The sequence below is a fragment of the Tsukamurella sp. II2bb genome, assembly GCF_057815145.1.
In genome coordinates, this window is record NZ_JBYPZI010000007.1 from 113914 (window position 1) to 224601 (window position 110688).

Annotated in this window: 110 protein-coding genes, 1 tRNA gene, 2 pseudogenes and 1 riboswitch (1 of these 114 only partly in view); of the genes and pseudogenes, 59 read left to right on the forward strand and 54 right to left on the reverse strand. The window is 70.9% G+C overall.

All coding sequences use genetic code 11. The features are described from left to right. The 3 genes in view from AC21LY_RS16495 to AC21LY_RS16505 are tightly spaced (at most 1 nt apart) and all read right to left on the reverse strand, a layout consistent with a single transcriptional unit that may run on beyond the window. Positions 1-76, reverse strand: the start of a protein-coding gene (locus AC21LY_RS16495; RefSeq protein ID WP_489047637.1) for an ABC transporter ATP-binding protein. The gene continues 752 nt to the left of window position 1, outside the view; only the first 76 of its 828 coding nucleotides appear in the window; its start codon is at positions 74-76; the stop codon falls past the left edge of the window. Further along, positions 73-939, reverse strand: a complete 867-nt coding sequence (locus AC21LY_RS16500; RefSeq protein ID WP_489047638.1) for an ABC transporter permease — start codon at positions 937-939, stop codon at positions 73-75. Before AC21LY_RS16500 ends, AC21LY_RS16495 begins: the two co-directional genes overlap by 4 nt. Position 940: 1 nt before the next feature. Further along, on the reverse strand, positions 941-1975 hold the full coding sequence (locus tag AC21LY_RS16505) for an NrtA/SsuA/CpmA family ABC transporter substrate-binding protein (RefSeq protein ID WP_489047639.1): 1035 nt from the start codon (positions 1973-1975) through the stop codon (positions 941-943). Positions 1976-2147: 172 nt separating this feature from the next. Between AC21LY_RS16505 and AC21LY_RS16510 the strand changes: the two genes are divergently transcribed. The 3 genes from AC21LY_RS16510 to AC21LY_RS16520 all read left to right on the forward strand — a co-directional run bounded on the left by AC21LY_RS16510 (position 2148) and on the right by AC21LY_RS16520 (position 4976). Continuing rightward, positions 2148-2885, forward strand: coding sequence for an IclR family transcriptional regulator (locus AC21LY_RS16510; RefSeq protein ID WP_489047640.1), 738 nt, complete (start codon positions 2148-2150; stop codon positions 2883-2885). 189 nt (positions 2886-3074) lie between these two features. Then, positions 3075-4460 (forward strand): aspartate aminotransferase family protein, encoded by a 1386-nt coding sequence (locus tag AC21LY_RS16515; RefSeq protein WP_489047641.1) that lies wholly within the window; start codon positions 3075-3077, stop codon positions 4458-4460. A gap of 24 nt (positions 4461-4484) precedes the next feature. After that, on the forward strand, positions 4485-4976 hold the full coding sequence (locus AC21LY_RS16520) for an SRPBCC family protein (protein WP_489047642.1): 492 nt from the start codon (positions 4485-4487) through the stop codon (positions 4974-4976). Positions 4977-4979: 3 nt separating this feature from the next. Here the strand turns inward: AC21LY_RS16520 and AC21LY_RS16525 are convergent, their stop codons facing one another. Together AC21LY_RS16525 and AC21LY_RS16530 are read right to left on the reverse strand one after the other, a co-directional pair. Next, positions 4980-5759 carry an S-methyl-5'-thioadenosine phosphorylase gene (locus tag AC21LY_RS16525; RefSeq protein WP_489047643.1) on the reverse strand — a complete coding sequence of 260 codons (780 nt, stop codon included), beginning with the start codon at positions 5757-5759 and terminating at the stop codon, positions 4980-4982. Continuing rightward, positions 5756-6079 (reverse strand): hypothetical protein, encoded by a 324-nt coding sequence (locus AC21LY_RS16530; protein WP_489047644.1) that lies wholly within the window; start codon positions 6077-6079, stop codon positions 5756-5758. The genes AC21LY_RS16525 and AC21LY_RS16530 overlap by 4 nt, the downstream gene beginning before the upstream one ends. 78 nt (positions 6080-6157) lie before the next feature. On the opposite strand from AC21LY_RS16530, the gene AC21LY_RS16535 reads away from it, so the two are divergent. Continuing rightward, complete coding sequence (locus tag AC21LY_RS16535; protein WP_489047645.1) at positions 6158-6523, forward strand: PLD nuclease N-terminal domain-containing protein; 366 nt, start codon at positions 6158-6160, stop codon at positions 6521-6523. A gap of 12 nt (positions 6524-6535) precedes the next feature. Here the strand turns inward: AC21LY_RS16535 and AC21LY_RS16540 are convergent, their stop codons facing one another. The 3 genes and pseudogenes from AC21LY_RS16540 to AC21LY_RS16550 form a co-directional block, all read right to left on the reverse strand. Then, positions 6536-7183: a dihydrofolate reductase family protein gene (locus AC21LY_RS16540; RefSeq protein ID WP_489047646.1), complete on the reverse strand. Its 648-nt coding sequence runs from the start codon at positions 7181-7183 to the stop codon at positions 6536-6538. Between the two features lie 104 nt (positions 7184-7287). After that, positions 7288-7361, reverse strand: a tRNA-Gly gene (locus AC21LY_RS16545). Between the two features lie 76 nt (positions 7362-7437). Beyond that, positions 7438-8798, reverse strand: a pseudogene (locus tag AC21LY_RS16550) (amino acid permease). A gap of 67 nt (positions 8799-8865) precedes the next feature. Between AC21LY_RS16550 and dcd the strand changes: the two are divergent. Further along, positions 8866-9432 carry a dCTP deaminase gene (gene dcd / locus AC21LY_RS16555; RefSeq protein WP_489047647.1) on the forward strand — a complete coding sequence of 189 codons (567 nt, stop codon included), beginning with the start codon at positions 8866-8868 and terminating at the stop codon, positions 9430-9432. Between the two features lie 48 nt (positions 9433-9480). On the opposite strand, the gene AC21LY_RS16560 is transcribed toward dcd, so the two are convergent. The 3 genes from AC21LY_RS16560 to AC21LY_RS16570 are packed head-to-tail and all read right to left on the reverse strand — an operon-like array spanning position 9481 to position 13599. Further along, positions 9481-11322, reverse strand: a complete 1842-nt coding sequence (locus AC21LY_RS16560; RefSeq protein ID WP_489047648.1) for a YibE/F family protein — start codon at positions 11320-11322, stop codon at positions 9481-9483. Positions 11323-11331: 9 nt separating this feature from the next. Continuing rightward, positions 11332-12588 (reverse strand): pyridoxal phosphate-dependent aminotransferase, encoded by a 1257-nt coding sequence (locus tag AC21LY_RS16565; RefSeq protein ID WP_489047649.1) that lies wholly within the window; start codon positions 12586-12588, stop codon positions 11332-11334. Between the two features lie 3 nt (positions 12589-12591). After that, positions 12592-13599, reverse strand: coding sequence for an ABC transporter permease (locus tag AC21LY_RS16570; RefSeq protein WP_489047650.1), 1008 nt, complete (start codon positions 13597-13599; stop codon positions 12592-12594). 100 nt (positions 13600-13699) lie between these two features. On the opposite strand from AC21LY_RS16570, the gene AC21LY_RS16575 reads away from it, so the two are divergent. Then, a complete protein-coding gene (locus AC21LY_RS16575) occupies positions 13700-14290 on the forward strand; it encodes a TetR/AcrR family transcriptional regulator (protein WP_489047651.1) in 591 nt (196 codons plus the stop codon). 12 nt (positions 14291-14302) lie between these two features. Here AC21LY_RS16575 and AC21LY_RS16580 read toward each other — a convergent pair whose 3' ends face one another. Both AC21LY_RS16580 and AC21LY_RS16585 read right to left on the reverse strand, forming a co-directional pair. Further along, complete coding sequence (locus AC21LY_RS16580; RefSeq protein ID WP_489047652.1) at positions 14303-14947, reverse strand: hypothetical protein; 645 nt, start codon at positions 14945-14947, stop codon at positions 14303-14305. A gap of 46 nt (positions 14948-14993) precedes the next feature. Then, entirely contained in the window at positions 14994-18278 is a 3285-nt protein-coding gene (locus tag AC21LY_RS16585; protein ID WP_489047653.1) for a (Fe-S)-binding protein, read from the reverse strand. A gap of 156 nt (positions 18279-18434) precedes the next feature. On the opposite strand from AC21LY_RS16585, the gene AC21LY_RS16590 reads away from it, so the two are divergent. Further along, complete coding sequence (locus AC21LY_RS16590) at positions 18435-19010, forward strand: SanA/YdcF family protein (protein WP_489047654.1); 576 nt, start codon at positions 18435-18437, stop codon at positions 19008-19010. 275 nt (positions 19011-19285) lie between these two features. Beyond that, positions 19286-19780 carry an FBP domain-containing protein gene (locus tag AC21LY_RS16595; RefSeq protein ID WP_489047655.1) on the forward strand — a complete coding sequence of 165 codons (495 nt, stop codon included), beginning with the start codon at positions 19286-19288 and terminating at the stop codon, positions 19778-19780. A gap of 8 nt (positions 19781-19788) precedes the next feature. Here AC21LY_RS16595 and AC21LY_RS16600 read toward each other — a convergent pair whose 3' ends face one another. Then, complete coding sequence (locus AC21LY_RS16600) at positions 19789-20658, reverse strand: exodeoxyribonuclease III (RefSeq protein WP_489047656.1); 870 nt, start codon at positions 20656-20658, stop codon at positions 19789-19791. A 59-nt stretch (positions 20659-20717) separates the two neighbouring features. On the opposite strand from AC21LY_RS16600, the gene AC21LY_RS16605 reads away from it, so the two are divergent. Beyond that, complete coding sequence (locus tag AC21LY_RS16605; protein ID WP_489047657.1) at positions 20718-21536, forward strand: phytoene/squalene synthase family protein; 819 nt, start codon at positions 20718-20720, stop codon at positions 21534-21536. 226 nt (positions 21537-21762) lie between these two features. On the opposite strand, the gene AC21LY_RS16610 is transcribed toward AC21LY_RS16605, so the two are convergent. The 4 genes from AC21LY_RS16610 to AC21LY_RS16625 are packed head-to-tail and all read right to left on the reverse strand — an operon-like array spanning position 21763 to position 25599. Continuing rightward, the gene (locus tag AC21LY_RS16610) at positions 21763-22665 is read right to left on the reverse strand and encodes an alpha/beta fold hydrolase (protein ID WP_489047658.1); all 903 of its coding nucleotides are present in this window, start codon (positions 22663-22665) and stop codon (positions 21763-21765) included. Continuing rightward, complete coding sequence (locus AC21LY_RS16615; RefSeq protein ID WP_489047659.1) at positions 22662-23558, reverse strand: alpha/beta fold hydrolase; 897 nt, start codon at positions 23556-23558, stop codon at positions 22662-22664. Before AC21LY_RS16615 ends, AC21LY_RS16610 begins: the two co-directional genes overlap by 4 nt. Positions 23559-23569: 11 nt before the next feature. Then, complete coding sequence (locus tag AC21LY_RS16620) at positions 23570-24706, reverse strand: PDR/VanB family oxidoreductase (protein ID WP_489047660.1); 1137 nt, start codon at positions 24704-24706, stop codon at positions 23570-23572. After that, complete coding sequence (locus AC21LY_RS16625; protein WP_489047661.1) at positions 24703-25599, reverse strand: metal-dependent hydrolase; 897 nt, start codon at positions 25597-25599, stop codon at positions 24703-24705. Before AC21LY_RS16625 ends, AC21LY_RS16620 begins: the two co-directional genes overlap by 4 nt. A gap of 156 nt (positions 25600-25755) precedes the next feature. Here AC21LY_RS16625 and AC21LY_RS16630 point away from each other — a divergent pair, with 156 nt between their 5' ends. The 3 genes from AC21LY_RS16630 to AC21LY_RS16640 all read left to right on the forward strand — a co-directional run bounded on the left by AC21LY_RS16630 (position 25756) and on the right by AC21LY_RS16640 (position 27314). After that, positions 25756-26094, forward strand: a complete 339-nt coding sequence (locus AC21LY_RS16630; RefSeq protein WP_489047662.1) for an ArsR/SmtB family transcription factor — start codon at positions 25756-25758, stop codon at positions 26092-26094. Positions 26095-26105: 11 nt separating this feature from the next. Continuing rightward, entirely contained in the window at positions 26106-26585 is a 480-nt protein-coding gene (locus AC21LY_RS16635; RefSeq protein ID WP_489047663.1) for an SRPBCC family protein, read from the forward strand. Positions 26586-26705: 120 nt separating this feature from the next. Further along, positions 26706-27314 (forward strand): Uma2 family endonuclease, encoded by a 609-nt coding sequence (locus tag AC21LY_RS16640; protein ID WP_489047664.1) that lies wholly within the window; start codon positions 26706-26708, stop codon positions 27312-27314. 6 nt (positions 27315-27320) lie between these two features. Here the strand turns inward: AC21LY_RS16640 and crtI are convergent, their stop codons facing one another. From crtI to AC21LY_RS16660, 4 genes are all read right to left on the reverse strand, one after another. After that, positions 27321-28772, reverse strand: a complete 1452-nt coding sequence (crtI, locus tag AC21LY_RS16645) for a phytoene desaturase family protein (protein ID WP_489047665.1) — start codon at positions 28770-28772, stop codon at positions 27321-27323. An 81-nt stretch (positions 28773-28853) separates the two neighbouring features. Continuing rightward, the gene (locus tag AC21LY_RS16650; protein WP_489047666.1) at positions 28854-29300 is read right to left on the reverse strand and encodes a universal stress protein; all 447 of its coding nucleotides are present in this window, start codon (positions 29298-29300) and stop codon (positions 28854-28856) included. Between the two features lie 45 nt (positions 29301-29345). Further along, entirely contained in the window at positions 29346-29684 is a 339-nt protein-coding gene (locus AC21LY_RS16655) for a hypothetical protein (protein WP_489047667.1), read from the reverse strand. 3 nt (positions 29685-29687) lie between these two features. After that, entirely contained in the window at positions 29688-31367 is a 1680-nt protein-coding gene (locus AC21LY_RS16660; protein WP_489047668.1) for a sodium:solute symporter family protein, read from the reverse strand. Between the two features lie 331 nt (positions 31368-31698). On the opposite strand from AC21LY_RS16660, the gene AC21LY_RS16665 reads away from it, so the two are divergent. The 4 genes from AC21LY_RS16665 (at position 31699) to galE (ending at position 35948) form a co-directional block, all read left to right on the forward strand. Further along, entirely contained in the window at positions 31699-32592 is an 894-nt protein-coding gene (locus AC21LY_RS16665; RefSeq protein ID WP_489047669.1) for a DeoR/GlpR family DNA-binding transcription regulator, read from the forward strand. A gap of 37 nt (positions 32593-32629) precedes the next feature. Next, the gene (galT, locus tag AC21LY_RS16670; protein WP_489047670.1) at positions 32630-33766 is read left to right on the forward strand and encodes a galactose-1-phosphate uridylyltransferase; all 1137 of its coding nucleotides are present in this window, start codon (positions 32630-32632) and stop codon (positions 33764-33766) included. Further along, the gene (galK, locus tag AC21LY_RS16675) at positions 33763-34863 is read left to right on the forward strand and encodes a galactokinase (protein ID WP_489047671.1); all 1101 of its coding nucleotides are present in this window, start codon (positions 33763-33765) and stop codon (positions 34861-34863) included. Before galT ends, galK begins: the two co-directional genes overlap by 4 nt. Before the next feature lie 89 nt (positions 34864-34952). Next, a complete protein-coding gene (galE, locus tag AC21LY_RS16680; RefSeq protein ID WP_489047672.1) occupies positions 34953-35948 on the forward strand; it encodes a UDP-glucose 4-epimerase GalE in 996 nt (331 codons plus the stop codon). 22 nt (positions 35949-35970) lie between these two features. On the opposite strand, the gene AC21LY_RS16685 is transcribed toward galE, so the two are convergent. After that, a complete protein-coding gene (locus tag AC21LY_RS16685; protein WP_489047673.1) occupies positions 35971-36282 on the reverse strand; it encodes an EthD family reductase in 312 nt (103 codons plus the stop codon). Between the two features lie 306 nt (positions 36283-36588). On the opposite strand from AC21LY_RS16685, the gene dnaK reads away from it, so the two are divergent. The 4 genes from dnaK to AC21LY_RS16705 are packed head-to-tail and all read left to right on the forward strand — an operon-like array spanning position 36589 to position 40632. Then, positions 36589-38427, forward strand: a complete 1839-nt coding sequence (gene dnaK, locus AC21LY_RS16690; RefSeq protein WP_489047674.1) for a molecular chaperone DnaK — start codon at positions 36589-36591, stop codon at positions 38425-38427. Then, positions 38427-39002, forward strand: coding sequence for a nucleotide exchange factor GrpE (gene grpE, locus AC21LY_RS16695; protein ID WP_489047675.1), 576 nt, complete (start codon positions 38427-38429; stop codon positions 39000-39002). Before dnaK ends, grpE begins: the two co-directional genes overlap by 1 nt. A 17-nt stretch (positions 39003-39019) precedes the next feature. Further along, on the forward strand, positions 39020-40237 hold the full coding sequence (dnaJ, locus tag AC21LY_RS16700; RefSeq protein ID WP_489047676.1) for a molecular chaperone DnaJ: 1218 nt from the start codon (positions 39020-39022) through the stop codon (positions 40235-40237). Further along, positions 40234-40632, forward strand: a complete 399-nt coding sequence (locus tag AC21LY_RS16705; protein WP_489047677.1) for a heat shock protein transcriptional repressor HspR — start codon at positions 40234-40236, stop codon at positions 40630-40632. The genes dnaJ and AC21LY_RS16705 overlap by 4 nt, the downstream gene beginning before the upstream one ends. Before the next feature lie 33 nt (positions 40633-40665). Here the strand turns inward: AC21LY_RS16705 and AC21LY_RS16710 are convergent, their stop codons facing one another. After that, positions 40666-41814, reverse strand: coding sequence for an FAD-binding oxidoreductase (locus AC21LY_RS16710; RefSeq protein WP_489047678.1), 1149 nt, complete (start codon positions 41812-41814; stop codon positions 40666-40668). Between the two features lie 181 nt (positions 41815-41995). Between AC21LY_RS16710 and AC21LY_RS16715 the strand changes: the two genes are divergently transcribed. From AC21LY_RS16715 to clpB, 3 genes are all read left to right on the forward strand, one after another. Next, positions 41996-42799: an SGNH/GDSL hydrolase family protein gene (locus AC21LY_RS16715; protein WP_489047679.1), complete on the forward strand. Its 804-nt coding sequence runs from the start codon at positions 41996-41998 to the stop codon at positions 42797-42799. Between the two features lie 290 nt (positions 42800-43089). Next, positions 43090-43683 (forward strand): SGNH/GDSL hydrolase family protein, encoded by a 594-nt coding sequence (locus AC21LY_RS16720; protein ID WP_489047680.1) that lies wholly within the window; start codon positions 43090-43092, stop codon positions 43681-43683. A gap of 179 nt (positions 43684-43862) precedes the next feature. Beyond that, positions 43863-46415 (forward strand): ATP-dependent chaperone ClpB, encoded by a 2553-nt coding sequence (clpB, locus tag AC21LY_RS16725; protein WP_489047681.1) that lies wholly within the window; start codon positions 43863-43865, stop codon positions 46413-46415. Between the two features lie 51 nt (positions 46416-46466). Here the strand turns inward: clpB and AC21LY_RS16730 are convergent, their stop codons facing one another. Then, positions 46467-47933: an FAD-dependent oxidoreductase gene (locus tag AC21LY_RS16730; protein ID WP_489047682.1), complete on the reverse strand. Its 1467-nt coding sequence runs from the start codon at positions 47931-47933 to the stop codon at positions 46467-46469. A 65-nt stretch (positions 47934-47998) separates the two neighbouring features. On the opposite strand from AC21LY_RS16730, the gene AC21LY_RS16735 reads away from it, so the two are divergent. Together AC21LY_RS16735 and AC21LY_RS16740 are read left to right on the forward strand one after the other, a co-directional pair. Then, positions 47999-49027 (forward strand): alpha/beta hydrolase, encoded by a 1029-nt coding sequence (locus tag AC21LY_RS16735; protein WP_489047683.1) that lies wholly within the window; start codon positions 47999-48001, stop codon positions 49025-49027. Then, positions 49024-49401: a PPOX class F420-dependent oxidoreductase gene (locus AC21LY_RS16740; RefSeq protein ID WP_489047684.1), complete on the forward strand. Its 378-nt coding sequence runs from the start codon at positions 49024-49026 to the stop codon at positions 49399-49401. Before AC21LY_RS16735 ends, AC21LY_RS16740 begins: the two co-directional genes overlap by 4 nt. A gap of 76 nt (positions 49402-49477) precedes the next feature. Here the strand turns inward: AC21LY_RS16740 and AC21LY_RS16745 are convergent, their stop codons facing one another. Both AC21LY_RS16745 and AC21LY_RS16750 read right to left on the reverse strand, forming a co-directional pair. Then, a complete protein-coding gene (locus tag AC21LY_RS16745) occupies positions 49478-49738 on the reverse strand; it encodes a hypothetical protein (RefSeq protein WP_489047685.1) in 261 nt (86 codons plus the stop codon). Beyond that, entirely contained in the window at positions 49735-50097 is a 363-nt protein-coding gene (locus AC21LY_RS16750; protein ID WP_489047686.1) for a YidH family protein, read from the reverse strand. Before AC21LY_RS16750 ends, AC21LY_RS16745 begins: the two co-directional genes overlap by 4 nt. Before the next feature lie 104 nt (positions 50098-50201). On the opposite strand from AC21LY_RS16750, the gene AC21LY_RS16755 reads away from it, so the two are divergent. Genes AC21LY_RS16755 through AC21LY_RS16770 form a run of 4 tightly spaced genes read left to right on the forward strand, consistent with a single transcriptional unit; the run spans position 50202 to position 52675 of the window. Beyond that, positions 50202-50681, forward strand: a complete 480-nt coding sequence (locus AC21LY_RS16755; RefSeq protein ID WP_489047687.1) for a hypothetical protein — start codon at positions 50202-50204, stop codon at positions 50679-50681. Positions 50682-50713: 32 nt separating this feature from the next. Continuing rightward, on the forward strand, positions 50714-51409 hold the full coding sequence (locus AC21LY_RS16760) for a hypothetical protein (protein WP_489047688.1): 696 nt from the start codon (positions 50714-50716) through the stop codon (positions 51407-51409). Then, entirely contained in the window at positions 51406-51969 is a 564-nt protein-coding gene (pyrE, locus tag AC21LY_RS16765; protein ID WP_489047689.1) for an orotate phosphoribosyltransferase, read from the forward strand. Before AC21LY_RS16760 ends, pyrE begins: the two co-directional genes overlap by 4 nt. A 7-nt stretch (positions 51970-51976) precedes the next feature. Continuing rightward, positions 51977-52675, forward strand: a complete 699-nt coding sequence (locus AC21LY_RS16770; RefSeq protein WP_489047690.1) for a TrmH family RNA methyltransferase — start codon at positions 51977-51979, stop codon at positions 52673-52675. A gap of 10 nt (positions 52676-52685) precedes the next feature. Here the strand turns inward: AC21LY_RS16770 and AC21LY_RS16775 are convergent, their stop codons facing one another. After that, positions 52686-53057, reverse strand: a complete 372-nt coding sequence (locus AC21LY_RS16775; RefSeq protein ID WP_489047691.1) for a type II toxin-antitoxin system VapC family toxin — start codon at positions 53055-53057, stop codon at positions 52686-52688. Further along, complete coding sequence (locus AC21LY_RS16780; RefSeq protein WP_489047692.1) at positions 53054-53296, reverse strand: type II toxin-antitoxin system Phd/YefM family antitoxin; 243 nt, start codon at positions 53294-53296, stop codon at positions 53054-53056. The genes AC21LY_RS16775 and AC21LY_RS16780 overlap by 4 nt, the downstream gene beginning before the upstream one ends. Before the next feature lie 133 nt (positions 53297-53429). Between AC21LY_RS16780 and AC21LY_RS16785 the strand changes: the two genes are divergently transcribed. After that, on the forward strand, positions 53430-54545 hold the full coding sequence (locus AC21LY_RS16785; protein ID WP_489047693.1) for a glycoside hydrolase family 76 protein: 1116 nt from the start codon (positions 53430-53432) through the stop codon (positions 54543-54545). Positions 54546-54560: 15 nt separating this feature from the next. After that, on the forward strand, positions 54561-55409 hold the full coding sequence (locus tag AC21LY_RS16790; protein ID WP_489047694.1) for an alpha/beta fold hydrolase: 849 nt from the start codon (positions 54561-54563) through the stop codon (positions 55407-55409). 7 nt (positions 55410-55416) lie between these two features. On the opposite strand, the gene AC21LY_RS16795 is transcribed toward AC21LY_RS16790, so the two are convergent. The 5 genes from AC21LY_RS16795 to AC21LY_RS16815 all read right to left on the reverse strand — a co-directional run bounded on the left by AC21LY_RS16795 (position 55417) and on the right by AC21LY_RS16815 (position 61459). Next, complete coding sequence (locus AC21LY_RS16795; RefSeq protein WP_489047695.1) at positions 55417-56370, reverse strand: oxygenase MpaB family protein; 954 nt, start codon at positions 56368-56370, stop codon at positions 55417-55419. A 117-nt stretch (positions 56371-56487) separates the two neighbouring features. Next, complete coding sequence (locus tag AC21LY_RS16800) at positions 56488-58164, reverse strand: ABC-F family ATP-binding cassette domain-containing protein (protein ID WP_489047696.1); 1677 nt, start codon at positions 58162-58164, stop codon at positions 56488-56490. A 24-nt stretch (positions 58165-58188) separates the two neighbouring features. After that, the gene (locus AC21LY_RS16805) at positions 58189-58824 is read right to left on the reverse strand and encodes a DedA family protein (protein WP_489047697.1); all 636 of its coding nucleotides are present in this window, start codon (positions 58822-58824) and stop codon (positions 58189-58191) included. 9 nt (positions 58825-58833) lie between these two features. Continuing rightward, on the reverse strand, positions 58834-59517 hold the full coding sequence (locus AC21LY_RS16810; RefSeq protein WP_489047804.1) for a DedA family protein: 684 nt from the start codon (positions 59515-59517) through the stop codon (positions 58834-58836). Positions 59518-59587: 70 nt separating this feature from the next. Then, positions 59588-61459: a Na+/H+ antiporter gene (locus tag AC21LY_RS16815; RefSeq protein WP_489047698.1), complete on the reverse strand. Its 1872-nt coding sequence runs from the start codon at positions 61457-61459 to the stop codon at positions 59588-59590. A gap of 48 nt (positions 61460-61507) precedes the next feature. Between AC21LY_RS16815 and fbaA the strand changes: the two genes are divergently transcribed. After that, positions 61508-62539, forward strand: a complete 1032-nt coding sequence (fbaA, locus tag AC21LY_RS16820) for a class II fructose-bisphosphate aldolase (protein WP_489047699.1) — start codon at positions 61508-61510, stop codon at positions 62537-62539. 80 nt (positions 62540-62619) lie between these two features. Here fbaA and hisD (AC21LY_RS16825) read toward each other — a convergent pair whose 3' ends face one another. From hisD (AC21LY_RS16825) to AC21LY_RS16855, 7 genes are all read right to left on the reverse strand, one after another. After that, on the reverse strand, positions 62620-63981 hold the full coding sequence (gene hisD, locus AC21LY_RS16825) for a histidinol dehydrogenase (protein WP_489047700.1): 1362 nt from the start codon (positions 63979-63981) through the stop codon (positions 62620-62622). A 109-nt stretch (positions 63982-64090) separates the two neighbouring features. Then, entirely contained in the window at positions 64091-65053 is a 963-nt protein-coding gene (locus AC21LY_RS16830; protein WP_489047701.1) for a LysR family transcriptional regulator, read from the reverse strand. A gap of 4 nt (positions 65054-65057) precedes the next feature. After that, positions 65058-66152, reverse strand: a complete 1095-nt coding sequence (locus AC21LY_RS16835; protein ID WP_489047702.1) for an ABC transporter ATP-binding protein — start codon at positions 66150-66152, stop codon at positions 65058-65060. 41 nt (positions 66153-66193) lie between these two features. Further along, positions 66194-67564 (reverse strand): ABC transporter substrate-binding protein, encoded by a 1371-nt coding sequence (locus tag AC21LY_RS16840; protein ID WP_489047703.1) that lies wholly within the window; start codon positions 67562-67564, stop codon positions 66194-66196. Continuing rightward, positions 67561-68427, reverse strand: coding sequence for a carbohydrate ABC transporter permease (locus AC21LY_RS16845; RefSeq protein WP_489047704.1), 867 nt, complete (start codon positions 68425-68427; stop codon positions 67561-67563). Before AC21LY_RS16845 ends, AC21LY_RS16840 begins: the two co-directional genes overlap by 4 nt. Continuing rightward, positions 68424-69347 carry a carbohydrate ABC transporter permease gene (locus AC21LY_RS16850; RefSeq protein WP_489047705.1) on the reverse strand — a complete coding sequence of 308 codons (924 nt, stop codon included), beginning with the start codon at positions 69345-69347 and terminating at the stop codon, positions 68424-68426. Before AC21LY_RS16850 ends, AC21LY_RS16845 begins: the two co-directional genes overlap by 4 nt. Positions 69348-69631: 284 nt before the next feature. Beyond that, positions 69632-70645, reverse strand: a complete 1014-nt coding sequence (locus AC21LY_RS16855; RefSeq protein ID WP_489047706.1) for a LacI family DNA-binding transcriptional regulator — start codon at positions 70643-70645, stop codon at positions 69632-69634. 190 nt (positions 70646-70835) lie between these two features. On the opposite strand from AC21LY_RS16855, the gene AC21LY_RS16860 reads away from it, so the two are divergent. The 6 genes from AC21LY_RS16860 to AC21LY_RS16885 are packed head-to-tail and all read left to right on the forward strand — an operon-like array spanning position 70836 to position 76579. After that, complete coding sequence (locus AC21LY_RS16860) at positions 70836-71981, forward strand: cupin domain-containing protein (RefSeq protein ID WP_489047707.1); 1146 nt, start codon at positions 70836-70838, stop codon at positions 71979-71981. 1 nt (position 71982) lies between these two features. Beyond that, complete coding sequence (locus tag AC21LY_RS16865) at positions 71983-72708, forward strand: alpha/beta fold hydrolase (RefSeq protein WP_489047708.1); 726 nt, start codon at positions 71983-71985, stop codon at positions 72706-72708. A gap of 1 nt (position 72709) precedes the next feature. Further along, a complete protein-coding gene (gene hisD / locus AC21LY_RS16870) occupies positions 72710-74029 on the forward strand; it encodes a histidinol dehydrogenase (protein WP_489047709.1) in 1320 nt (439 codons plus the stop codon). Continuing rightward, complete coding sequence (locus tag AC21LY_RS16875) at positions 74026-74796, forward strand: SDR family NAD(P)-dependent oxidoreductase (RefSeq protein ID WP_489047710.1); 771 nt, start codon at positions 74026-74028, stop codon at positions 74794-74796. The genes hisD (AC21LY_RS16870) and AC21LY_RS16875 overlap by 4 nt, the downstream gene beginning before the upstream one ends. Beyond that, entirely contained in the window at positions 74793-75566 is a 774-nt protein-coding gene (locus AC21LY_RS16880; RefSeq protein WP_489047711.1) for an HpcH/HpaI aldolase family protein, read from the forward strand. Before AC21LY_RS16875 ends, AC21LY_RS16880 begins: the two co-directional genes overlap by 4 nt. Before the next feature lie 29 nt (positions 75567-75595). Then, positions 75596-76579 carry an ester cyclase gene (locus AC21LY_RS16885; protein WP_489047712.1) on the forward strand — a complete coding sequence of 328 codons (984 nt, stop codon included), beginning with the start codon at positions 75596-75598 and terminating at the stop codon, positions 76577-76579. 22 nt (positions 76580-76601) lie between these two features. On the opposite strand, the gene AC21LY_RS16890 is transcribed toward AC21LY_RS16885, so the two are convergent. Further along, on the reverse strand, positions 76602-77147 hold the full coding sequence (locus AC21LY_RS16890; protein ID WP_489047713.1) for a hypothetical protein: 546 nt from the start codon (positions 77145-77147) through the stop codon (positions 76602-76604). Next, positions 77144-79114, reverse strand: a complete 1971-nt coding sequence (locus AC21LY_RS16895; RefSeq protein WP_489047714.1) for an Rv0361 family membrane protein — start codon at positions 79112-79114, stop codon at positions 77144-77146. The genes AC21LY_RS16890 and AC21LY_RS16895 overlap by 4 nt, the downstream gene beginning before the upstream one ends. Before the next feature lie 97 nt (positions 79115-79211). On the opposite strand from AC21LY_RS16895, the gene AC21LY_RS16900 reads away from it, so the two are divergent. After that, a complete protein-coding gene (locus tag AC21LY_RS16900) occupies positions 79212-79631 on the forward strand; it encodes a DUF3151 domain-containing protein (protein WP_489047715.1) in 420 nt (139 codons plus the stop codon). Then, the gene (locus AC21LY_RS16905; protein ID WP_489047716.1) at positions 79591-80823 is read left to right on the forward strand and encodes an FUSC family protein; all 1233 of its coding nucleotides are present in this window, start codon (positions 79591-79593) and stop codon (positions 80821-80823) included. Before AC21LY_RS16900 ends, AC21LY_RS16905 begins: the two co-directional genes overlap by 41 nt. On the opposite strand, the gene AC21LY_RS16910 is transcribed toward AC21LY_RS16905, so the two are convergent. Then, complete coding sequence (locus AC21LY_RS16910; RefSeq protein WP_489047717.1) at positions 80816-81451, reverse strand: hypothetical protein; 636 nt, start codon at positions 81449-81451, stop codon at positions 80816-80818. The genes AC21LY_RS16905 and AC21LY_RS16910 overlap by 8 nt on opposite strands. 79 nt (positions 81452-81530) lie before the next feature. Here AC21LY_RS16910 and AC21LY_RS16915 point away from each other — a divergent pair, with 79 nt between their 5' ends. Further along, positions 81531-82817 (forward strand): adenylosuccinate synthase, encoded by a 1287-nt coding sequence (locus AC21LY_RS16915; protein ID WP_489047718.1) that lies wholly within the window; start codon positions 81531-81533, stop codon positions 82815-82817. Positions 82818-82881: 64 nt separating this feature from the next. Here AC21LY_RS16915 and AC21LY_RS16920 read toward each other — a convergent pair whose 3' ends face one another. The 3 genes from AC21LY_RS16920 to AC21LY_RS16930 all read right to left on the reverse strand — a co-directional run bounded on the left by AC21LY_RS16920 (position 82882) and on the right by AC21LY_RS16930 (position 85776). After that, positions 82882-83250, reverse strand: a complete 369-nt coding sequence (locus AC21LY_RS16920) for a hypothetical protein (protein WP_489047719.1) — start codon at positions 83248-83250, stop codon at positions 82882-82884. 161 nt (positions 83251-83411) lie between these two features. Beyond that, positions 83412-84362: a PfkB family carbohydrate kinase gene (locus AC21LY_RS16925; RefSeq protein ID WP_489047720.1), complete on the reverse strand. Its 951-nt coding sequence runs from the start codon at positions 84360-84362 to the stop codon at positions 83412-83414. 4 nt (positions 84363-84366) lie between these two features. Beyond that, the gene (locus tag AC21LY_RS16930) at positions 84367-85776 is read right to left on the reverse strand and encodes a sugar porter family MFS transporter (protein ID WP_489047721.1); all 1410 of its coding nucleotides are present in this window, start codon (positions 85774-85776) and stop codon (positions 84367-84369) included. 141 nt (positions 85777-85917) lie between these two features. On the opposite strand from AC21LY_RS16930, the gene purT reads away from it, so the two are divergent. Further along, the gene (gene purT / locus AC21LY_RS16935; protein ID WP_489047722.1) at positions 85918-87729 is read left to right on the forward strand and encodes a formate-dependent phosphoribosylglycinamide formyltransferase; all 1812 of its coding nucleotides are present in this window, start codon (positions 85918-85920) and stop codon (positions 87727-87729) included. Here purT and erm read toward each other — a convergent pair. The 3 genes from erm to AC21LY_RS16950 form a co-directional block, all read right to left on the reverse strand. Continuing rightward, positions 87726-88496: a 23S ribosomal RNA methyltransferase Erm gene (gene erm / locus AC21LY_RS16940; protein ID WP_489047723.1), complete on the reverse strand. Its 771-nt coding sequence runs from the start codon at positions 88494-88496 to the stop codon at positions 87726-87728. The two genes, purT and erm, sit on opposite strands and share 4 nt — an antisense overlap. A gap of 207 nt (positions 88497-88703) precedes the next feature. Continuing rightward, positions 88704-89426 (reverse strand): siderophore-interacting protein, encoded by a 723-nt coding sequence (locus AC21LY_RS16945; RefSeq protein WP_489047724.1) that lies wholly within the window; start codon positions 89424-89426, stop codon positions 88704-88706. A gap of 10 nt (positions 89427-89436) precedes the next feature. Continuing rightward, positions 89437-90150 (reverse strand): SDR family oxidoreductase, encoded by a 714-nt coding sequence (locus AC21LY_RS16950; RefSeq protein ID WP_489047725.1) that lies wholly within the window; start codon positions 90148-90150, stop codon positions 89437-89439. Between the two features lie 79 nt (positions 90151-90229). Between AC21LY_RS16950 and AC21LY_RS16955 the strand changes: the two genes are divergently transcribed. Then, positions 90230-90565 carry a winged helix-turn-helix transcriptional regulator gene (locus AC21LY_RS16955; RefSeq protein ID WP_489047726.1) on the forward strand — a complete coding sequence of 112 codons (336 nt, stop codon included), beginning with the start codon at positions 90230-90232 and terminating at the stop codon, positions 90563-90565. Between the two features lie 40 nt (positions 90566-90605). Beyond that, positions 90606-90980 carry a hypothetical protein gene (locus tag AC21LY_RS16960; RefSeq protein ID WP_489047727.1) on the forward strand — a complete coding sequence of 125 codons (375 nt, stop codon included), beginning with the start codon at positions 90606-90608 and terminating at the stop codon, positions 90978-90980. 84 nt (positions 90981-91064) lie between these two features. Here AC21LY_RS16960 and AC21LY_RS16965 read toward each other — a convergent pair whose 3' ends face one another. Further along, entirely contained in the window at positions 91065-92453 is a 1389-nt protein-coding gene (locus tag AC21LY_RS16965; protein ID WP_489047728.1) for an FAD-dependent oxidoreductase, read from the reverse strand. 144 nt (positions 92454-92597) lie between these two features. On the opposite strand from AC21LY_RS16965, the gene AC21LY_RS16970 reads away from it, so the two are divergent. From AC21LY_RS16970 to AC21LY_RS16980, 3 genes are read left to right on the forward strand one after another with little or no spacing between them, the layout of a single operon-like run. Further along, positions 92598-93065: an Rv0361 family membrane protein gene (locus tag AC21LY_RS16970; RefSeq protein ID WP_489047729.1), complete on the forward strand. Its 468-nt coding sequence runs from the start codon at positions 92598-92600 to the stop codon at positions 93063-93065. Continuing rightward, entirely contained in the window at positions 93062-93475 is a 414-nt protein-coding gene (locus tag AC21LY_RS16975; RefSeq protein WP_489047730.1) for a rhodanese-like domain-containing protein, read from the forward strand. The genes AC21LY_RS16970 and AC21LY_RS16975 overlap by 4 nt, the downstream gene beginning before the upstream one ends. Positions 93476-93485: 10 nt before the next feature. Beyond that, positions 93486-94691, forward strand: coding sequence for an O-succinylhomoserine sulfhydrylase (locus AC21LY_RS16980; protein ID WP_489047731.1), 1206 nt, complete (start codon positions 93486-93488; stop codon positions 94689-94691). Positions 94692-94749: 58 nt separating this feature from the next. Here the strand turns inward: AC21LY_RS16980 and AC21LY_RS16985 are convergent, their stop codons facing one another. Beyond that, positions 94750-95421, reverse strand: a complete 672-nt coding sequence (locus tag AC21LY_RS16985; protein ID WP_489047732.1) for a copper homeostasis protein CutC — start codon at positions 95419-95421, stop codon at positions 94750-94752. Positions 95422-95673: 252 nt separating this feature from the next. Between AC21LY_RS16985 and AC21LY_RS16990 the strand changes: the two genes are divergently transcribed. Further along, positions 95674-96840 carry an RtcB family protein gene (locus AC21LY_RS16990; RefSeq protein ID WP_489047733.1) on the forward strand — a complete coding sequence of 389 codons (1167 nt, stop codon included), beginning with the start codon at positions 95674-95676 and terminating at the stop codon, positions 96838-96840. A 22-nt stretch (positions 96841-96862) separates the two neighbouring features. Here AC21LY_RS16990 and AC21LY_RS16995 read toward each other — a convergent pair whose 3' ends face one another. Next, positions 96863-97648: an HAD-IIA family hydrolase gene (locus AC21LY_RS16995; protein WP_489047734.1), complete on the reverse strand. Its 786-nt coding sequence runs from the start codon at positions 97646-97648 to the stop codon at positions 96863-96865. Positions 97649-97732: 84 nt separating this feature from the next. After that, a riboswitch (SAM riboswitch) is annotated at positions 97733-97845 on the forward strand. 53 nt (positions 97846-97898) lie between these two features. Between AC21LY_RS16995 and AC21LY_RS17000 the strand changes: the two genes are divergently transcribed. The 7 genes and pseudogenes from AC21LY_RS17000 (at position 97899) to AC21LY_RS17030 (ending at position 104566) form a co-directional block, all read left to right on the forward strand. Further along, positions 97899-99191 (forward strand): aminotransferase class V-fold PLP-dependent enzyme, encoded by a 1293-nt coding sequence (locus tag AC21LY_RS17000; RefSeq protein WP_489047735.1) that lies wholly within the window; start codon positions 97899-97901, stop codon positions 99189-99191. A 25-nt stretch (positions 99192-99216) separates the two neighbouring features. Next, the gene (locus AC21LY_RS17005) at positions 99217-99600 is read left to right on the forward strand and encodes a hypothetical protein (RefSeq protein WP_489047736.1); all 384 of its coding nucleotides are present in this window, start codon (positions 99217-99219) and stop codon (positions 99598-99600) included. A gap of 40 nt (positions 99601-99640) precedes the next feature. Next, on the forward strand, positions 99641-100159 hold the full coding sequence (locus AC21LY_RS17010) for a YbaK/EbsC family protein (RefSeq protein WP_489047737.1): 519 nt from the start codon (positions 99641-99643) through the stop codon (positions 100157-100159). Between the two features lie 69 nt (positions 100160-100228). Continuing rightward, the gene (locus AC21LY_RS17015; RefSeq protein ID WP_489047738.1) at positions 100229-100705 is read left to right on the forward strand and encodes a MarR family winged helix-turn-helix transcriptional regulator; all 477 of its coding nucleotides are present in this window, start codon (positions 100229-100231) and stop codon (positions 100703-100705) included. After that, a pseudogene (locus AC21LY_RS17020) lies at positions 100702-102363 on the forward strand (MDR family MFS transporter); the annotation flags it as partial. The gene AC21LY_RS17015 and the pseudogene AC21LY_RS17020, both read left to right, overlap by 4 nt. Before the next feature lie 387 nt (positions 102364-102750). After that, positions 102751-103857 carry a tRNA-ribosyltransferase family protein gene (locus AC21LY_RS17025; RefSeq protein WP_489047805.1) on the forward strand — a complete coding sequence of 369 codons (1107 nt, stop codon included), beginning with the start codon at positions 102751-102753 and terminating at the stop codon, positions 103855-103857. A gap of 34 nt (positions 103858-103891) precedes the next feature. Beyond that, a complete protein-coding gene (locus AC21LY_RS17030; protein ID WP_489047739.1) occupies positions 103892-104566 on the forward strand; it encodes a hypothetical protein in 675 nt (224 codons plus the stop codon). Positions 104567-104653: 87 nt separating this feature from the next. Here AC21LY_RS17030 and AC21LY_RS17035 read toward each other — a convergent pair whose 3' ends face one another. Then, positions 104654-105157, reverse strand: coding sequence for an inorganic diphosphatase (locus tag AC21LY_RS17035; protein WP_489047740.1), 504 nt, complete (start codon positions 105155-105157; stop codon positions 104654-104656). Between the two features lie 107 nt (positions 105158-105264). Here AC21LY_RS17035 and dacB point away from each other — a divergent pair, with 107 nt between their 5' ends. From dacB to AC21LY_RS17055, 4 genes are read left to right on the forward strand one after another with little or no spacing between them, the layout of a single operon-like run. After that, on the forward strand, positions 105265-106635 hold the full coding sequence (gene dacB / locus AC21LY_RS17040) for a D-alanyl-D-alanine carboxypeptidase/D-alanyl-D-alanine endopeptidase (RefSeq protein ID WP_489047741.1): 1371 nt from the start codon (positions 105265-105267) through the stop codon (positions 106633-106635). Continuing rightward, entirely contained in the window at positions 106626-107672 is a 1047-nt protein-coding gene (locus AC21LY_RS17045; RefSeq protein ID WP_489047742.1) for a zinc-dependent metalloprotease, read from the forward strand. Before dacB ends, AC21LY_RS17045 begins: the two co-directional genes overlap by 10 nt. Next, positions 107669-109174, forward strand: coding sequence for a hypoxanthine phosphoribosyltransferase (gene hpt / locus AC21LY_RS17050; protein ID WP_489047743.1), 1506 nt, complete (start codon positions 107669-107671; stop codon positions 109172-109174). Before AC21LY_RS17045 ends, hpt begins: the two co-directional genes overlap by 4 nt. Next, positions 109171-110481, forward strand: coding sequence for an amidase (locus AC21LY_RS17055; RefSeq protein ID WP_489047744.1), 1311 nt, complete (start codon positions 109171-109173; stop codon positions 110479-110481). Before hpt ends, AC21LY_RS17055 begins: the two co-directional genes overlap by 4 nt. Positions 110482-110688: the final 207 nt, after the last annotated feature.

The window sequence follows — 110688 nt, forward strand, 5'->3', positions numbered from 1 at the left end:
CGGCGGAGGCGGCCGACGGTGCGCGGTCGGCGAGCGGCGGGAGCGCGGATTCTGGGGAACGGGTGAGGATGCTCATCGGAAGGCCACCTGACGCCGCCAGGGCATGCCGTACCGCTCCGCGACGCGGACGATCGCGTCGAAGACCAGGCCCAGGGCGCCGTAGAGGACGACGCACAGCACCATGTAGTCGGTGCGGTTGTACTCCTGCGCCAGAGTCACCAGGTAGCCGATGCCCTCCTTGGTGCCGACCTGCTCGGCCGCGATCAGGCCGGTGATGCTGATGGCGAGGCAGATGCGCAGCGCCATGAGGATCGCGGGCAGTGCCGCGGGCAGCACCACCTCGGCCACCAATCGCGGTCCGGTGAGCCCGAACTCGCGCGCGGCCTCGACGGTCTTACGGTCGATGTTGCGGACGCCGAGGTAGGTGTAGGCGTACATCGGCGCGACGGTGGCGACCGCGATCAGCAGGACTTTGAAGGCGTCGTCGATGCCGAACCAGGCGATGAACAGCGGGACCAGGGCGAGGAAGGGCACGGCCCGCACGATCTGCATCGTCGAGTCCACGAGTTCCTCACCGAGGGCGGACAATCCGGAGAGCACGCCCAGCGTGAGACCGACTCCGACGCCGAGCAGGACGCCCGCGCCGGCGCGGCGGAACGACGCGATGCTGAAATCGAGCAGCTGTCCGGTGCGCGCCAACTCGAGGAGTGCGGAGCCGACCTGGCCGGGCGAGGCCAGGATCTCGGGCCGGAGCAGCCCGGAGGCCGAGCCGCCCCACCAGGCAAGGACGAGGAGCGCGGGGACGAGTACCCGCAGGGCGATGGAGAAGGTGCGCGAGTGCGGGCGGCTGCTGCGGACCTCGGGCACGATCAGGGCGTCCGCCGCGAACGGTGCGCGCGGCACCGTCAGGGCGCGGCGCCGGAGGTCGAGGACCGCCATGTCAGCGCCCCTTGCCGGCGGCCGCGCTGCGCTCGGCGGCCTTGGCCTGCAACGGGTACAGGACATCGGAGGCGGGAACGCGGCGGCTGATCACGGCGTTGTCGGCGAACAGGTCGATCACCGACTGCAGGTCGGCCTCGTCCTCCGCGGTCGGGTAGCGCGGCACGCCCACGAGCCGGTCGGAGGCGATGGCGCGGGCCAGCCGGTCGCCGGTCACGGCGCGCGGACCGGCCTGGTCGAAGACGTTCTGGAAGGCCGCCGGATCCTGCCGCTGCCGCTCCTTGAGGCCCTGGAGCGCCGTGAGGAAGGCCGCCGCGACATCGGGCCGGGAGTCCAGCACCGCCGTGCGGAAGGCGAGGATGGTGTGATCGCGCGAGTCGATGGACTGCTCGGTGGCGATCTCGACGCCGCCGCGGGCCCTGGCCTCCTCGTAGGGGTCGTTGAAGGACGCCCAGGCGTCGACCTTGCCGGTGGAGAAGGCCGCCGTGGCATCGGAGGGCTGCAGGGCCACCCGCTCGACGCGGTCGACGGGGATTCCGGCCTGCTGCAGGGCCTTCAGCGTGATGTAGTCGCCCTTGGCCGCGGCGTTGACGGCGACGCGCTTGCCGGGGAGATCGGCGACGGTGCGGATGCCGGAGTCGGGGCGGACGATGATGCCGCTGCGGGTGCGGTCCTCGTTATGCGCCACGGCGACGATCCGGACGGGCACGTTCTTCGACAGCGCCCCGACGACGGGGCTGTACGCGCCCTCCGAGACGTCGAGCTGCCCGGCGTTGAACAGCTTGAGGTTGGCGCTGAACGCGGGCGGGGCCTCCACCCACTCGATACGCGCCCCCAGCGGCTTGAGTGCATCGTCGAAGACGTGATCGCGCTTGCCGACGGCGAGCGCTCCGGCGTTCTGCGGCGCGGTCACCTTGAGGACGAAGTCGCCCGCGGCGGGGGCCGGCGACGACCCGCCGCACGCGGACGTCCCGACGGCCACGAGGGCGGTGATGCCGAGGGCGATGGCGCCGGCGCGGAACCGGTTGGCGGTCATGGTCGAACTCCTCACGAAGGGGAACGGATGACAGGTGAATCTAGACGGCGGACCGCGCGGTGCGTAGACATTGCCTTCCGGTGATCGGAATGTTTGACAGCTCCTGCAGGTGACGGGAGGGAAACTTTCCCGCTCTATGGAAAATGTGGCGGGTCGTGGCTAGGGTGGCGGCGTGGAGAACTCAGGGGTGCAGACCGTGGCGCGGGCGTTCGAGATCCTGGCCTGCTTCCGCGACGGCGACGCGTTGGGCGTCTCCGAGGTCGCGCGCCGGTGCGGGCTCGCCGTGAGCACCACTCACCGCCTGATGGGCAGCCTCGTGGCCGCCGGCTTCCTCGACAAGGACGCCAATCGATATCGCGTGGGCGGCGCGCTCACCGAGTTCGGCCAGCTCGCGCACCGGCAGTACGGGGCGTACCGCGCGGAGCCGCACCTGGAGCTGCTCGCCACCACGGTCGGGGCCAACGCGTCGATCGCGATCCGGCAGGCCGGGGACGCGGTGCTCGTGGCCACCAGCCGGTGGCGCGAGGCGGACGGCGATCGGCTGCAGGGCATTCGGCTTCCGGTGCACGCGAGCGCGCTGGGGAAGACGCTGCTCGTCTGGGGTGATGTCGCCACCGAGGACCTCCTCGAACTCCTGCCCTACGAGGGCGGGACGGACCGCTCGGTCACCGGGCCGGACGAGCTGGCCGCCGAACTGCGCCGGACCCGGGAGCGCGGCTACGCCTTCAACGACGAGGAACTGGACGCAGGATTCCGCACCGTCGGACTGCCCGTCCTGCGCCCCGACGGCACCTGCCGGTTCGCCCTCGGGCTGCGCGGGCCGGTGGAGCTGATGACCCCGGAGCGCGTCCCCCTGTACGTCGAACTGGCGCGGTCGACGGCCCGCGACATCGCCGACGCGCTGGCCTGAGCCCGTCGTCCGCGTCGGGCCGAGCCGGCCGCGCGGTGAGCGGCCGGTGCCGGGCGGTACCGGGCGGCGAGAGCGCCGCGGCTGCGCCGGGTATCGTGGCGGGCACCGTGACGTGACCAGGTGAGCAGCGCATACCCGCGGATATCGCCAGCCGGCATTGCCGCAGACATATTTCTTGGAGTGACAGATATGACGAACACGCTGCCCGACGGCCGGGCCGTCGACGAGGCCATCGCCGCCGGAGCCCGCGCCCACGAACTCGATCGCGCCCACGTCTTCCACTCGTGGTCGGCGCAGGCGCAGATCAACCCCATGACGATCCTCGCCTCGCAGGGCTCGTACGTCTGGGACGGGGAGGGGCGCAAGCTCCTCGACTTCAGCTCGCAGATGGTCAACACCAACATCGGTCACCAGCATCCGAAGGTCGTCGCGGCCATCGCGGAGCAGGCCGCGAAGATCTGCACTATCGCGCCGCAGCACGTCAACGAATCCCGCAGCGAGGCCGCGCGGCTGATCGCCGAGCGCACCCCGGGCGACCTGGACAAGATTTTCTTCACCAACGGCGGCGCCGACGCGGTGGAGCACGCCATCCGGATGGCCCGCGTGCACACCGGCCGCCGCAAGGTGCTCAGCCGCTACCGCAGCTACCACGGCGGCACCGAGCTGGCGATCAACGTCACCGGTGACACCCGCCGGTTCGCCAACGACGTCGGCGGCGAATCCGTCGCCCACTTCGACGGGCCGTTCCTCTACCGGTCCTCCTTCTACGCGCAGACCGAGGAGGAGGAATCGCAGCGCGCGCTCGAGCACCTGGAGCGCACGATCGTGCTCGAGGGACCGTCGACCATCGCGGCGATCATCCTCGAGTCGATCCCCGGCACCCCCGGCATCATGGTCCCGCCGCCCGGCTACCTCGCCGGCGTCCGGGAGCTGTGCACGAAGTACGGCATCGTCATGATCGCCGACGAGGTCATGGCCGGCTTCGGCCGCACCGGCAAATGGTTCGCCGTCGAGCACGCCACCACCGCCGCCGGGCCCGTCGTGCCCGACCTGATGACCTTCGCCAAGGGCGTCAACAGCGGCTACGTGCCGCTCGGCGGCGTCGCGATCGGCGCCGAGGTCGCCGCGACCTTCGCCGACAAGCCCTACCCGGGCGGCCTCACCTACTCGGGGCACCCGCTCGCCACCGCCTCGGCGGTCGCGACGATCACCGCCATGGCCGAGGAGGGCATGGTCGAGAACGCCGCGATGATCGGCGACGAGATCATCCGCCCCACCCTCGAGGAGTTCAAGGCCAAGCATCCGTCCGTCGGCGACGTGCGCGGCGAGGGCGTCTTCTTCGCCATCGAGCTGGTCCGCGACAAGGAGACCCGAGAGCCGTTGGCGCGCTACGGCGGCAGCAGCCCCGCGATGAACGAGACCGTCGCGGCCCTCAAGAAGGGCGGCCTGCTGCCCTTCGCGAACTACAACCGCATCCACGTCGTGCCGCCGTGCAACGTCTCCGTCGAGGAGGCCCGCGAGGGCCTGGGCATCATCGACGAGGCGCTCAGCGTCGCGGACGCGCACACCGTCTGACCCCGAAGAAGCCAGGAGCCCGACATGCCCGCACTCAAGCCCGTCCACCCCTCCGAACTGCAGGCCGGGCGTCCCGGCGTGTACGAGTTCTCGGTGCGCTCGGCGCGCCCCGTCGACTGGGTATGGGGTGAGCTGACCTCGGACCGTCCCCTGCACTGGTGCAAGGGGATCCGCAAGGTCGAGTGGACCAGCCCGCGGCCTTTCGCCGCCGGCTCCACCCGCCGGGTGCACCTCGGCCCGGGGATCAGCGCCGACGAGCTCTTCTACTCCTGGGAGGAGTCGGAGACGCTGTGCGAGAAGGCCTTCTACGTACAGTCCGCCACCGCACCCGGCCTGGCGCGGCTCGCGGAGAAGTACCGCGTCGAGGCGCACCCCGACGGCGGCTCCGTCTTCACCTGGACGCTGCTCATCGAACCGATCGGCGGCGATCGCGCGGTGGGGCTCAGCGCCTTCCCCGCGGGCCTGATCGTCAAGTGGCTGCAGCGCGACACCGAGCGCTACCTCGGTTCCGCCTAGCCGCTACACCCGGATCGGTTCCAGCCCGCCCGGCAGCTCGTGGTCGCCCCGGGCGCAGTCGCACGGGCTCGCCGGGTCGACGGTGGCGATCGTCCTCGTGAGCGCGTCGATCAGCCTCGGTAGGTTGCGCGTGAACTCCGCGAGCACGTCCTCGGTGTGCACGCCGTCGCCGGCCTCGATGCCCGCGTCGAGGTCGGTGACCAGCGCGATCGAGGCGTAGCAGAGCTTCAGCTCGCGGGCCAGCGCCGCTTCCGGCAGGCCCGTCATGTTCACCAGGTCCCAACCCTGCGCCGCGTACCAGCGGCTCTCGGCGCGGGTGGAGAAGCGCGGCCCCTCGATCACGACCATCGTCGACGCCGTCCGGTCGGCGTACGGAGCCGCCGCGGCCCGCAGCGCCGGGCAGTACGGATCGGCGAAGCTCACATGCACACCGCCACCGTCGAAATAGGTCGACGGCCGGCCGCTCGTCCGGTCGACGAGCTGCTCCGGGAGCGCGATCGTGCCGGGCCCCGCGGCACCGTCGAGGCTCCCGACCGCGCACGGCGCCAGCACCTTGCGCACCCCGAGGCTGCGCAGCGCCCAGAGGTTGGCCCGGTACGGCACGGTGTGCGGCGAGAACTCGTGGCGCAGGCCGTGCCGGGGGAGGAAGGCGACCTCGCGCCCCGCGACCTCGCCGACGGTGATCGGGGCGCTCGGCCGCCCGTACGGGGTCTCGACGGTGCGCTGCTGCGTCCCGGCCGGCAGGAACCGGTAGAGGCCCGTCCCGCCGATCACGCCGATCATGCGCCGCCCCCGAGCCGGTGGCGGACGGCCCCGGCGACCTCGTCGGGGCGCGGGGTGTCGAAGAACTGCTCGGAGCCGTCGGCGAGGGTGACGCACAGCCGCTGCCGCGTCCGCTTGAACAGGCCCGTCGTCTCCTCGACGATGCCGGCGCCCGCGATGTGCCTGAGCTGTACCGCGAACGGCGTGCCGGTGATCTTCGACGCCAGCCCCGCGGGGCGGAACCGCAGGTGCGTCGCGGTAAGGTCGAGGTGCCCGGGTGCGGCGACGGTGCGCTTGCCGACCCGGAGCAGCCGGGTCGCGGGCCAGCTGAGATCAGTCACGGTGTCACACTATGTCGAGGTGCGGCGAGGGGGCGCGGTAGCATCGGGTATCCGTTGTGTCGAGGATGGGGGTTCAAGATGCCGTACTTCGGTGCGATCGTGATGCTGCTGTGGGTGGCGGCGCTGATCGACGTGATCGTCTCCGACGAGTATCGGGTGCGCCATCTGCCCAAGATGGGCTGGCTGGTGGTCGTGATCATCATCCCGCTGGCCGGATCGCTGATCTGGTTCCTGATGGGCCGCCCCGTGGGAGCCGCCGCCGGCGGGACGCCGTCGCGGACCACGGGGTACCCGGAGTACGAGCGTCCCGGCCGGCGCGTCGCCCAGTACCCGGACGATGACGACGAATTCCTCCGCCAGTGCCGCGAGCGCGCCGAGCAGCAGCGCCGCCGCGCCAAGGAACTGGACGCCCGCAATCACCCGGAGCCGGACGAGAAGGACTGACCGCGCGGGGCCCTACCCCCTGCGGTTCCAGAACTGGTGGACGACGCCGTTCGGCGTGACGACCGACTCGATGTCGAAGCGACGGTGGACACCGGGGAGCCCCTCCCACAGGGGGACGCCGGCACCGAGGACGATCGGCTGGACGGCGATGTGCAGCATGTCGACGAGATCCGCGCGGAGGAACTCCCGCACCGTCGACGGACCGCCGCCGATCCGGACATCGCGACCACCGGCGAGCGCGAAGGCCTCGGCGAGGGCGTCGGACGGCGAGGCGTCCCGGAAATGGAAGACGGTGCCGTTCGCGAACTCGATCGGATCGTGCGAGTGGTGGCTGAGGACGATCACGGGCGTTTCGAACGGCGGCTCGTCGCCCCACCAGCCGCGCCACCCGTCCTCGGGCCACGGACCCTGCTGCGGGCCGAACTTCCCGCGCCCCATGATCTCCGCGCCGACTCCCTGCCCCCACACGCTGGTCAGCAACCGGTCCGCAGTGATCGGAACGTCCGCGCGGTGCACGCCCGCGATGACCCGGCCGTCGAAACTGTCGAACAGCGCGCTCGCCCCGCCGATCGGTTCGTCGACGGTGATGGATTCGCCCGCGGCGTATCCGTCCAGCGAGACGTTCAATAGGTCGACCCGCGCCCGTGCCTGCCGTGCCATGGTGTTCTCCTTCGTCGAAGGCCGCATGTCCCTGCGGTCCGTACAGACGTCGAACGGAGCGGAGTGATTTCGACATCGCTCCAGAAGGGAACGCGCCGATCAGGTGGAGCCGATGACGGGAATCGAACCCGCGCTACCTGCTTGGGAAGCAGGAGTTCTACCATTGAACTACATCGGCAGTGGCGGCACCGTCGTGAAACAGTGCCGCACGTAGGGGCAAGACTAGCACGCGCACCGTCGGGCCCCGGAACCGGTCACGGAGTCGCGGACGCGCGCGGGGCAACCCACAGCCGGTAGGCGACGGCGAGCGCCCCGAGCCAGGCGAAGCCGACCACGAGCGCGACGAGGGTGTCGTGGTCGAAGGCCATCAGCACCGTCACGAACAGCAGGAAGGCGATCGCGACCTGCTGTCCGTAGGGCCAGAGCGGGACGGGGAAGCGCAGCTGCGAGACCTCGTCGGCGGACAGGCGGGTGCGCTGGCGGTACTGGGAGAACAGGATCATCAGCCAGACGAAGACCGTCGCGAAGGTCGCGATCGAGGCGATCACCACGAAGACGTTCTCGGGGATGAGGGCGTTGAGCAGCACGCCCACGAGCAGCGCCACGGTCATGATGAGCACCGTCATCCACGGCACGCCGTTCGCGGTGGTCCGGCGCATGACCGCGGGCGCTTGGCCGCGCTGGGCCATGCCGAACATCATCCGGCCGGCGCCGTAGATGTCGCTGTTGATGGCCGAGATGGCCGCGGTGATCACCACGACGTTGAGGACGTGCGCCGCGGGCTCGACGCCGAGCGCCCGGAAGATCTGCACGAACGGGCTGGAATCGCTGCTGATCTCGTTCCACGGGATGACCGCCATGATCACCGCCAGCGCGAGCACGTAGAACAGGCCGATCCGGACCGGCACGGTGTTGATCGCCTTCGGGATCGTCCGCTCCGGATCCCTGGCCTCCGCGGCGGTCAGGCCGATGATCTCCGAGCCGCCGAAGGCGAAGACCACCAGGACGAAGCAGCTCAGGAAGCCGCCGAAGCCGGTCGCGAAGAAGCCCTCGTGCGACCACAGGTTGCTCACCCCCTGCGCCGTGTCGTGCATGCCGAAACCGAAGATCAGCACCGCGATGCCGCCCGCGATCATCGCCACGATGGCGGTGATCTTGACGATCGTCAGCCAGAACTCGACCTCGCCGAAGACCGCACCCGCATCAGGTTCAGCGCCGCGATGAAGAAGATCACCGCCAGCACCCAGATCCACTTCGGCACGTGCGGGAACCACATGCCCATGTACACGGCGAACGCCGTGACGTCCGCGATGCACACGAAGACCATCTCGAAGACGTACATCCACCCCGTCATGAAGCCGGCCTGCGGTCCCAGCGCCGACGAGGCGTAGTCGCCGAACGAGCCCTGCGGTCGCCGCACCGCCATCTCGCCCAGCGCGCGCAGCACCAGGTAGATCACCACGCCGCCGATCACGTAGGCGAGCAGCACGGACGGGCCGGCGGCCTGGATCGCGGCCGCGGAGCCGTAGAACAGGCCGGTGCCGATCGCCGAGCCGAGCGCGATGAACCGGATGTGGCGGGCGGTGAGGCCGCGGCGGAGCGGAGTGTCGGTCACGGAAGAGCAGTATCCCCGATCCGGGGTGCACGGTCGCACAGCGCCTTCCTGGCCTACGCTGGACCGCGTGCTGCTCTCCGATCGCGACATTCGCGCCCACGTGGAATCCGGCCGCCTCGGCATCGACCCGTTCGATCCGCAGATGGTGCAGCCGTCCAGCGTCGACGTGCGGCTCGACGGCCTGTTCCGCGTCTTCAACAACACCCGGTACACGCACATCGACCCGAAGCAGCGGCAGGACGAGCTGACCTCGCTCGTCGAGCCGGCCGAGGGCGAGCCCTTCGTGCTGCATCCCGGCGAGTTCGTGCTCGGCTCCACGCTCGAGGTGTGCACGCTGCCCGACGACCTGGCCGGCCGCCTGGAGGGCAAGTCCTCGCTCGGCCGCTTGGGGCTGCTCACCCACTCGACGGCGGGCTTCATCGACCCGGGCTTCTCCGGCCACATCACGTTGGAACTGTCGAACGTGGCGAACCTGCCGATCACCCTGTGGCCCGGCATGAAGATCGGGCAGCTGTGCCTGTTCCGGCTCACCAGCCCCGCGGAGAACCCCTACGGCAGCTCGGTCGTGGGGTCGAAGTACCAGGGCCAGCGCGGCCCGACGCCCTCGAAGGCGTACCTGAACTTCCAGCGCTGAGTGCGGTCGGTTTCCGACCGATGGCGTAGGAAACCGACCGCACTCGGCTCAGTCGGCGGAATGCCGGCCACGCCGCGGCGGTTCCTGCGCCGGCCGGCCCTGGGCGGGCCGGTCCTGGGTCGGTCGGTCCTGGGCGGGCGGGTCCGGCAGTACGGGCGGGCGGGGCTGGGGGCGCGGCGGCGCGGGGATCGGCTCCGATGGCAGCCGTCGGCGCCCGGGACGCTGGGACGGGACCGCAGGCGGTGCGGCCGGTCGCGACTCGGGACGGGATGGCGCCGACCGCGGCGCGACGGGGAACTGCCCGGTAGGGGGCTGCGTACCCGCCACGGGCCGGGACGGACGTGACGTAGCGGTCCCCTCGGCACGCGGCTCGGCCGCCGCCCCGCGCGCCGAAGCCGGTGACGCGTCCGCGGCGCTGCCGGCCGAAGCAGCGGCAGCCGACGCGGCGGCCGACCGGGCGGCGGCGCGCCGCTCGCGCACTCGGATCTCCGAGGGATCGGTATCGGGATGGCTCTCGGTGTAGCGTTTGGCGGCCGCGGGGCTCACCGCCACGCGCTTCGGCTTCGCGAGGAGCGTCGCGATGGCCGTGGTCAGCGGCACCGACAGGGCCAGGCCGACACCGCCGACGAAGGCGCGGACCAGTTCGATCGCCACGGAGTCCGACGTGAGGACCTGCCCCAGCGGCCGCCCGGCGATGGAGAACAGCAGCAGCAGCGGCAGTGCCGTGCCGACGTAGGCAAAGACCAGGGTGTACACCGTCGAGGCGATGTGATCCCGGCCCACGCGCATGGCGGAGAGGAAGGTGCGGCGCCGGGAGGACTTGGGTGACAGCTTGGCCAGCTCGAAGGTGGCCGAGGACTGCGTGATGGTCACGTCGTTGAGCACGCCCAGCGCGCCGATCACGAAGCCGGCGAGCAGCACACCCGAGGTCGAAACGGTCGAGGCGTAGGCCTGCAGGTTCGTCGAATCCTCGTTGCTCAGGCCCGTGACCTGGGTGGTGAGTGTCGCGAGCCAGGCCAGCGCCGCGCAGACCGCCAGCGAACAGAGGGTCCCCAGCAGTGCCGCGGAGGTGCGCAGGGAGACCCCGTGCGCCAGGTACAGCACCACGTACAGGATCACCGACGAGGCGACGAGCGCCACCCAGACCGCCGAGTTCCCGTCGAGGATGGACGGCAGCGCGAAGAAGACGATCACCACGCCCGACAGCGCGAGGCCGAGCAGCGCCCGCAGCCCGCGCCACTGTGCCACCGCGATCACCACGGCTGCGAAGACCAGTCCCCACACCCAGAGGGAGATGCCGCGCGCGTAGTCGTAGAAGGCGTAGTTCGACGGCGAGCCGGCCACGCCGCCGCCGTTCCAGCTCATCATGATCTTCGTGCCCGGGGAGAGGTCGGGCTGCCCGGTACCGGGCGTGGCGGGGCGGGAGAGGTCGACGCCCGACTGCGGCTTGTCCGGCGACGGTGCCTGCCCGGGCACCGCGGAGACGTTGGTGCGCTGCGTGCCGATGGAGAACATCGTCCACTTGCCGGCGTCCGGGCCGGTGGTGATGCGCACCGAACTGTTCAGGCAGCCACCGTCGGGATTGAGGACCGGGTGGGGCTCGGTCTCGCTGATCTGGCCGTTACCGGACGGGGAGAAATCGCAGTTTCCGACGAGTTGCTCGGAGACCTCGCCCTTGGCGAGGGTCGGCGTCTGCGGGCCCGAGGGCACGCTGACCCGCAGCTGCGACGGCCACAGCAGGACGACCCCGGCGACGACGAAGACGCCGATCGCGGCGAGCAGGCCGATCACGACACGGGACGCCCACTTGCCGAGCGAGATGTTGCTCAGCGAATGGCTGTGCACATGCGCGGCGGCGTCGTCGTGGTCGTGGTCGTGGTCGGCGCTCACGCCGCCACCCTACTTCTGCTTGTACGAACTCAGGAAGTTGCCGAACCGGTCCAAGGCCTCCGCGAGGTCGCGGGCCCAGGGGAGCGTCACGACGCGCAGATGGTCGGGCGTGGGCCAGTTGAAGCCCGTGCCCTGCACCAGGAGGATCTTCTCCTGGTTGAGCAGGTCCAGCACCATCTGCTCGTCGTCGCGGATCTCGTGGACCTCCCGGTCCAGCTTGGGGAAGGCGTACAGCGCGCCCTTCGGCTTCACACAGCTGACGCCGTGGATGGCGTTGAGCTTCTCGAAGGCCACGTCGCGCTGCTCCAGGAGCCGGCCGCCGGGCAGGATCAGGTCGTTGATCGACTGGTAGCCGCCGAGCGCCACCTGGATCGCGTGCTGCGCAGGGACGTTGGGGCACAGTCGGGTTGACGCGAGGAGGGTCAGCCCCTCGATGAAGCCGGAGGCGTGATCCTTCGGCCCGGTGAGCACCGCCCAGCCCGCCCGGTAGCCGCACACCCGGTACGCCTTGGACAGGCCGTTGAACGTCATCACGAGCAGATCCGGGGCGAGCTCGGCGATGGAGATGTGCTTGGCACCGTCGTAGAGGATGCGGTCGTAGATCTCGTCGGCGAGGACGAGCAGCGAGTGCCTGCGCGCCACCTCGACGATCTGCTGCAGCGTCTCCCGCGAGTAGACGGCCCCGGTCGGGTTGTTCGGGTTGATCACGACGATCGCCTTGGTACGCGGTGTGATCTTCGCCTCGATGTCCTCCACGGACGGGTTCCAGGCGTTGTCCTCGTCGCACAGGTAGTGCACCGGGGTGCCCCCGGCGAGGCTCGTCATGGCGGTCCAGAGCGGGTAGTCGGGCGCGGGGATGAGCACCTCGTCGCCGTTGTTCAGCAGCGCCTGCAGGGTCATCGTGATGAGCTCGGAGACGCCGTTGCCGAGGTAGACGTCGCCGATGTCGAAGTAGGGGAAGTCCTCGACCTCCTCGTAGCGGGTCACCACGGCCCGTCGCGCGGAGGCGATGCCCTGCGACTCGCTGTAGCCCTGCGAGGTGGGCAGCGCGTGGATCATGTCGCGGACGATCGAGTCGGGCGCTTCGAAACCGAAGGTCGCGGGGTTGCCGATGTTCAGCTTGAGGATCCGGTGCCCCTGCGCCTCCAGTCGAGCCGCCTGTGCCACCACGGGGCCACGGATCTCGTACAGCACGTTCTGCAGCTTCGCGGACTGCTCGAGCGGCTTGAGGTCGGTGCGGATGTGGGGCACATGCGGTCGGCTCATGGGTTACATCGTCGCAGGCTGCAGCAAATCCTTTTCCGTCACCTCCGCCTTGTCCGACGGTGCGCGCCGCCCGGCCCGGTGCCGCGCCGCGCCGACGGCCACCAGCGCGTAGCCGACGACGATCCAGGCGCCGAGCACCGCGAAGGCGGCACCCGCGCCGGCGCCGACCACGGCACCGTCGGCGAAGAAGGCGGCACTGCGCAGGGCCGTGCCCGTGGCGCCGATCGGCAGGCTCTGGCCCAGGACCGCCCAGATGCGCGGCAGGAACTCCGGCGGCATCGCGATCCCGGCCAGCGGCATCCCGACCAGCAGGAACAGCAGTGCCGCGGGGCCGATGCCCGCCATGCCCAGGAGGGAGACCAGGCCGGCCACCGTCGCCCCGATCGCGAGCATGCCCGCGCTCATGGCGAGCCACTGGCCCCAGAAGCCGCCGGGCAGCACCCCGAGCCACATGGCGGCCCCGACGGCGCCGGCGCCGACGATCGCGGCGCCGACCGGAAGGGCCACCGCGACGATCTTCGGATGGCCGCCGATCAGGACGGTCGCCAGCGCCAACACCATGCCGGACAGGAAGACCGGCAGGACGATGGAGCCGAACCCCGCGCCCCGCGGATCGTCCGCCGAGAGCGGCGCGACCTCGACGGTCTGCACCGCGCGCCCCTGCGCCAGGGCGGTCGCCATCTGCGTGAGCATCGGCGCGACGGCGGGCGACGCGCCCGTGGCGATCACGGCCTTGGGGGTGGGTCCGGGGACGAGCCCGCCGTAGACCTCGCGGTCCTTGGTGGCCTGCACCAGCGCTGCCTCGGAGTCGTAGGCGTGCACCGCGAAGCCGCCGGGCTGCTGGGCGTTCAGCTTCTCCTCGACCTGCGCGGCGGCGGGGCCGGCGACGCCGATGGGCAGGTCGTGCGGTTTGCCGTGGGATGCGGGACCGGTGAACAACAGGACGATCAGCGGAATGACGATCGCCAGGCCAGCGAAGGCCCCGGCCAGCCGTACGTGGGACTTGCTCATGATGGAGCACCTCCAAGGAATTCAACGTCTGATGAAACTCAGGCTACGACCGGCTCTCGACAGAAGTCAACAGGCGTTGAAATATTGCTAGAATCGCGGCATGGCGACGGGTAGACGGGCGGGCGCGAGCACCGCGAAGGCGGACATCCTCGAGGCGGCGCGGGAGCTCTTCGCCGAGGTGGGCTACGACCGCGCCACGATCCGCGCCATCGCGGCGCGCGCTGGGGTCGACGTGGCGCTGGTCTCGTACTACTACGAGAACAAGAAGGGCCTGTTCCGCGCGGTCATGAGCATGCCGGTGGATCCGGAGAAGATCTTCATGACCGCGCTGAGCGGTCCCCGCGAGGGCATGGGGGACAGGCTGGTCCGCGCCGCGGTGGGAGTGTGGGAGCCCCCGGAGACGGGCGCGGCCTTCCGCACCGTGCTCCGGGCCGCGGTCGAGGCGGACGGTGACGAGACCGCGGAGGCGGGGGCGTTCGGCGAGTTCGTCTCGTCGGTGATGATCCCCTCGGTGATCAGGCACGCGGGGATCACCGTCGAAACGGCGCGGGTCGTCGCGAGCACGATGCTCGGGCTGGCGTTCATGCGCTATCTGATCCGGTCACCGGTCTTCACCGAGCCGACGCCGGACGAGCTGGTGGCGACGTACGGTCCGGCGATTCAGCGCATCGTCGACGGCGACGCCGGCTGACCGCGCCCCGGGCTAGTCGCCCGGTGCGGGCAGGATCTCGGTGGGTTCGAGGACCTCGGGCTCGGCTGGCGCCGCCGGGGCGGCAGGGGCATCGTCGTCGCCGAGGTTGTGGAAGGCGCGGCCCAGTTCCTCGGAGACGTCGATGATCCGGGCCTTCTTGACCTCGGGCTTGTCGATCTCCTCGGCCACGTACTGCGCGATGAAGCGCCGGATCTCGGCGTCGACGCTGGCCACGACGCGCACGATCGAACCGCGGATGGTCCGCGACTCCACATCGACCCAGACGTCCCTGGGCTTGGGCGGATCGACCTCGATCCGCAGCTCCAGCGGCGCCGCCGCACGCACCGTGAGCGGCAGGGTGATGAGCCCCGCCACGTCGTAGCGGATCCGGTCGACCTTGAGATCGATCAGCAGTCCGATGCGCAGCGGGATCTTCACCGTGAAGGTGATGAGCTCGCCCACCTGGCGGGTGAGCTGCGGCTCGTCGATCTCGACCTGCGCCCACACCTTGGCGACTCCGCCGGGGCCCGACGGGATCGGGCCCACGGTGAAGTCGCCGCCGGCGATGTCGGCGAACGCGGAGCCCACTCGCTCCTCGTTCACGGCGATCTCGAAGAACCGCCGGCCGAACTCCTCGTAAGTCACGTACTCAGGCACGCGTTACATCCTGCCGCACAAGTGATAGCTGTTCGGGAAGCTTCGATCACTTCCGGCCGCCGGGACGCTTCGCGCCCGCGGCGATCCCGAAGCCCTTGGCCTTCGACGCGCCCTCCGTCGCCACCGTGCGGTCGCTCTCGCCCGACGGTGCCTTCGGCTGGTCAGCGGCCGTTTCCGGGGCCGACGGTGCCGGCTCCGCCGCCGGCGCGGGGGTCTCCGCGGGGGCCTCGGTCGCCGGTGCCGGTGTGACCGGCGTCTCAGCCGTCGCCGGGGCCGAATCGGTCACAGCTGCTGGTTTCGGCGCTCCCGTCTTCTTGGCGCCGGGGCGCTTGGCGCCCGCGGCGATGCCGAAGCCCTTGGCCTTCGACTCGCCCGCCGTCGCCAGCGTGCGGTCCTCTGCCGGTGCTGCGGGAGTGGCCGGAGCCTCGGCCGCCGGCGCGTCGGCTGTCGGAGCGTCGGCCGTCGGCGCTGCAGGAGCCTCGGTTGCGGGCGCGGGCGCCGCGGGGGGTGCGGCCGCGGCGGGCTTGGGCGCGCCGGGCTTCTTCGCGCCCGGACGCTTGGCGCCGCCGGCGATCCCCAGGCCGACCGCCGGCTTCGCGGGCGCAGCGGGTGCGGCCGGTGCCTCCGCGGCGGGTGCCGCCGGTGCTGCGGGTGCGGAGTCGGCTGCCGGTGCCGCCGAGGCGGGCTTCGGGGCGCCGGGCTTCTTGGCCCCGGGGCGCTTCGCGCCCCCGGCCAGGCCCAGGCCCACCGCGGGCTTCGACGGTGCGGCCGGAGCCGCCGGTGCCTCTGCCGCGGGAGTCTCGGCGGCCGGGGCTGCAGGAGCAGCGGCGGGCTTGGCCCCGCCGGGCTTCTTCGGGCCACCCGGACGCTTGCCGCCGCCGGCCAGGCCGAGGCCGACCGCGGGCTTCGCGTCCTTCTTCTCCGCGGGAGCCGCGGGAGCCGCGGGCGTCGCCGGTGCTGCCGGAGCAGCTGCGGCCGGTGCCGCCGGTGCCGCGGCAGGGGCCTCGGCGAGGGCGGTGGCACCGTCGGACACCTTGCGGTTGGGGTTGCCGACGACGATGCCCTCGGGGAGGCCGCGCCTGACGGACTCGAGGAGCATCTGGGCGACGTCGACGACCTCGGGCGCGGCGGCCTCGTCGTCGGCGGTCCGGGCGGTCACGCCGTCGGAGAGCATGACCCGGCAGAACGGGCAGCCGGTCGCGATCTTCTTGGGCGTGGCCTCGGGCGTGCTGGACAGGGTGGTCAGCGCCTCGTCGACGCGGTCGATGTTGATCCGCTTGCCGAGCTGCTCCTCCATCCACATGCGGGCACCGCCGGCGCCACAGCACATGGACCGCTCGAGGTGCCGCGGCATCTCCTTGAGGGTGGCGCCCGAGGCGCCGATCAGCTCACGCGGGGCCTCGTAGACCTGGTTGTGCCGGCCCAGGTAGCAGGGATCGTGGTAGGTCACGTCCTCCGACGGGGGCGCGACGGGCACGAGGCGCTTCTCGCGGACCAGCTTGTTCAGCAGCTGCGTGTGGTGCACGACCTCGTACTGTCCGCCGACCTGCGGGTACTCGTTGCCGAGCGCGTTGAAGCAGTGGGCGCAGGTCACGACGATCTTGCGCTGCTTCGCGGGCACGCCGTCGAAGACCTCGTCGAGCTGCTCGATGTTCTGCTGCGCGAGCATCTGGAACAGGAACTCGTTGCCGGCGCGGCGGGCGGAGTCGCCGGTGCAGGTCTCGCCCTGGCCCAGGACCAGGAAGTTCACGGCGGCCACGTCGAGGAGCTCGGCGACGGCCTTGGTGGTCTTCTTCGCGCGGTCCTCGAAGGCGCCGGCGCAGCCGACCCAGAACAGGTACTCGAAGCCGTCGAAGGACTCGACGTCCTGGCCGTAGACCGGGATGTCGATGTCCATCTCGTCGATCCACGCGGTGCGCTGGCTGGAGCTCTGGCCCCAGGGGTTGCCCTTGTTCTCGAGATTCTTGAACAGGCCGGCCAGCTCGTGCGGGAACTCGGACTCGATGAGGACCTGGTAGCGGCGCATGTCGACGATGTGGTCGACGTGCTCGATGTCGACGGGGCACTGCTCGACGCAGGCGCCGCAGGTGGTGCAGGACCACAGGACCTCGGGGTCGATGACGCCGCCCAGGGCGCCGTCCTCGCCGGCCGGGCCGACGAGGGCGCGCTCGGCCTCGGCGCGGGCCTCGGCGGGGATCTTCTCCAGCTTGGCCTCGTCGGGGTTGCCCTCGGCGTCGACCAGACCGATCTGCTCGCCCGACGGGTCCGTGCGGCCGCCGGCCAGGAGGTACGGCGCCTTGGCGTAGCCATGGTCGCGCAGGCCCATGATGAGCAGCTTCGGGCTCAGCGGCTTACCGGTGTTCCACGCGGGGCACTGGCTCTGGCAACGACCGCACTCGGTGCAGGTCGTGAAGTCCAGCCAGCCCTTCCAGGAGAAGTCCTCGATCTTGCCGGCGCCGAGATTGTCGGTGTCCGGATCGGTGTTCTCCATGGTCAGCACCTTGCCGTTGGAGATCATCGGCTTGACGGCGCCCAGCGCGCGGCGGCTGCCCAGCTCGCGCTTGAAGTAGATGTTGAAGAACGCGGAGAAGCGGTGCCAGGCCACGCCCCAGGTCAGGTTGCTACCGACCAGGATGAGGAACATGACGCCCGACATCAGCTTGACGAAGGCGAAGATCGTGACCAGCGTCGCGCTCGCGGGGAGCAGCTCGGCGACCTGACGGGTGAAGAAGTCGGTGACGGGGCTGGACTCGCCGTAGGTGGCGATCTTGCCGGCCTTCACCAGGATCATGCCGAGGCCCTCGAACAGAACGATCGCCTCGATGGTGTACGCGGGGAGGAACCTGCTGCCGGCGAACCGCGAGAACAGCGCCGGGTTGCGCGGGTGCTTGACCTGGCGCACCACGATCAGCACGACGATGCCGACGACGGTGCCGATGCCGAGCAGCTCGTCCATCAGGTGGTACACGGGCCAGGACCCGATCACCGGCCAGTGGAAGTGCGGGTCGAAGGTCTGCGGCAGAGCCTCGAACCACAGGATCGCGCCGGCGAGGAAGCCGATCATCACGAACCAGTGGGCGACACCCACGGTGCGGTTCTTGATCATCTTGGTGTGGGCGAGGAACTCGACCACGACCTCCGTCGCGCGTGGTATGAACGGGAGCCAGCGGCCCTTCGCCGACTGTCCCTGCGCGATGATCCGCACCATCCGAAGCGCGCCGCGGAGGAAGATCGCCCAGCCGACCGCGAAGGCGATGGCGCCGATCGTGCCGAGGGTGATGTTCAGCGGGGTGATGTCGGACTCGGCGGCGGCCAAATAGGTCTGGTCCACGTCGTGCACCTTTCTGCCTCGCGGGCTGGGTAGCCACCAATGTTACTCGTCGGTAACTATGGTGCGAAACCACTGCGTCTGGCACAACGGTAGATCGCGGACCGGTGGGCCTCGGCGAGAAGGCTCGCCTAACTAGCGGCTCAGTACGATGTCCTCATGAGTTCCCTCGCACTGTCGCCCGCGCGGCCCGTGGCGCGGCTGCGCGCGGTGGTGACGGGGGTCACCGGCTCGGGGCCGCTGCACTCGCCCGAGTCGGCCCCGTCCGCGCCCGTCGCGATCGCCTTCGGTGCGTCCGTGCGCGGCGGTCGGCCCGGCTCGTTCGTCGAGGGCCGGCTCGAGGCCGCGCTGCAGCTCCTCCGGCTGGGGAAGGTCGAGAAGATCCTGATCTCCGGGAATGCGGGCGGCGAGTCGGGCGACGAGATCGCCGTCATGACGGGGTGGCTCCGCGACCGGGGTGTGCCGGAATCCGCCCTGCTCACCGACGGTGCCGGGCTGGACACCTATCTCTCGTGCTTACGCGCGCGGGACGAGTTCGGGCTGGTGCGCGTTCTGCTCGTCTCGCAGTTCTTCCATGCCCGACGGGCCGCCGCTCTCGCCCGCCACCTCGGCCTCGACGCCCACGCCGTCCGCGCCGAGTGCGGATGCACCCGTCGCGCCTGGATCCGCAACCTCTCCCGCGAATACCTCCTCTCCCGTCCCAAAGCGGCCCTGGACATCGCCCGCAGCCGCTGATTCGCGGCCGCGACCCGGCCATGCACTGCGATACATTCGTCGTATGGGCGAGCGGCATCGGGACGGTGATCGCTCGCCCGGAAATCGCCTGGTATCCGAACGAGCCGGACGAGTAAGGTGGGCCGCGTGAACCGAGGAGGAGTGTCCGGCGCCCTGCGCCACGGCAGATGACCCCGCCCCGCAGCCGATCCCACTGGACCGGCTGCGCAGCTCTGCCCACACACCTCCCGGGCCCGCGCAGACCGTCGGGTCCGTTTCACAGAACGGTTCATTTCATGGATCCCGTCACCCAGCAGCAGATCATCGACGCCTTCCGCGGCGCTACCAAGAGCGAGGTCAAGCGCGTCACCTTCCCAGCGGACTTCGCGGACGTCGATTTCGCGAAGCTCGAGTTCTACGGATGGCGCGATAAGAAGATTCCCCGGCGCGCGTACGTCGCCGTGCCCACCGCCGACGGGCTGGTGACCATCCTGCTCACGCAGGCGGAGGCCAAGCCCAAGGCGAAGGCCATGTGCACGTGGTGCCGTGACGTGAACATCACGAGCCAGGCCGTGCTCTACACCGTGCGGCGCGGTGGTTCCGCCGGCCGCAAGGGCGACACGATCGGCGTGCTGGTGTGCGAGGACTTCAGCTGCGCGGCCAACGCGCGCAAGCTGCCGCCCGCCTTCCACAAGGGCACCGACACCGAGCAGATCCGCGAGCAGAACCTCGCCGACCTGCGGCGACGGGTGAACGGCTTCGTCGCCGAGGTGCTCAGCACCGAGGAGTGACTCCCCGCTCAGTCCTTGGCCTGGGGGAGCTTCGCGCCGCGCGGCGTGACCCTCCCGGCCGACGGCGGCGGGATCATCGGACCGATGTCACCGTCGGGGGCGGTATCGATGTCGAGCATGACGGGGGCGTGGTCCGACGGTCCCTTGCCCTTGCGCGCCTGCCGGTCGATCCAGGCCGCCGCGGTGCGATCGGCGACCTCGCCGCTGGCCAGGATCAGATCGATCCGCATCCCGAGGTTCTTGTTGAACATCCCGGCGCGGTAGTCCCAGTAGGAGAACACCTGCTCGTCCGGCCAGCGCTCGCGCACCACGTCCCGCAGGCCGAGCGCCTCCAGGGCCGCGATCGCGGCCCGCTCCGGCGCGGTCACATGGGTGTGCCCGGCGAAGGCGGCGGGATCGAAGACGTCCGCGTCGGTCGGGGCGATGTTCATGTCACCGCAGACCAGTTGGGGCACGGTATCGGCCTTCACCTGGGCGACGAGGGCGGCCAGCCACTCGAGCTTGTAGGCGTAGTGCTCCGAGTCGATCTCCCGGCCGTTCGGCGTGTACAGCGAGTGCACGCGGATCCCGCCGCAGACGCCCGAGATGGCCCGGCCTTCGGTGATCCCGTCGAAGGCGGGCGCGCCGGGGATGCCGACGACGACGTCCTCCAGCCCGACCTTCGACAGCAGCGCGGAGCCGTTCCACTGCGGCTGGCCCGCGGTGGCGAACTCGTAGCCGCGCTCGACGAGGTCCGGCCCGATCAGCGTGGCGAAGGCATCGTCGGTCAGCTTGAGCTCCTGCAGGCAGACGACGTCCGGCAGGCGCGAGTCCAGCCACTCCAGCAGCCGCCCGTGCCGCTGCTTGACCGAGTTCACATTCCAGGTGGCGACGCGCATGCGTCCACCGTATCGGGGTGCCCTGACAGGTTCGGCGGGGCGGTCGGGACACTGGAGGCATGGATTCGAGCGAGCGATACAGCCGCGCCGCGGCCGCGGCCTCCGCCGTGGTGATCCGCGAGTACTCGACGTCGTTCTCGCTCGCCGCGCGCATGATGCCGCAGCGCGTGCGCGAGCACATCACGTCGATCTACGGGTTGGTCCGGGTCGCGGACGAGATCGTCGACGGTGCCTGCCCCTCCGATCCGCGCGTCCACCTCGACGCGCTCGAGGCGGCCGTGGACCGCGCCCTGGCGGAGGGCTTCAGCGCGGATCTCGTGGTGCACGCCTTCGCCGCGACCGCGCGCGCCACGGGTTTCGGCGCGGAGCTGACGGGGCCCTTCTTCGCCTCGATGCGCGCCGACCTCACCCCGGCTCCGCACACACCGGAATCGCTCGCGGCGTACATCCACGGCTCGGCGGAGGTCGTCGGGCTCATGTGCCTGCGCGCTTTCCTGGCGGGGGTGGCACCGTCGGACTACGAGCGCCTCGCGCCCGACGCCGGGCGCCTCGGCGCCGCCTTCCAGAAGATCAACTTTCTCCGCGACCTCACCGACGACGAGCTGCGCCTCGGCCGTGCCTACCTGCCCGAACTGACCCAGCACGCCTTCGACGAGGCCCTCGACGATGCCGCCGCCGACCTCGCCGCCGGCCGCGCCGGCATCGCGCGACTGCCGCGGGACGTGCAGCGCGGCGTCCGCGCCGCCGCGGACCTCTACGGGGAGCTGCTGCGCCGCCTCCGCGCCGCCGGGCTCGACGGTGCGCGCTCCGGCCGCGTCCGCGTCCCCGCGGTCCGCAAGGCGACGGTGCTCGCTCGCGCACTGTCGACCTCCCGATGATGCGGTAGCCGTCCGGAACAGCCATGCGTCTGCCGCATGACGAAGCGGAAACGTGCTGAGGAACCGCGGTCCGGCTCGGTGCAGTCGACATACGTCATGCGCGGGACGCATGGCACGGACCCGGAAATACACCTCTGATCTGCGAGAACGGAGGGTATGCGTCCGGCGCATACCCTCCGTGAACGACTACCACTCCGCGAGTACCACTCGCGGCGGTGCCGTGCGACTACTGCGACGCGGCCTTCGGGAGCTCCGCGATCGGGTTGCGCTGCAGGAAGTCGGTGATGAGCGCGGCGAACTCGCGCGGGCACTCGAGCTGCGGCATGTGGCCGATGCCGGGGAGCAGGTGCGTCTCGGCGTGAGGGAGCAGGGTCCGCGCTGCGTCGAGGTGCTTCGGCGGCAGGATCAGATCGCGGTCGCCCCAGAGCACCATCGTCGGCCGAGGCGTCTTCGCGATGGTGCGGTGCAGCTCGTCCCGCCAGTCCTGGCGCACGCCGCCGAACACGGTGCCCAGCGAATCCACGGTCTTCCACGCGGTGAGCCCGGCGTCGGTCTCCCGGGCGATCGCCATCGCATGGTCGATCCGGGCACGCGTGGCGAGGGACTTGTCGGCGAAGATCAGCCGCTCCTGGAGGATCGCGGACGGCCGGCTCGGCGTGGTGGCCATGATCTTGCCCAGCACGGGGATACCGAGGAGACGCAGCAGCGGCGTCACCTCCTTGCCGAAGCCGGCGGGGTCGGCAAGGGTCATCGTCGCGACGAGCTCGGGCCGCTGCGCGAGCAGCGTCATCGCGACCGCGCCGCCCAGGGAGTTGCCGGCCACGTGCACCGGCCCGGTGACCCCCAGCGCCTCCAGCGTCTCCGCCACGCCACGGGCGAGAGCGGGGAGCGTGGCACCGTCGGGATGCGGGGCCGACCAGCCGTACCCGGCCAGGTCCGGCGCGATGAGCCGGTACTGCCCGCGGTCCTGATCCGGCCCGCTCCCGGCGCCGAGCGCTTCGAACGTCGGGTCCCAGTCCTCCAGGCTGCGCGTGATGCCGTGCAGGAGAACCAGCGTGGGCAGTGACTCGTCGCCGGTCACGCGTACGCGTACCCAGCGTCCGTTCACCGGAATGCTGCGGGTCGTCATCGATTCGCCTCGATCCACTCGAAGGTCGCCTCGGCGAGGGGGCCGGGGCTCTGCGCCACCACCCAGTGTCCGCCGGGCACGCTGACGTGACGCGACTTCGGCGATTTCTCCAGTCCGGCCAGCTGCAGCGGCGGCGTCACGAACAGGTCGCCCTCGGGCGTGATCACCTGCACGGGCACCGAGGTCGTGGCCTCCGCGGGCTTGAGGAAGGGGCCGGGCATGTTGGCGCGGTACAGGTTCAGGCCGCCGAGGAAATCGCGGTCGGTGCGCTTGTACCCGTCGGCCACCGCGCCGCCGGTGCCGCGCTTCTCGAGCGTCTCGATGAGCTTCTGTCCCCAGCCGCGCCGGTAGGCGGCGTCGGCCAGGCCGGGGACGAGGAAGAACGGGATGTACGTCGAGCCCGCCGCCTGGCGCAGGCGCGCCGGCAGGTCCTTGGCGCTCCGGACGCCCTGCAGGTACTCGCCCGCGTGGTTGAGGTTGGGCCCGGAGATCGACGTGTACGACGCGGTCTTGTCCGCCACCGCGGGGTCGACCACGGCGTGCCAGCCCTGGATCGAACCCCAGTCGTGGCCGAGGAGGTGCACCTTCGACCGGTCGCCGCTCACCTCGCGCACCGCGTCGATCACCCGGGAGATGTCGGAGATCAGGCGGTCGAACCGGTAGCCGGCCTTGTCCTCCGGCCCTTCGGATTCGCCCGCGCCGCGCACGTCGTAGGTGTAGACGTTCGCGCGGCCCTCGAGGGCCGCCGCGACGCCGTCCCAGACGTGGTGGTTGTCCGGGTAGCCGTGGATCGCGAGGACGGTGGGCCGCGCGGCGTCGTGCGCGCCGTAGCGGAAGGCCGCCAGGGTGAGGCCGTCGGAGCTGGTCACGTCGAACCGGTGCTGCTCAGTCATGGTGTGCGCCTTCATAGATCGATGGTCAGGTGATCGCCGGCCGCGCGCGAGACGCAGGTCAGCATCTGCCCCTGCTCCCGCTCGAAGGGCGTCAGGGTCTTGTCCCGGTGGTCGACGGTGCCCTCGGTCACGGTCACCCGGCAGGTGCCGCAGAAGCCCTGCTTGCACGAGTACGGGGCGTCGGGGCGGGCCTTCAGGATCGCGGCCAGGAGGGTCTCGTCGGCGGCGACGTCCAGGGTCTGTCCGGACTCGGACAGGGTGGCGGTGAAGGGCTTTCCGTCGACCACGGGCGGCGCGGAGAAGCGCTCGTAGTGCAACTCGACGTCGGTGCGGCCGATCAGGCCGAGGCGCAGGGATTCGAGCATCGGGATGGGGCCGCAGGCGTACAACGCGGTGGGGCCGGGGGTTTCACCGATCAGGACGTCGGCGGTGGGGATGCCGTGCTCGTCGTCGGTGCGCACCTGCACCTTGTCGCCGAACTTCGCCACCTCCGCGATGAACGGGATGGTCTCGGTGGAGCGGCCGGTGTACAGCATCGACCAGCTCAGGCCGAGACGCTCGGCGGCGATCATCATCGGCAGGATCGGCGTGATGCCGATGCCGCCGGCGACGAACCGGAGGTGCTCGGCCGACGAGCCGTGACCGGGCACCGCCATCGGCATGCCGTTGCGGGGCCCCTTGACGGTCACCGTCGAACCGACGTGCAGGGTCTCATGCACCTCGACGGAACCGCCTCCGCCGCCGGGGATCCGGCGGACCGCGATGCGGTAGGTGTCGGAGTCGGCCGGATCGCCGCACAGCGAGTACTCCCGCATGCGGCCCGAGGGGAGGAGGAGGTCGAGGTGCGCGCCGGGCGTCCAGCGGGGGAGCGGCGTGTCGTCGGCGGAGACGAAGGTCAGGGCGACGACGTCCTTGTCGTGAGCGACGATCTCGCGCGAGACGACCCGCAGCTCACGGGAGGTGTCGGGCTCGGCGAGCTTGCGCGGCTTCATCAGATGCGCGAACGCCGGGATCGTCACGCTGAAGAAGGCGTTGGCGAAGCGCAGCAGAGGGTCGCGCTTCCAGCGGCCGTAGAGGTGCGGGGGGATCTCCGTGACGGGCTCGCCCCACGGCCGGAAGACCGACGGTGCCTTGCGGTCCGCGGTCATCCGTTCGCCGCCCGGGCCGCGGGCGAGGTCGCGAGGTACGCGACGGCCTGCGCGGTCGACCCGATCGAGGCGGGATCGAAGTTGGGCTTGAAGTAGATCAGCGTGAACTTCACGACGTCGCGCAGTTTCGGCAGGATGTTCTTGTGCGAGCCCTTGAGGTACTCCCACCACAGCCGCGGGTAGGAGTAGCTGAAGTTGGGGTCCTTGCGGAGCATGTAGCCCGACGTGCGGTGCAGCGCGAGGACCAGGAAGACGATGCCGACGATCATGGCGCGGCAGCGGTGGAAGTAGCTCGGGTCGAAGTAGTTGGCCACGTCGTGCGCGACGGACCGGTGCTCGACCTCCTCGGCGCCGTGCCAGCGACAGATGTCGGCCATGGTCGGGTCTACGTCGTAGTCGTCCCACGCGTTGTTGAGCGCGAAGACGCCGAGGATCGCGGTGTAGTGCTCGACGGCGGCGATGAGCCACAGGCGCTGCACCATGTCGTTGTACTGGGCGCGATCCGAGTGGTACGTCCTCGGCGCGAGGATCTTGCGGAAGATGTATTCGAACTGGCGGGCCACGGGACCGGTGTCGATGCCGCAGCGCTCCAGGTACTCGGAGAGCGCGCGGTCGTGGGATTCGGCGTGCATGGCCTCCTGGCCGATGAAACCGCGCATCGTGCGGGCGAGGTTCTCGTCCTTCACGTAGGGCAGCGCCTCGGTGTAGACCTCGCAGAACCAGCGCTCACCCTCGGGGAGGACGGAGTGCAGGATGCTGCTGATGATGTCGCTGGCCACGGGCTCGCCGGGGATCCATTCGAGGGGGACGTTCTCCCAGTCGAAAGTCACGTTCCGGGCGTGGATCTCGACCTCGGCCGGCTCGTGCTGGGTAACCTTGGCGCGCGAACTCATCAGTGCGGCTCCTTCCACGGGTGTCTTGACATTCAACACCCTGGTGTCAAGTGAGCGCCACTCCGCAGTGAGAGCGCTCGGCACGAAATCTATCACCTGCGCCTCTTCGGCAGAACCGCTTGCGCCGCCACTGTGACGGCCGTAACGTACAACGTGATGGTTGTAGATGAACTGGCGCCGGACGAGGCGGATCGCCTCTTCCACGCCCTTGCGGATCGCACGCGGCGGGACATCGTCGTCCGGGTGATCGAGCGGGAGCGCTCCGTCACGGAGCTCGCCCGCGGCTACGAGATGAGCTTCGCGGCGGTGCAGAAGCACGTCGCCGTGCTGGAGAAGGCGGGGCTCATCGTCAAGACCCGGCGGGGCCGCGAGGCCCTGGTTCGACCCGACGTCGAGACCATCGCGCGCGGCACCCGCCTGCTGCGCGCTTACGAGGACCTGTGGCGCGCGCGAGTCGCGCGCATGGACGCGCTGCTGGAGCGCCCGACCGACTGAGGAGACCCGTCATGCCCGTGCTCACCACCGGCGCCGATCGCGAGGCGCTCACCTTCACTCTCGAGGCGGAGTTCGCCGCCACACCGGAACGGGTCTGGCAGCTGTGGGAGGACCCGCGGCTGTTGGAGAAGTGGTGGGGCCCGCCGACCTGGCCGGCCACCTTCGTCCGCCACGAGCTGCGACCCGGCGGCGAGTCGCGGTACTACATGACCGGCCCGGACGGTACGAAGGCCGGCGGGTGGTTCTCGACGGTGTCCGCCGACGCACCGTCGACCTTCACCTTCCGTGACGGCTTCGCGGGCGAGGACGGCGAGCCCGTCGACCCGGAGGACTACTCCACGACCACCGTGGTGATCACCCCCGACGGCGACCGGACCCACATGACCCTCGTCGCGAGCCACCGGTCGCTCGAGCAACTCGACCGCGTGCTGGAGATGGGTATGGCGGAGGGGATGACCGAGGCGATGAATCAGATCGACGCGCTGCTCTGAAGGGCTGTGCGGCGACGGCCCACGCCGTGAGGAGCGGCTGTGATCGACGTCACGAGAACCTGTCGGTGGGCCTCGGCATGATGCGGGCATGGGACGTACTCTGAGGGCGAGGTGATGACCATGGCCGCCCCGCTGCACAAGGACTCCGCGTTCGATCCGCTCGTGGATCTCGCGGGCTTGTGGACCACGGCGCTCGCCGAACGCTACCTTCCCCTGCCCGAGTTGCCTCCCGCGTATTACGAGTGCGAGGAGGGGAGGCTCGTCATGAGTCCACGGGAGGGGAACCCGAACAACTGGGCGAACGGGCGCATGCTCATGGTGCTCGTCGCAGCTGCCGAGCCGGCCGGGTACCTCGTGTACAGCTCCATCAACATGAGGTTCAGCGATCAGACGTGGCTGGAACCCGACATGGCGGTCCTCCGGAAGCAGCCCGACGATCTCACGTGGACGGAGGCGGAGGACGTGCTCATCCACATCGAGTTCGTCTCGCCCGGCAGCCGCCGGCGGGACCGGATCGACAAGCCCGCCCTGTGCGCTCGGGCCGGCGTGCCCTATTACCTGCTCGTCGAGGTGGACCGGAAGCGAGTACTGGTCGAGTTGCATCGTCTGGTCGGGGACGCCTACGCGGAGGTGGCGCGCGCCGCCGACGGCGAGCGATTCGTCACGGATGTGCCGTTCCCGCTGGACTTCGACCCCGAGGTCCTGCTCGAACGGCACGCTCGGCGATAGGCACCGTCAGGCCCGGGCGGTGAGGGCCTCCGCAGCGAGGCGACCAGAGATCAAGGCGGGCGGCACGCCCACGCCGGGGTGCGTCATCGAGCCCGCGAGCACGGCGTTCGCGATCCCCGGGACCCGCTGCGGCCGGCGCAGGGGTCCGGTCTGGGTGAGCGTGTGCGCCGCGGCGAACGGGGTGCCGGCCGACATGCCCTGTCGGGCCCAGTCCGCGGGGGTGTCGGTGTGCAGCACCTCGGCGGTGTCCATGCCGCGGTAGCCGCGGCCCGCCAGCACGCGCAGGACGTCGCGCACGTACTGCGGTCCGATCGCGTCCCAGTCCAGCGGGGCGGACTCCAGGTTCGGGCAGGGCGCGAGGACGCTGACGGGACCGGGTTCTCCGGTCGTGACCGACGGTCGCGTGATCAGGAACGACGGGTCGCTCATCACCCGGCCGCGGCCCCGCGTCGCGGTGATCTCGGCGAAGGTCCGCTCCCACTCGACGCCGAAGTCCAGCGTGTGATGCGCCTGCGTGGGCCAGTGCTCCTGCGGGTCCGGGTCCACGTCGAGGTGCGCGACCACGGCCGACGGTGACAGTCGCACCCGTCGCGGGGCCCGTCCGCCGAGCGACGCGATCAGCCGGTCGGTGACGGGGGCGTCGGCGGTGAGCACCGCACCGTCGAAGGCGAGCCGCCGCACGCCCTCGGCCGAACGCGCCCGGAGCCCCGTCACGCGGCCGCGGAGTCCGTCGAGGCCGAGCGCCTCGTGCCCGAGGAGGACGGTGCCGCCGGCCCGCTCCACCTGCCGGGCCATGACCTCGGCGACCCGCCCCATGCCGGCGCGCGGGTACCAGACGCCGAGGCCGACGTCCATGTGCGAGATCACGGCGTACACTGCCCGCGCCGCCGACGGGGAGACGCCGGCGTACAGCGCCTGGAAGGTGAGCATGCGGCGGGCGCGCTCGTCGTCGACCCGACGGTCCACCTGATGCTGCATCGAGCGCAGCGCACCGAGTCGCACCAGCCGGCCGAGTGCGGCGAGGTCGCGCGGGTTGGCGTAGGAGCCCCACGCCGCATCGCCGGCGATGAACCGCTCGTAGGCGGCGTCGAACATCGCCTCCTGCCAGCGCATGTGCCCGTCGGCGGCGAGGTCGTCCGGCACGTGCAGGACGCTCGGGGCGCGGCCGTCCAGCGCAGGGAAGCGGCCCGCGTAGGCGGGCGTCACGGGTAGGAGGTCCAGCTCGTCCTCGGCGTCGAGGCGGTCCAGTCCGCCGGCGGCGAGCGCGTCGAGGACGAGGCCGGGCATCGTCAGCACACTGGCGCCGGGATCGACGAGCTGCCCGCCGATCGACTCCGATCCCGCGCGCCCGCCTACTCGCTCCGATCGTTCGACGACGGTGACCGCGTGGCCCGCGCCGAGCAGGTGCAGCGCCGCCGACAGCCCGGACAACCCGGCCCCGATGATTCCGATGTGCACCCGACGAGTCTAGGAACGCCTCGCGGATGCCGTCACCCGCCGCGATCAGAACCGCGGCGGGCGAGGCCGGTGGGGCGCGGGTTACGTCGTGTGCGCGATGAGCACGTCGCAGTCGGCGCGGAAGGCGATGTCCGACGGGATCGACCCGAGGAGCCGGCCGGACAGCCGGTTCATGCCGCGGTTACCGACGACGGCGAGCGCGGGAGCGTGCTCCCTCGCCGTCGTGAGCAGGGCGTTGACGGCGTCGCCGACCACCAGCAGCGCCTCGACGTCGGTCGCGCCCGCGCCCTCGGCTGCCGACACCCCCGCCGCGAGGGCCTTCTCCGCGGCCTCGGAGCCGGTCACCCGGAACCGGGTGTCGTCGAGCCCCGGCGTCCGCGCCGCCTGGTCCCGCGCGGACAGCGGATGGTGGGCGCAGACGACGAGGAGTGGGGTCGCGGTGGCGGACGCGAGATCGGCCGCGGTGGTCACCGCCGCCAGTGACGTCTCGGAACCGTCGGTTCCGACGACGATCGTGGAGTATTTCATGTCAGGTTCCTGTCTCTCGATGATGCTGCCGGGGCGCTGGGGCGTCTAGTGATGCGGGGGGCCGCCGGTGCCGGCCGCGTCGCCGGGGGCCGGCGGCAGCGGCGGCTTGGCCCATACCCACCCGAAGAAGCAGATGCCGGCCGCGAGCATGACGACGCCGGACCACAGGTTGAGGGCGATACCGCCCGCCATCGCGCGATCGGAGTCCGGGGTGTGGACCAGCCCCAGGATCGTCAGGAGCGTGCCGTACACCGTGAACAGCAGCCCGATCACGGATCGGAGATCGAAGAGCGAGGCCAGCAGGGTCGCCTTCGCCTGGTCCGCGGCGGGAGCCGGGGCCGGGTTCGAGGCCGGGCCGGCAACGGATTCGGGATTGTCGGACATAGGTCACCACCAGAGCAGATAGAGGAGCGCGGTCATTGTGAGAACGGCGCCGCCCATGACGGCCGGCGATCGGAACCAGGCCTGCTTGACGGCGACGGTGCCGGTCGTCGCCTCGAGGCCCCACATCAGGCCGGCCAGTTCGCCCTCCGTCTTCGGCGTGGTGAACTGCGTCACCGCGTAGCCGACGACGATCGATGTGACGAACGCCGCCGATGCGCCGAGGAAGCTGCCCGCCTGGGAGGAGACGGTGATGACGCCCGCCCGGTGGAGGACGTCGACCGCGACGGCCGCGCCCACGCCGGCGAGGAGCCCTGTCCAGCCCGCGGTGCCGCTCATCTTCCGCCAGAAGAGGCCGAAGATGAAGATGCCGAACAGCGGAGCGTTGAAGAAGCTCGCGAGCGCCTGGATGTAGTCCATCAGGTTCGCGAAGCTGCTCGCGAGGAACGCCGAGAAGATCGCGACGATGCACCCGGCGACCGTGACGATCCTGCCGACCCTGAGGTAGTAGTCGTCCGTTCGACCCGGGCGGACCCAGTCCTGCCAGAGGTCGTACGTCACGACGGTGTTGAAGGAGCTGACGTTCGCGGCCATGCCGGCCATGAACGCCGCGAGCAGACCCGCGATCGCCACACCGAGGATGCCGTTCGGCAGGACCTCCTTCATCAGCAGCGAGAGCACGTTGTTGAAGGTCACGCCGTCGCCGGTGCCGCCGTTCTTCAGGTCGACGATGTTCGGCAGCAGCACGCCGGCGACGACACCGGGGACGATGATCACGAACGGCAGGAGTGCCTTCGGGAACGCGGCCAGGATCGGCGTCATGCGGCCGGCGTTGACGTCCTTCGCGGACATCGCGCGCTGCACCTCGGCGAAGTTCGTGGTCCAGTAGCCGAAGGACAGCACGAAACCGAGGCCGAAGACGATGCCGAACACCGAGAGGAGCGGGTTCGCGATCTCCGTCATGCCGGTGCCGGGCCATGCGGAGAGCTGCTCCGAGCCGCCCACGCTGGCGGTGACCTTCTCCACCAGGCCGTCCCACCCGCCGACGCGGGCGAGACCGGCGACGGTGATCGGCACCAGCAGTGCGAGGATCACGAAGAACTGCAGCACCTCGTTGTAGATGGCCGCAGTGAGGCCGCCGAAGAAGGTGTACGACAGGACCACCAGCGCCGCGATCGGGATGGCCACCTCCATCGGCCACCCGAGGAGGGCCTCGAGCACGAGGCCGAGCGAGAAGAGGTTGATGCCGGCGATCAGCAGCGACGCGATCGCGAAGACGAGGCCCTGGACACGCTGGGTGGTCTTGTTGAACCGCAGGGCCAGGTACTCGGGGACGCTGCGCGCCTTGCTGCCGTAGTAGAACGGCATCATCACGATGCCCAGGAAGACCATGGCCGGGATCGCGCCGATCCAGTAGTAGTGCACCGTGGGGATGCCGTACTTCGCGCCGTTCGCGGTCATGCCGATCAGCTCGATGGCGCCGAGGTTGGCCGAGATGAACGCGAGGCTCGTCACCCAGGACGGCAGCGAGCGGCCGGACAGCAGGAAGTCGAGGCTGGATGAGATGGAGCGGCGCGCGACCAGGCCGATCCCCAGCACGAGCACGAAGTAGAACGCGACGAGCACGTAGTCGAACCAGTTGGCGTGCAGCCGAAGCAGTTCCGATGTTGCGAGGAGGTCGGTCACGGCCGTGCCCCCGGCTCCGGATCGGGCGGTTGGCTGGTTGTCGTCATCGCGTGTCTCCAATCTGAGTGGATGGGTCTGCCGCACCACGGTCCCGTCGACCCGCGTGGCGAGCGCGCGAGTCGAACAGAAATCAACACGCGGTGCGGCGCGCCGCGATGGTGCTAGGGAGCTGTCCGCACCCGTTGCCCACCGTTTATGTGGCGCAGGCCACATCCTGACACTCCGATGTTCATGTTGGCAAGTGTTGATTATTGAGTAGATGTGTGCGAAATTGATGGTGATAGTGTGAGTCGCGTCACTGAGAAGGGCGTGTCGACCAGAGGAGTCAATGATGCTTGCGCGACAACGCCAGGACGAGATCCTCGCCCGGGTCTCCGCGGCCGGGGCGGTGAAGGTGACCGAGCTCTGCGAGGTCTTCGGGGTCTCCGACATGACGATCCGCCGGGACGTCAAGGACCTGGAGGAGCGGGGCCTGGTCGAGCGCGTCCACGGGGGCGTCACCCTGCCCAGGGCGACCAGCGTGGACGAGCCGGGATTCATCAACAAGTCGACGCAGCAGCTACAGGCCAAACGGGCCATCGGCGCCGCGGCGGCGCGGCTGGTGCGGCCCGGGACCTGCATCGGCATTTCGGGCGGCACCACGACGCACCACTTCGCGCAGGAGGTCCTGGGGGTCCCGGACCTCACGGTGGTGACGAACTCGCTGCCGGTGGCCGACGTCTTCTACGAGCGGGGCCGCAGGGATCAGACCGTGCTGCTCACCGGCGGCGAGCGGACGCGGTCGATGGCGCTGGTCGGCCCGCTCGCGGTGTCCGCCGTCCAGCGGCTCCACCTCGACGTGCTCTTCCTCGGCACCCACGGGTTCGATGACGATGCCGGACTGACCTGTCCGCAGCTGCCGGAGGCGCAGACCTGCCAGGCCCTCGCCGCCGCGGCGCGCCGGGTGGTCGTCCTCGCGGATCACACGAAATGGGGGGTCACGGCGCTGGCCACCACGCTGCGGCTGTCCGAGATCGACGTTCTGGTCACCGACGCGATGCTCGACCGCGGCGCGCGGCAGTCGTTGACGGACAACGCCGTCGACGTCATCGTCGCGCCTGCCGACGCCGGGCCGGCGACCGGTGGCACCGGCGGCGCGCCGGGCATCGACGGGGCGTCGGGCACCGTCGGAGCCGAGGCGCCGGGCATCGATCCGGGCGTCCGCCCGGATCCGGATCAGTTGTAGGGCCACGACAGGAAAGGCGCCGACGCCAGTGAACCGGATGACACCCGTGCCCGTTCGGGCGAGCCTCGCGGACGGGCGCGAGATCCTCTACTTCTCGACAGGGGAGCCGGCCGCGCCCATGCCGGACCTGCGCGACCTGCCGCGGCGCCCGGAGGAGACCCCCACCGAGGTCCGCTTCGACGCACAGCTGGGGGACTGGGTGATGATCGCCCCGGCGCGGCAGGAGCGCACGTACAAACCGCCGCGGTCGATGTGTCCGCTGTGCCCGGACCCCGAGGGCCTCTCGAGCGAGGTCCCGGCGGCCGACTACGAGGTCGCGGTCTTCGAGAACCGCTTCCCCTCGTTGTCGACCGCGCACACGGGCTCCGGCTTCGTCCTGCGGGAGCCCGGGCAGGTCGGCGCCGCGGCCCCGGGCTACGGCCGGTGCGAGGTGGTGTGCTTCAGCAGCGACCACGAGGGCTCCTTCGCGAGCCTGACCCGCGAGCGGGCCAGGCTCGTCATCGACGTGTGGGCGCACCGCACCGCCGACCTCCTCGCGCGGGACGGCGTCGCCGAGGTGCACTGCTTCGAGAACCGGGGGGAGGAGATCGGCGTCACCCTCGCACACCCGCACGGACAGATCTACGCCTATCCGTTCCGCACCCATCGCACTACGAGCCTGCTCGGGCGCGCGGTGGAGCACCGGCGCGAACACGGGAGCAACCTGTTCGAGGACGTCCTGGCGATGGAGGCGGGGTCCGGTGACCGCGTGATCCTGCGGACCGAGCACGTGACCGCCTTCGTTCCGTTCGCGGCGCGCTGGCCCGCTGAGGTCCACGTCTACCCGAATCGTCATTGCCACAACCTCACCGAACTGACCGACGTCGAGGCCGACGAGCTCGCCGAGGTCTACCTCGCCGTGCTCCGGGGGTACGACGCGCTGTACGGCACCCCGCTGCCGTACATCGCGACCTGGCATCAGTACCGCGCACCGGATTCCGAGCCGGTGCCGGGTGACCCCGAACCGGAGGGCTACCTGCACGCGGAACTCTTCTCGGTCCGCCGCAGCGCGGACAAGCTCAAGTTCCTCGCCGGCTCCGAGTCCGCGCGCGACGCCTTCGTCACCGACAAGACACCGGAGCGCGTGGCCGAGGAGCTGCGCGAGGCCGTCGCCCGAGCGAGGGCCGCCGCGTGACCGCGATCCGCGCGTACGCACCGGGGCGCGTGAACCTGATCGGGGAGCACACCGATTACAACCGGGGCTACGCCCTCCCGGTGGCGCTCCAGGTGGGCACCGTCGTCGAGTATCAGCCGGAGCCCGGGGCGGCCACCCTCACCGCCGTGTCGGAGGGGCAGGGTGATGCGGTGGTCATCGACCTCGACACCACCCCCGGCGACGTGACCGGGTGGGGTGCGTACGTGGCGGGATGCGTCTGGGCCCTGCGCGCGGCCGGCCGGAGCGTGGCCGGCGGACGGATCAGTATCCGCTCCGATCTGCCGCTCGGTGCCGGGCTGTCGTCCTCGCACTCGCTCGAATGCGCCGTGCTGCTCGCCCTCGACGCCACGCAGCACGGCGGCCCCGCTGACCGGCACACGATCGCGCACCTGGCCCAGCGGGTCGAGCACGCGTACCTCGGCGCGCCCACCGGCCTGCTGGACCAGCTCGCGATCCTCTACGGGGAGCCGGACACCGCGATGCTCATCGACTTCGACACCCTCGCCGTGACGACGGTGCCCATGCGCATCCCGGGCGACGGTGGCGGCGGCCCGGTGGAGTTGCTGGTGATCGACTCCTGTTCGCCGCACCGGCACGCGGCCGGCGAGTACGCCGAGCGTCGCGACACCTGCATGGCCGCGGCGGATCTGCTCGAGGTGCCGTCGCTGCGGTATGCGCGCCCCGACGCGTGGCGGGCGCTTCCGCCCGGCGCGGTGCGGCGGCGCGCCCGTCACGTGCTCACCGAGAACGACCGGGTGCTGCTCGCCGCACGCGCGCTGGCCGACGGGGATGCGGCGGCGCTGGGCCGCCTGATGACGGCGTCCCATGCGTCCATGCGGGACGACTTCGAGATCACGACGCCGGCGATCGACCGCATCGTGGAGGCGGCGCTCGGGCTCGGCGCGCTCGGCGCCCGCATGACGGGCGGTGGGTTCGGCGGTTCCGTCGTCGCGATCGTTCCCGCGGGCGCGGTCGACGGCCTGCGCGCGGACCTGCCGGGCACCGTCGGGGCTGCGGGGTATCCGCGGCCCGTGGTCCACGTGATACGCGCGGGCGCCGGTGCGCACCTGCGGTGACCGGCCGTGACGGGCGGTCATGACGGGTGGCCGCGACGGCGCGGCGACCACCGCCGGGCGGCGACGGTCCGGCGAGAAGGAGGACGAGGATGAGGCTACTGGTCACGGGCGGCGCGGGATACGTCGGCAGCGTGTGCGCCCAGGTGCTGATCGAGCGCGGACACGAGGTCACCGTGCTGGATTCGTTGATCACGGGCAACCGGGACGCGATCCCGGGCGGCGCCGAGTTCGTGGAGGGCGATGTCCGGGACGCCGCGGCACCGCTCCTCGCCGCCCACCCGTTCGACGGCGTGATCCACTGCGCGGCGCGGTCGCTCGTGGGGGAGTCGGTCGTGGCGCCCGAGCAGTACTGGTACGGGAACGTGGTCACCTCGCTGGCGCTGCTGGAGGGGATGCGGCTCGCGGGGACCCCGCGCCTGGTGTTCTCCTCGACGGCGGCGGTGTACGGGGAACCCGAACGCGTCCCGATCACCGAGGGCGCGCCGACCGCGCCCACCAATCCGTACGGCGCGACCAAGCTCGCGATCGACGCGGCGATCGGCTCGTACTCCCGCGCACACGGGCTCGCGGCGGTCTCCCTGCGGTACTTCAACGTCGCGGGCGCGTACCGGGGGTTCGGGGAGAACCGCGCCGTCGAGACGCACCTGGTCCCGCTCGTCCTGCAGACCGCGCTCGGGTACCGTCCGTCGATCTCGGTCTTCGGGACCGACTACCCGACGGCCGACGGGACGGCCGTGCGGGACTACATCCACGTCGCCGACCTCGCCGACGCGCACGTCCTCGCGCTCGGCCACGCCGAGCCCGGGCGGCACGACGTCTACAACCTGGGCTCCGGTGCGGGCTACTCGGTGCGCCAGGTGATCGATGTCTGCCGCGAGGTCACCGGCCTGCCCATCCCCACCGTCGAGGGGCCCCGTCGCGCCGGCGACCCCGCGGTCCTCGTCGCCTCGTCGCGGCGGGCGATCGCGGAACTCGGGTGGCGGCCCCGTCGGACCGAGCTGCGCGAGATCGTGGCGGACGCCTGGGAGCACCTCCGTTCGCTCGGCGACGACGCCCGGGCCGCGCGGTCGTCGGACGGGGGCTGATCCGCGGGGGCGGCCGCCCGGCCTACAGCGCGACCTCGGTGACCTCTGTGAAGACCATCGAGGCACCGCCGGTCGCGAAGTTGGCGACGTCCTTGCTCACCTCGCGGCCGGCGTCCGAGGTCAGTGCGGCGAGAAGGTCCGCCTTGCTGTCGAAGTACAGCTCCGCGACCTGATACACGTCCGGGGTGCTGCCGTCCAGCGTGTCGCCCTTCGAGACCGCGGCACTCCGCAGGCCCGGCAGCTTCGCCGCGAGCGGCAGGTGCGTGGTCGTGTAGTACTCGTCGAAGGCCGCGGGGTCGGTGGGCTGGTTGTAGAGCACGGTCAGGCGGTACATGGATCTCCTCGGTCGGCTGGGGATGCGCCCCCGACGCTACTGGTCCGACGGTGCCGCGCGGGCCGCTTCCGTCGCGGTGCGCTCCTGACCTGGGCCGACTCTTCTTGAGTGATATACGCTCAACTTTTTTCGCGAATCGGGAACATTTCCGCGGAGCCGCCCGTTGGACAGTGCGTACTACTTGAGCGTGATCCACTCAATGGGGTAGAACGGAAGCGTTCGTCCCTTGAGCCGGGGGCGCTGAAGTCCAGTCCGTAGGAAGAAACCATCGGCCGCATGCGGCCGCAACCAGGAGGCAATCAAAATATGGGACGTGCAGTAGGCATCGACCTCGGCACCACCAACTCGTGCGTCGCTGTCCTCGAGGGCGGCGAGGCGGTCGTGATCGCGAACGCCGAGGGCTCGCGGACCACCCCGTCGGTGGTCGCCTTCGCGCGCAACGGCGAGGTCCTGGTGGGGCAGCCCGCCAAGAACCAGGCCGTCACGAACGTCGACCGCACCATCCGTTCCGTCAAGCGCCACATCGGCACCGACTGGACGCAGAAGATCGACGACAAGGACTACACGAGCCAGGAGATCAGCGCTCGCACGCTGATGAAGCTCAAGCGCGACGCCGAGGCGTACCTGGGCGAGGACGTGACCGACGCCGTCGTCACCGTGCCCGCGTACTTCAATGACGCACAGCGCCAGGCCACCAAGGAAGCCGGCCAGATCGCGGGCCTGAACGTGCTCCGCATCGTCAACGAGCCCACCGCCGCCGCGCTCGCGTACGGCCTGGACAAGGGCGAGAAGGAGCAGACCATCCTGGTCTTCGACCTCGGTGGCGGCACCTTCGACGTCTCGCTGCTGGAGATCGGCGACGGTGTCGTCGAGGTCCGGGCGACCTCGGGCGACAACAACCTCGGTGGTGACGACTGGGATCAGCGCATCGTCGACTGGCTGGTCGAGAAGTTCAAGGCGCAGCACGGCATCGACCTGACCAAGGACAAGATGGCCATGCAGCGTCTGCGCGAGGCCGCCGAGAAGGCGAAGATCGAGCTGAGCTCGGGCCAGAGCACCTCGATCAACCTGCCGTACATCACGGTGGACGCGGACAAGAACCCGCTGTTCCTCGACGAGAACCTCACCCGCAGCGAGTTCCAGAAGATCACCAGTGATCTGCTCGAGCGCACCCGCACCCCGTTCCAGGCGGTCATCAAGGACGCCGGCATCTCCGTGGGCGACATCGACCATGTCGTGCTCGTCGGTGGCTCGACCCGTATGCCCGCCGTGACCGATCTGGTCAAGGAGCTCACGGGCGGCAAGGAGCCCAACAAGGGCGTCAACCCGGACGAGGTCGTGGCCGTCGGCGCCGCGCTCCAGGCCGGCGTGCTGCGCGGCGAGGTCAAGGACGTACTGCTGCTCGACGTCACCCCGCTGTCCCTCGGCATCGAGACCAAGGGCGGCGTGATGACCAAGCTCATCGAGCGCAACACCACCATCCCCACGAAGCGGTCCGAGACCTTCACCACGGCCGACGACAACCAGCCGTCGGTGCAGATCCAGGTCTTCCAGGGCGAGCGTGAGATCGCTGCGCACAACAAGTTGCTCGGCAGCTTCGAGCTGACCGGTATCGCGCCGGCGCCGCGCGGCGTGCCGCAGATCGAGGTCACCTTCGACATCGACGCCAACGGCATCGTGCACGTGACCGCGAAGGACAAGGGCACGGGCAAGGAGAACACCATCAAGATCTCCGACGGCAGCGGGCTGTCGCAGGAGGAGATCGACCGGATGATCAAGGACGCCGAGGCGCACGCCGCGGAGGACAAGGCTCGTCGCGAGGAGGCGGAGACCCGCAACCAGGCCGAGTCGCTGGTCAACCAGACCGAGAAGTTCCTCAAGGAGAACGAGGACAAGGTCCCGGCCGAGAACAAGACGAAGGTCGAGGCCGCGATCAAGGCCGCGAACGAGGCCCTGCAGGGCACTGACATCGCCGCCGTGAAGGCCGCCGTGGAGAAGCTCTCCGCCGAGTCGCAGGAGCTGGGCCAGGCGCTGTACGCGCAGGCCGGTGCCGAGGCGCAGGCCGACGGTGCCGCCGGCGCTCAGCAGGACGACGGTGTCGTCGATGCCGAGGTCGTGGACGAGGATCCGAAGGACGCCAAGTAATGACGAGCCCCGAGAATCCGGTGGAACCGGACGAGGTGACCGCCGAGGCCGTGGCGGAGGAATCCGCCGCGGCCCCGGCCGGGCCGGACGACACTGCCGCTGAGGCCGAGGTCGTGGAGGGGGCGCCGTCGAGCAAGGAGGCGGAACTCACCGCGGACCTGCAACGCGTCTCGGCGGAGTTCGCCAACTACCGCAAGCGGACCGCGCGCGAGGTGATCGACGCCCGGGCCGCGGGCAAGGCCTTCGTGGTCGGCGAGTTGCTGGTGGTCCTGGACGACCTGGACCGGGCCCGCAGCCACGGCGACCTCGAGGCCGGACCCCTGAAGTCCGTGTCCGACAAGCTCGACGGCGTGCTCAAGGGTCTCGGCCTCGAGCCCTTCGGCGCGGAGGGCGACGATTTCGATCCCGCCATCCACGAGGCCGTGCAGCACGAGGGCGACGGGTCCGACCCCGTGGTGGGGGCGGTCCTGCGCCAGGGATATCAGATCGATGGCAAGGTGATCCGCAATGCGATGGTCGCCGTCACGGACCGTCCGGCGGACGCACAGGTGCAGTCCGAGCAGGACGAGTCATAGAAAGGAGGTGATGCCCAGTGGCACAGAGGGAATGGGTTGAACAGGACTTCTACAAGGAGCTGGGCGTCAGCTCCAGCGCGAGTGCCGACGAGATCAAGAAGGCCTACCGCAAGCTGGCCCGCGAGCTGCACCCGGACGCGAATCCGGGCAACACGCAGGCCGAGGAACGGTTCAAGCGGGTCTCCGAGGCGCATGCCGTGCTGTCCGATCCGGCCAAGCGCAAGGAGTACGACGAGACACGGCGCCTCTTCGGCGGCGGTCGCTTCGGCTCCGGCGGTGCGGGCGGCGGCGGCTTCGGCTCCGGCGGATTCGGCAACGCCGGCGGCGGTGCGGGCGGGTTCTCCTTCTCGGACATCTTCGACGGTGCCGCCACCGGCAACGGCGGGGGCGGCTTCGGGGACATCTTTGAGGGCCTGTTCAACCGCGGCGGTGCGGGCGCGGGCCCCGGTCCGCAGCCCTCGCGGCCGCGCCGCGGCAGCGACCTGGAGTCCGAGCTCACGCTCGGCTTCCGGGACGCCACGCTGGGGGTGACCACGCCGATCACGCTGACCTCGCCCTCGCCGTGCATCACCTGCCACGGGTCCGGTGCCAAGCCGGGCACCAGTCCGCGGGTGTGCCAGACCTGCAACGGCTCCGGACTCGTCAGCCGGAACCAGGGTGCGTTCAGCTTCTCCGAGCCCTGCCCGGACTGCCGCGGTACCGGCTCGGTGATCGACGACCCCTGCCCCGACTGCACGGGCACCGGCGTCACCGTGCGTACCCGCACGGTGAACGTGAAGATCCCGCCCGGCGTCAAGGACGGCCAGCGCATCCGCCTGGCCGGCCAGGGGCAGGCGGGGATGCGCGGGGCACCGTCGGGCGACCTGTTCGTCACGGTCCACGTCGGAGCCGATGAGGTCTTCACCCGCAACGGTGACGATCTGCTCGTCACCCTGCCCGTCAGCTTCGCGGAGCTGGCGCTGGGGGCCACCGTCACCGTCCCCACGCTGGAACAGCCGGTGGGCGTGAAGATCCCGGCCGGCACCACCGACGGGCGCACCCTGCGGGTGCGCGGTCGCGGCGTGCCGAAGCGGGCGGGAGGACACGGCGACCTGCTCGTCAAGGTCCAGGTCGCGGTGCCGGGCTCGCTCGACGAGCGGGCGCAGGAGGCGCTGCGCGCCTACGCCGAGGCCGAGCGTGCCGCGGGCTTCGACCCGCGGGGCGGCTGGGCGGGAAGCGGTGCGGTGCAGCGATGAACGTCGACCAGCGTTTCCCCGATGATCCGGACGCCCACGTGTTCATGATCTCGGTGGCCGCGCAGCTCGCCGGGATGCACGCGCAGACCCTCCGCACGTACGACCGTCTCGGGCTCGTCACGCCCGAGCGGTCGGCGGGCGGGGGACGGCGCTACTCCTCGCGGGACGTCGAACTGCTGCGGGAGGTTCAGCGCCTCTCGCAGGACGAGGGCGTGAACCTCGCCGGCATCAAGCGGATCATCGACCTCACGAATCAGGTCGATGCGCTGCAGCGCCGGGTCGAGGAGCTCTCGGCGCAGGTCGAGGCCACGCGCCGCTCCGGCGGTGAGCTGGTGCACGTGCCGAAGAGCTCAGCCATGGTGCTCTGGCAGCCCCGCAGCCGCCGCAAGAGCTGATCGGCCGGACCCGCTCCCCGGTCCGGGAGTGGGTCAGAGCGGGTCGTGCACCAGGTCCTGCGGATCGGCGCCCCGCGCCACCGCGGCGTCGCTCGCGGCCCGCAGCAGCCCCCGGGGGCCCGCGATGAGCACGCGGTGTCCGGCCAGATCCAGGCCGGACATGGCGTCGACCAGCGAGCCGTGCCGCAGGGGGAGCGCGCGGTGACCCGTGGCAGGACGCTTGAGCCACCACGGGTCCGTGCGCGCGTCGGTCACCTGCGTGACCCGCAGCCACGGATTCGTCGCCGCGAGCGCGGCCAGCGAGTCCGCGTCGTACAACAACCCCGGCGATCGCGCCCCCACCAGGAGGTGCACGTCGGGGTTGTTCGCGTTCATGGACAGCGCCAGCAGGATCGACTTCATCGGCGCGAGGCCGGTCCCGCCGGCGATCATGGTGACGGGGCGGTCACCGTCGGGCCGCAGCAGCCCGTGGACCTGCCCGAACTGCCAGACGTCGCCGGGCCGGGTCTCGGCGAAGACGGTGCTGGAGAGGTACCCGCCCGGCACGGCACGGATGTGGAACTCCATCTGTCCCTGCGTGTTCGGCGGCATCGCGAGCGACAGTGGCCGCCACACCCGCGGCATCTGCGGGATCTGGGTCTCCACGTACTGGCCGGGCCGGAACAGGAGCGGCTCGTCGGCGACGAGCCGGACCACGGAGAGACCGGGGTGCGGGCGCAGCACCTCCACCACGCGGGCCGTGCGCCGGGCGGGCGTGGGGTCGGAGTGAGCGCCGCCGCGCATGACGCCGGTCAGCAGCTGCACGCCCTGCTCGAGAACCGCGGCGTCCTCCTCGTCCAGGCCGCCGTGCGGCTCGTAGACGGCGTGCACCTCTGCGATGAGCGCCGCCGACATCGTGGCGTAGTGCGCCTCGGTCAGCCCGTACTTGCGGTGATCGCGGCCGAGTTGCGCCAGGAATTCGATCAGATCGTCGTGCTGCTCGGTCTCGGCGACGGAGGTGAAGACGTGCTCGAGCACGCGCAGGAAGGTCGCGCGGTGTCCCGACATGTTGGCGGGGAAGAGCTCGCGCAGCGACGGGTCCATCGCGAACAGCCGCGCGAACAGGGCCTTGGTGAAGTCGTCGGCCACGGGCCGGAGGTCGGCCACGATCTGGGCCAGACCGTGCCGTGCATGCGCACCCACTGCCGCTCGCTCCTGCCTTCCGAAGGCCACCTGACGGCCCCATCCTACCTGCGGCTTTAGGCCCGCCACATCCTCGTGCGCACACCGCGCCCCGTGTGACGCCGGTGGCGGGCCGTCGAGTATCTTCTACCCGGGCGCGCACACCTCGTGCCGAGGGGATCGACGAGAGGGTTCCACCGCCATGGTCGCTTTGCGAGTCGGTCGCCGCGTGCGCCGCATCGGGTACGGCATCGCCTTCGGCGCCGGTATCGCCCTCGCGCCGTTCGCCGTGGGGGCCGCGTCCGCCGACGCGGGTCCGACGGTGCCCGCGGCCGGTCCCGCCGCGTCGGCTGTGGTGCAGCGGGCGAAGCCGGTCGTCGTGCCCAAGCCTGCCGCCGCGCGGCCCGTCGTGAAGTCCGTCGCCGCGCAGCCCGTCGCCAAGCCGATCACCGGGGCGGCCCTGGCGCCTGCGCAGGCGGCCTCGCCCGGCCGTTCGGTGGTCGTCATCGGCGCCTCCGTCTCCTCGGGCAAGGCGGTCTCGGCCGCGCAGGCCTACCCGAGCCGGCTCGCAGCACTGTCGGGTCACCCGGTGCAGGTGAGCTCCCGGGTGGGTGCCGGCTACGCCGACGGTTCCATCGGACGCCTGACCCGCGCCGCGAACCTGCCCGCGAAGAACCCGGAGCTGGTCGTGCTGCAGGCGGGCACCAACGACGTCGGCGCGCCGCCTGCGCTCGTGGCGGGCCAGGTGCGCGAGGTCGTCTCGACGGTGCGCCAGCAGGCGCCCGGCGCGAAGATCGCCGTGGTCACGGTCTTCCCCTCGATTCATCGCGGTGCCGCGGCGCGCAATACGGATGCCGCGATCATCGGTGCCGCGCGGTCCGTCGACCCGGGCGTCATCGTGATCTCCCCGCTCAGCGAGGGCTGGACCTACCGTGCGGCCGGCGACGGACACCCCGGCGCCGCCGCCCACGAGCGCCTCGCCGAGCGGGTCTCGGGCCTGGTCTGATCCTTCCCTGATCCGCCTGTGCCGGCGCCGGCTGCGGCGCCCGGGCGCTGGCGGCTCAGGATGTTGGGTTGTGGAGCTACAGACATGTCGTGGCGCACGTCTGTGGCGTATGAACCCGACATCCTGAGGTGGCCGGGGACGTAGACGCCCGGCGGCGCCGACGACGCGCATGGTGCACATGATGTTTCTGTGAATGAAGTCGCGGACGTTATGCATGTGGCATCTGTTGTGTCAAGATTCTCGGCATGGGCGTGTCGCGTGTGGGTGCAATGGTCGGAATCGGAGCCGTGGTGATCGCTTCGGTGGGAGCGTCCACCGGTCATGTCGCCGCCGATCCGGGCAGCGCCGTGCGCACCACCGATTCGCGGCCCATCGTCGTGATCGGCGCGTCGATCTCCACCGGTTACGAGGTCGCGGGAGTGGTCGCCTATCCGCGGATGATCAGCGCCATCGCCGGCCGCTCGGTCTACCTCAGCGCCCGCGGCGGTGCCGGTTACAACGACGGCGCGATCGCCGGCCTGACCCGGGCCGCGAAACTCGCGGAGCGTGATCCGGCGCTGGTCGTGGTGCAGGCCGGCTCCAACGACGTGGGTGCATCGCCGTCCGTGATCGACGGCCAGGTGCGGCAGGTGATCTCGACGGTCCGCTCGCAGGCGCCGAACGCCAGGGTCGCGCTGATCACCGTCTTCCCGTCGGTTCGCGGCAGCGGCCCCGATGCCCGCGCGACCGAGTCCGCGATCGTGAGCGCGGCGCGCGCGGTCGATCCGTCGGTGTCCGTGATCTCCCCGCTCAGCGAGGGATGGGTCTACGGGTCGAGCGCCGACGGCCATCCCGACGCCGCCACCCATCAGAAGCTGGCGGAGCGCGTCGCCGCCCTGGCGTAGACAGCTGGTCGGGCGCACGGGCCGTTCCCGACAGGACGGTGTGGTGGGCGTCACCGTCGATCCATCGGGTTGAGCGGAATAGGCTCAAGTCTCTGGCGGTTGATGGATACAGAAGGCATACTTGAGCGGAGAAGGCTCAGGGTGTACGACCGTGTTCGAGACGACCCAGGAGGATCACGTTGGATTCGTTCCAGCCCACCACGAAGACGCAGGCCGCGCTGACCTCGGCCCTGCAGGCGGCGTCCGCCGCGGGTAACCCGGAGATCTCTCCGGCGCACCTGCTGGTGGCGCTGCTCGACCAGACCGACGGGATCGCCGCGCCGCTGCTCAAGGCGGTCGGCGTCGACCCCGTCACCATCCGCAACCGCGCGCAGGATCTCGTGGACCGGGCGCCGAAGGCGAGCGGATCCACCACCACGCCGCAGCTCAGCCGCGAGTCCATCGCGTCCATCAGTGAGGCGCAGAAGCTCGCCACCGAGATGGGCGACCAGTTCGTCTCGACCGAGCACGTGCTCTACGGCCTCGCCGAGGCCGGCGGGCAGGCGGCGCAGGTGCTGACCTCCGCGGGCGCCACGCCGCAGGAGATCCGGGACAAGTTCACCGCCGTCCGCGGCAGCGCGAAGGTCACCTCGGAGAACCCCGAGGGCCAGTACCAGGCTCTGGAGAAGTACTCGACCGACCTCACCGCGCGCGCCCGCGAGGGCAAGCTCGACCCGGTCATCGGGCGTGACAACGAGATCCGTCGCGTCGTGCAGGTGCTGTCCCGCCGTACCAAGAACAACCCGGTCCTGATCGGCGAGCCCGGCGTCGGCAAGACTGCCATCGTCGAGGGCCTGGCCCAGCGCGTGGTCACGGGCGACGTGCCCGAGTCCCTGCGCGGTAAGACGGTGATCTCGCTCGACCTCGGCTCGATGGTCGCGGGCGCCAAGTACCGCGGCGAGTTCGAGGAGCGGCTCAAGGCCGTCCTCGACGAGATCAAGGCCAGCTCCGGCCAGATCATCACCTTCATCGACGAGCTGCACACCATCGTCGGCGCCGGTGCCACCGGCGACTCCGCGATGGACGCGGGCAACATGATCAAGCCGATGCTGGCCCGCGGCGAGCTGCGGCTCGTCGGTGCCACCACGCTCGACGAGTACCGCCAGTACATCGAGAAGGACGCCGCACTCGAGCGCCGCTTCCAGCAGGTCTTCGTCGGCGAGCCGTCCGTGGAGGACACCGTCGGCATCCTGCGCGGCCTCAAGGAGCGGTACGAGGTGCACCACGGCGTGCGCATCACCGACTCCGCGCTGGTCGCCGCCGCGTCCCTGTCCGACCGCTACATCACCAGCAGGTTCCTGCCGGACAAGGCGATCGACCTCGTCGACGAGGCCGCCTCGCGCCTGCGGATGGAGATCGACTCGCGGCCCGAGGAGATCGACGCCGAGGAGCGCCTGGTCCGTCGCCTCGAGATCGAGGAGATGGCGCTGTCGAAGGAGTCCGACGACGCGTCGAAGGACCGGCTGGAGAAGCTGCGCGGCGAGCTCGCCGACCACAAGGAGAAGCTGGCCCAGCTCACCTCCCGCTGGCAGAACGAGAAGGGCGCCATCGACTCGGTGCGCTCGCTCAAGGAGCAGCTGGAGACGCTGAAGGGCGAGTCGGAGCGCGCTGAGCGCGACGGTGACCTCGGCCGGGCCGCTGAGCTGCGCTACGGGCAGATCCCGGCGCTGGAGAAGGAACTCCAGGCCGCCGTCGAGAAGTCCGGTGCCGCCTCCGACGGCGAGGTCATGCTCAAGGAGGAGGTCGGCCCGGACGACGTGGCCGACGTGGTCTCCTCGTGGACCGGGATCCCCGCGGGCCGCATGCTCGAGGGCGAGACGGCGAAGCTGCTGCGCATGGAGTCGGAGATCGGCAAGCGCGTGATCGGCCAGGAGGCCGCGATCACGGCGGTCTCGGATGCGGTGCGCCGCACCCGCGCCGGCGTCGCGGACCCGAACCGGCCCACCGGCTCGTTCCTGTTCCTCGGCCCCACCGGCGTGGGTAAGACGGAGCTGGCGAAGGGGCTCGCGGAGTTCCTCTTCGACGACGAGCGCGCCATGGTGCGCATCGACATGTCCGAGTACGGCGAGAAGCACTCCGTCGCACGGCTCGTCGGCGCGCCTCCCGGGTACGTCGGCTACGAGGCCGGCGGCCAGCTGACCGAGGCCGTGCGGCGCCGCCCCTACACGGTGGTGCTGTTCGACGAGGTCGAGAAGGCGCACCCGGACGTCTTCGACGTGCTGCTGCAGGTGCTCGACGAGGGCCGGCTCACCGACGGCCAAGGCCGCACGGTGGACTTCCGCAACACGATCCTGATCCTCACGTCGAACCTCGGCGCGGGCGGCACGCCCGAACAGGTGATGGCCGCGGTGCGCGCGAAGTTCAAGCCCGAGTTCATCAACCGGCTCGACGATGTGCTGATCTTCGACTCGCTGAGCTCGGACCAGCTGACCGGCATCGTCGACATCCAGCTGGACCAGCTGCGCAAGCGGCTGAGCCAGCGCCGGCTCGAGCTCGAGGTCTCCGACGAGGCCAAGGGCTGGCTCGCGGAGCGCGGTTTCGACCCGCTCTACGGCGCCCGGCCGCTGCGCCGCCTGGTGCAGCAGGCCATCGGCGACCAGCTCGCCAAGGCCCTCCTCGCGGGCGATGTCCGCGACGGTGACGCCGTGAAGGTCACCCTCTCGCCCGATGGCGAGCGGCTGATCATCAGCTAGATCACCCGACGAAGCGGGCGCGACCATCTCGGTCGCGCCCGCTTTCGTGTCCTACTCGGCGGTGAGCAGCCCGGCGTGGAAGTCCGTCACCAGGGCGTCGACGGTGCCGCGGGCGTCGTAGCGGTTCGTCCCGATCACGCCGGTGGGCCCGCGCTTGATCCACCCGGCCACGTACACGCCGGGGACGGGGGCACCGTCGGGACCGAGGACCCGGCCGCCGGCGTTGGGGATGACCCCGGCCGCCTCGTCGAAGGGGACGCCCGGAACGGCGGTGCCGCGCAGGCCGATCGCCGCGAGCACCAGGCCGCAGTCCAGGCCCGACTCCGTGCCGTGGTCGTCGAAAGTGACGGTGGCGGCACCGTCGGACTGCGTGATGGCGACCGGCGGCGTGCCGAACCGGAGCACCACCCGACGCCCGTCGGCGGCCGGCGCGGGTGCGGCGGAGAGGGCGCGCAGCAGGTCCAGCTTCTGCGCGCGGTAGTGCCGGGCCTGCGGATCGGCGGGCTCCGCGTCGACGTGCTCGAGATCGGCGGGGTGCACCACCACCGGCACCGTTCGCGACAGCCCCACCAGCTCGGGCGTCGTGAAGGCGGCATGGTCCGGGCCCCGTCGGGCGAGGACGACGACCTCCCGCACGCGGGAGGCGCGCAGGGCATCGAGGGCCGCGTCGGACATGTCCGTTCCCACGAAGACCTCCGGATCGGCGGTGAGGATCCGCGCGACGTCGAGGGCGACGTTGCCGTTGCCCAGAACGACGACCCGCTCGTGCGTGAGGTCGACGGCGAGATCGGCGAAATCGGGGTGACCGTTGTACCAGGCCACGAAGTCGGCGGCGGCCGCGACGACGGGCAGGTGGCCACCCGGCAACGGCAGCGGCCGCCCGTGCAGCGCCCCCACCGCGTAGATCACCGCGTGATGGGTCCGGGCCAGCTCCTCGTGCGTGACGTTCGAGCCGACCGCGACCCCGAGGTGCAGTCTCACCCCGCTCCGCGCCCGGGCCACCGCGAACTGCTCCTGCACCCTCTTCGTCTCCCCGTGGTCGGGGGCCACGCCGAACCGCACCAGGCCGCCCGGCTCGGCCAGCCGCTCGTAGACGTCGATCTCGGCGCGCACATCGATGCGGCTGAGCAACTCGCTCACCGCGTAGTGCCCCGCCGCACCGGCGCCCACCACCGCGACCCGCAGGGGAGCGGCGCCGTCGGGCGGGCGGCGGCGGCCGAGCTGCGGATCGGCGTACGGATGGTCGAGGTCGGCCGCCGACCCGACGGCCCGGTAGTAGTCGGCGTTCATCGCCTCGAACGGGGCCATCTCCGCGGTCAGCTCGTAGTCGGTGGTGATCGCCGAGACCGGACAGGCGTCGATGCACGCGCCGCAGTCGATGCACACGTCCGGGTCGATGTAGAGCATCTCGGCGGTGGCGAATCCGGGCTCGTCGGGCGTCGGGTGGATGCAGTCCACGGGGCACTCCGGCACGCAGGAGGCGTCGTTGCAGCAGTTCTGAACGATCACGTGAGGCATGTCTCAAATAGTGTGCCGCCGACGGCGCGGGGGCAAGCATTCGCGGGACGTGTCAGGGTGGAGCCATGACCACGCTCACGCCGCACGTCGTGCGGACCGCCCGCCACACCACCGCCTATCTCGCCTCCGGTCCGGTCGACGGTCCGTTGCTGATCTTCGTGCACGGCTGGCCCGAGCTCGGCTACACCTGGCGGCACCAGCTGCGCGCGCTCGGCGCGCTCGGCTTCCGGTGCGTGGCGCCGGACATGCGCGGTTACGGATCGTCGACGGTGCACCCGGACAAGAGCGCCTACCGCCGCGAGGAGGCGGTCACCGACATGCTGGAGCTGCTCGCCGGGCTCGGCCGGTCGAGCGCGATCTGGATCGGGCACGACTGGGGCGGGCCCGTGGTCTGGAACATCGCCACCCACCATCCCGCGGTCGTCGACGCCGTGGCCTCGCTGAACGTGCCGCACTTCCCGGCGAGCGGACCCACCCCCTTCGACCTGATCGACCGCGAGAAGTACCCCGCCGACCAGTACCCCTACGGCCAGTGGGACTACCAGGTGCACTACCTCAAGTCCTTCGACGAGGCGACGGCCCAGTTCGAGAGCGACCTGCCCGGCCTGGTCGCCGCACTCTTCCGCAGCGGCCACCCGCGGCACCTCGACGGTCCGGCGCCGACCGCGGTCATCACTCGCAACGGGGGCTGGTTCGGCGGCGGTCCGGTCCCGCAGCTGCCGCTCGACCCGGCGGTCCTCACACCCGAGGACCACGCGGTCTACGTCGCGGCCTTCGAGCGGAACGGCATGGCCGGACCCAACGCCTGGTACGTCAACGCCCGCGCCGACGCCGAGTACGCGAAGACGGAACTGGACTCCGGGCGGATCGACAAGCCGGCGTTGTTCCTGCACGGACGCTACGACGCGATCCTCGAGACCGTCGGGACCCGGCTCGCCGACCCCATGCGCGCCGCGTGCACCGACCTCACCGAGGTGATCATCGACTCCGGCCACTGGATGAGCGAGGAGAAGCCCGCCGAGGTGGGCGCCGCGATCGCGGGCTGGATCGCCCGCAGCGTGCCCGGGTGCTGGCCGGTTACGCTGGGCGAATGACCGCCACTGTCGCTACCGTCGCGGACGCGAAGTACGTCCTGCTGACCACCTTCCGCAAGGACGGCACCCCCGTCGCCACCCCGCTCTGGGCGGCGCGCGACGGCGCCGACCTCGTGGTCTGGACCGTCGCCGATTCCTGGAAGGTCAAGCGGCTGCGGCGCAACCCCGCCGTGCTGGTCCAGGCCTGCGATGCGCGCGGGAAGAAGACCACCGGCCCCGAGGTGGCGGGGACGGGCGAGATCACCGACGGTGCCGATGCCGCGGCGCGGATCGCGAAGAAGTACGGCGTGCTCGGGTGGCTCACCGTGACCGGTTCCAAGCTCCGCCGGGGCGCCGGCGGCACCGTCGGGATCCGGGTGCGCGACGCCGGCTGACGTCGCGCACCGGGCCGCTGGTGATCAGGATGGAAATGCTTCGTCCGCACTCACCAGGACCCGGTTCCGGTCAGTGTCAGTGCACCGCCGTCAGCAGTCCGACCGCGGCCAGCACCACCACGGCGACGGTGAGGAGGAGTTGGGTCCTCGGCGCCCGCAGCCGCAGCGCCACCACCGAGACCACCGCCACGGCCAGGCACAACGGTGCCGCGACGGTCCGCACGTCGGTGGACGCGTGCGCGACGAGGGCGCAGGTCAGGACCACGGAGAACGCCGTGCGCCCGCGGGCGAGGAGGGTCCGCTCCTCCGCGAGTGTCGGCGGTTCGCTCACGCTCACTTGATCAGCATCGAGGCGGCCAGGACGGCCCCGGCGAGGACGAGCAGCCCGGCGAGCACGATCGTGGCGGCCGAACCGCGCAGGTCGCGGCCCGTGCGCAGCGCCGCCTCCACCGTCAGCCAGCGCCGGAAGGCATATCCCGCCAGTCCGGCGGCGACGATCAGCAGCACCACGACGGCGGGCGTCCGGACCGCACCGGAGACGACCTGCGGGGCGAAGGCCTCCAGGCCCACCGCGGCGGCGATCAGTCCCAGCGACGTCCGGATCCACGCGAGGAACGTCCGCTCGTTGGCGAGGGTGAACCGCGCGTCCGGCGCGTCGCCGTCGGTGAGGGATCGTGGTGGCCAGAGTCTTCCCATTTCGATAACGCTAGCGGGTGCATAGAGATTCGCCCGTCACATTCACAGCCCCGTCTCAGACATGGCGAATAGTTTCGCGCAGGACGCCCTTGTCGAGGGGCACCATGAGATGCAGGTTCGAACGCGAGGAGGTGGTCGCCGTGGGGGGTGACGCTCGCGTCCGCGGCCCGTGGCCCGCGGTGATCCTGTGCCTGCTCGGTATCGGTGTGGTCGGGGTGGGGATCGCCTACGCGCTGCACGTCTCGGCGGACCTCGGCAGTTCGCGGCGCATTCTGCCCGCGGCCCAGTCCGCGGGGGTCTCGGTGAACGACCAGCGTTCCGTCGCGATCACCCCCGGTCGTGAGGTGATCGGCGCGGTGACGTCCGTGGGGGCCGCGGCCATCACGGTGCGGTCCGCCCCCGACGGCGGCACCGTCGTCCTGCACACGGGTCCGACGACCCAGGTGACCACCACCCACGGCAACACCCTGTCCGATCTCAGGGTCGGCGATGTGGTCATGATCCAGGTCAGCGCCGACGGCAGATCGGCCCTGGCGATCTACGCCGGTCAGATCTCCATCGCCGGAACGCCGTCTGTCGGGTGAACCGGCCGGTCGACGCGCTAGTGTAGGTGGCGATGTCGTACGTAGTGTTCCTGATTCTCGCGGTGGTCTGCGCGGCGCTCGCCGCCGCGCTCATCTGGTATGAGCGCAGCCACTCGCCCAACATGCACTCCGAGCGCGCCGATTGGGCCGCGGAGAGGGAGTTCGTCTACAGCAGGACGGACCCGTCGTTGCGCGACGAGTTCCATCGCGGCGGCATGGTGGTCTCCGGCGATCCCGAGATCGTCGACGTGGCCTACGGCAGCTACTTCGGCGCCGCCGCCTACGTCTTCGACCTCCAGGACGTCGCGACGATCGCGGCCGTCAGCCGCGGCGCGTCGTCGGGCGCGCTGCTGGATCTGCGGCACGAGGGCCGGCACGGCCCCAGCGAGCCCGGCATGGAGACGCTCGGCGCCCTGGGCCCCCGCGTGCTTTACACGAACAACGCCGAGGTCGCGCGCCGCGTCGCGGACCGGCGCATGATCACCTTCGCCGAGCAGGTGCCCGACTACATCGAGTCGCTGTGGAACGAGGGCGAGTGGACCCTGGCGTCCATGGCCGCCACCGACGATCCCGAGGATCTCGACGAGGCGCTCGAGGCCGTGCGGCGCTTCGGCGACCTGCTGCGCGTGCTCCCGCCGGAGGGACACGCCCGCGTCGTGACCGCGGGCGGCCCGCGCGACCCGGGCCAGCCGGTGCCGGTCCGTTCCGGTCGGGAGGCCGGACGGTGACCGGGCCCCTCGACTCCGTGCCCCTCGACCCCGCAGCCAAGGCACGGCTCGCCGAGCTCGTTCGCGAGCTGGCGGTCGTCCACGGCCGGGTCACGCTGTCCAGCGGCCGTGAGGCCGACTACTACGTGGACCTCCGGCGCGCGACGCTGCACCACGAGGCCTCGCCGCTGATCGGCGCGCTGCTGCGCGAGCTCACCGCCGACTGGGACTACGTCGCCGTCGGCGGCCTCACCCTGGGGGCGGACCCGGTGGCCACCGCCGTCATGCATTCCCCCGGCCGGCCGATCGACGCCTTCGTCGTCCGCAAGGCCGCGAAGGCGCACGGCATGCAGCGCCAGGTGGAAGGGCCCGACGTCGTGGGCAAGCGGGTCCTCGTCGTCGAGGACACCACGACCACCGGCAACTCACCGCTCACTGCCGTCCGCGCCCTGCGTGACATCGGCGCCGAGGTCGTGGGCGTCGCCACCGTCGTCGATCGCGCGACCGGCGCCGCCGACGTCATCGCCGCCGAGGGACTCGAGTACCGCTCGGTGCTCGGCCTCGCAGACCTCGGACTCTGACGGGCTGATGGCCGGCGCCGAGCCCGGCCCGGACGACGAGCTCGGGCCGACCGAATGGGTGACGGGCCTGCCCGGACCGCATGCCGTCGGCCTGGGGCCGTGGGCCTCCGAGCATCCCGGCGTTCCGGCTCCCACCGATCCGCGGTACGACCCGGAGCTGCTGGCCGAGGGGGATCGCCGCAACGTCGTCGACGCCTACCGCTACTGGACGCGGGAGGCGATCGTCGCCGATCTGGATGCGCGCCGGCATCCGTTCCACGTCGCGATCGAGAATCTGGGGCACGACGCCAACATCGGGACCGTCGTGCGGACCGCGAACGCCTTCGGCGCCGAGGCCGTGCACATCGTCGGACGGCGGCGGTGGAACCGGCGGGGCGCGATGGTCACCGACCGCTACCAGCATCTGCACCACCACCCCGATACGGACGCCCTGGCCGCGTGGTGCGCCGCGCGCGACCTGCCGATCGTCGCCGTCGACAACCTGCCCGGCTCGGTGCCCCTCGAACGAGCCCGCCTTCCCGAGAAGTGCCTGCTCCTGTTCGGGCAGGAGGGCCCGGGCGTCTCCGGCGGCGCCCGTCACATCGCAGGGGCGACGGTGTCGATCGCCCAGTTCGGCTCGACCCGCTCGATCAACGTGGGCGTGGCCGCCGGTATCGCCATGCACGCCTGGATCCGCGAGCACGCGGACCTCGACGCCGCCTGGTGACGTCGAGATGTCATCGGGTGGCGATGCCGTATTTGCGGATCTGCTCGTCAACCGTGAGCATCGGCACCTGCTCGACCAGGCACTGCGCGATCATCATGCGGTCGAAGGGGTCACGGTGATGCCACGGTAGGTCGCGGATCGCCTGCGCATGACGGACGCTGAGCGGGAGCAGTGTGAACCCCTGCGCGGTGAGGAAGTCCTCGCTCATCTCAGGAGCGATCAACTTGCCGAGGGAGGCCTTGATCGAAACCTCGGCGACGGTGGCCGCCGACACCAGTACGGTGTTCGCATCGTTCTCGATCAGTGAACGGTGGCCAGGCCGGAGGCGGAGATCGTTCTCCAGCCACCACAGGAGGACATGGGTATCTGCGAGGAGCCTCACTCGCCGCCGTACCAATCTTCGAGGTCAGCCTCGGTCAGCACGTCGAAGTCGTCGGCGATCTCGACCCGACCGGCCCAGACGCCCGGAGTGCGCACCGGCCGATCGGGAACGTACGGGACGAGCCGGGCGACCGGCTTTCCGTTGCGTGTGATCGTCATCCTGTCCCCCTGCTCGGCACGCGCCACGAGCCGCGAGAACTGTGACTTCGCGGCGTAGATGTTGAACTCGGCGTTGCTCACGCGTCCAGTTTACCCGACCTGGTCAGGCCTGACCAGATACCCGGCGCGCGGTCGGGTCTCTGATGGGGCGAGCTTCGGCGGGTGTGACCTGCGGGGACGTGCGCTTGTCGGACTCTCGTGCTGTGATGTCTGCATGAGTTCGGTCGAGTGGAATCAGCGCGCAGCGGCGGCGCAGGCCGCGGTGGTCGAGCGGCACTTGAAGCCCGTCTGGGGGATCCCCGGCACGCTGCTCGGCACACCCGCCTACCCGGCGACTCGGCGGGAGGCGCTGTTCGTCAGTTGGAACTACTGGTGGCAGGCGCACCTGCTGGATGTGGCGGTGGACGCCTACCTGCGGGACGGGGCGCCCAGCACCCGCAAGCTGGTGCTGCGCATCGCGCGGGGGCACCGAGTGCGGAACCTGTTTCGGGTGACCAACTCCTACTACGACGACATGGCCTGGATGGGCCTCGCTCTGGAGCGCGCGCAGCGGCACGCCGGGCTGAACGCGCAACGGCGGCTCCGGGTGCTGCGGGACGTCCTGTACGACGCGTGGGTACCCGAGGCCGGCGGCGGCATCCCGTGGCGCACGAAGGGCCTGTTCCTCAACGCTCCGGCGAACGGGCCGGCCGGCATCTTCCTCGCGCGGATGGGCAGGTTCGAGCGGGCCGAGGAGACCTCGGACTGGCTCTACCGCAGGCTGCTCGATCTCGAGACCGGCCTGATCAACGACGGGGTCGACGGTGACGACGGCGGTCCGGACGCCGGGAAGATCTACCCCGAGAAGTACTCCTACAACCAGGGCGTCGCCATCGGCCTGGATGCGGAACTCTCCTCGGATCTGGCCCCCACGCATGCCGTCCGGGCGGCCGGACTCATCGCCGCGGTCGCCGAGCACATGACCGAGGGGGACGTGATCGTCGGCGGTGACGGCGGTGACGGTGGTCTGTTCAACGGCATCCTCATCCGGTACCTCGCGTTCGCCGCCCGCGCACTACGGGGGCCGGGCGCCGAGGACGCACGGTCCGCCGCTGCGGACATCGTCTTCGCCTCCGCCGAGGCGGCCTGGCGCGGTATCCGCGAACTCGACGGCAGGGTGCTCTTCTCCGCGGACTGGACCCGCGACGCCCGGATCCCCGGCGGGACCGATACACCGGCGTACTTCACCGGCGGCACCGTGCGGTCCAGCCAGACGCCCGAGCGCGACCTGTCCGTGCAGATCGGCGGCTGGATGGCGATGGAAGCCGCGGCCGCGCTGGCGCGGGGCTGAGGCCGAGGAGGTCGCATGCAGGTCATCGAGGTCGACGGGACCGCCCTCGCGGTCGATCGCCGGGGTGCGCCCGATGGCCCTGCGGTGCTGCTCATCGCGGGTGGTGGGCAGTCCATGGACTGGTGGACGCCGGAGTTCTGCACGCTGCTCGCCGGCGACGATCTGCAGGTGATCCGCTACGACCACCGCGACACCGGGGAGTCCGCGACCTCCCCACCCGGCGCGCCGGACTACACGGGTGCCGACCTCGCCGCCGATCCGCTGCGGATCCTCGATGCCCTCGGCATCGACGCCGGACACGTCGTCGGGATGTCCATGGGCGCGGGGATCGGCCAGACGGTGGCGGTCGGTTCGCCCCGGCGTGTGCTGTCGCTGGCACTGATCGAGTCCAGCCCGGCGGGCGGCGAGCACGCCCCGCTGCCGGGGCCGGCGCCCGCGGTGGCGGCGAGCTTCGAGGAGGCGCCGCCGGCGGTCGACTGGTCCAACGAGGCCGCCGTCATCGACTACCGGGTGGACGTCGAGCGGCCCTACGCCGGTTCCGGCGGCCTCGACGAGGAACGGACGCAGGCGATCGCGACGCGCGAGGTGCGCCGGACGCGGAACATGGAGTCATCGCTGAACAACCACTTCCTCGTGGAGCCTGCGCCGCCCGTCGATCCCGCGGCGATCGCGGCTCCGGCGCTGGTGATCCACAGCGCCGATGACCCGCTGTTCCCGCTCGCGCACGGCGAGGAGCTGGCGCGGATGATCCCGCGCGCGAATCTGCTCGTGCTGCACGGCCCGGGGCACGAGATCCCGCCGCCCGCGACGTGGGACCTGGTGATCCCGGCACTCCGGCGCCACATCCTCGGTCGGGAGGCGTGAGCCGCTCCTAGTGCGCTTCCAGCCTCGGTGCGTCGGCGGTGGTTCCGGCAGCCGTGGCACCGGTGGAGGTACTCCGGTGCACGGGGCAGCCCGGCGCGAAGGTGCCCAGCTCCTCGGTGCGGAAGCCCTTCGGGTAGCTGCGGATCCGGTGGTTGTTCCGCACGAGCGCGGGTGTACGTCGCGACGGCAGAACGGAGAGGAGCCGCGCGCGCAGCTTCATCGCGCCGACGGAGAGCCGGCGCACGACGGGGCCCGGGTCGGCGTAGTGGAAGGCGCGCAGCAGCGGAGGATCCATCAGCGCGCGGCTGAAGACGCCGATCACCGGGCGCACGGGTGCGATGTAGAAGGCCTTGAGCAGGTTCAGGGTGGAGTCGGCGACGCGGCGCGCGCCCTCGTCGAACGCGAAGTGTTCCGCCTCGTAGGAGTCCATGAACTCGGCGAACTCCTCGTACGTCGCGGGGATGTCCGGGATCGCCATGTGCTTGCCGAGCGTCTGGTAGTAGCGGACGGTCGCGAGCTTCTCGGCCTCGGTGAGCCGGCGCCAGCCGTAGTCCTCGATCCACCGCACGGGCACCACGACGAAGGTGCACAGGACGTAGCGCATGTCGTCGTCGGAGATGTCGTACATCTTGTGCATCTGGTTGATCCGCCGGATCGCCGCCTTCCCGTCGGGGTCGGCGAAGCCCTTCAGCAGCGGGACCTCGAGGAGCAGGGCCGTGTCGTCGTAGCGCTTCTGCACCCGCTCGGTGAACTCGCCCGTCTCCGCGAGCAGGCGGCCGATGCTGGGGACGGCGTAGGTCCGGAACAGCGCGAAGCTCAGTGCCTGCGTGATGTCCCACGGGAAGTCGTACGTACCGAGGTTCCGGGCGATCTCGACGAAGTCGGTTTCGGGGTCCAATCCACGGTTGCGGTCGATCTTCCAGCGCCGGGAGCGCAGCGGACGGGCTGAAGGTAGCGGCATGACGGTCTCCTCGGTGGGCTACCTTCACTGTAAGTCGACTTATAGCGCTGTGCAAGAGGTCACAGAAACATGTGACAACACCTGTGGTCGATTCTGTTGGCCGCAAGCCGACCGGCTTCAGTCCTCGGTCAGGGCACCGTCGGACATGCGCCAACGGCGCGTCGCGCGGACGGTGTCCAGCATCCGGCGGTCGTGCGTGACCAGGATGACGGTGCCGTCGAAGGACTCGACCGCCTGCTCCAGCTGCTCGATCGCGGGCAGGTCGAGGTGGTTGGTCGGCTCGTCGAGGATCAGCAGGTTCACCCCGCGGGCCTGCAGCAGGGCCAGCGCGGCGCGGGTCCGTTCGCCCGGGGAGAGCGACGACGCCGGGCGCAGCACGTGGTGCCCGCGCAGGCCGAACTTCGCGAGCAGTGTCCGCACGTCGGCCGGCGGCGTCTCCGGCACCTCCGCGCAGAAGGCGTCCAGCAGGGCACCGTCGGACAGGAAACGCCCGCGAGCCTGGTCGACCTCGCCGATCTCGACGCCGGAGCCGAGCGTCACGGTCCCGGAGGACGGGGCGATGCGGCCGAGCAGGAGCCCCAGCAGCGTCGACTTGCCGGCCCCGTTCGGGCCGGTCAGCAGGATCCGGTCGCCGTACTCGACGCTCACCGTGACCGGTCCCACCACCAGGCCGCTACGACTCGGCCCGCTCCCGGCGCCGGGATACGCCACGGACGCTCCCGACGCTGTCACCACCACCGTGCCGCTACGAGGCGCCGCGGCGATCGACATCCGCAGCTCCCACTCCTTGCGCGGCTCCTCGACCACGGCGAGCCGTTCGATGGCCCGCTCGGTCTGCCGCGCCTTCGACGCCTGCTTCTCGGTGGACTCGAGTCGCGCCTTGCGGCCGGCCTTGTCGGGATCCCCGTTCTTCATCTTCCGGCGCGCGTTCCGCACCCCGTGTTCCATCCAGTTGCGCTGCATCTGCGCGCGATCCTGCAGGTCGGAGAGCTTGCCGGCGTATTCGTCGTACTCCTCGCGCGCGTGCCGCCGCGCGACCTCCCGCTCGACGAGGTAGGCCTCGTAGCCGCCGCCGTAGACGCCGATCTGCTGCTGCGCGAGATCGAGCTCGACGACGACGGTCACCGTCCGGGCCAGGAACTCCCGGTCGTGCGAGACCAGAGCAATCGCCGCAGCCCCTGAGCCCTCAACGACGAAGCGCTCCAGCAGCTCGAGGCCGGCCAGGTCCAGGTCGTTCGTGGGCTCGTCGAGCAGCAGCACGTCGTACCGCGAGGCGAGCACCGCGGCGAGCCCGGCGCGGGCGGCCTGCCCGCCCGACAGCCCCGTCATCTCCGCTTCCGGATCGTCCAGCCCCACGTCGGACAGGATCGCGTCGAGCCGCTGGTCGAGGTCGGCGCCGCCGAGCGCGAGCCAGCGGTCCAGCGCGGGTGTGTAGTGGTCCTCGCCGGGGTCGGTCGCCAGGGCCTCCGCCGCCGCGTCCATCGCCTCCTGCGCCGCCGCGACCCCGGTGCGCCGCGCCACGAACCCCGCGACCGTCTCGCCGGGACGCCGCTCGTGCTCCTGCGCCAGGTACCCGACCTCGGCGTCGGCGGGGGAGAGGTCGACGGTGCCGGTCACCTCGGGCCCGCCGCCGGGGCCGACCCCGGCCAGCAGCTTGAGCAGTGTCGACTTCCCGGCCCCGTTGGCGCCGACCAGCCCGACCACGTCGCCCGGCGCGATCACCAGGTCGAGGCCGGAGAACAGGGTGCGGTCGGCGTACGCGACCGACAGGTCGCGCGCCTGCAGGACGGTCATCTCGGTCCTTTCGAGGGCGGGCCGTCAGTCATCGAGGTCGACGGTGACGTTCGGCTTCGACATCTCGCGGCGGTAGCCGACGATCCCGATGACGGTGCCGACGACCAGCATGACGACCATGCCGCGAAGCGCCCACTGCAGGATCCACTTGTAGTCCTCGAGAGCGGCCGAGGCGTAGTACCCGACGAGCAGCAGGAACGGCGCCCAGATCAACGAGCCGAGCACCGACGCGACCGTGAACTTCCGCTTGTCCATGCCCACGGCGCCCGCGACCAGCGGGCACAGCGTGCGCACCCACGGGATCCAGCGGGCGATGAGCACGGACAGGAAGCCGTGCCGGTCCATGAGTTCCTTGACGCGGTGCAGGTTGTGCGCGTTGAGGTAGCGGCCGTCCTGCTTGGCGAGCACGTGGTCGCCCATCTTCACGCCGATGCCGTAGCCCACGTTGTTGCCGACGATCGCGGCGAGGAACGCGGCGATCGCGAGGCCCCACACGGACAGGGAGGAATGGCCGGTCGTCGCCATCGCCAGGCCGGCGGTGAGCAGCAGTGAATCGCCGGGGAGGAACAGCCCGATGATGAAGGCGCACTCGCAGAAGACGAAACCGGCCACGACGAGCCAGATCATCACCGGCCCGGCGGTCTGGACGAAGTCGAGCACGGGCGGGCCCTAGGCGCCGGTGTCGGCGGCGGCGTCGCGCCGCCCCGCGAGGTACTTCTTCACGACGCCCAGGACGATGGGAAGCACCGAGACCAGCACGATGCCGATGAAGATCATGTCGATGTGGGCGCGGACGAAGTCGATCTTGCCGAGCCACACGCCCAGGAGCAGGATGCCGTCCGCCCAGATCACGGCGCCGATCGCGTTCCAGGTGACGAACTTGGCGTAGTGCATCTTCGCGGCGCCGGCGGCGATCGGCGCGAAGGTGCGCACGAAGGGTACGAAGCGGGCCAGGATCAGCGTGGCGGGACCGTACTTCTCGAAGAACTCGTGCGACTCCTCCAGGTACTTGGTCTTGAGGAAGCGCGCGTCGGGGCTGAAGAACTTCTCCCCGCCGAAGCGGCCGATGAAGTAGCCGACCTGCGAGCCGAGGATCGCCGCGATGGGCGTCGCGATCAGCAACACCGGCAGCGACATCGCCGAGCCGGTGTACGTGGCCTCGCCCACGGCGGCGCCGGTCCCGGCGGCGCTGAGCAGGCCCGCGACGAAGAGCAGCGAGTCGCCCGGAAGCACGGGGAAGAGCACGCCGGACTCGATGAACACCACCAGCAGTAGGCCCACCAGGGCGATGCCGCCGAAGGCGTTGAGGACCGCCACCGGATCGGTGATGTCCTTGAGGGCGAACGCCTGCATGGTGGTCGAGGCGGCCAGAGTCAGGTCGTTGAGAGGCACGGCGACCAGAATACCGGCCCCGAGGCCCGCTCTACTTCAACAGTTCATCGATGTAGCACCAGCGCCACGACTCGCCGGGCTGGAAGCTGCGGATCACCGGGTGGTTGGTGTGTTCGTAGTGCGCGGTCGCGTGCTTGCCCTCCGAGGAGTCGCAGCAGCCGACGTGTCCGCAGGTCAGGCACAGTCGGAGGGCGACGGGGTTCTGGCCGGACTCGGCGCACTCGAGGCAGGTCTCGCTCAGCGGCACGGGGTCGGCGAAGTCGTCCGCCACGCGAAGATGGTCACATTCGTCCTGCGCCCACGGCGGAGTCAGCAGCTCGGCGACCGCGATGCGTTCGCTGCGGACCGCCGAGACCTCCAGCATCGCCTCCTCCACGTCGAAGTTCGAGAGCACCTGTTCGAGCACCTCGTGGTCGCCCTGGCCGGCATCGCGCATCCGGAGCACCTCGTCGCGCTCGGCGGCGATCATCTGCAACCGGACCGCACGGAGCTGCGCGGCGGGGGTGTTCGTGGCATCCGGTCCGAGCCGTTCCCAGAACGCCCGTTCGCGGCTGATCGTGTGTTCACGCACCCCGTCGAGGACGGTGGTGGGAACGGTGTTCTCCGGGCTGGCGGCGATCTCGTCGAGCCGGGCGAGACCCGCACCCAGGGCAGACCGCATCACGACGGCCTGCTGCAGCGCATCGGTGCGCGCGTTGGGACCCTGCACGCGGAGCAGTCCGGCGAGGGCCGGGAGCGTGGAGCCCTGGATGAGGAGGCTGCCGGCCACCACGACCATGGCCGCGAAGACCAGCACCTCACGGTCCGGGAAGTCCACGGGGAGGATGAAGGCCGCCGCGAGCGTGACGACGCCGCGCATGCCGGCCCAGGAGAGCACCGTCGTCTCCCCGGCGCTGAGCCGTTCACTCGCATCGTCGACCTTGATGGCGAGCAGCGCGGACGGCGCGCACCACACCATGCGGGCGAGGATCACGGTGATCATCACCGCGACGCAGGTGGCGACTATCAGGGGCCAGCCGATGGCCGACTCGTTCGCACCCTCGAAGATCGTGCGCATCTGCAGCCCGATGAGCAGGAAGACGGCGTTCTCCAGCAGGAACTGGATGGTGTTCCAGTTGATCCGCGCGGACATCCGGCCGATCGCCGTCTGATCGGTGGTCGCCTTGTAGGCGACGATGAGCCCGGCGACGACCGTCGCCACGACGCCCGAGCCGTGGATGTGCTCGGCGGGCAGGTAGGCGATCCACGGGCTGATCAGGGTGATGCCGGTGGTGAGCACCGGATCGGTGAGCCGGCGCAGCGCGAATCGGATCAGGACGGCCGCGAGCACGCCGATCGCCACGCCGCCGATCGCGCTCAGCGCGAACGAGCCGAGCACCTGCCAGAAGCCGATGGTGCCCGCGACCGCCGCGATGGCCGTGCGGAGGAGCACGATCGACGTGGCGTCGTTGAACAGCGACTCGCCTTCGAGCAGCGTGGTGACCCGGCGCGGGAGGCCGATGCGCCGGCCCACGGCGGTTGCCGCGACCGCGTCGGGCGGCCCGACGATGGCGCCCAGGGCGAGGCCCGCGGCGAACGGGATGTCGAGCAGGAAGGAGGTCACCACGCCGACCGCGGCGGCGGTGAACAGCACCAGTCCCACCGAGAGCATCCCGATCGGTCGGATGTTCTGCTTGAAGTCGACGAGCGAGGCCCTCGACGCCGCGGCGTAGAGCAGCGGCGGCAGCAGGCCCAGCAGCACGACATCGGGATGCAGGGGCACATCCGGGATCGAGGGGACGAACGAGGCGCCGATCCCGACCACCGTCAGGACCAGCGGTGCGGCGAGACCGAGGCGGTCGCAGAAAGCGCTCACCACCAGAACCGTGGCGACGAGGGCGACCAGCCCGACAGCGAGCTCCATGAGGACTAGTCTTTCACCTGGAACCGTCGAACCGCTCAGGAGGACAGAATGCCCATCGCGACCCCCGAGGCTTATCGGGAGATGCTGGACCGCGCTCGTACCAACGGTTACGCGTATCCGGCGATCAATTGCACGTCGAGTGAGACGATCAATGCGGCGATCAAGGGCTTCGCCGACGCCGGGAGTGACGGGATCATCCAGTTCTCGACCGGTGGTACGGAGTTCGGTTCCGGTCTGGGTGTCAAGGACATGGTGACCGGTGCGGTGGCGTTGGCGGAGTTCGCGCATGTGGTGGCGGCGAAGTACGACGTGACGGTCGCCCTGCACACCGATCACTGCCCGAAGGACAAGTTGGACGGGTTGGTGCGTCCGTTGCTGGCGATCTCGCAGGAGCGGGTGGACAGGGGCCTGAATCCGTTGTTCCAGTCGCACATGTGGGACGGGTCGGCGATTCCGCTGGAGGAGAACCTGGAGATCGCGCAGGAGCTTCTGGCCAAGTGTAAGGCGGCGAAGATCATCTTGGAGATCGAGATCGGTGTGGTCGGTGGTGAGGAGGACGGCGTCGAGAATGAGATCAACGACAAGCTGTTCACCAGTGATGAGGACTTCGGGAAGACGGTCGATGCGTTGGGGACGGAGGGGTACCTGCTGGCGGCGACGTTCGGCAATGTTCATGGTGTGTACAAGCCGGGGAATGTGAAGTTGCGTCCGTCGGTGTTGCGGGATGGTCAGGCGGTGGCGTCGGAGAAGTTGGGTCTGCCGGCGGGGAGTAAGCCCTTCGATTTCGTCTTCCACGGTGGTTCGGGGTCGCTCAAGAGTGAGATCGAGGAGTCGTTGTCGTACGGCGTGGTGAAGATGAATGTTGATACTGATACGCAGTACGCGTTCACCCGTCCGGTGGCGGGGCACATGTTCAGTAACTATGACGGGGTGCTCAAGGTCGATGGGGAGGTCGGGAACAAGAAGGTCTACGACCCCCGCTCGTACCTGAAGAAGGCGGAGGCATCCATGGCGGAGCGGGTCGTCGAGGCCTGCAACGACCTGCATTCCGCCGGCAAGTCCATCAGCGCGAACAGCTAACCGGCGCAACCCGAAAGCCCGCGGCCGATCCCACCTCTCGGGTGGGATCGGCCGCGGGCTTCGTGCATCGCGGCAGGCGGTCAGACGGTCTCGCGGCTCACCGCGCAGGTGCCGTCGAAGGCCCCGGAGAAGCGGCCGACGGCCTCGATCCGGATCGTCGCCGTGGCCTCGTGGGCGGCCAGCCCCTCGAAGGCGGAGATCCGCTCGACCGACGGGGCGAGGGCCGCGGTGCCCTCCTTCGTCGCGCGCTGGTAGGTCACCGGCTTGACGAAGCGCGAGACGGACAGGCCGGCGTTGTACCGCGCCGTCTTCCCCGTCGGCAGCACGTGGTTGGTGCCGGCGATGCCCTTGTCCGAGTACGCCACCGTCGACCAGCGGCCGAGGAACAGCGAACCGTAGTTCTTGAGCCGGTCGAGGTACCAGTCGTCGTCGGCGGTGTGGATCTCGAGATGCTCCGGGCCGAGCACATCCGCGACCTTCGCCGCCTGCTCCGCGTCGGCCGCGACGATGACCGACCCGTAGTCGCGCCATGCCGCGCCGGCGATCTCGCGCGTCGCCAGCGTGGCGAGACGGCTCTCGATCGCGGCGATCACCTGCGCGCCGAGCTCGGCGGAGGTCGTGATCAGGGCGGCGGGCGAGTTCGGGCCGTGCTCCGCCTGCCCCAGCAGGTCCGCTGCGACCCAGTCGGGATCGGCGGTCTCGTCGGCGAGGACGGCCACCTCCGACGGCCCGGCCAGCAGGTCGATGCCGATGGGGCCGAACAACTGTCGCTTGGCCTCGGTCACGAAGGCGTTGCCCGCGCCGACGAGCATGTCGACGGGCAGGCCGTCGAGCAGTCCGAAGGCCATGGCGCCGAGCGCCTGCACGCCTCCGATCGCGAAGACCCGGTCGGCACCGGCGAGGTGGGCGCCGTAGAGGACCGCCGGGTGCGGTCCGTGCTCTCCCGACGGTGGCGTGCACGCCACGACGGTGGGAACCCCCGCTGCCTTGGCGACGCCGACGGTCATGTGCGCGCTGGCGAGCAGCGGGAACCGGCCGGCGGGAAGGTAGGCGCCGACGCGGTTGATCGGGATGTACTTCTGGCCGCCCGCGACACCCGGCGCCAGCTCGATCTCGAAGTCGGTGAGGTGGCTGCGCTGCGCGCGGGCGAAGGCGTCGGTCCGCGCGTGCCCCAGCTCGAGGGCCTCACGCACGTCGGTGGGCAGCGAGTCGCCGCTGCGCGCGAGGTCCCCGGCGGACACCTCCAGGTCGCCGTCCCAGCCGTCGAGCTCGCTGCTGTAGCGGCGGACGGCGTCGAGGCCGTCCCGCTCGATGGTGGACAGCATCTCCGAGACACGCTCCTCGACCTTCGGATCGCGCTGCGCCGGCGGCCCGTCAATGGCCGGCTTCTTGAGCCAGGTCAGCGGTCCGATGAATTCTGATTCCTGCTTCGTGATCTGCATGGAGAAGACGGTACGGCTTTCTCCGAAAGCCCGGTAGCGGCTCTTCTCCAGTGCCTTGCACATGATTTTCCTGTGCTTCCGGACAGAGCGGAACAGGCCGTCGGGAACGTCACCGCGCGGCGTGTTCGATGATCGGCACGGGGGAGTCGTCGGGCCGGGCCGTCGCCGCTGCCGGGTCGACGAGGGTGCGGATCGAGTCCTCGGCGAGCCGGGAGAACTCCCTGGTAGCGGCCGAGAGCGGGCGGTTGCGGCGGGTCGCCAGCGCGATGGTGTCGTACAGCGGGACCGCGAAGGGCACCGTCGACAACGCGGACGGGAAGAGGGGCGAGGCGGCGATAGCGGCACTCACCACCGTGTCGCCGATCCCGGCCGCCGCCAATTCCAGCGCGGCCTCCGCGCGTTCGACTTCGATCCACGGTTCGATATCCACGCCCGCCATTTGCGCGCGTTCCCGCAATTGTCGCCGGGTCGGGTCGTTCCATCCGTAATGGGCGTCGTAGAGAATCAGTCTTCGGCGCGCCAATTCCGCCATTCCGATGCCCGCCTCCTCGGGCGGGGAGGCGGTCGCCAGCAGCACCCGGTCGCGCACCAGGGGGCGCAGCGCGAGTTCGTCGTGGTCGACGGGGAGCACCACCAGTCCGGCTTCGATCACGCCGGTGGCGATGGCCTCCGCGGTTTCCGCGGAGTTCTGTCCGACCAGTCGCACCCGCACCGCCGGATACCGGGTGTGGAAGGTCCGGACCAGATCGGACAGGCGGTAGTAGTCGGCGTTGCGGGGGACGCCGAAGGTCGCCGTCCCGCCCTCGAGCGAGCGGAGGGAGCGGAGTGCCCGATCGGCGTCGTCGGCCGCGGCGACCGCGCGCCGCGCGTGCGGCATGAGCGCGTCCGCGGCGACGGTCACCGTCAGGCGACGTCCGGACCGGAGGAACAGGGGAGCGCGGTACTCCTCCTCGAGCCTGCGGACCAGCTCCGACGCCGAGGCCTGGGCGATGCCCAGAACCTCGGCGGCGGCGGTGAAGGAGCCCAGATCGGCGGCCAGGATGAACGCGCGGAACTGGTTGAGGCTGGCCACATCGTCAGCCGGCGAGCCGGATTCCGGTGCCGGCGTCGAACATGTGCAGCTCGTCCGCGTCACCCAGTCCGACGCGGACCACGTCCCCGAGACCGGGCGTCCGGCGTCCGTCGACGCGGACGTTGATGCGGCCGTAGTCGACCTCGGGACGCTCGGCGCCCACGACGGTGCCGTACACGAAGGCGTCGGCGCCCAGCTCCTCGACGAGCGAGACCTGCAGGTCGAAGCCGGGCTCGTCGGCGCCCACGAGGCGCAGCGCCTCCGGGCGCAGTCCGAACGTGACCTCCTTGCGGTCGCCGACGGTGCCGCGCTCGAGCGGGATCGTCAGGCCGCCGACCTCGAGGCCCGACGCCGTGACCGGCAGGGTCGCCAGGTTCATCGCGGGCGAACCGATGAACCCCGCGACGAAGGCGTTGGCCGGGCGGGCGTACAGCGCCCGCGGGGTGTCCACCTGCTGCAGGACGCCGTCGCGGAGCACCGCGACCCGGTGGCCCATCGTCATGGCCTCGGTCTGGTCGTGGGTCACGTAGACGGTGGTGGTGCCGAGCCGCTTCTGCAGCGCCGCGATGTTCGCCCTGGTCTCCACGCGGAGCTTGGCGTCCAGGTTCGACAGCGGCTCGTCCATCAGGAAGACCGCGGGGTCGCGGACGATCGCGCGCCCCATCGCGACCCGCTGGCGCTGGCCGCCGGACAGCGCCTTGGGCTTGCGGTCGAGGTACGGGGTCAGGTCCAGGAGCTTCGCCGCCTCGGCGACCTTGGTGCGGACGGTCGCCTTGTCCTCGCCGCGCAGTCGCAGCGCGAAGCCCATGTTGTCGCCGACGGTCATGTGCGGGTAGAGGGCGTAGGACTGGAAGACCATGGCGATGTCGCGGTCCTTGGGCGGGGTGTCGGTGACATCGGTTCCGCCGATGCGGATCTCGCCGGAGTTGACCTCCTCGAGCCCGGCGAGCATCCGCAGGGCGGTGGTCTTGCCGGAACCGCTGGGGCCGACGAGGACGAGGAACTCGCCGTCCGCGATGTCGAGATCGAGTCCGTCGACGGCGGCGGTACTGGTGCCCGGATAGAGGCGCGTGGCGCCGTGGAAGGTGACGGAGGCCATGACGGGCCCCTTTCTATGGAATGGGTGGATGCTGTTTTCGCTCAGTGCAACTGGTCGACCTTGCGGGCGGCCTCGGCCATGGTCGCGTCGACGTCGGCGCCGGTGGCGGCCTGGTTGATCGCGACCGAGAGGATGTCCATGACGCGGGGCCAGTTCATCGTCATCGGGACCGCACGGGCGGTCTGCAGTGCTTCGTACTGGATCCGGGGCAGCCCGCCGTTGGCGGCGTTGACGTCCGGCGCGAGCATGGTGGAGGTGTGCATCGTGATGCCGGTCGAGGTCTTCGGATTCGACTTGTCGAGCGCGATCTCACGCTCCAGGCGGGCGCTGCTGAGCCATTTCACGTACTCCCACGCGGCCCCCTGGTGGTTCGACGTGTTCAGGACGCCGGCGAGCCAGGTGTAGGCGTAGCTCGAGGACTGCTTGCCCTCGAAGGCGGGCATCGCGGCCACGCCGACGTTGCCCTTCAGCTCGGGTGCGGCCTTGGCGGGATTGTCGAACTCCTCCTGGTGCCAGGACCAGGTGAAGACGCCCGCGGCCCTGCCCTTGAGGAAGTCGGTGGTCGACTCGAGCTCCGCCCAGTTCGTCGACGCCGGCGGGCTGAAGCCGTCGGTGAGCGCGCTGAGATAGGCCTTGGTCGCGGCGATCGCCTGCGGGCTGGTGAAGGCGGCCTTACCGTCCGGGGTGAAGACCTCGCCGCCGTTGCTCCACAGCATCGTCAGCCAGGTGTTGAGGTTCTGTCCGTTCTTGCGGGCGTACTGCCCGGCGATGGGGTTGAGTCCCGTCTTCTGTTTGATCAGCGCCATCTGCGAGTCGAACTCGGCCCACGTCCGGGGCGGCTGCAGGCCGAGCTGCGCGTAGACGTCCTTGCGGTAGAAGTAGTTGTACGAGAAGCCGCGGATGGGCATGCCGTAGACACGGTCGGTGCCGGTTCGCGCAGCCTCCACGAAGGGCTTCGGGAAGTCGTCGAGGTTCATGCCCTGTGCCGCCAGCGCGGCGTCGAGGGGCTGAACGCCGATCCGCAGCGAGGGGCCCCAGGCGTCCGGCCAGATCAGGGCGTCGTACGTGCCGCCGCCGATCGCGCTCTCCGCCACGATCTTCTGCAGGAACGCGGCGTACGGGATGTTCGACCACTCGACGGAGATGCCCGTGCGCCGGGTGAAGTCGGCGGTGCGCTGGTTGAGCGCCGCGAACTGGGGAACGGTGGTGCAGCAGGTCAGGAACCGGATCTTGGTGCCGTCGTAGGGCTTTCCCTCGAGCAGCTGGTATTCGCCGACGGTGCCCTTGGCCAGGTGGTCGATCAGGGGGGACTGCGCGGGATCGTTCGTGGAGCAGGCGCTCGTGAACAGGGTGCAGGCCGCGACGACGGCTGTCAGGGCGATCCGCCAGCGACGGATGGGGATTCGTGTCATTTCACGGCTCCGAGGGTCATGCCCTGGGCGAAGTGCTTGCGCACCAGGGTCGCGAGAATCATCATCGGCACCATCACGAGCAGGCCGGCGGCGGCCATCTGGCCCCAGTCCACGCCGTCCGGGCGGTCCAGGGTCATCAGCGCCACGGGCAGGGTCACCGATTCGGTGCGGGAGAGGAAGGTGGGGAAGAGGAATTCGTTCCAGGAGAGCAGGAAGGCGAAGACCACGGCGACGAAGATGCCGGGAGCGGCGAGCGGGGTGATCACCCGCCACAGCATGCGGAGCTGCCCGCAGCCGTCGAGCTGTGCGGCCTCCTCGACCTCGACGGGCAGTCCGTCGATGAAGCCCTTGAGCAGCCAGGTGTTGTAGGGCACCACGATCGAGAGATTCGTGATGATGAGGGCGGAGTAGGTATCGAGCATGCCGAGGTCACGGAACATCGTGAGGAAGGGCAGCGCGATCGCGACACCCGGGATGAACTGGGTGGAGACCATGCCGAGGAGGATCGACTTGCCGACCGGGAACCGGTACCGCGAGAAGGCGTACGCCGCGAGCAGGGCGAGCGGCACGGAGATCACCGTGGTGATCACGCCGACGATCACGGAATTGATCAGCGGCTGCACCAGATCGTTCGAGCCACCGAGGATCTCGCGGAAGTTGGCGAGCGTCGGGCTGAAGGTCAGCGATGTGCTGAAGACGTCGCGGTGCGACTTGAACGCGGTCAGCGCCAGCCAGAGGATCGGGAACAGGACGAAGAACAGGGTCAGCAGCACTCCGATGTAGCGCGCGACGGTGCCGGCGATGCGGGCCGGCGAGTGTGCGGAGCCGGCGCGGCGCCGTGCGGGGACGGGGGTGGAGGTCATTTCTGCTCCTGACGGGTCATCATCCACAGGTAGCCCGCGGCGAGGACCCCGAGGATGATCACGAGGATCCACGACACCGCCGATGCGTAGCCGATGTCGAGGAAGTTGAAGCCCTGGGTGTAGACGAAGTAGTTGAGCGATTCGGTGGAGCGCCCGGGCCCACCGCTGGTGATGGTGACGACCTGGTCGAAGATCTTCACCGAGAAGACCGCCTTGAGGAAGACGATGATGAGGATCAGCGGGCGCAGCAGCGGGAAGGTGATGCGCCAGAACTCCTGCCAGGCATTGGTCCCGTCCACGCGGGCGGCGTCCCGGATCTCCGGTGAGATCGACCCCAGCCCGCCGAGGAACATGAGCGCGATGAGCGGCGCCCATCCCCACACCTCGCTCAGGACGATCACCATCAGCGCCCAGAAGGGCTCGCTGAGCCAGTTGATGCCGTGGGTGAAGGGGAACAGCGTGTCGATCATCCGGGCGTACACGCCGTAGTCCGGATTGAACATGAAGCGCCACGAGTAGCCCTTGAGGGCGGGCGCGACCGCGAAGGGAAGGATCAACAGCGCCTTGGTGATTCCCGTGTACCAGGCCGCGCGGTTGAGGATCAGCGCCATCGCGAGTCCGAGGCCGACGGACAGGGCCACGGAGATCACCGTGAACAGCAGGGTGATCCAGGCGGCGTTGTAGAAGTCGGGGTCGGAGAAGGCCTGCGAGTAGTTGTCGAGGCCGAGGAACGCGCCGGGAGTGCGGGTCTCGTTCAGCTGCCAGCGGTGGAAGCTGTTGTACAGCGCGACCAGCACGGGATACAGCGTGGTGAGTGCGACCGCGATCAGTGCGGGCGTCAGGTGGGCGTAGGGCATCCAGATCGCGCGCAGGCGGTTGCGGCGCCGGCGGCCGTCCCGGCGCGCCTCCACCGTGGTCATGATCCGGACTCCGGTACGTGGGTCGGTTCACGGCGGGCGAACGGCCGTGGTCGGGGGTGGGGGCTCATGGGACTCCTCGGTCGTGAGGCTGTGCTGCCTCGTCCAAACGGGATGCTGTAACGCAGCTCACAGGAGTGTATGCGTATTCATCGGCGAGAATCAAGCAATCCGGGCGCAGTCGCAGGAGATTGCCCCGAAATGGGGTGCTGCCAGGCTCAATGCCTGGACGTTGTGTCCCGGATCCGAGACGGACGGTTCGGCTCGCGGCCGTGATCCGGCAGGAGTTACGTATGCAATGTCCGGTTCGGGGCGCCGACGGTCGCGCGCTCCACCAGTTTCGGCTGCAGGTTGACGCGTCGCGGCGGCTCGGGAGTCTTGGCCGCCAGGCGGCTGACCAGCAGTTCCGCCGCGGTCGCGGCCATCGTCTGCAGGTCGTGCCCGATCGTGGTGAGCCGGAAGACCGGCCACGCGGCCATCGCGATGTCGTCGAAGCCGATCACGCTGAGGTCCTCCGGGATCCGGGCGCCGGCCGCCGTGGCGGCGTTGATCGCCCCGATGGCGATCACGTCGTTGCCGCAGAAGACCGCGGTGGGCGGCTCCGGGAGCTGCAGGAGTTCCGTGGTCGCCTCGTATCCGGTCCGGTACTCGAAGGGGCCGCGGTGGGTGAGCTCCGACGGCAGGGCGATGCCGTGGTCGGCCAGTGCGAGCCGGAATCCGATCTCGCGATCCCTGCCGGTGTTGGTGTTCTCCGGCCCGAGGATCCCCGCGATCCGGCGGTGGCCGGCGGCGGTGAGGTGCTCCGCGGCCAGGCGTCCGCCGAGCTCGTTGTCGACCACGGCGGCGTCGCCCAGCCCCCGGCCGCTCTCCCGGTTGAGGAAGACGAAGGGGATGGATCGGCGGGCCAGCTCGTGCGGCAGGGTGGAGTCGATATCGCTGGTCAGGAGCACGACCCCGTCGACCGAGCCGTCGCCGAACTGCTCCATCGGCAGTTCCGTGTCGGAGCGCTCGGTGAAGACCATCATGCGGTAGCCGTGCGCGCCGAGCGTGTCGTGGAGAGGGCCGAGCAGGTACGGGTAGAAGGGGTTCGTCAGGTCGGAGACGACGATGCCGATGCGCTTGGTCTTCTGCGTCACCAGGTTGCGGCCGGCCTCGCTGGGGATGTATCCGAGGGCCGCGACGGCGCTCTCGATCCGGGCCCTGGTCTCGGCCGCGACCCGGGGATCGCCGCGCAGGGCACGGGAGACGGTCGGCTGGGAGACGCCGGCGAGCCGGGCGACGTCGTGACTGGTGATGGCCATCTGTGAACCTCGATCCGGGCAGCGGGCGGGGTGCGCCCGGCCTGGTGCGAATGATAGCCGGAGGGGCCTCGGGCGTGACGCGGCGCTCAGGCGGCGGGGAATGTGTGGCTTGACACACGCGCGGCCTTGAGGCAATCATGAATACGTATGTAAGACCGGGTCCGCAGGGCCGCCGCAAGGAGAGGAAGTCATGGTGTCGTCGGAGGTGGTGGTGTCGTCGGAGGAGCTCGAGCGTCGGACGATCCGGAAGAGTCAGTTCGTCTCGTGCGATCAGGCGTTCATCGACTGCCGGACCCCGGGGTCGGACAAGAAGCAGAACTACTCGATGATCGGTCCCGGCGTCACCCAGAACGCGGACCAGGTGGTGAACCTCCGGGAGCGGCACGGCTTCCAGGTCGGCGCGGCGGCCATGCCGCACGGCATCACCAACAACCTCCATCTGCACTTCACCGCGGAGGTCTTCCTCTGCTTCCGCGGCGAGTACCTGCTCCGCTGGGGCGCCGACGGTGAGGAGGGCCAGGTGGTCATCAAGGAGGGCGACATCGTCTCCATCCCCACCTGGATCTTCCGCGGCTTCACCAACATCGGTCCGGACGACGGCTGGCTGTTCACCGCGCTCGGGATGGACGACACCGGCGGCATCATCTGGGGACCGTCGGTCCTCGCCACCGCCGCCGAGCACGGCCTCTACCTGGGCGCCGACAACGAGCTGATCGACACGGCCGCAGGCGCCGAGCTCCCGGACCCGGACCAGCTGACGGTGCCGCTCAGTGCGGACGCCATCGCGGGGCTCCCCCGGTTCAGCGTGGAGCAGATGGAACGGCGGCGGGTGAGCCTGGACGACGTCCAGTGGTCGAGCGCGGCGCTGCTCGATCGCGCACTTCCCGGGGGCGGGGCGGAACTCGGCCTGGTGATCGGCTTCGGGATGACCGAGGACCGCGATCAGGAGCCGGGGATCTACAACCCGCACGGGCACAACATCGCATGGCTGCGGGCCCGGCCGGAGCACGGCGTCTCGGCGTTCCGGCAGCAGGAGAACCAGGTGCTCATCGTCAAGGACGGCACCTGGGAGGTCACGATCAACCGCGGCCCCGATGCGCACACGGTGCGCCTCGGCCACCAGGACATGGTCTCGGTGCCGCCGGGGGCGTACCGGTCGATGCGCAGCGTCGGCCCGGAGACCGGCCTGCTGCTCGCGATCAACAACGGTGACGGCCGGGTGCGGCTGGACTGGGACGACGAGGTCGTCAAAGCCGCCGCCGATGCGGGCGATGCGCTCGATCACAACGGCTACCTCGCGCCCTACGCGCTGGTGCCCCGGCGGCTCGGCGCCTGACATGGCCGGCGGCACCGCACCGACCGGCGTCCCGGTCGTCCTCGTCCCCGGAATGGGCTGTGATGCAGACCTGTTCGCCGACGTCCGTCGTGGATTGGCCGCGCCCGCGATCGACGCCGCGATCACCGCGGACAGCATCGACGGCATGGCCGAGCAGGTCCTCGCGGCCGCGCCCTCCCGATTCGTCCTCGTCGGTCTGAGTCTCGGTGCGATCGTGGGATTCACGATGCTGCGGATGGCGCCGGAGCGGATCGCCGGCTTCGTAGCGCTCTCGACGAACGCCGCCGCGCCGACGCAGGCGCAGCGCGACGCGTGGCGCGCGCTCGAAGACCGGATCGGCGGCGTCGACGACGCCGGCTTCCGCGCTCTCGTCGCCGACGGGCTCCTTCCGGCGATGTTCGCCGAGCCCCACCCCGACGCGGCGACCACCGCCCGATTCCTGGACATGGCCGCCCGGATCGGGCCCGAGGCGCTCACGACCCAACTGCGGGCGCAGGCGACCCGGGTCGACGCCGCCGCGTGGCTGGGCGAGGTCACCTGCCCCACCACCGTCGTCGCAGCGGGCCGGGACGCCCTGTGCCCGATCGATTTCCACCGGCGCATCGCGGGCACGATCCCGGGTGCGCGCCTCGAAGTCCTGCCGGACGCGGGCCATCTCTCGACCTGGGCCGCGCCGGAATCCATCACCGCATCGATCAACGAACTCATCACCGAAGCCAGGAGCTGACATGCAACACCTCAAGCGGCCCATCGTCGCCGACACCGTCCAGCAGGACAGGTCCGACGTCAGCGGCCGGGTCCGCGACATCCTCGACGACATCCGCGATCGCGGCGACGCCGCGGTGCGCGATTGGTCCGAGAAGTTCGACAAGTGGACGCCGGAGTCCTTCCGGCTCAGCGAGCAGCAGATCCAGGAGATCGTGGCCGGAGTTCCCGCCCAGGTCATCGAGGACATCGAATTCGTCCAGCGGCAGGTGCGCACCTTCGCGCAGCACCAGCGCGACTCGCTGACCGACATCGAGGTCGAGACCCTGCCGGGGGTCCGGCTGGGGCAGCGGCACATCCCCATCAACCGGGTCGGTGCCTACGTGCCCGGCGGGCGCTACCCGCTCACGGCGTCCGCGCACATGACGATCGTGACCGCGAAGGTCGCGGGCGTGCCGAGCGTCGCCGCCTGCACGCCGCCGATCCGCGGCGAGATCCCCGCGGCGACGGTCGCCGCGATGCACATGGCGGGCGCCGACGAGATCTACCTCCTCGGTGGCGTCCAGGCCATCGGCGCGCTCGCACGGGGGACCGAGACCATCGGCCGCGTCGACCTCCTCGCCGGTCCGGGCAACGCCTACGTGGCCGAGGCCAAGCGGCAGCTCTTCGGGGAGGTCGGCATCGACCTGTTCGCCGGGCCGACCGAGATCCTCGTGATCGCCGACGAGCACACGGACCCGTTCGTCGTGGCGGTGGACCTGCTCTCGCAGGCCGAGCACGGCCCCGACTCCCCGGCGGTACTGATCAGCACCTCCGAGGCGGTGGCCCGCGCGGCGATGGCGCACATCGAGCGCCTGCTGCCCGACATGCCGACCCGCGATTTCGCCGAGCCCGCGTGGCGGGACCACGGCGAGGTGATCGTCGTGGATTCGCTCGCCGCGGCGTACCGGCTGGCGGACACGTTCGCGAGCGAGCACGTCGAGGTGCTCACGGAGAACCCGCGGGAGGCGCTCGAGACGATGACGAACTACGGCGGCCTCTTCCTGGGGGAGGGGACCTGTGTCTCGTACGGTGACAAGGTGATCGGGACCAACCACGTTCTGCCCACGCGCGGCTCGGCGCGGTACACGGGCGGTCTGTGGGTCGGCAAGTACCTCAAGACCGTGACCTACTCCGAGGTGGTCGACACCGATTCCAGCGCGGAGCTGGGCCGGGTCTGCGGCCGGGCGTCGCGGGTCGAGCTCTTCGAGGGCCATGCGCGCTCGGGCGACGTGCGCGCCGCGAAGTACGCCGGCGACGCGCTGCCCTGGTCCGAGCACCGGTTCACCGGGATCGAGGTATGACGGTGCCGGGCCCACTGGACGGGCGGACCGCCCTCGTCACCGGCGGCGGTCGCGGTCTCGGCGCGGCGATCGCCGGCGCGCTGGTGGGCGCCGGAGCCCGCGTGATCGCCGTCGGTCGCGACGCCGCGGCCGTCGAGTCCGTCGCCGCGGCGCACCCGGGCGTCGTCCGCGCCGAGACCTGCGACGTCTCCGACGCCGCGTCGGTCGCCGCCCTGGCCGCGCGTCTCGCGGACGAGAAGGTCTCCATCCTCGTCAACAACGCGGGCGTGCCGGGGCCCGTCGCGGACCTCATCGACATCGAACCGCAGGACTGGGACGCGGTCTTCGACGTCAACGTGCGCGGCGTCTTCCTCATGTGCCGCGCCTTCCTCCCCGCCATGATCGAGGCCGGCGGCGGCGACGTGATCAACCTGGCCTCGGTCTCCGGGAAGCGCCCGTTGCCGGGCCGGACGCCGTACTGCGCCTCCAAGACCGCGGTGATCGGCCTGACGACGACGCTCGCGGCCGAGGTGGGCAGGTACGGCGTGGCCGTCAATTCGCTGTCGCCGGGCCCGGTCGACGGTCCGCGGATGCAGCGCAATTTCCGGCTCGAGGCCGAGCGCACCGGGGTCAGCTACGAGGACGCCGAGGCGGCCTTCGTCTCGCGCGGGATGCTCGGCCGCATGGTCACCGAACCGGAGGTCGCCGCAGCGGTTCTCGCCATGCTCGCGATGCCCGGGCTGTGCGCCGCCGACATCGACCTCTCCGCCGGGATGGTGGGCCGATGACCGGCACCGGGCCGACGATGAAACAGGCCATGGCGCAGGGGCACAAGCCCCTGGGCGTGCTCGTGCGCATGCCGGCCGAGGAACTGGTCGAAATGGCCGGGGTCGCGGGGATGGACTTCGTCCTGATCGATGCGGAGCACGGCCCGGCGGACCTGATCCCGTTGCGCGCGCACATCACGATCGCGCAGCTGCACGGGATGGCGGTCCTGGTTCGGGTGGGTCAGGACGAGCCGGCGCTCGTGCAGCGCGTCCTCGATCACGGGGCGGACGGCATCGTCGTCCCGCACGTGGAGGACGCGGACCAGGCGCGGCGAGCGGTCGCGGCGGCGCGGTACGCGCCGGCCGGCGAGCGGGGCTTCGCGACGTACGGCCGGGCCGGGCGGTACGGCACCGTCGGCGCCCGTGATCACGTCGCCGGTGACGAGGCCCGCACCCTGGTCTTCCCGATGATCGAGTCGGAGACGGCCTGCCGCAACGCCGACGAGATCAGCGCCGTTCCCGGAGTCGACGGGGTGATGGTCGGGCCCGCGGATCTCGCCATGGACATGGGCGCCGCGTCCGCGGCGGATCCGGCGGTGCGCGCAGCGGTCGAGGAGACCTTCGCCGCGGTGCGCCGGCAGGGCCGCCACCGCCTGCGCATCGTGTCCGACGGTGCCGCAGCCGCAGCCGCTTTCGATACGGGAGCCGAGATCGTCGTGGTCAATCTCAGTCACGCACTCATGACCCTGCTCGCCGGGATCCGCGACGCCGGCCCAGGACAACAGGCATAACGATGGTCGATACACAACGAGGAGAACAGATGGCACTGGACCCGATCGCATACGCGCCGTACGCGGACCCCGACGATTTCATCCGCGAGGTCACCGACAAGATCTGGGTCAACCGGTCGATCGGTCACATCCGGCAGAACTACGAGGACGACTCGATCGTCCACGGCGGCTACGGAACCTCCGACAACAGCGCGGAGGTCATCGCCGGCACCCTGATGCGGATCGCCGACACTCCGAACCGCGTGGGACAGGCCGAGGACGTCGTGTGGGAGGAGCGGGGCGACGACGCCTTCCTGTCCTCGCACCTCGTCCTGAGCACCGACCTGGAGAACCTCGACTTCCGCAGCCGCACCATCGCCAACTGCCTGTACCGGCGGGGCAGGATGGTGGAGGAGTGGGTGGTCAGAGACGGTGTCGCGATCGCCCGTGAGCTGGGGCAGGACGTCGAGGAACTGGCACGCCGCAAGGCCTTCGCTGGGTTCCGCGGCTCGATGGCGGCGGCACCGCCGCAGGACGTCCTCGCCGAGGGCGGCAGCGGGCCGCGGCCCGACCGGTTCCGGCCCGAGATCGAGATGGTGCTGCAGTTCATCGACGAGGTGTGGAACGGGCGCGAACTCGATCGGGTGGAGGACTTCTGGATCCGGGACCTCGTCCTCAACACCATCGACGACCGCACCATCGTCCGGCCGGAGGGGTACCGGCGGGCGCTGCTGCGCATGCTGCGGCCCTTCCCGGAGGGGACCTTCGACATCCGTGACGTCGCGGCCAACGATTCGCCCCGCTACGCCGGCCTGCGGATCGCGGTGACGTGGAAGTTCACCGGGGTCTACGACGGATACGCCGCCTTCGGCCCGCTCACCGGTTCGCCGGTCGAGGTACTCGGCGTCTCGCAGTTCCTCGTCCAGTCGGGCCGGATCGTCAAGGAGACCAGGGTCTACGACGACATCGCGACCCGTGCGCAGATCGCCGGCGCGCGCGGCGACAACCCGTACGTGAGCGCGAACATCTACTAGCCGACGCCGGTTCGGGCTGAGCTCAGGACAGGGCCAGCCCGAGGAGCACGACCAGCACGAGCACGACCATGGCCGCGGCCGCCGCCCATTCCGGGGCGGTGAGCCGCGGCCTGCTGCGTTCCGGAGCCGTCCCGGCCGGCTCCGCGGGCCGGACCGGTGGCGGGACCGTGGGCCGGGCAGGAGGCGCGGGAGGCTCCGCGCGCCGCGCCGGCGTGGGGGAGCGCAGGGCCTGCGGGCGAGCCGGCGCCACGGGCTGACGGTGCGGCTGTGCGCCGTGCGGGGGATGAGGGCGCGGCCCCATGCGGTGCGGCGCCGCCGACGGCGGCGTCGCACTCCGCCGGGGCGGCGTGACGCGGCCCGCGCCGCGGGCGATCCGGTCGGTGCGCGGAGGCGGGGGGTTCGGGACCTCGGAGTACGCCAGCCTGGGCTCCGACGGTGCCGCCCGGCTCGGCTCCGCGGCAGGGGCTTTCGGCCCGGTCTTCGCCGCGGGACTCGGCGCGGCGTTCGGCTCGCCGGCGGGCGTGGGCCGGGGGCTGCGGCGCGTGGGTTCGTCCGACGGGCCGGTCATCGGCCGCCGACGCGGGTGCACACCTTCCAGGTGTCCGCGTCCTTCTCGAGGGTGAGGGTGTTGCGCACCTTCGCGTTCGGAGTGCCGGCGTAGTGCACCTCGACCTGGACCTCGGCCTTGTCGCCGCGCACCTCGATGGCCTGGAGACCGTCGAGTTCGGGGAGCAGGCCGTCGGCCTTGGCGCTGTCGTACACGCGTTGCCACTGGCCGTCGTCCATGCGGTCGTAGTAGGTCTTCGCGCCGCCGCAGGTCTGCTGCCGCAGCGCTGCGAGGTCGCCGCGGTGCACGGCGTCGATGAAGGACGTGGTCGCGGTGGCCGCCTGCTGCCGCGGATCCTGCGAGGAGCCGGAACCCGACTTCGGGACGAGCAACAGGATCGCTCCGACGATCACGACCACCGCCACGACCACGGCGGCCACGATCCACAGCGTGCGGCGGCTCTTCGGCGGAGCCTCCTGGCCGCCGGCCGGGGCGAAGTACGCGGGGGACTGCCGTGCCGCGGCCTCCTGTGTGGCCGCAGCGTCCGTGGGCGGCGCCAGGTCGGGGGCGGGTGCGACGGGAGCCGCGAGCGGGGCCACGGGGAGCACCTCGGTCGCGGGTGTGGCGTCGGGCAACTCGTTCTTCTCGGTGTCGATCGTCGCCTGGTCGGGACGCGCGGCGACCGGGATGGCCGTGGTCGCGGCGTCGTCGGCGCTCGCGTCGTCGGCGGCTTCGTCGTCCGGCGCGCTCTCGCCCCCGGCCCCCTCGTCCGGGGCCCCCTCGTCCGGGGTCGCCTCGGCGGCCGAGGGCTCGGTCGGCGCGGGGCCGACGGTGCGCAGCGGCGACGCCGTCGCGGCGGTGTCCACCTCGTCCTCGGCGAGCTCTTCCGCAGGCGCTTCCCCGGCGTCCTCCGAGTCCTGGGCATCGTCCGCCGGGGCCGATTCCTGGTCGGCCTCGTCAGGGGCCGACTCCTCAGCGCCCTCCTCAGCGCTCGACGCCTCCGCCACCTCGGCTTCGCCGGACTCGGTCTCGTTCGCGACATCGCCGCTCGCCGCGACATCGCCGCTCGCCGCGACATCGTCGGTCGCGGCGGCGTCATCGTCGGCCGCCGCTTCGGTTTCGGTGTCTTCCGCCTCGTCGGGTTCGGCGGCTGCGACGTCCTCGCCCACGCTGTCCTCGTCGGGCTCGTCGACGGGCTCGGCCTCGGCCTCGTCGACGGGGCGCTCCGGCACCGCGAAGGCGGCGGTTTCGGCCTCGTCGGCGGGGCGTTCCTGGGCTGCGAAGGCGGTCGTCTCGGCGTCGCTGGGACGCTGCACGACGGGCAGCGCCACGGTCGCCGCGTCGGCGCCCCCGCCGGCGGGCGGTGTGGTGACCACCGGCCCGACAGTGCGCAGCGGCGACGGTGCGACCTTCTCCGGCGTCTCGTCATCAGCCTCGTCCCCGGAGGCGACGTCGTGGTCGGCGGCGACATCCTCGTCCCCGGCCTCGTCGTCCCCGGCCTCGTCGGCAGCCTCGCCCGCCGCGCCGTCGTCTCCGGCCCCGTCGCTCGCGTCGTCCTCGGTCTCCGCGTCCTCGCCCTCGGCGATCTCGGGATCGGACGGGCTCTCGTCGACCAGTGCCCGGCTCGCGGTGGGCAGTACTCGGGTCTCCGCATCCGACGGGGCGGCGTCCGCTGCGGGCGCGGCACCGTCGACGGGGATGGCCACGGTCTCGGCCTCACCCGGGGTGGGCGCAGGCGCGGCCTGCTCGACGAGCTGTGCCAGGGAGTCGGAGTGCGAGGGGGTCACCGCGTCGGCGGGAGCGCTGCCCAGCGAGCCGGCGGTGTCCTGGTGCTCGTGCAGCGGGGCGGCGGGCCAGGAGGCGAGCCGTCCGCGCAGGTCACGCAGTCGCGAGAGGGGTCCCCGGTTGTCGTCCCGCGCCATCGCTTCCGCCGTCCCCTCGTTCGTGTGCCGTTCCTCCTCCGCGCCGGCGAGCCGCACGCGGAACACCTGACACCCTAATGGGTGCCGACCGCGAGGACCGGTCCGTCGCCCGGCTGGGCACATCCCTCCTCCCTCCCCCGACGGTGCGTGGGACACTGGAGCGATGACGTCCTTCGGAGATCTCCTCGGCCCGCCGCCGGTCCTGCTCGACATCGACGAAGAGCCGGAACTGCAGTTGAACCAAGGTCGCCCGGCGGCCGAGGTGGCGGCCGACGCCCCCACCTCCTCCCTGGCGTGGGCCGTGCTGGCGGAGGCCGCGCTGGAGGCGGATCAGGCGGTGACCGCGTACGCCTATGCGCGCACCGGCTATCACCGCGGCCTCGACCAACTGCGCCGTCAGGGCTGGCGCGGCTTCGGTCCCGTGCCCTACAGCCACGAGAACAACCGCGGCTTCCTGCGGGCCGTCGCCGCTCTGGCCCGTGCCGCGAAGACGATCGGCGAGGAGGACGAGTACCTCCGGTGCCTGGACCTGTTGAACGACTGTGACCCCGAAGCCGCCCGCGCTCTCGGCCTCGGCGCGTAGCCGACTCGTCCGGCGGCACGACGCACTGCCGCAGGTCATCCAGAGCCGCACGAAGCGGCTCTGGGACTCGAAGCTGCCGATCCTGCAGTGCGCACTCGCCGGTGGCATCGGCTGGTACATCGCGAACGACCTGATCGGTCACGACGCGCCCTTCTTCGCGCCGATCGCCGCGATCATCTCGCTGGGCCTGTCCCTGCAGCAGCGGCTGCGGCGATCCTTGGAGCTGGTCGGCGGCGTCACCGTCGGGATCGGCGTGGGGGATCTGCTGATCGCGGGCATCGGCACCGGGCCCTGGCAACTCGCGCTCGTGGTCGCGATCGCGATGGCGGTCGCCGTCCTCGCCGACCGCGGCCCGCTGGTGCCGATGCAGGCGGCCTCGTCGGCCGTGCTGGTCGCGACCCTGATCCCGCCCGGTTCGACGGGCGGCTGGACACGGATGCTCGACGCGCTGATCGGCGGCCTCGTCGGCGTCGTGATCGCGGCGCTGATCCCCAACAATCCGGCGCGCCGGCCCCGCAAGGACGCCGCGAAAGTGCTGGACACGATGCGCCGGGTCGTCGCCTCGGTCGCCGCGGGGCTGATGGACCGGGACATCTCCTCGCTCGAATGGGCCCTCGAGACCGCCCGCGCCACCCAGCCCGACCTCGACAAGCTCACCACCGATCTCGCGGGCGGCATCGAGATCGCGAAGGTCTCCCCGCTGTTCTGGAGCTCGCGGCCGCGTATGGACAAGCTGCAGGCGATCGCCGACCCCCTCGACAACGCCGTGCGCAACGTGCGGGTCCTGGCCCGGCGCGCGCTCGGCTCGAACCAGGAGGGGGAGCGGATCGACCCGGCCCTGGTCGCGGAGGTGGGCCGCCTGGCGGAGTGCTTCAAGACGATGCGCGACGTGGTGCTGGCGGAGCCCGGCGCCCACCCCGACCAGGCCGACGGTGCGCGGGTCCTCCGGTCGGCCGCGCGGCGCCTCAACGCGCTGCCGATCCACGACGAGCTCTCGGAGAGCGTCTCGCTCAACGAGGTGATGATCTACGGCCAGCTGAGGTCGACGCTCGTCGACCTGTTGCAGGTGGCCGGGCTCTCCCGTACCTCGGCGGTCTCGCAGCTGCGCGATGTGCCCAGGCGCGCGCCCGGCGGCGAGGGCACCACGGGCACCTCGGACGCGCCGGGGCCGGCGGAGGACGGGCTCAGCTGATCAGCAGCCAGTCGTCGGTGTTGCGGTAGAAGGTCGCGCGGGTCACCACGCTCGGGTCGGTGCGGCCGTCCCGGGTCACCACGAGCTCCAGCCCGCCGGTCTGCGCGGCGCGACCGGACAGCCACCGTCGGAGCACGCCCTTCGCGAGCCGGGCGCGGACCCCGCCCCCCTCGCCGGTCGGCTCGACGATGATCGCCTTCGCCTGCCCGGTGAAGAGCTTCTCGGAGTCGACGAAGGTCTCGCCGGTCAGCGGCCCGCCGTCGGGGCCGGTGATCTTGGCCTTGCCGACCAGGACGAAGCCCCGGTCGTCGCGGATCAGCGGGACGGCGCGCGGGGTGCCGGTCAGGGGATCGCCCGGCGGGTAGATCGCGGAGGCGTGGGAGTTCTGGGTCGGCGCGTACGCGACTTCGACATCGAGGCGATCCGCCGCCATCAGTCTCGCGATCACCGCCGCCAGCAACTCGTCGGGCCCCGCGACGACGATCCGTTTCGGGAACGTCAGCTTCTGCTTCAGTTCCGACTTCACGGAGTCGAGGTCGACGGTCACGGTCTCGAGGTCGCGGAGGCTGCCCGGGATGCGGACATCGGGTGCGCGCACCACGACGGTGCTCTGGGTCACGGAGCTCACCGCACCTACTGTAAGGTTGCGGCACGGCTCGACGTTATCCAGGTGATCAGGTGAGTACCGGGCCGGAAGGGGAACTCTCATGCCCGCGATCGTTCTGATCGGCGCCCAGTGGGGCGATGAAGGTAAGGGTAAGGCCACGGATCTGCTGGGCGAGAAGCTCCAGTGGGTGGTCCGCTACCAGGGCGGCAACAACGCCGGCCACACCGTCGTCCTCCCGAACGGCGACAAGTTCGCACTGCACCTCATCCCGTCGGGCATCTTGACGCCCGGTGTGAAGAACGTCATCGGCAACGGCGTCGTCGTGGACCCGTCGGTCCTGCTCGCCGAGCTCGACGGCCTCGAGGCGCGCGATGTCGACACCTCGAACCTGCTGCTCTCGGCCGACGCGCATCTGCTGATGCCCTACCACGTGGCGATCGACAAGGTCACCGAGCGCTTCCTCGGCAACAAGAAGATCGGCACCACCGGCCGCGGCATCGGGCCCTGCTACCAGGACAAGATCGCCCGCGTCGGCGTCCGCGCGCAGGACGTGCTGGACGAGTCGATCCTCACGCAGAAGGTCGAGGCGGCCCTGGAGTTCAAGAACCAGGTGCTCACCAAGATCTACAACCGCCGCGCGCTCGACCCGCGCCAGGTGGTCGACGAGACCCTCGAACTCGCGGAGAGCTTCAAGCACCGCATCGCCGACACCCGGCTCGAGCTGAACCTCGCGCTCGAGCGCGGCGAGACGGTGCTGTTGGAGGGCTCACAGGGCACCCTGCTCGACGTGGACCACGGCACCTACCCGTACGTCACCTCGTCGAACCCGACCTCCGGCGGCGCGTCGGTGGGCTCGGGCATCGGTCCCACCCGCATCACGACGGTGCTGGGCATCCTCAAGGCGTACACCACGCGCGTCGGGTCGGGCCCGTTCCCGACGGAGCTCTTCGACGAGTGGGGCGCCTACCTCGCCAAGCACGGCGGCGAGGTCGGTGTGACCACCGGCCGCGCGCGCCGCTGCGGCTGGTTCGACGCGGTGATCGCGCGCTACGCGACCCGGGTCAACGGCATCACGGACTACTTCCTCACCAAGCTCGACGTGCTCAGCTCCATCGAGAACGTGCCGATCTGCGTGGCCTACGAGATCGACGGCGTGCGCTACGACGAGATGCCGCCCAACCAGACGGACTTCCATCACGCGAAGCCCATCTACGAGACGATGCCCGGCTGGTGGGAGGACATCTCCGGGTGCCGCACCTTCGAGGAGCTGCCCAAGAACGCGCAGGACTACGTGCTGCGGCTCGAGGAACTCTCCGGCGCACACATCTCCTGCATCGGCGTGGGTCCCGGCCGCGACGAGACGATCGTCCGCCGCGCCATAATCTGACGCGGTTCGTCGAACCGGGCCGCTCCGGTGATACGGCGAAGCGGCCCGGTTTCGTCAATGCGCGCTACGGCGTCGGTGCCGCCGCGGTGGTCGACGGCGCCGCGCTCGGCGACGGTGATGCCGACGGCTTCATCCGCGCCGGACGAGCGCCCTCGCGCTGGTGATCGGCGGCCCCGGGGCGCGCCTGCGGACCCTTGCCGTCGTGCCCCCTGTGGTGCATCGAGTGGCCCTTGTGGTGGCCGCCGAGCTCCGAGGTCCAGTAGCCGGCGGTGAAGCTGACGCCGCTGAGCCCGATCAGCCCGAAGACGATCGCGGCGATCAGCAGTTTCTTCGACGGTCCGCTCGTGGGCGCGGATCCCTCGGTCGGCGGGCTCAGGGGAGCCGGCGGAATCGGAGCGGTGGGGGTGGCCTGCGGTTCGGTCGGCTCGGTCATGGGCCCTCGTTTCGGGTCGGTGCGGTCGACGGTGACCGCGCTGGAATGATCATGCGGCCGTTCCCTGGGGAACGGCTGGCAGCTCGCTGCGAATCCGACCCGCCTCCCGCTCCGCGCGGCGGCACGTTCGCGCCGTGGCCGCTCGCGCCGCGGTCCGGCTGTCAGCGCAGCGAGCGATCCTTCGCCCGCACGGCCTCGACCTCGTCCATCGACGGCGCGTACGCACCGGCCCGGCTCACGGTGAGCGCGGAGGTGATGACCGCGCGGTGCAGTGCGGGCTGCACCTCGCTCCACTGGGCGGCCCGGAGCCGTCGGGCCGCGTACCGCGAGCCCAGGTACCCGGCGTCCAGCAGCCCCGAGACCAGCCCCGCCATGAAGGAGTCGCCCGCGCCCACGGTGTCGCCCACCTCGACGGTCAGCTGGTCGACGTGCAGCATGTCGCGGTTGCCGGAGAGCAGCGCGTAGGCGCCCCAGGGCCCGCGGGTGATGACGACCATCGCGGGGCCCGCGGCGATCCACCGCCGCATCACGTCCTCGACCGGCTCGTCGGGGTAGAGCCAGGCGATGTCCTCGTCACTGGCCTTGACCACGTCGGCCATGCCGATCATCTCCGTCACCCGCGGCAGCACCTCCGCGGGCGTGCCCATCAGCGCGGGCCGGATGTTGGGGTCGTAGGAGACGGTGGCGTGGTCGCGGATACGGGAGACCACATCGAACACGCCGTCGGCGCCGGGGGCCAGCGTCGCGGCGAAGCTGCCGGTGTGCAGGTGGCCGTAACGCTCGAGGTCGGCGATGGGCGGCACTTCCCAGGTGAGGTCGAATTCGTAGGTCGCGCGACCCTCGGCGTCGACGTGCGCGTAGGCGAGGGGCGTGTTCGGGGCACCGTCGGACCCGGGAACGATATCGACGCCCGCCCGGGCCGCCGTCTCGGCGATGCGGTAGCCGCGAACGTCGCGTCCCCACCACGAGAGGATCGAGGTCGGGTCGCTCAGCGAGGCGAGCCCGCACGCCACGTTGAACAGGCTGCCGCCCACGTGCTCGGTGGGGTCGGCACCGTCGCGCAGCACCACGTCGACGAGTGCCTCGCCCAGGCACAGAGTGCGGTCGGTCATGTGGTCAGTGTCCCTTCGCTGCCAGTGGATCGGGTTCGTCGTCGTCGACCTCGAGGCCGAGCTTGTCCGCCATCTCCTCCAGGGGGATGCCCTTGGTCTCGGGCATAACCTTTATCACCCAGAGCAACTGCAGCACCATGAACCCGAAGAAGATCGAGAAGGCGACGCCGCCGCCGAAGGCGCCGATGATCGGCGGGAAGGCGAAACTGGTGATCGCGGCCCACACCCAGTGCGTGAGGCTGCCGAGGGACTGGCCCTGGCCCCGGATGCTGTTGGGGAAGATCTCCGACAGGAAGACCCAGATCACGGCGCCCTGGCCGAAGGCGTGCGAGGCGATGAAGACCATCAGCCCCAGCAGCACGAGGATCGACGAGGTGCTGTCGAAGGAGCGGTCGCCGCTCTCGTAGTAGAACATCACCGCGGCCATGAACCCGAGGGAGACGAGGTAGCCGACCGACCCCACGAGCATCAGCTTCCGGCGCCCCAGCTTGTCGATCACCGTCAGGGCGGCCATGGTGGCGATCAGGTTCATCACGCCCACCGCGACCGACATCAGGTAGGCGGCGTTGGTGCTGGCACCGGCGTCCTGCATGACCCGCGGCGCGTAGTAGAGGATCGCGTTGATGCCGGACATCTGGTTGAAGAAGGCGATGGCGATCGCCATGAAGATCACCTTGCGGTGGCCGCGGGTGTAGAACCGGGTCCTGCCGCGCCGGGACTCGGCGGCCAGGGACTGCTCGATCTCGGCCATCTGCTCGTCGGCCTCGCCCTGCGTGGCGCACAGGCGTTCCGACGTGCGGCGTGCCGCGGCGAGGTCGCCGTTCGCGGCGAGCCAGAGCGGGGGCTCCGGCACCGTCGGCAGCATGATCAGGAAGATCACCGCCGGCACGAGCATGACCCCGAGCATCCACCGCCAGGCGTTGGCGTCGTCGCCCATGATCGTGCGGATGATCGCGTTCGAGGCGTAGGCCACGAGGATGCCGAGCACGATGTTGAACTGCACCAGGCCCACGAGGCGGCCGCGGAACTTCGGCGGGGCGATCTCGGCCGTGTAGATCGGGGCGCACACGCTGGACGCGCCGATGCCGAGGCCGCCGAGGAACCGGAAGACCTGCAGCACCTCGACCGACGAGGTCGGCGCGAACGCGCAGCCGATCGCGCTCACCACGTAGAGCACGCCGATCGTGTACAGAACCTTCTTGCGGCCGAACCGATCTGCGAGCCTGCCCGTCACGAGCGCGCCGATGATCGTGCCGATCAGCGCGGTGGTGACCGTGAACCCGAGCGCCGCGTCTGACAGGCCGAACTGTTCCTGGACCTGTTTCTCGGCCCCGGAGATCACCGCGGTGTCGAATCCGAAGATGAGTCCGCCTGTCGCAGCCACCACGGCGCTGCGAACCACAAGTGCTTGCATGGGAAGAAACTAAGCGCATAGGTGGCGTCTGCGAGCGATAACCAGTGAAACGTCTACCAGTGCAGAAAGATCGGAAGCAAACACGAATCGTCCGGTCGGCGGGCGTCTCGCGGGCCGCTGTGATTTGCCAGAATGGGAGCCATGACGAACCTCAGCGAGACCGGCGGCAACCCCCGGATCGGTACGGCACTCACGCCCGGTGCCACGAAGGCGCTGATGCTGGGGTCGGGCGAGTTGGGCAAGGAGGTGGTGATCGCCTTCCAGCGTCTCGGTGTGGAGACGATCGCCGTCGACCGGTACGAGAACGCGCCGGCCATGCAGGTCGCGCACCGCAGCCACGTCATCGACATGACGGACGCCGCCGAGGTCCGTCGCGTCATCGAGGAGGAGAAGCCCGACTTCGTCGTCCCGGAGATCGAGGCGCTCGCCACCGACGCGCTGGTCGCCGTCGACGAGGAGGGGCTCGCCGAGGTGATCCCCACCGCGCGGGCCGTCTCGCTGACGATGGACCGGGAGGGCATCCGCAGGCTCGCCGCCGAGGAACTGGGCCTGCCCTGTTCGCCGTACGCCTTCGCCTCGTCGCTCGACGAGGTGCGCGCGGCGGCCCGCGAGGTCGGCTTCCCGTGCGTGATCAAGCCGGTCATGTCGAGTTCGGGCAAGGGCCAGACGGTGGTCCGCTCGATCGAGGAGCTCGACGGTGCCTGGGAGCACGCCGTGGAGGGCGCCCGCGTCCGCAACGAGCGGGTCATCGTGGAGGGCTTCGTCGATTTCGACTACGAGATCACGCTGCTGACGGTGCGCGTCTACGACGCGGAGCGCGGCAAGGTGGTCACGCGGTTCTGCGAGCCGATCGGGCATCGGCAGTCCGACGGTGACTACGTCGAGTCCTGGCAGCCGCAGGCGATGAGCCAGGCCGCCTACGACGCCGCCACCTCCGTCGCGGGCCGGGTCACCACCGCCCTCGGCGACGGCGGCACCGGCGGCCGCGGGGTCTTCGGCGTGGAACTCTTCGTCAAGGGCGACGACGTCTACTTCTCGGAGGTCTCGCCGCGCCCGCACGACACCGGCCTGGTCACGCTCGGTTCGCAGCGGCTCTCCGAGTTCGAGCTGCACGCCCGTGCGATCCTCGGGCTGCCGGTGGACACCTCGCTCATGTCGCCCGCCGCGTCGGCGGTGATCTACGGGACGAAGGACAGCAGCTCCGTCGCCTTCGACAGCGTCGCCCGCGCGCTGGACGTGCCGGAGAGCGACCTGCGCCTGTTCGGCAAGCCCGAGGGGTACGCCAAGCGGCGGCTCGGCGTCGCGGTCGCGACCGCCGACACCGTCGAGGTCGCGCGCGCGAACGCCGCCGAGGCGGCGGGCAGGGTCGTCGTGGTCGACAGCGCCGATCCCGTGCAGCAGGGCGCGCCCGAGACGACCGCCGTCCCCGTGCAGCGGCCGCAGCAGCCGGAGGATCTGTCCACCCGTGCGATGCCGATGCAGCGACCGCCGGCCGGTCCCGCTCAGCCACCGCAGGCACAGGCGGCCCAGCCGCCGCGGCCACCGGCGGCCCCGACCCCGCCGGGACCGCCGGCCCAGGCTCCGCAGGGCCCGCCGCCGCGCCCGGTCCAGCAGGCACCCGCGCAGCAGCCTCCGGCCCAGCAGCCCCCGGCCCGGCCCGGCCAGCAGCCGCCGGTGCCGCCCGCCCCGCCGACGGCGGCGTCGCCGGTGGTTCCGCCGCAGCAGCGCTCATCGCGAGTGGCCCCGCCTCCGCCCGCCCCCGACGAGCCGATCGCGCCGACAAGCATGCACCCCGTCGATACCCGCCGGCCCGCGCAGCCCCGCCCGATCCAGCCCGCCCCGCGCCCGGCGACCGGCGAGACGCAGACGCGTCCGCGGACGCCGGAGACGGAGGAGTACGACCACAACCCGCCGACCTCGCTGGGCCTGCCCCCGCAGCGTCCCCAGCGCTAGCCGAACCGCTCGAAGGCCTCCACCCAGTCCGCCGTGCCGAGATCACGGGGGAGTGGCGTGCGGCCCCGGCCCCGGCCCCGTCCGGCCGCCCACCGGCGGGCCTGTGCCCGACGGTGCCGCGGCGCGATCCCGGCGAGGATCTCCGGGAGGCCGTGGCCCCGGCCGGTGAAGACGGCGTGGACGAAGGCCGCGTAGTCCCGCCGCCGCCCGGGCTGCAGGAGCGGCACCGTCCGGCGGGTGATGGTGAGGAGACCAGCGTCGACGGACGGCCGGGGCGCGAACGCGGCGGCCGGGATCCGGCCGGCGAGCCGGAACTCGTACCAGGGCGACCACTGCGCGGTCATCATGGTGGTGCCGCCGACTCCCGCCCGGCGCCGCGCCACCTCCCATTGGACGACGAGGACCGCCTCGGTCCAGTGCGGCGCGTGCAAGAGCTTGCGCAGCACGGCGGTGGTCAGGTGGAAGGGCAGATTACCCACCACCGCATGGGGTTCCGCCGGTAGTCGGTGCCGCAGGAAATCACCGTGCACGACGGTGAGCGCGGGGTGGTCGCGGCGCAGGCGCCGCGCGTGGTCGCCGTCGATCTCGACGGCCGTGAGCGGACGACCCAGCGTGAGGAGGGGCGCGGTCAATGCACCTGCGCCGGGGCCGATCTCGATGATCGGACCGTGCGTCTTGCGGGCGAGGTCGACGATGCGGGCGATGACGGCGTCGTCGGTGAGGAAGTTCTGGCCGTGCTCGTGACGGCCCCCGTGATGGGTGGGCATGAAAGGAGTTCTCCAGGTAGCAGATCACCCGGGCAGCGCGGATCGCCGCCCAGCGGAAGGAAGCCGGGGCGGGAAGCCGAAAGAGTGTGGGAAGCTTCGCCGCCGCTAGGCGCGGCCGCGATCCACCACTGCCGCCGCTGCGGCGGCCGCTGCTGAACAACTCACGATCTGGACGGTAGACGGTGCTGCGAGTGGGCGCCAGCGGATTTATCCGCGCTGCAGCCAGTACGCCTGCGACTTGATCCGCTCCTTGGGCAGCCCGAAATCGCGCTTGGCCGCCTTCGCGATCTCGCGCGTCGCCCTGGTCTCGGCGGCGACGAACAGGAATGCCCCCGAAGCGATCCCGCCCCCGACCACGGCGGCGACAAGAGCAGCGCCGCGGTCCTCGCGGGGCACCCAGGTGACCGCCTCGCCGCGCACGGGCAGCTCCCGCTCGGCGTCGTGCTGGTACTCGAGGTAGACGCGGCACGGCGCCTGCGCCGTCTCGAGAATGCTGTTGATGGCCGGGAGCGATGCGGCGTCTCCCACGAGCACGTACTCCGACGGTGCCGGATCGTCCGGGATCGTCAGTTCGGCGCCCATCATGGTGGCGGCGATCCGGTCGCCGGGCTCGGCGTCGAGGGCCCAGCGTGGCGCGGGACCGTCGTGCAGGGCGAACTCAATGCTGAACTCCGTGCCCTCGGGTGCGACGATCGTGTAGCCGCGCTGGACCAGCGAGCCCTCGCCCTCGTCGGTGGTGGCCGCGCCGCTCTTCGGCACCCACAGTCGCACCCACATCGTGGGGAACCACGGGTTGTTCAGCAGGAACGTGCCGCCGTCGAAGCGGATCCGGTGATAGTGCTCGCTCACCGCCTCCGTTGCCAGCACCGTGAAGACGTAGTCGTCCGCCCGCATCGCCTTGAGGATCAGGCCGGTCACTCCTCTACCCATGAAGCTGAGGCTACCCTAAATAGTCTGCTCCGCCTACATAGGTGGTGCGGGCCGCCGAATCGTCCGCGTCCACGGCGCGGGCGATCGCGGCGGCGAACTCGGTGACCGTCGGGAGCGGGCCGTGTGCCCGGCGGGCCTCGACGGCGAGGGGATCGCGGCGCTCCAACAGCCGGACGATGATCGTGCCTTCGATCATGTCGCCCGAGACCACGTGCAGGTCGACGTTCAGCTCCCCGGCGAGCTCTCGCAGCGCCCGCTCTCCGGCGAGCTTGCTCGTGGCGATCGGCTCGTACCCGGCGGGTACGGGACGGGTCTCGGAGAAGTGGGCCTGGTGGCTGGTGACGAAGACGATCCGGCCGCCCGGCCGCAACCGCGACGCGGCGGTGCGGGCGGCCGCGACCTGGGCGTCGCGGTTGAGGCGCATCGCGTAGTCCTCGTCGGCGCCGAGTTCGAGCCCGCCGGACGCGTTGAGGACCAGGGCGTCGACGCCGCCGAACTCGGTGATCGCCGCGTCGAGCAGGCGGGACGGTCCGTCGGCCGCGGTCACGTCGGCGCCCACGGCGACCGCGCGTCCGCCCGCCTCGTCGACCAGGGCGCAGACCTTCTCCGCCCGCCGCCGCTTCTCGCGGTAGTTCACCACCACGTCGTGGCCACGGGCGCCGAGCGCCACCGCTGTCTCGGCGCCCACGCCACGGGACGCTCCGGTCACCACTACGACCGCCATGCCGAACCTCCATGCTTCTGATTTCGAACTGCGGTCAGCATGGCGCTTCGGATTCAGAAGTGCAAGTAGGCTCTGTTCTGTGTCAGTGCGTGATGTGGTGCCGAAGCGCCGCGAGGACCCCGATCCCGCGGTCGTCGCGGCGATGGACCTGCTCGGGCAACGCTGGGTGCTGCGCATCGTCTGGGAGCTCGAGCCCGGCTCGCTGGGATTCCTCGAATTGCGCAGGCGCATGGGGAATTGCAGCTCCAGCGTGCTCGCGACGAGGCTGGCGCAGTTGGTGGAGAAGGGCGTCGCCCGCAAGCTTCCCGACAAGCAGTACGAGCTCACCCCGCGCGGCGAGGCTCTCGGCCGTGCGCTCTGGCCGGTCTGGGATTGGGCCGCCGACTCAGAGGAAGTGCCGGTCCGGCCGGACTGATCGCGGGATCGGACTGCGCGGGCGGACTACGATGTTGCGCATGCAGAAGTGGACGAACCGGACGTCGCGCATCGCCCTCGCGGCCGCGGCGGCGCTGACGCTGTCGGGTTTCGCGGCCCTCGGGCCGGCCTCGGCGGACCCGTCGCAGCCGGAATGCCGCATGTTCGAGACCAAACCCGGCTACGCGTGCTCGTTCGGTCAGTGGCAGCGCGACGCCACTCCGCCGACGCCGGGGAAGTCCTGCACCGCCGGCGAGACCGCGCCCGGGCAGCGACTCACGTGCTCCGGCGGGATATGGATCGTCACTCCGGTGTCACCGACCGGTGATCGATGCACCGCCGTCGGTGCCCAGCGCGTCGGGCCGACCGGATTGCAGACCTGCACCCTCGGCCCGTTCGGCTTCACCTGGGAGTGACCGCCGAATTGGAATCATCGTGAGCGAAAAGTGCCGCCGCCCCGAAAAACCAGGGCGGCGGCACCGTCGTATTGAGGCTCCGGACTAGTCCTGCGCGACCTTGTCCGGCTCCGACGCGGCCAGCATGTCGTCGCGCTCGACGACCTTGACGCGCTCGCGTCCCTCGGCCTCGCCCAGGCTGCGCTCGTGCTCGTCGAGCCGGTACCAGCCGTCCCAGGTGGTGTAGGGGGTCTCGTGGTCGTCCAGCCAGTTCGTGACGCCCTCGGTGGACGGGTCCGACGGGGTGTTCAGCCGGCCGGCGTGGAAGTCCTCGAGCAGGCAGGCGATGGTCTCGTTGGCGTCACCCTTGGTGTGGCCGATGAGGCCGACGGGGCCGCGCTTGATCCAGCCCGTGGTGTACACGCCCGTGATGTGCTGACCTGCGTCGATGACGCGCCCGGCCTCGTTGGGGATGACGCCGGCCTGGTCGTCGAAGGGGATCTCCGGCAGGTCGTTGGAGAGGTAGCCGACGGCCCGGTAGACGGCGCCGATCTCCCAATCGGTGAACTTGCCCGTCCCGCGCACGTTGCCCGTGCCGTCGAGCTCGGTGCGCTCGGTGCGCAGGCCCGTGACCTTGCCGTCCTCGCCCAGGATCTCCACCGGCGACTCGAAGAGGTGGATGAACAGCTTGTGCGGACGGTTGGTGGGCTCGCGGATCGCGTAGTTCTCGAGGATCGTGGCGACCTGGTCGGTGATCTTCGACTCGCGGCGGGCCTTCGCCGAGCCCTCGTCGTACTCGATGTCCTCGGGGTTCACGACCACCTCGATGGTCTGCGAGTGGTCGAGTTCCTTGAGCTCGAGCGGGGTGAACTTCACCTGCGCGGGGCCGCGACGGCCGAAGACGTGCACCTCCTTGGCCTTGTTCAACTTGAGGCCCTCGTAGACGTTCGGCGGAATCTCCGTCGGGAGCAGCTCGTCGGCGGTCTTGGCCAGCACCCGGGCCACGTCGAGGCCCACGTTGCCGACGCCCAGGACGGCCACCTTCTCCTGCTCGAGCGGCCATTCGCGGGCGAAGTCCGGGTGGCCGTCGTACCAGGCCACGAACTCGGCGGCGCCGTAGCTGCCGTCCAGGTCGATGCCGGGGATCTCCAGGTTGCGGTCGGCGACGGCGCCGGTGGAGAAGATCACCGCGTCGTAGTGGCGACGGACGTCCTCGAGCGTGAAGTCCTTACCGAAATCGAGGTTGCCGAGCAGCCGCACCTGCGGCTTGTCCAGCACCTTGTGCAGGGCCGTGATGATGCCCTTGATCCGCGGGTGGTCGGGCGCGACGCCGTACCGGATCAGGCCGAACGGCGCCGGCATCTTCTCGAAGAGATCGATGCTGACGCCGGGGTCCTTCGCCTCGTCGGACTTCATGAGGGCATCCGCCGCATAGATACCTGCGGGGCCCGCGCCCACGATCGCGACGCGCAACGGGCGGTTCTGTTCGGTCATGTGAAGTCGGCTACCTTGTCTGCATACGCGGTTGGTTCCCCACCAGGTTAGTGCGGACTTATCAACTGTTCCTAGTGCGGGTGGTCGATTCCACCCCGCTAGAGGAACTGGAACGTGTTCTAGTAGCAGAGGGTAGAGACTTCAGTGAGCGCAGACAAGAGCCCCGACGGGCCACCGCCCGAGCGCCGCACCACGGCCACCCCGTTCCTCGTCGCGCTCGTGGTCGCGGTGCTGGTGATCGGCGGCATCCTCGGTTGGAACATCCTCCGCCCGTCCGGCGAGCGGCTCAGCGATTCCGCGCAGATCCAGGTCACCATCGGCCAGTACTACGGCGCGCTGAACAAGGGGCGGTACTCGGACCTCGTCGCCAACACCTGCGCCAAGGACCGCGCCGCCGCCGACTTCCCGAAGGAGGCCGGCTTCGCCGATGCGCGTAAGGCCGTCGTCGAGCGGGAGGGCGAGGCGAAGCTCGACGAGAAGGACGTGAAGAACCTCACCGTGAACGGCGACGCCGCGTCCGCCGATCTCACGGTGAAGTACGAGAAGGCGGGCCCGCGCACCGAGCAGGCCCGATTCGTCCGCGAGGACGGCAAGTGGAAGAAGTGCTCGTGAGCTACGCCGGAGACCTGACCCCGCGACAGGCGTGGGAGCTGCTGGAGAGCGACCCCGCCGCGATCCTCGTCGACTGCCGCACCGAGGCCGAGTGGAACTACGTCGGCATCCCCGAGCTCTCGCAGCTCGGCCGGAGTCTTGTGCTCGTCGAATGGCAGCGCTATCCCGACGGTGCCCTCAACCCCGCGTTCGTCGCCGAACTCCGCGCCAAGGGCGTCACCGACGAGACCCCGGTCGCGTTCATCTGCCGATCCGGTCAGCGGTCGATCGGCGCGGCCGAGACCGCCACCGCGGCAGGCGTGGCCCGCGCCTACAACGTGCTCGACGGCTTCGAGGGGCCGATCGATGCACTCGGCCATCGGGGCATCGCGGGCTGGCGTGCCGACGGACTGCCCTGGCGGCAGTTCTAGGCTGAAGCGCATGACGGAGTTCAGCCCCCTGCCCGACGGCCTGCGGCCCGAGACGTACGCCGTGCGCGGCGGCCTCCTGCGTACGAACTACGAGGAGACCTCGGAGGCCCTGTTCCTCAACTCGGGGTACACCTACCAGAACGCCGAGGCCGCCGAGGCGGCGTTCAACGGCGACATCGACCGGTTCGTCTACTCGCGCTACGGCAATCCGACGGTGGCCATGTTCCAGGAGCGCCTGCGGCTGCTGGAAGGTGCGGAGGCGTGTTTCGCGACCGCGTCGGGCATGTCGGCGGTGTTCACCGCGCTCGGCGCGCTGCTGCAGGCGGGGGACCGGCTCGTCGCGGCGCGTTCGCTGTTCGGCTCCTGCTACGTGGTGTGCAACGAGATCCTGCCGCGGTGGGGCATCGAGACCGTCTTCGTCGACGGCGAGGACCTCGCGCAGTGGGAGGAGGCGCTCAGCGTCCCCACCCAGGCGGTCTTCTTCGAGACGCCCGCGAACCCGATGCAGGGGCTCGTCGACGTGCGCGCCGTCGCCTCGCTGGCTCATGCCGCGGGCGCGCAGGTGGTGCTCGACGCCGGCTTCACACCCGTCGGCTACCAGGATTCCTTCGGCATGGGCGCCGACGTGATCGTGCACTCGTCGACCAAGACCATGGACGGCCAGGGCCGGGTCATGGGTGGTGCGATCCTCGGCCGGTTCGACTACATCGACGGCCCGGTCAAGCAGCTGATGCGGCACACCGGCCCGGCGATGGCGCCGTTCAACGCGTGGGTGCTGCTCAAGGCGCTGGAGACGCTGGACCTGCGCGCCGAGCGGGTGAGCGCGAACGCGCAGAAGGTGGCCGAGTTCCTCGACGCCGATCCGCGCGTGTCCAAGGTGCTCTTCCCCTTCCTGCCCTCGCATCCGCAGTACGAGCTGGCGAAGCGGCAGATGAAGGCCGGGGGCACGGTGATCACCCTCGAGCTGGCGGATTCGGCGTCGGCCGCGGGCAAGGAGCGCGCCTTCGAGTTCCTCAACCGGCTGCAGGTCATCGACATCTCCAACAACTTCGGTGACGCCAAGTCGCTGATCACGCACCCCGCCACCACCACGCACCGCGCGACGGGGCCGGAGGGGCGCGCGAAGATCGGCCTCACCGACTCGATGCTGCGCCTGTCCGTGGGGCTGGAGAACGCCGACGACCTCATCGAGGATCTCGACCGCGCCCTGGGCTGAGTCATGCCGTCGCGAGTCCGGTCGGTTTCCTGCGCTATCCGTGGGTTTTCGGCCGCACTCAGAGCGGCGGATCGTCGATGGCGGCGCGCCACGTGCGGACGACCTCCGCTGAGACCGGCGCGTTCCACCCGTCGGGCCGTGCCGCGCTGCCTATGTGGAAGGCGTCGATCCCCGCGGCCAGCAGGGCCGCCAGGTGATCGAGCCGCAGGCCACCGCCGACGAGTGTTCTCAGCGGACCGCCTGCTTCAGCGAGCAGTGTGGTGAGTCCGTCGTCTACGCCGGTCGGTGCGCCGGCGGTGAGGATCGTGTCGAGACCGGGAAACTCGGTGATCGCGGCGCGGAGTACGGCCCGGTCCGCACAGTGATCGATCGCTCGGTGGAACGTCCACGGAGCACCGCCCAGCTCGGCGACGATCCGCGCGGTGGCATCGAGATCGATCGTTCCGTCGGCGACGAGGAAGCCGAGCACGAACTCCCTCGCCCCCGCCTCGCGCAGCGCGGCGGTCCGGCGGAGCAGCTCCCCGAGGTCGCCCGCGGCGAAGCCGTCGGTGAGTCGCAGCATCACCCGCACCGGGATGTCCACGGCCGCCAGAACCTCCGCGACGGTCGCGGGGGAGGGGCTGAGCCCGTCCGCCGCCATGTCGGCGACCAGCTCGACCCGGTCCGCCCCGCCCTCCTGGGCCGCGACCGCATCCCCCGCGTCCAGCGCGATGACCTCCAGCAGTGCCATGCATCCACGGTCGCACGCCGGGGCCGCGGTGTGCCGGGAAACTCGGTGGACCGCGTCCTTGCAGTCGAATACGCTGCTGGACATGGATATGAGGAAGTTCCCCGAATCGCTGCGGCAGGGCCCCTGCCGCCGGTTCGGTGTGTCCGCGTAACCTGCGGCAACCCGGGCCGTCGCTGTCATCGCCGGCTCGGAGCCATGCGCGTCACGCATCGCCTCTCGGGCCGGTGACCATCACACCGAGACGAGAAAGACATGGAGAAGATCACCAAGACCCTGGTCTCGTGGGCGTCCATTCTGGACGAGAAGACCCGCGAGCAGGCGATCACCACGGCGAAGCTGCCGTTCATCTACCCGCACATCGCGCTGATGCCCGACGCCCACCTGGGTAAGGGTGCCACCGTCGGTTCGGTCATCCCGAGCCTCGGCGCCGTGATCCCCGCGGCCGTCGGCGTCGACATCGGCTGCGGCATGATCGCGGTCCGGACGCAGTTCACGCTGGCCGACCTGCCCGACGATCGGGCGACGGTCCGCGAGGCGATCGAGCGGGCGATTCCACTCTCGCCCGGCCGGTACAACAAGAAGGTCGTGGCGACGGCGGAGCCGCGGATCGCGGAGCTGGAGGCGCTCGCCGAGCGGGCCGATTTCGACCCGGCTCAGTACGCCGGGAACTGGAAGCTCCAGCTGGGTACGCTGGGCGGAGGAAATCACTTCGTAGAGCTAAGCATCGACGACGACCAGCGAGTGTGGGCGTTCCTGCACTCCGGCTCCCGCGGTGTGGGCAACAAGATCGCCCAGCACCACATCGCCGTCGCGGCCCGTCTGTGCAAGCAGTGGTGGATCGAGCTGCCGGATCCGGACCTGGCCTACCTCGTGGAGGGCACGCCCGAGTTCCGCCGCTACATCGCCGAGCTGAAGTGGGCGCAGCACTTCGCGCTGCTCAACCGTGAGGAGATGATGGACCGGGTGATCCGGCAGCTCGGCGAGTGGGTGGGAACGCCCGTCGTCGAGGCGGAGCGGATCAACTGTCACCACAACTTCACCCGGCGCGAGAAGCACTTCGGCAAGGAGGTGTGGGTGTCGCGGAAGGGCGCGATCGAGGCCACGGAGGGCAAGCCCGGTCTCATCCCGGGTTCGATGGGGACCGCGTCCTACATCGTCGAGGGCAAGGGCTTCGCCCCGTCGCTGAACAGCTCGCCGCACGGCGCGGGCAGGGAGTACTCCCGGTCCGCGGCGCGCAAGGCCTTCACGCACGAGCAGCTGCGGGAGGCCATGGTGGGCATCGAGTTCCGCGACAGCGCCGACTTCATCGACGAGATCCCGCAGGCCTACAAGCCGATCGACCGGGTCATGGCCGACGCCGACGACCTGGTGACGGTGCGCGCCGTCCTGCGGCAGATCGTCAACGTGAAGGGGCAGTGACCCGTTCCCGGGCTGGGGCTTCTCAGCCCGGGAACGGATCCTGCGTGTGCCCGACCAGGTCGGCGACGGAGTTGATCGTGCGGGTGGGGCGGTACGGGAACGCGGCCACCGACTCGGTCGTGGAGATGCCGGTGAGGACGAGAATGGTCCGCAGACCGGCCTCCAGGCCGCAGACGATGTCGGTGTCCATCCGGTCGCCGATCATCAGGGTGTCCGCGGAGTGCGCCCCGAGCGCACGCAGCGCGGAGCGCATCATCAGCGAGTTCGGCTTCCCCACGTAGTACGGCGAGCGGCCCGTGGCTTCGCGGATCAGCGCGGCGACGGCACCCGTTGCCGGGAGCGATCCGTCCTTCGACGGTCCCGTCGGGTCGGGGTTGGTGGCGATGAACCGCGAGCCGCGCTCGATCAGCCGGATCGCCGTGGTGATCGCCTCGAACGAGTACGTGCGGGTCTCGCCGAGGACCACGTAGTCCGGGTCCTTGTCGGTCAGCACGTAGCCCACGTCGTGCAGGGCGGTGGTCAGCCCGGACTCGCCGACGACGTACGCGGTGCCGTCCGGCCGCTGGTCCTGCAGGAACTTCGCGGTGGCGAGCGCGGAGGTCCAGATCCGCGCCTCCGGGATGTCCAGCCCCGTCGCGAGAAGCCGTGCCCGCAGGTCGCGCGGCGTGCGGATCGAATTGTTGGTGAGCACCATGAACGGGGTGCCGGCCGCGGTGAGCTCGGCGATGAAGTCGTCGGCGCCGGGGATCAGGTGCTCCTCGTGCACCAAGACGCCGTCCATGTCCATCAGGTACGTCCACTCGGTCATGTCTGCGAATCTACCCGCGCGGGTTTCGCGTCGCCGTGATTCCAACCTTGACCGCGGCCCATCCGCAGGGCATTCTCGACGGCAGGTCATGAGTGCCAGCGACAAGCCCCGGCTCGCTGGTCGGCAACCCTCCTCCGCGGTGGGGTGCTCCGGGTGACGACCTGGCCGTGCCGGACCGTGCACGGCAAGCGCGGATTCGCGGCACACGTCTGACGGCGGTGCCGTGCGTCCTCATACCGAAGGACTTCTGATGAGCATCGCCACCACCGAGCGCGCCGTCTGCCTCAGCCCGACCATCACCTCCCCGCTTCGCGGCACGCCGCTCGCCCTGGGCCCGCTGGCCGCCGTCACCGGTGCTGACGAGTACGCCCCGCTGCGCGACGGCGCGACCGTCCGCTACGCCAACTTCGACTACGCGGCCAGCGCTCCGGCGCTGGTCGAGGTGCAACGCGCCGTCCAGGAGGCGCTGAGCGAGTACGCGAGCGTGCACCGCGGCGCCGGCCATCTCTCCCAGCGCTCCACCGCCCGCTACGAGCGCGCCCGGGACACTGTGGCGGAGTTCGTCGGTGCCCGCCCCGATGACCACGTCATCTTCACGGGTAACACCACCGACTCGATCAACCTCCTGGCCGGCTGTGTACCCGGGGAGGTCGTCGTCCTCGACTGCGAGCATCACGCGAACCTGCTGCCCTGGAAGAAGATCGGTGCCCGGGTGGTCTCCGCGCCGCTGTCGATCGAGGGCACCCTCGAGGTGCTCGAGAAGGAGCTGACCGCCCGCCCCGCGGCCCTGGTCAGCGTGACCGGCGCGTCCAACGTCACGGGGGAGGTGCTGCCCATCCGCCGGATCGCTGCGCTGGCCCACCGGCACGGCGCGCGCATCGCCGTCGACGGGGCGCAGTTGGTCCCGCACCGTCGTATCTCGTTGCGCGAGAGCGGCGTCGACTACCTCGCCTTCTCCGGACACAAGCTCTACGCGCCCTTCGGCTCGGGCGTCCTCGTCGGCCGGGCCGACTGGCTGGACGAGGCCGAGCCCGTGCGCTGCGGAGGAGGCGCCAGCTACGAGGTGATCGGCACGCCCGTCTCGAAGTCGGTCGAGGTGGCCTGGCAGACCGGGCCGGCGCGGCACGAGGCGGGATCGCCGAACGTGCTGGGCGCGGTCGCGATCGCCGCCGCCTGTGAGGCCATCGCGGCGCTCGGCGAGGACGCCGTCGCCCGGCAAGAGCGCTTCCTCACCGACCTGCTGCTCGCCTCGCTCGAGGGCATCGACGGTGTCCGCACGCTGAAGATCTGGGCCGACTCCACCGATCGGGTGGGGATCGTCGCCTTCACCGTCGACGGCCGCACGCCCCGCGAGGTCGCGGAGTTCCTCTCCGCCGAGCACGGGATCGGCGTGCGCGACGGGAAGTTCTGCGCCCATCCCGTCGTTCACCGGTTGGGGTGCTACGACGGCGCCGTCCGCGCGAGCCTCGGCCTCGGCACGAGCGAGAACGACGTGCACCGCCTGGTGCGCGCCCTCGAAGACCTGTCCGCACGAGTGAAGTAGTCGCCCTTCTCAGGAGGAAGAAGTCATGACCGTCTCCCGTCCCGCCCTGGTCGTCACCGTCGACGGTGAGCCCGAGTCCGTGCACCTGACCCGGGTCCGGGCCGCCGATCTGCGCCTCGCGCAGCGCCAGCGCGGCTACCTGCGCGCCGAGGCCGAGCGCGCGGGGCGGGAGCCGGACGCGGTAGCGCTCGAGGTCGACGTGGTCATCGATGAGCGCGCGGCCGACGCCCGGGCCAGCTACGCGCCGAACGGGACCACGGTGCAGGGCATCACGTACGTGGGCACCCCGTCGGGCCTGAAGTCCCTCATCGAGGACGTCTACGCGGCCGAGGTGGCGGACGCGGTGGTGCTGCGCCCCGTCGGCGGGGCTCGCACCAAGGATCTCATCGCGACGCTGCTCGCAGCGTAAGCGTCGTACGCCCGCGCTGCGGGCGGGCATACTGATCGGCGTGACCGCGCAGTTCTCCGCCCGTACCGAGGTCGTCCGCGCCGCCCTGGCCTCGGCCGGCCACCCCGACACCGTCGTGCACGTCCCCGCCGGTGCCAAGACGGCCGCCGAGGCGGCCGCGGCGCTGGGCTGCGACGTGGGCGCGATCGCCAACAGCCTCGTCTTCCTGGCCGACGGTGCCCCGCTGCTCGTGCTCTCGAGCGGCCGCCACCGGGTGGACACCGCCGGACTCGCCGATCGGCTCGGCTACGGCGCGATCACCCGCGCCAAGCCCGACGACGTGGTCGCCGCGACCGGACAGGTGATCGGCGGCGTCTCACCCGTCGGACATCCGGTGCCGCTGGTCACCGTCATCGACGAGTCGCTGCGCGACTATCCCGACCTGTACGCCGCCGCGGGCACGCACGACACCCTCTTCCGGACCGACTTCGCGGCGCTGGTGGCCCTCACCGGCGCCAGGATCGTCAGGACATCGGCGGCATCGGGCGATTCGCCCGAGTCGACTAGCTCTCCTAAGTAGTTGTAGGCTGCATGTAGTTTTGCGTGTCCGGACACGGTGGCGTGCCCGGAAGTGACCTGCGGAGGCGTGATGACGGACGAGGAACGGGCCGAACGGATCGAGGGGATCGTCGGCGTGATCGCCGAGCTCACCCGGCTCAAGGAGCGGCACGCGGTGATGACCCGGCACGCGGTCGCTCCGGACGGCGTCGAGCTGGCCGCGTACACGGCGCTGTTCGCCCTCGTGAAGGACGGCCCGATGCGCTCCTCGGTGCTCGCGGAGCAGATCCACACGGACCCGTCGACCGCGAGCCGGTACGTGACCACCCTGACCAATCTGGGCTACGCCGAGCGCACGGCGGACCCGTCGGACCGCCGCGCCGCGCTGGTCTCCGCCACCGAGGAGGGGCGGGCGAAGATCGAATTCATCCGCCAGCAGCGCAACGAGAAGCTGCGACCGCTCATGGAGCAGTGGACCGACGAGGAGATCGACCAGTTCGTCACGCTCGGGAACCGGGCGCTGCAGCAGTTCGATCAGGCCCTCAAACTGATGCGGGAGAGCGAATGACCACCGCGACGGCGGCACCTGCGGAGACCTCCGGCGCGGGGCTGACCCACAAGCAGATCCTCTACATCCTCTCCGGCCTCATGACCGGCATGTTCCTGGCCGCGCTGGACCAGACGATCGTCTCCACCGCGATCCGTACGATCGCCGACGACCTCAATGGCTACAAGCTGCAGGCCTGGGTCACCACCGCGTACCTCATCACGTCGACGATCGTGACCCCGCTCTACGGCAAGCTGTCCGACATCTACGGTCGCAAGCCCTTCTTCATGTTTGCCATCACCGTCTTCGTGATCGGTTCGCTGCTGTGCAGCACCGCCACCTCGATGTACGAGCTCGCCGCCTTCCGTGCCGTCCAGGGCCTGGGCGCGGGCGGCCTGATGTCGCTGGCGCTCACCATCATCGGTGACATCGTGCCGCCGCGGGAACGCGCCAAATACCAGGGCTACTTCCTCGCGGTCTTCGGTACCAGCTCGGTTCTGGGCCCTGTGCTCGGCGGCGTCTTCTCCGGCGCCGACGAGATCCTCGGCATCGCCGGCTGGCGCTGGGTGTTCCTGGTGAACGTGCCGATCGGCGTCGTCGCGCTGGCCGTCGTCCTACGGGTGCTGCGGCTGCCGCACACGCGGCGCGAGGGCGTGCGCATCGACTGGTTCGGCGCGATCGCGCTCACGGTCGGCCTGGTGCCGCTGCTCATCGTCGCGGAGCAGGGCCAGGAGTGGGGCTGGGGTTCGACCAGGGCAATCGCCTGCTACGCCATCGGGGCCGTCGGGGTTCTCGCGTTCGTCGGGATCGAGAAGCTCATGGGCGAGGACGCGATCATCCCGCTGCGGATCTTCAAGAACGTCATCTTCGCGCAGGGCGTGCTCATCTCGATGGTCGTCGGCGCCGCCATGTTCGGCGGTATCTCGCTGCTCCCGCAGTACTTCCAGGTGGTCCGCGGCGCCAGCCCGACGAAGGCGGGCTTCCTCATGCTGCCCATGGTCGCCGGCCTCATGCTCGGATCGATCCTCGCCGGCCAGATGATCTCGCGCACCGGCCGGTACCGGATCTTCCCCATCATCGGCGCCGTCCTGCTCACCGCGGGAATGTTCGGCATGCACTACATCAGCGCGGACGTGCAGATCGGCTGGGTCATGGGCGGCGCAGCCGTGATCGGCTTCGGCCTCGGCAACCTGATGCAGCCGCTCACCCTCGCGCTGCAGAACATCCTGCCGCCGCGGGACATGGGTGTCTCCACGGCCGCGGCCACGTTCTTCCGGCAGATCGGCGGCACGCTCGGTGTGGCGGTCTTCCTCTCGGTGCTGTTCACGAAGCTGCCGACCACGATGACCGACCGGCTCACGGACGCCTCGCACGATCCCGAGTACACCGCCGCGCTGCAGCGCGCCGCCGCCGGTCATGACGGCCCCGCCGCACAGGATTTCGCCGCGAAGCTGATCCACGGCGACTCCAGCGCGGTCAGCGGCATCATGTCCGATACCTCGGCCCTGCAGAAGCTCCCCGACACCCTCGTCCATCCGCTCAAGGCCGGCTTCGCCGACTCGATGGACGTCGTCTTCCTGGCCGTGACCGTGCTCGCGGCGGTCGGCCTGCTGCTGGTCCTGTTCTGGAAGTCGGTGCCGCTGCGGACCGCGGCGGGTATCGAGGCGACCTCCCCGGGGCACCCCGACGGTGCGAGCGCTGACAGTGCGAGTGCTGCGGCGATCGAGACGGCGGAGATCAGCGCCGCCGCCGAGTCGGTGGCCGGTGCCGTACCCACGGAGCGGATCGGGACCGGACCGGTCCCGCCGGCCGGGCCCACGTCGGCCCCGCCGACGGTGCCCCTCGCCTCGGCGCCGCCGACGGTGCGCCTCGCTCCGGCCCCGGCGACCGCTCCTCCGACGGTGCCTCCGGCGCCGGCACAGCCGTCCCGGTCCGAGATCGACGAACTCCGCCGGCAGAACGCCTCGCTCGCCGCGGAGCTGGCGGACCTGCGGACCGGCTACCGGGCGATCGCGGGCAACACCCGGCTGCGCGCCGCGGGCACGACGGATCCCGTGCGGTTCACCGTGGAGGCCACCGGCGCCGGCGGCTCACGCGCGGGCCGGATGGTGGTGCCGCGCGGCGAGATCGAGACGCCGGCCTACCTCCCCGTCGCGAGCCGCGGCGCGATCGCGGGCCTGACCCCGCGTGAGTTGACCGACCTCGGCGCGCGGGCGCTCGTCGTCGATCTGCACGAGCTGTACCTGCAGCCCGGCCCCGACGTGATCGAGGGCGCCGGCGGAATCGGCGCGGCCATGGCCTGGTCGGCCCCCACCGTCGCCGACACCGGCGTGGCTGCCCTCGCCGCGCAGCGCAGGACGCGGATCACCGACGAGGGCATCGCCTTCCGCGGCCGCCTCGACGGCTCGCCGCACAGCTGGGACCCGGAGACGGCGGTACGGTTGGCGCACCGCATGGGCTTCGACGTCGCCTTCGCTCTCGCCGACCCGGATGATCCGGTGCGGACCGAGCGCTGGGCGCGGCGCGCGCTCGCCGAGCACGGCTGGCAGACCGCGGACCGGCACGATGCGCTCTCGCTCTGGGCCGTCGTGACCGGCGGTGCCGACCCCGAACGCCGGCGGACCTCCGCCGCCGCCCTCCGGCGGCTGGGCGAGGAGGACCGCCGGGCCGGTGGACTGGGCTTCGGCGGCTACCGGATCGAGGACGTCGGCGCCCCCGCGCGGGGCGCGGCGGCACTGCGCGCCGCCCTCGGGGAGCTGGAGTCCGATCGGCCCCGGTACCTCGCGGACATCGCGGGCCCGGCGGATCTGCTAGCCGCGATCGAGGCGGGCGTCGACCTCATCGACGGTGCCGAGCCCGCACGGGCGGGCGCCGCGGGCCGGGTCTACACGTCGACGGGGATCCTCGACGTCACGGATCCCGCGCTCCGCGACGACTTCCGGCCGCTCGACCCGGCACCGGGCCGGCTGGGCGGGGGCAACCGCGTCGACGCCTTCACCCGGGCCTACGTGCACCACCTCCTCGTCGCCAATGAGGGGCTCGCCACGACGCTGTGCACGCTGCACAACGAGCACTTCTTCGTCTCCCTGGCCGCCGCGGCGCGCCGGGCGATCGCAGAGGGGCGCTACCCCGGCTTCGTCGAGTCCTTCCTCCGTGGGTTCGGTAAGGTCTAGCCCGATCCAGTCCCCGATCGGCAGGAGAAAGCCGGTGCGCCGCAGTGCCCTGAACCGTTCCTTCGGCATCGTCGCGGCGGCAGCCGCGGCGGGCCTCGTGCTCACCGCCTGCGGCGGGGGCGGCGGCGAGACCTCACCCACGTCCGCGACGCCGAGCATCGACCTCGCGCCCAAGGCCCTGGTGCAGGCCGACCTGCCCGCCGGGCTGACCCTGACGACCGCCTCGGCCGACGACGCCTTCCAGGGCGCGTTGAACTCCGTCGGGCAGGTGCAGGCGGCGGAGATCACGCCCGCCGGCTGCAAGGACAAGAGCGTCGCCGCGCAGCAGGAGGTGGCGGAGACGATCAAGTTCGGCGTGCAGCAGAACGTGACCAAGGACGGCGCCGGCGTGTACGGCATCACGCTGCTGCCCGACTCCGCCAAGCTGTCGGTCTTCGAGGCCGCGGCCACGGGCGATTGCGCCACCGTCAAGTACGGCGACAGCCTCACCCAGACCGCCGTGCGCAAGGACCTGCCCGCCGGCATCGGCGGGACCGGTTTCGTGCTGGAGATGACGCGCAAGGCGGGCGAGCAGTCCGTTGCCTCCGAGACCGCCTACTTCAGCAAGGGCGGTGCGGTCGCGCTGGTCACCGCCAGCCCGACCGCCGACGGCAAGGTGGACCAGGCCGCCTTTGCGCAGATCGTGCAGAAGGTCGCCGGCAAGCTCTAGTCGCTCCGAGCGACGGGCCGGCCGGGCCCCGCCCGACGAGAAGCGGCGGCGAGGAATCCCTCGCCGCCGCTTCTCGTGTGAAGTGCGTCAGTGCGCGCTGGAACCGGCGGTCTCGGCGCGGGCGATCGACCGGGCGATCTCCTCCTCGGCCTCCTTCTTGCCCACCCAGGACGAGCCCTTGACGAACTTGCCCGGCTCGAGGTCCTTGTAGTGCACGAAGAAGTGCTCGATGGCGTCCAGCTCGAACTTGTCGATGTCGCCGATGTCCTGCACGGAATCCCAGCGGGGGTCGCCGGCGGGGACCACCAGGACCTTGTCGTCGCCGCCCTTCTCGTCCTCCATCTTGAACATGCCGATGGCCCGGCAGTCGACGAGCGCGCCGGGGATCACCGACTCCTGTAGCAGGACCAGAGCGTCCAGCGGGTCGCCGTCCTCACCCAGGGTGTCCTCGATGTAGCCGTAGTCGGTGGGGTAGCCGAACGACGTGTACAGGTAGCGGTCCAGCTTCAGGCGACCGGTCTTGTGGTCCACCTCGTACTTGTTCCGCGAGCCCTTGGCGATCTCGACGGTGACCTCGAATTCGACGCTCATTGTTTCCCTTCGCTCGCGTCAACCATGCACGCTGAGGATACCCGTTGCACCGTCGATTCGACCCGCTCGCTCCGCTCCCGGCGCCGGGGTGACGTTAGGGTGGTCCGGTGCGACGCTCGCGGCTCCGACGGACTCTCCTGCGCCTCGCGATCACCGTGGTCGTGCTGGCGCTCGTCGTCGTCGGCGCGGTGGCGGCCGCCCTGGGCTGGGGCGTCTACCGGGATCGGCAGGCGCTCGCGGACAAGGTCCCGCCGCGACCGGCCGAGGTCGCCTACCGCCCCGCGATCGCGGAGGCGAGCGCCGCGGCGGCCCCCAGCGCCGCCGGCGTGTCCGCGCAGATCGCCGCGGCCCTGCGCAACCCGGACCTGGGCGACCTCACCGGCGTGATCGCCGACGCGGGGACCGGCCAGGTGCTCTGGCAGCGCGACGCCGAGCGCCCGCGGACCCCGGCCTCCACCACCAAGGTGCTCACGGCGGCCGCCGCGCTCCTGACCCTGCCCGCCGACAAGCGCATCACGACCACGGTCGTCGCGGGCTCGGCGCCCGGCGAGGTGGTCTTCGTCGGCGCGGGCGACCCGACGCTTCGCGCCGGCGCGTCGTCGATCTTCACCGACGCGCCGAAGATCGCCGACCTCGCGGCGCAACTGCGGCGCAGCGGCACCCCCGTCACCAGGATCGTCGTCGACACCTCCCTGTTCACCGGTCCCGATTTCGCCCGCGGCTGGGAACGCGTCGACATCGCCGGCGGCGACATCACCCCGATCCAGTCCCTCATCGCCGATTCGGGCCGGATCCGTCCGGGCGAGGACTACTCGCCGCGCGTGAGCGACCCCGCGATGGTCGCGGGACAGGACCTGGCCGCCGCGCTCGGGCTGCCGCCGACCGCGGTCACCGCGGGCACCGCCCCGCAGGGCGCCGCGCGGCTCGCCTCGGTCCAGAGCGCGCCGCTGAGCACCCGCCTGCACGACGCGCTGGTGCACTCGGACAACGTGCTCGCCGAGTCGATCGGCCGCGAGGTCGCCCTCGCGGCGCACGAGCCCGCCTCCTTCGACGGTGCCACCCGGGCCGTCACCGGGGCGCTGCGGACGGCGGGTTTCGACCTGACCGGCGTGGAGCTCTCCGACACCAGCGGCCTGTCGAACCTCAACCGCATCCCGGCGAAGGTCCTCGACGGTATCGTCACGGCCGCCGCCGGTTCCGGGAAGCCGCAGCTGCGACCCCTCCTCGACCTGTTGCCGGTGGCCGCCGCGACCGGCACCCTCACCGACCGCTACGTCACCGCCAACCGGCCCGGCGCGGGGTACGTCCGCGCCAAGACGGGCAGTCTCTCGGGCGTCTCCACGCTTGCCGGGTACGTCACCGGACAGGACGGTGCGGTCCTCACCTTCACGCTCATGTCCTCCGGCACGCCGGTCGACGTGGCCCGCCCCGCGATGGACGCCGTGACCGCCGCGCTGCGCGGCTGCGGGTGCCGCTGATCGCCATGGCCGGGTCGAAGGAGCAACGCGCGCAGGTCGATTGGGCGGTCGCCGGAGCCTCCGGTCGCCGGGTCGCCCGGGTGCTCGGGGACGGCCCCGCCACCACCGCCTACACCCGCGACCGTGCCGTCGAGCAGCTCCTCGAGTTGGCGGCGGACGCCGAGGAGCACGTGCGCGCCGTCGCGGGCCTGCACACGCCCGGAGCGGTCCCGCCCGCGCGTACGGTGGACAGGCGGGAATGGGTCTCCGCGGCAGCGCGATCCATGGAGGCGCTCACCGAGCCCGACGGGGCGCGACCACCCGGGCTCGGTGCCCGGCTGGCCGGTGTCCAGGCCGGGGCGATGCTCGGGATGGTCTCCGGTTCGATTCTGGGCCAGTACGATCCGTTCGGCGTCGACGGGGGCGAGCTGCTCCTGGTGGTGCCCAACGTGCTCGCGGTCGAGCGCGCTCTGCGCCTGCGGCCCGACGACTTCCGGATGTGGGTGTGCCTGCACGAGGTCACGCACCGGGTGCAGTTCGGCGCCAATCCCTGGCTGCGGGACTACATGCGGGACAACGTCGGTGCGCTCACCGGCGCTTCCGGCACCGGCTCCGTCGCCGACCTGCTGGCCCGGGTGCAGAAGGCCCTCTCCGGCGGCGCGCGGCACGGCGGCGTGATCGGCGTACTCGAGATCGCCGCTGCGCCCGAGCAGTTCGCGGCCGTCGAGCGGCTGCTCATGCTCGGCACGCTGCTCGAGGGGCACGCCGACCATGTCATGGACGCCGCCGGGCCGGCCGTGATCCCCACCGTCGCGACGATCCGCGCCGCCTTCGACCGGCGGCGCGCGGCACCGTCGAACCCGCTCCAGCGGCTGCTCCGCGCCCTGCTGGGCATGGACACGAAGATCGCGCAGTACGTGCGCGGCAAGAAGTTCGTCGACGCCGTGGTCGCCGAGGTCGGCATGGAGCGGTTCAACCGGGTCTGGACCGGACCCGAGACCCTGCCGCTGCCCGACGAACTCGACGAGCCGCAGCGATGGATCGCCCGCGTCCTGTGAATCGACCCGGACCGGCGGCACTGCGCGTGCGGCACGCGGTCCGGGCCTGGCGCGCCGCCCACGGATCGGGCCCGGCGGTGGCCGTGGCCCTCTCCGGCGGCGCCGACTCCCTGGCGCTGCTGACCGGGGCCCTCGCCGAGGGGATGGACGTGACGGCGCTCGTCGTCGACCACGGACTGCAGGACGGCTCGGACGGTGTCGCCGAGCGGGCGGCGGCCACGGCGCGGGAGCTGGGCGCACGGGCGCGGGTGCTGACCGTCACCGTCGACGGTGCGGGCGGACCCGAGGCCGCCGCGCGCACCGCGCGGTACGCGGCACTCGGCGCCGCGCGAGCGGGACTGCCCATCCTGCTGGGCCACACCCTCGACGACCAGGCGGAGACGGTGCTGCTCGGGCTCGGCCGGGGGAGCGGGGCCCGCTCGCTGGCCGGCATGGCCCCGTGGTCCGCGCCGTACGGTCGGCCTCTGCTGGGCGTACGGCGCGCCGAGACCCGGGCCGCGTGCGCCGAACTCGGGCTGACGCCGTGGGAGGACCCGCACAACCTCGATCCGCGGTACACCCGGGTGCGCCTGCGCACCGAGGTCCTGCCGCTGCTGGAGGACGTCCTGGGCGGGGGCGTGGCCGAATCCCTGGCCCGCACCGCCGCCTCGCTCCGCGCGGACAACGAGGCGCTCGACTCGCTCACGCCGGCACCGTCGGGCCCGGAACTGCCGGTCGCCTCGATCGCGGAACTGCCCGCGGCCCTGCGCCTGAGGGCCCTCCGGACGTGGCTCGCGGGCTGCGGCGCGCGGGCGCTGACGGGCGCCCACCTCGCCGCCGTCGACGCCCTCGTCACCCGCTGGCACGGGCAGGGCCCGGCGGCGATCCCGGGCGGAAGTGCGGGGCGGCGACTGCAGGTGCATCGGCGGGGTGGCATTGTTGAGTGCGTGGTGAACGGCACTGGTGACTTGTACGCGGGAGACATCGCCTCGGTGGTGCTGACCGAGGAGCAGATCAAGGAGCGGACGGCCGAGCTCGCCGCCGCGATCGCGGAGCGGTACGGCTCCGAGGGGGGCGACTCCGACCTCCTCCTGATCACGGTGCTCAAGGGCGCCGTGATGTTCGTGACGGACCTGGCGCGCGCGCTGCCCGTGCCCACGCAGCTCGAGTTCATGGCCGTGTCCAGCTACGGCAGCTCGACCTCCAGCTCCGGCGTGGTGCGGATCCTCAAGGACCTCGACCGCGACATCGCGGGCCGCGACGTGCTCATCGTCGAGGACATCATCGACTCCGGCCTCACGCTCAGCTGGCTGCTGCGCAACCTCGCGACCCGCAACCCGCGGTCGCTCGAGGTCGTCACGCTGCTGCGCAAGCCCGATGCGGTGCGCGTCGACGTCGACGTGAAGTGGGTCGGTTTCGACATCCCCAACGAGTTCGTCGTCGGCTACGGCCTCGACTACGCGGAGCGCTACCGCGACCTCCCCTACATCGGGATCCTGGAACCCAAGGTCTACTCGGAATGACGCTGATCACCGCTGCGGCCACCGCCGAGCGGGTGCGGTCGGGACGGCTCACCGCCGTCGAGACCACCCGTCAGGCTCTGGCCCGCATCGGTGACGACGCCGTTCACGGCTGGCGGGTCCTGCGCACCGACGAGGCCCTGGCGGAGGCGGCCGCGGTCGACGCCCGGTCGGACCGCTACGCGCTGCCGCTCGCTGGCGTGCCGATCGCGATCAAGGACAACATCGCCGTCTCCGGGCACCGCCTGTTCGACGGCGTCTCCGATGCCTGCGGTGCGGGCCTGCCGATCGAGCGGTCCGATCACCCCGTGGTCAAGCGGCTGCGCGCTGCGGGCGCCGTCGTCGTGGGCGTGACCCGGGTGCCGGAGCTGTGCCTGTGGGCGATGACCGACGACCCGGAGGCCGTGGTCGCGAACCCGCACCGGCCCCGGCGCACCGTCGGCGGGAGTTCCGGCGGCAGCGCCGCGGCGGTCGCCGCCGGCCACGTGGCGCTGGCCCACGGTGACGACGGCCTGGGCTCGCTCCGCGGCCCCGCCGCCGCGTGCGGGATCGTCACGATCCGGCCCGGGCGCGGCGTGGTGCGGGGCCGGCCCGACGAGGTCAGATGGTTCGGGATGGCCGAGCACGGCCCGTTGGCGCGGACCGTGGGCGACGCCGCCCTGGGGCTCTCGGTGATGGCGGAGCGGCCCGAGCTCGCCGAGGTGGGCGACGGTGCCGGCCTGCGGATCGGCCTGGGGCTGGGACGGACCTCACCGGTGGCGGTGATCTCCCGCGGCATCCTCGACGCCGTTCGTGCCGCGGCCGGCGAGCTCGCCCGCCGCGGCCACGCCGTGCACGAGGTCGACGTGCCCTATCCGACGGTGCCGACCGCCCTGCTGGCGCGGTGGTTCGGTGCGGCCGCGCAGGACGTGGACGCGATCGTGGCCCGCGGTGCGGACCCCGAGCTGCTCCAGCCGCGCACCCGGCGGCACGCCGCGATCGGGCGCGCGGTGCTGCGCCGCGGCCTGGTGCGACCCGCCGACGCCGCGAAGCTGGAGTCCGAGCTGCTGCGCTTCTTCGCGAACGAGCGGATCGACGTGCTGGTCACGCCGACCCTGTCGCGGCCGCCGGTGCGCGCGCGGCGGTACCACGCGCTGCCCTGGGCGGCGAGCGTCGCCGGGAGCCTGAGCTACGCGACGCATCCGAGCCTGTGGAACCTGCTCGGTTGGCCCGCGATGTCGGTCCCCTTCCTCGGCGAGGGCGTGCAACTCGTCGCCCGTCCGGGCGGCGAGGCCGACCTGCTCGCGCTCGCGGCGAAGCTTGAGGCCTGACGGCCGTAGTCCGTCGGAGCCGCGGACATCTTTCGAAGCGTTCTGCGGCTTCTCGGTGCGTTTTTCGCCGCAGAACGCTTCGAAAGATGCAAGAAGTGGTCGCGGTAGCGGCCGGTGTTCGCTCAGGGCGCACCGACGCGACCGGCCCGGGTGCGCCGGTGCACGGTAGCCTGGGAAGTCGACCCAGCGCGGCCCGCCGCGCGCCGG

What these genes read in the sequence shown, in the direction of transcription:
- AC21LY_RS16750 (WP_489047686.1), bottom strand. Translation starts at nt 50,097, where the DNA reads ATGGGAAGACTCTGGCCACCACGATCCCTCACCGACGGCGACGCGCCG.
- AC21LY_RS16620 (WP_489047660.1), bottom strand. Translation starts at nt 24,706, where the DNA reads ATGACCGCGGACCGCAAGGCACCGTCGGTCTTCCGGCCGTGGGGCGAG.
- AC21LY_RS16800 (WP_489047696.1), bottom strand. Translation starts at nt 58,164, where the DNA reads ATGACCGTCCTGCAGGCGCGCGACCTGTCGGTCGCGTACGCCGACCGC.
- AC21LY_RS16625 (WP_489047661.1), bottom strand. Translation starts at nt 25,599, where the DNA reads ATGAGTTCGCGCGCCAAGGTTACCCAGCACGAGCCGGCCGAGGTCGAG.
- fbaA (WP_489047699.1), top strand. Translation starts at nt 61,508, where the DNA reads ATGCCCATCGCGACCCCCGAGGCTTATCGGGAGATGCTGGACCGCGCT.
- AC21LY_RS16715 (WP_489047679.1), top strand. Translation starts at nt 41,996, where the DNA reads ATGGTCGCTTTGCGAGTCGGTCGCCGCGTGCGCCGCATCGGGTACGGC.
- AC21LY_RS16595 (WP_489047655.1), top strand. Translation starts at nt 19,286, where the DNA reads ATGGATCCCGTCACCCAGCAGCAGATCATCGACGCCTTCCGCGGCGCT.
- AC21LY_RS16875 (WP_489047710.1), top strand. Translation starts at nt 74,026, where the DNA reads ATGACGGTGCCGGGCCCACTGGACGGGCGGACCGCCCTCGTCACCGGC.
- AC21LY_RS16795 (WP_489047695.1), bottom strand. Translation starts at nt 56,370, where the DNA reads ATGCCGCTACCTTCAGCCCGTCCGCTGCGCTCCCGGCGCTGGAAGATC.
- AC21LY_RS16650 (WP_489047666.1), bottom strand. Translation starts at nt 29,300, where the DNA reads ATGAAATACTCCACGATCGTCGTCGGAACCGACGGTTCCGAGACGTCA.
- AC21LY_RS16990 (WP_489047733.1), top strand. Translation starts at nt 95,674, where the DNA reads ATGGAGAAGATCACCAAGACCCTGGTCTCGTGGGCGTCCATTCTGGAC.
- AC21LY_RS16835 (WP_489047702.1), bottom strand. Translation starts at nt 66,152, where the DNA reads ATGGCCTCCGTCACCTTCCACGGCGCCACGCGCCTCTATCCGGGCACC.
- AC21LY_RS16890 (WP_489047713.1), bottom strand. Translation starts at nt 77,147, where the DNA reads ATGACCGGCCCGTCGGACGAACCCACGCGCCGCAGCCCCCGGCCCACG.
- AC21LY_RS16920 (WP_489047719.1), bottom strand. Translation starts at nt 83,250, where the DNA reads ATGACCGAGCCGACCGAACCGCAGGCCACCCCCACCGCTCCGATTCCG.
- AC21LY_RS16980 (WP_489047731.1), top strand. Translation starts at nt 93,486, where the DNA reads ATGACGGAGTTCAGCCCCCTGCCCGACGGCCTGCGGCCCGAGACGTAC.
- galE (WP_489047672.1), top strand. Translation starts at nt 34,953, where the DNA reads ATGAGGCTACTGGTCACGGGCGGCGCGGGATACGTCGGCAGCGTGTGC.
- AC21LY_RS16740 (WP_489047684.1), top strand. Translation starts at nt 49,024, where the DNA reads ATGACCGCCACTGTCGCTACCGTCGCGGACGCGAAGTACGTCCTGCTG.
- AC21LY_RS16880 (WP_489047711.1), top strand. Translation starts at nt 74,793, where the DNA reads ATGACCGGCACCGGGCCGACGATGAAACAGGCCATGGCGCAGGGGCAC.
- AC21LY_RS16565 (WP_489047649.1), bottom strand. Translation starts at nt 12,588, where the DNA reads ATGAGCCGACCGCATGTGCCCCACATCCGCACCGACCTCAAGCCGCTC.
- erm (WP_489047723.1), bottom strand. Translation starts at nt 88,496, where the DNA reads ATGCCCACCCATCACGGGGGCCGTCACGAGCACGGCCAGAACTTCCTC.
- AC21LY_RS16785 (WP_489047693.1), top strand. Translation starts at nt 53,430, where the DNA reads ATGAGTTCGGTCGAGTGGAATCAGCGCGCAGCGGCGGCGCAGGCCGCG.
- AC21LY_RS16865 (WP_489047708.1), top strand. Translation starts at nt 71,983, where the DNA reads ATGGCCGGCGGCACCGCACCGACCGGCGTCCCGGTCGTCCTCGTCCCC.
- AC21LY_RS17000 (WP_489047735.1), top strand. Translation starts at nt 97,899, where the DNA reads ATGAGCATCGCCACCACCGAGCGCGCCGTCTGCCTCAGCCCGACCATC.
- dnaK (WP_489047674.1), top strand. Translation starts at nt 36,589, where the DNA reads ATGGGACGTGCAGTAGGCATCGACCTCGGCACCACCAACTCGTGCGTC.
- AC21LY_RS16535 (WP_489047645.1), top strand. Translation starts at nt 6,158, where the DNA reads ATGCCGTACTTCGGTGCGATCGTGATGCTGCTGTGGGTGGCGGCGCTG.
- AC21LY_RS16995 (WP_489047734.1), bottom strand. Translation starts at nt 97,648, where the DNA reads ATGACCGAGTGGACGTACCTGATGGACATGGACGGCGTCTTGGTGCAC.
- AC21LY_RS16705 (WP_489047677.1), top strand. Translation starts at nt 40,234, where the DNA reads ATGAACGTCGACCAGCGTTTCCCCGATGATCCGGACGCCCACGTGTTC.
- grpE (WP_489047675.1), top strand. Translation starts at nt 38,427, where the DNA reads ATGACGAGCCCCGAGAATCCGGTGGAACCGGACGAGGTGACCGCCGAG.
- AC21LY_RS16655 (WP_489047667.1), bottom strand. Translation starts at nt 29,684, where the DNA reads ATGTCCGACAATCCCGAATCCGTTGCCGGCCCGGCCTCGAACCCGGCC.
- AC21LY_RS16615 (WP_489047659.1), bottom strand. Translation starts at nt 23,558, where the DNA reads ATGACTGAGCAGCACCGGTTCGACGTGACCAGCTCCGACGGCCTCACC.
- AC21LY_RS17005 (WP_489047736.1), top strand. Translation starts at nt 99,217, where the DNA reads ATGACCGTCTCCCGTCCCGCCCTGGTCGTCACCGTCGACGGTGAGCCC.
- AC21LY_RS16635 (WP_489047663.1), top strand. Translation starts at nt 26,106, where the DNA reads ATGCCCGTGCTCACCACCGGCGCCGATCGCGAGGCGCTCACCTTCACT.
- AC21LY_RS17035 (WP_489047740.1), bottom strand. Translation starts at nt 105,157, where the DNA reads ATGAGCGTCGAATTCGAGGTCACCGTCGAGATCGCCAAGGGCTCGCGG.
- AC21LY_RS16810 (WP_489047804.1), bottom strand. Translation starts at nt 59,517, where the DNA reads ATGCAGGCGTTCGCCCTCAAGGACATCACCGATCCGGTGGCGGTCCTC.
- AC21LY_RS16925 (WP_489047720.1), bottom strand. Translation starts at nt 84,362, where the DNA reads ATGACCGACCGCACTCTGTGCCTGGGCGAGGCACTCGTCGACGTGGTG.
- AC21LY_RS16850 (WP_489047705.1), bottom strand. Translation starts at nt 69,347, where the DNA reads ATGACCACGGTGGAGGCGCGCCGGGACGGCCGCCGGCGCCGCAACCGC.
- AC21LY_RS16520 (WP_489047642.1), top strand. Translation starts at nt 4,485, where the DNA reads ATGCCCGCACTCAAGCCCGTCCACCCCTCCGAACTGCAGGCCGGGCGT.
- AC21LY_RS16945 (WP_489047724.1), bottom strand. Translation starts at nt 89,426, where the DNA reads ATGGGTAGAGGAGTGACCGGCCTGATCCTCAAGGCGATGCGGGCGGAC.
- AC21LY_RS16540 (WP_489047646.1), bottom strand. Translation starts at nt 7,183, where the DNA reads ATGGCACGGCAGGCACGGGCGCGGGTCGACCTATTGAACGTCTCGCTG.
- AC21LY_RS16505 (WP_489047639.1), bottom strand. Translation starts at nt 1,975, where the DNA reads ATGACCGCCAACCGGTTCCGCGCCGGCGCCATCGCCCTCGGCATCACC.
- AC21LY_RS16855 (WP_489047706.1), bottom strand. Translation starts at nt 70,645, where the DNA reads ATGGCCATCACCAGTCACGACGTCGCCCGGCTCGCCGGCGTCTCCCAG.
- AC21LY_RS16790 (WP_489047694.1), top strand. Translation starts at nt 54,561, where the DNA reads ATGCAGGTCATCGAGGTCGACGGGACCGCCCTCGCGGTCGATCGCCGG.
- AC21LY_RS16960 (WP_489047727.1), top strand. Translation starts at nt 90,606, where the DNA reads ATGCAGAAGTGGACGAACCGGACGTCGCGCATCGCCCTCGCGGCCGCG.
- hisD (WP_489047709.1), top strand. Translation starts at nt 72,710, where the DNA reads ATGCAACACCTCAAGCGGCCCATCGTCGCCGACACCGTCCAGCAGGAC.
- AC21LY_RS16600 (WP_489047656.1), bottom strand. Translation starts at nt 20,658, where the DNA reads ATGCGCGTCGCCACCTGGAATGTGAACTCGGTCAAGCAGCGGCACGGG.
- AC21LY_RS16605 (WP_489047657.1), top strand. Translation starts at nt 20,718, where the DNA reads ATGGATTCGAGCGAGCGATACAGCCGCGCCGCGGCCGCGGCCTCCGCC.
- AC21LY_RS16915 (WP_489047718.1), top strand. Translation starts at nt 81,531, where the DNA reads ATGCCCGCGATCGTTCTGATCGGCGCCCAGTGGGGCGATGAAGGTAAG.
- AC21LY_RS16665 (WP_489047669.1), top strand. Translation starts at nt 31,699, where the DNA reads ATGCTTGCGCGACAACGCCAGGACGAGATCCTCGCCCGGGTCTCCGCG.
- AC21LY_RS16735 (WP_489047683.1), top strand. Translation starts at nt 47,999, where the DNA reads ATGACCACGCTCACGCCGCACGTCGTGCGGACCGCCCGCCACACCACC.
- AC21LY_RS16885 (WP_489047712.1), top strand. Translation starts at nt 75,596, where the DNA reads ATGGCACTGGACCCGATCGCATACGCGCCGTACGCGGACCCCGACGAT.
- galT (WP_489047670.1), top strand. Translation starts at nt 32,630, where the DNA reads ATGACACCCGTGCCCGTTCGGGCGAGCCTCGCGGACGGGCGCGAGATC.
- AC21LY_RS16575 (WP_489047651.1), top strand. Translation starts at nt 13,700, where the DNA reads ATGGCGACGGGTAGACGGGCGGGCGCGAGCACCGCGAAGGCGGACATC.
- AC21LY_RS16730 (WP_489047682.1), bottom strand. Translation starts at nt 47,933, where the DNA reads ATGCCTCACGTGATCGTTCAGAACTGCTGCAACGACGCCTCCTGCGTG.
- AC21LY_RS16845 (WP_489047704.1), bottom strand. Translation starts at nt 68,427, where the DNA reads ATGACCTCCACCCCCGTCCCCGCACGGCGCCGCGCCGGCTCCGCACAC.
- AC21LY_RS16590 (WP_489047654.1), top strand. Translation starts at nt 18,435, where the DNA reads ATGAGTTCCCTCGCACTGTCGCCCGCGCGGCCCGTGGCGCGGCTGCGC.
- AC21LY_RS16950 (WP_489047725.1), bottom strand. Translation starts at nt 90,150, where the DNA reads ATGGCGGTCGTAGTGGTGACCGGAGCGTCCCGTGGCGTGGGCGCCGAG.
- hisD (WP_489047700.1), bottom strand. Translation starts at nt 63,981, where the DNA reads ATGCAGATCACGAAGCAGGAATCAGAATTCATCGGACCGCTGACCTGG.
- AC21LY_RS16755 (WP_489047687.1), top strand. Translation starts at nt 50,202, where the DNA reads ATGAGATGCAGGTTCGAACGCGAGGAGGTGGTCGCCGTGGGGGGTGAC.
- AC21LY_RS16500 (WP_489047638.1), bottom strand. Translation starts at nt 939, where the DNA reads ATGGCGGTCCTCGACCTCCGGCGCCGCGCCCTGACGGTGCCGCGCGCA.
- AC21LY_RS16570 (WP_489047650.1), bottom strand. Translation starts at nt 13,599, where the DNA reads ATGAGCAAGTCCCACGTACGGCTGGCCGGGGCCTTCGCTGGCCTGGCG.
- AC21LY_RS16760 (WP_489047688.1), top strand. Translation starts at nt 50,714, where the DNA reads ATGTCGTACGTAGTGTTCCTGATTCTCGCGGTGGTCTGCGCGGCGCTC.
- AC21LY_RS16840 (WP_489047703.1), bottom strand. Translation starts at nt 67,564, where the DNA reads ATGACACGAATCCCCATCCGTCGCTGGCGGATCGCCCTGACAGCCGTC.
- AC21LY_RS16815 (WP_489047698.1), bottom strand. Translation starts at nt 61,459, where the DNA reads ATGGAGCTCGCTGTCGGGCTGGTCGCCCTCGTCGCCACGGTTCTGGTG.
- AC21LY_RS17055 (WP_489047744.1), top strand. Translation starts at nt 109,171, where the DNA reads ATGACGCTGATCACCGCTGCGGCCACCGCCGAGCGGGTGCGGTCGGGA.
- AC21LY_RS16930 (WP_489047721.1), bottom strand. Translation starts at nt 85,776, where the DNA reads ATGCAAGCACTTGTGGTTCGCAGCGCCGTGGTGGCTGCGACAGGCGGA.
- AC21LY_RS16685 (WP_489047673.1), bottom strand. Translation starts at nt 36,282, where the DNA reads ATGTACCGCCTGACCGTGCTCTACAACCAGCCCACCGACCCCGCGGCC.
- AC21LY_RS16630 (WP_489047662.1), top strand. Translation starts at nt 25,756, where the DNA reads ATGGTTGTAGATGAACTGGCGCCGGACGAGGCGGATCGCCTCTTCCAC.
- AC21LY_RS17015 (WP_489047738.1), top strand. Translation starts at nt 100,229, where the DNA reads ATGACGGACGAGGAACGGGCCGAACGGATCGAGGGGATCGTCGGCGTG.
- AC21LY_RS16770 (WP_489047690.1), top strand. Translation starts at nt 51,977, where the DNA reads ATGGCCGGCGCCGAGCCCGGCCCGGACGACGAGCTCGGGCCGACCGAA.
- AC21LY_RS16900 (WP_489047715.1), top strand. Translation starts at nt 79,212, where the DNA reads ATGACGTCCTTCGGAGATCTCCTCGGCCCGCCGCCGGTCCTGCTCGAC.
- AC21LY_RS16525 (WP_489047643.1), bottom strand. Translation starts at nt 5,759, where the DNA reads ATGATCGGCGTGATCGGCGGGACGGGCCTCTACCGGTTCCTGCCGGCC.
- AC21LY_RS16640 (WP_489047664.1), top strand. Translation starts at nt 26,706, where the DNA reads ATGGCCGCCCCGCTGCACAAGGACTCCGCGTTCGATCCGCTCGTGGAT.
- AC21LY_RS16610 (WP_489047658.1), bottom strand. Translation starts at nt 22,665, where the DNA reads ATGACGACCCGCAGCATTCCGGTGAACGGACGCTGGGTACGCGTACGC.
- AC21LY_RS16860 (WP_489047707.1), top strand. Translation starts at nt 70,836, where the DNA reads ATGGTGTCGTCGGAGGTGGTGGTGTCGTCGGAGGAGCTCGAGCGTCGG.
- AC21LY_RS16515 (WP_489047641.1), top strand. Translation starts at nt 3,075, where the DNA reads ATGACGAACACGCTGCCCGACGGCCGGGCCGTCGACGAGGCCATCGCC.
- AC21LY_RS16965 (WP_489047728.1), bottom strand. Translation starts at nt 92,453, where the DNA reads ATGACCGAACAGAACCGCCCGTTGCGCGTCGCGATCGTGGGCGCGGGC.
- AC21LY_RS16985 (WP_489047732.1), bottom strand. Translation starts at nt 95,421, where the DNA reads ATGGCACTGCTGGAGGTCATCGCGCTGGACGCGGGGGATGCGGTCGCG.
- purT (WP_489047722.1), top strand. Translation starts at nt 85,918, where the DNA reads ATGACGAACCTCAGCGAGACCGGCGGCAACCCCCGGATCGGTACGGCA.